The sequence below is a fragment of the Campylobacter sp. IFREMER_LSEM_CL2256 genome (assembly GCF_025771645.1).
Lineage (GTDB): Bacteria > Campylobacterota > Campylobacteria > Campylobacterales > Campylobacteraceae > Campylobacter_D.
The window spans coordinates 57,672-173,014 of record NZ_JAKMQQ010000001.1 but is presented as its reverse complement, the minus strand read 5'-3'; the positions used below and the strand labels follow the sequence as shown (position 1 = coordinate 173,014).

At 29.1% G+C, this 115,343-nt stretch carries 126 protein-coding genes and 1 pseudogene (2 of these 127 cut by a window edge); 42 read left to right on the top strand and 85 right to left on the bottom strand.

Annotated features, from left to right (window positions below; all coding sequences use genetic code 11):
• Nucleotides 1–643, bottom strand: partial view of a DNA polymerase III subunit alpha gene (dnaE, locus tag L8U00_RS00905; protein ID WP_263708191.1) — the 5' portion only. Its footprint begins 2,951 nt before the window's first position; the window shows 643 of its 3,594 coding nt (coding positions 1–643); it begins with the start codon at nt 641–643; its stop codon lies off the left edge, out of view.
• A gap of 103 nt (nt 644–746) precedes the next feature.
• Between dnaE and L8U00_RS00900 the strand changes: the two genes are divergently transcribed.
• On the top strand, nt 747–986 hold the full coding sequence (locus L8U00_RS00900) for a SelT/SelW/SelH family (seleno)protein (RefSeq protein WP_263663233.1): 240 nt from the start codon (nt 747–749) through the stop codon (nt 984–986).
• Nucleotides 987–1,009: 23 nt separating this feature from the next.
• On the opposite strand, the gene L8U00_RS00895 is transcribed toward L8U00_RS00900, so the two are convergent.
• From L8U00_RS00895 to L8U00_RS00870, 6 genes are read right to left on the bottom strand one after another with little or no spacing between them, the layout of a single operon-like run.
• Entirely contained in the window at nt 1,010–1,576 is a 567-nt protein-coding gene (locus L8U00_RS00895; RefSeq protein WP_214097567.1) for a DJ-1 family glyoxalase III, read from the bottom strand.
• An 11-nt stretch (nt 1,577–1,587) separates the two neighbouring features.
• Nucleotides 1,588–2,460 (bottom strand): N-carbamoylputrescine amidohydrolase, encoded by an 873-nt coding sequence (locus L8U00_RS00890; protein WP_263706237.1) that lies wholly within the window; start codon nt 2,458–2,460, stop codon nt 1,588–1,590.
• On the bottom strand, nt 2,429–3,343 hold the full coding sequence (locus tag L8U00_RS00885; RefSeq protein ID WP_263708190.1) for a cation diffusion facilitator family transporter: 915 nt from the start codon (nt 3,341–3,343) through the stop codon (nt 2,429–2,431). Before L8U00_RS00885 ends, L8U00_RS00890 begins: the two co-directional genes overlap by 32 nt.
• Nucleotides 3,340–4,317 carry an agmatine deiminase family protein gene (locus L8U00_RS00880; protein ID WP_263708189.1) on the bottom strand — a complete coding sequence of 326 codons (978 nt, stop codon included), beginning with the start codon at nt 4,315–4,317 and terminating at the stop codon, nt 3,340–3,342. Before L8U00_RS00880 ends, L8U00_RS00885 begins: the two co-directional genes overlap by 4 nt.
• Nucleotides 4,318–4,373: 56 nt before the next feature.
• Nucleotides 4,374–4,655 carry a hypothetical protein gene (locus L8U00_RS00875; RefSeq protein WP_263708188.1) on the bottom strand — a complete coding sequence of 94 codons (282 nt, stop codon included), beginning with the start codon at nt 4,653–4,655 and terminating at the stop codon, nt 4,374–4,376.
• On the bottom strand, nt 4,655–5,254 hold the full coding sequence (locus L8U00_RS00870; RefSeq protein ID WP_263708187.1) for an MBL fold metallo-hydrolase: 600 nt from the start codon (nt 5,252–5,254) through the stop codon (nt 4,655–4,657). The genes L8U00_RS00875 and L8U00_RS00870 overlap by 1 nt, the downstream gene beginning before the upstream one ends.
• Nucleotides 5,255–5,315: 61 nt before the next feature.
• Between L8U00_RS00870 and L8U00_RS00865 the strand changes: the two genes are divergently transcribed.
• The 5 genes from L8U00_RS00865 to L8U00_RS00845 are packed head-to-tail and all read left to right on the top strand — an operon-like array spanning nt 5,316 to nt 9,849.
• Complete coding sequence (locus L8U00_RS00865) at nt 5,316–6,056, top strand: NAD+ synthase (RefSeq protein ID WP_263708186.1); 741 nt, start codon at nt 5,316–5,318, stop codon at nt 6,054–6,056.
• Nucleotides 6,043–6,996, top strand: coding sequence for a tetraacyldisaccharide 4'-kinase (locus L8U00_RS00860; RefSeq protein WP_263708185.1), 954 nt, complete (start codon nt 6,043–6,045; stop codon nt 6,994–6,996). The genes L8U00_RS00865 and L8U00_RS00860 overlap by 14 nt, the downstream gene beginning before the upstream one ends.
• On the top strand, nt 6,957–8,366 hold the full coding sequence (thrC, locus tag L8U00_RS00855) for a threonine synthase (RefSeq protein ID WP_263708184.1): 1,410 nt from the start codon (nt 6,957–6,959) through the stop codon (nt 8,364–8,366). Before L8U00_RS00860 ends, thrC begins: the two co-directional genes overlap by 40 nt.
• Entirely contained in the window at nt 8,363–9,088 is a 726-nt protein-coding gene (kdsB, locus tag L8U00_RS00850) for a 3-deoxy-manno-octulosonate cytidylyltransferase (protein WP_263708183.1), read from the top strand. Before thrC ends, kdsB begins: the two co-directional genes overlap by 4 nt.
• Complete coding sequence (locus L8U00_RS00845) at nt 9,085–9,849, top strand: transporter substrate-binding domain-containing protein (RefSeq protein ID WP_263708182.1); 765 nt, start codon at nt 9,085–9,087, stop codon at nt 9,847–9,849. Before kdsB ends, L8U00_RS00845 begins: the two co-directional genes overlap by 4 nt.
• On the opposite strand, the gene L8U00_RS00840 is transcribed toward L8U00_RS00845, so the two are convergent.
• Nucleotides 9,846–10,562 (bottom strand): amino acid ABC transporter permease, encoded by a 717-nt coding sequence (locus L8U00_RS00840; protein ID WP_318529500.1) that lies wholly within the window; start codon nt 10,560–10,562, stop codon nt 9,846–9,848. The two genes, L8U00_RS00845 and L8U00_RS00840, sit on opposite strands and share 4 nt — an antisense overlap.
• 248 nt (nt 10,563–10,810) lie before the next feature.
• Between L8U00_RS00840 and dsbD the strand changes: the two genes are divergently transcribed.
• Both dsbD and L8U00_RS00830 read left to right on the top strand, forming a co-directional pair.
• Entirely contained in the window at nt 10,811–12,502 is a 1,692-nt protein-coding gene (dsbD, locus tag L8U00_RS00835) for a protein-disulfide reductase DsbD (RefSeq protein WP_263708180.1), read from the top strand.
• On the top strand, nt 12,502–13,155 hold the full coding sequence (locus L8U00_RS00830) for an MOSC domain-containing protein (RefSeq protein WP_214124815.1): 654 nt from the start codon (nt 12,502–12,504) through the stop codon (nt 13,153–13,155). The genes dsbD and L8U00_RS00830 overlap by 1 nt, the downstream gene beginning before the upstream one ends.
• Here the strand turns inward: L8U00_RS00830 and L8U00_RS00825 are convergent.
• A complete protein-coding gene (locus L8U00_RS00825) occupies nt 13,148–14,323 on the bottom strand; it encodes an NAD(P)/FAD-dependent oxidoreductase (protein ID WP_263708179.1) in 1,176 nt (391 codons plus the stop codon). The two genes, L8U00_RS00830 and L8U00_RS00825, sit on opposite strands and share 8 nt — an antisense overlap.
• Nucleotides 14,324–14,425: 102 nt before the next feature.
• Here L8U00_RS00825 and L8U00_RS00820 point away from each other — a divergent pair, with 102 nt between their 5' ends.
• Nucleotides 14,426–15,790 carry a sodium-dependent transporter gene (locus L8U00_RS00820; RefSeq protein ID WP_263708178.1) on the top strand — a complete coding sequence of 455 codons (1,365 nt, stop codon included), beginning with the start codon at nt 14,426–14,428 and terminating at the stop codon, nt 15,788–15,790.
• Here the strand turns inward: L8U00_RS00820 and L8U00_RS00815 are convergent.
• The 5 genes from L8U00_RS00815 to L8U00_RS00795 all read right to left on the bottom strand — a co-directional run bounded on the left by L8U00_RS00815 (nt 15,761) and on the right by L8U00_RS00795 (nt 20,855).
• On the bottom strand, nt 15,761–16,645 hold the full coding sequence (locus tag L8U00_RS00815; RefSeq protein WP_263708177.1) for a 1-aminocyclopropane-1-carboxylate deaminase/D-cysteine desulfhydrase: 885 nt from the start codon (nt 16,643–16,645) through the stop codon (nt 15,761–15,763). The two genes, L8U00_RS00820 and L8U00_RS00815, sit on opposite strands and share 30 nt — an antisense overlap.
• Entirely contained in the window at nt 16,632–17,582 is a 951-nt protein-coding gene (locus L8U00_RS00810) for an OmpA family protein (protein ID WP_263672026.1), read from the bottom strand. Before L8U00_RS00810 ends, L8U00_RS00815 begins: the two co-directional genes overlap by 14 nt.
• Entirely contained in the window at nt 17,569–18,900 is a 1,332-nt protein-coding gene (locus L8U00_RS00805; RefSeq protein ID WP_039626332.1) for a MotA/TolQ/ExbB proton channel family protein, read from the bottom strand. The genes L8U00_RS00810 and L8U00_RS00805 overlap by 14 nt, the downstream gene beginning before the upstream one ends.
• A gap of 75 nt (nt 18,901–18,975) precedes the next feature.
• The gene (fbaA, locus tag L8U00_RS00800; protein WP_263708176.1) at nt 18,976–20,040 is read right to left on the bottom strand and encodes a class II fructose-bisphosphate aldolase; all 1,065 of its coding nucleotides are present in this window, start codon (nt 20,038–20,040) and stop codon (nt 18,976–18,978) included.
• Nucleotides 20,040–20,855 (bottom strand): major antigenic peptide/PpiC-type peptidyl-prolyl cis-trans isomerase, encoded by an 816-nt coding sequence (locus L8U00_RS00795; protein ID WP_039618453.1) that lies wholly within the window; start codon nt 20,853–20,855, stop codon nt 20,040–20,042. The genes fbaA and L8U00_RS00795 overlap by 1 nt, the downstream gene beginning before the upstream one ends.
• Before the next feature lie 79 nt (nt 20,856–20,934).
• Between L8U00_RS00795 and nth the strand changes: the two genes are divergently transcribed.
• Nucleotides 20,935–21,561: an endonuclease III gene (gene nth, locus L8U00_RS00790; protein ID WP_263708175.1), complete on the top strand. Its 627-nt coding sequence runs from the start codon at nt 20,935–20,937 to the stop codon at nt 21,559–21,561.
• A 23-nt stretch (nt 21,562–21,584) separates the two neighbouring features.
• On the opposite strand, the gene gltS is transcribed toward nth, so the two are convergent.
• From gltS to L8U00_RS00770, 4 genes are all read right to left on the bottom strand, one after another.
• Nucleotides 21,585–22,793: a sodium/glutamate symporter gene (gene gltS / locus L8U00_RS00785; RefSeq protein ID WP_263708174.1), complete on the bottom strand. Its 1,209-nt coding sequence runs from the start codon at nt 22,791–22,793 to the stop codon at nt 21,585–21,587.
• Between the two features lie 115 nt (nt 22,794–22,908).
• A complete protein-coding gene (locus L8U00_RS00780) occupies nt 22,909–24,249 on the bottom strand; it encodes a TolC family protein (RefSeq protein ID WP_263708173.1) in 1,341 nt (446 codons plus the stop codon).
• A gap of 1 nt (nt 24,250) precedes the next feature.
• Entirely contained in the window at nt 24,251–26,182 is a 1,932-nt protein-coding gene (locus tag L8U00_RS00775) for an ABC transporter permease (protein WP_263708172.1), read from the bottom strand.
• Nucleotides 26,179–27,312, bottom strand: coding sequence for an efflux RND transporter periplasmic adaptor subunit (locus L8U00_RS00770; protein ID WP_263708171.1), 1,134 nt, complete (start codon nt 27,310–27,312; stop codon nt 26,179–26,181). Before L8U00_RS00770 ends, L8U00_RS00775 begins: the two co-directional genes overlap by 4 nt.
• A gap of 127 nt (nt 27,313–27,439) precedes the next feature.
• On the opposite strand from L8U00_RS00770, the gene L8U00_RS00765 reads away from it, so the two are divergent.
• Nucleotides 27,440–28,048, top strand: coding sequence for an NAD(P)H-dependent oxidoreductase (locus L8U00_RS00765; protein WP_263708170.1), 609 nt, complete (start codon nt 27,440–27,442; stop codon nt 28,046–28,048).
• A gap of 69 nt (nt 28,049–28,117) precedes the next feature.
• On the top strand, nt 28,118–31,630 hold the full coding sequence (locus L8U00_RS00760) for an acyl-[ACP]--phospholipid O-acyltransferase (protein WP_263708169.1): 3,513 nt from the start codon (nt 28,118–28,120) through the stop codon (nt 31,628–31,630).
• A 30-nt stretch (nt 31,631–31,660) separates the two neighbouring features.
• On the opposite strand, the gene L8U00_RS00755 is transcribed toward L8U00_RS00760, so the two are convergent.
• Genes L8U00_RS00755 through L8U00_RS00745 form a run of 3 tightly spaced genes read right to left on the bottom strand, consistent with a single transcriptional unit; the run spans nt 31,661 to nt 34,918 of the window.
• A complete protein-coding gene (locus tag L8U00_RS00755; protein ID WP_263708168.1) occupies nt 31,661–33,484 on the bottom strand; it encodes a CocE/NonD family hydrolase in 1,824 nt (607 codons plus the stop codon).
• A 34-nt stretch (nt 33,485–33,518) separates the two neighbouring features.
• Nucleotides 33,519–33,671, bottom strand: coding sequence for a hypothetical protein (locus tag L8U00_RS00750; protein WP_263708167.1), 153 nt, complete (start codon nt 33,669–33,671; stop codon nt 33,519–33,521).
• Nucleotides 33,668–34,918, bottom strand: a complete 1,251-nt coding sequence (locus tag L8U00_RS00745; protein WP_263663202.1) for an MFS transporter — start codon at nt 34,916–34,918, stop codon at nt 33,668–33,670. The genes L8U00_RS00750 and L8U00_RS00745 overlap by 4 nt, the downstream gene beginning before the upstream one ends.
• Before the next feature lie 251 nt (nt 34,919–35,169).
• Here L8U00_RS00745 and L8U00_RS00740 point away from each other — a divergent pair, with 251 nt between their 5' ends.
• The 7 genes from L8U00_RS00740 to mnmH are packed head-to-tail and all read left to right on the top strand — an operon-like array spanning nt 35,170 to nt 40,423.
• The gene (locus L8U00_RS00740; RefSeq protein ID WP_263708166.1) at nt 35,170–36,114 is read left to right on the top strand and encodes an NAD(P)-binding domain-containing protein; all 945 of its coding nucleotides are present in this window, start codon (nt 35,170–35,172) and stop codon (nt 36,112–36,114) included.
• Complete coding sequence (locus L8U00_RS00735; RefSeq protein ID WP_263708165.1) at nt 36,108–36,800, top strand: tRNA1(Val) (adenine(37)-N6)-methyltransferase; 693 nt, start codon at nt 36,108–36,110, stop codon at nt 36,798–36,800. The genes L8U00_RS00740 and L8U00_RS00735 overlap by 7 nt, the downstream gene beginning before the upstream one ends.
• Nucleotides 36,790–37,161 (top strand): YkgJ family cysteine cluster protein, encoded by a 372-nt coding sequence (locus L8U00_RS00730; RefSeq protein WP_263674548.1) that lies wholly within the window; start codon nt 36,790–36,792, stop codon nt 37,159–37,161. Before L8U00_RS00735 ends, L8U00_RS00730 begins: the two co-directional genes overlap by 11 nt.
• Complete coding sequence (locus tag L8U00_RS00725; protein WP_263708164.1) at nt 37,137–38,372, top strand: tetratricopeptide repeat protein; 1,236 nt, start codon at nt 37,137–37,139, stop codon at nt 38,370–38,372. Before L8U00_RS00730 ends, L8U00_RS00725 begins: the two co-directional genes overlap by 25 nt.
• Nucleotides 38,357–38,959: an indole-3-glycerol-phosphate synthase TrpC gene (locus L8U00_RS00720; RefSeq protein WP_263708163.1), complete on the top strand. Its 603-nt coding sequence runs from the start codon at nt 38,357–38,359 to the stop codon at nt 38,957–38,959. Before L8U00_RS00725 ends, L8U00_RS00720 begins: the two co-directional genes overlap by 16 nt.
• Nucleotides 38,959–39,447 carry an HIT family protein gene (locus tag L8U00_RS00715; RefSeq protein WP_263708162.1) on the top strand — a complete coding sequence of 163 codons (489 nt, stop codon included), beginning with the start codon at nt 38,959–38,961 and terminating at the stop codon, nt 39,445–39,447. Before L8U00_RS00720 ends, L8U00_RS00715 begins: the two co-directional genes overlap by 1 nt.
• Nucleotides 39,440–40,423, top strand: coding sequence for a tRNA 2-selenouridine(34) synthase MnmH (gene mnmH / locus L8U00_RS00710; RefSeq protein ID WP_263708161.1), 984 nt, complete (start codon nt 39,440–39,442; stop codon nt 40,421–40,423). Before L8U00_RS00715 ends, mnmH begins: the two co-directional genes overlap by 8 nt.
• On the opposite strand, the gene L8U00_RS00705 is transcribed toward mnmH, so the two are convergent.
• The 3 genes from L8U00_RS00705 to L8U00_RS00695 are packed head-to-tail and all read right to left on the bottom strand — an operon-like array spanning nt 40,418 to nt 43,849.
• Nucleotides 40,418–41,938 (bottom strand): inorganic phosphate transporter, encoded by a 1,521-nt coding sequence (locus tag L8U00_RS00705; protein WP_263708160.1) that lies wholly within the window; start codon nt 41,936–41,938, stop codon nt 40,418–40,420. The two genes, mnmH and L8U00_RS00705, sit on opposite strands and share 6 nt — an antisense overlap.
• A 46-nt stretch (nt 41,939–41,984) precedes the next feature.
• The gene (gene pdxA / locus L8U00_RS00700; RefSeq protein ID WP_263708159.1) at nt 41,985–43,085 is read right to left on the bottom strand and encodes a 4-hydroxythreonine-4-phosphate dehydrogenase; all 1,101 of its coding nucleotides are present in this window, start codon (nt 43,083–43,085) and stop codon (nt 41,985–41,987) included.
• Entirely contained in the window at nt 43,082–43,849 is a 768-nt protein-coding gene (locus tag L8U00_RS00695) for a pyridoxine 5'-phosphate synthase (protein ID WP_263708158.1), read from the bottom strand. The genes pdxA and L8U00_RS00695 overlap by 4 nt, the downstream gene beginning before the upstream one ends.
• A 55-nt stretch (nt 43,850–43,904) precedes the next feature.
• On the opposite strand from L8U00_RS00695, the gene L8U00_RS00690 reads away from it, so the two are divergent.
• From L8U00_RS00690 to L8U00_RS00680, 3 genes are read left to right on the top strand one after another with little or no spacing between them, the layout of a single operon-like run.
• Nucleotides 43,905–44,864 (top strand): Ppx/GppA family phosphatase, encoded by a 960-nt coding sequence (locus tag L8U00_RS00690; RefSeq protein WP_263708157.1) that lies wholly within the window; start codon nt 43,905–43,907, stop codon nt 44,862–44,864.
• A gap of 10 nt (nt 44,865–44,874) precedes the next feature.
• Nucleotides 44,875–45,318 (top strand): GatB/YqeY domain-containing protein, encoded by a 444-nt coding sequence (locus L8U00_RS00685; protein ID WP_263708156.1) that lies wholly within the window; start codon nt 44,875–44,877, stop codon nt 45,316–45,318.
• Nucleotides 45,315–45,968: a DNA/RNA non-specific endonuclease gene (locus L8U00_RS00680; RefSeq protein WP_261529693.1), complete on the top strand. Its 654-nt coding sequence runs from the start codon at nt 45,315–45,317 to the stop codon at nt 45,966–45,968. The genes L8U00_RS00685 and L8U00_RS00680 overlap by 4 nt, the downstream gene beginning before the upstream one ends.
• 31 nt (nt 45,969–45,999) lie before the next feature.
• Here L8U00_RS00680 and dnaK read toward each other — a convergent pair whose 3' ends face one another.
• The 3 genes from dnaK to L8U00_RS00665 are packed head-to-tail and all read right to left on the bottom strand — an operon-like array spanning nt 46,000 to nt 49,173.
• The gene (gene dnaK, locus L8U00_RS00675; protein WP_039628415.1) at nt 46,000–47,862 is read right to left on the bottom strand and encodes a molecular chaperone DnaK; all 1,863 of its coding nucleotides are present in this window, start codon (nt 47,860–47,862) and stop codon (nt 46,000–46,002) included.
• A 22-nt stretch (nt 47,863–47,884) separates the two neighbouring features.
• Nucleotides 47,885–48,394 (bottom strand): nucleotide exchange factor GrpE, encoded by a 510-nt coding sequence (gene grpE, locus L8U00_RS00670; protein ID WP_263708155.1) that lies wholly within the window; start codon nt 48,392–48,394, stop codon nt 47,885–47,887.
• Nucleotides 48,391–49,173, bottom strand: coding sequence for an HrcA family transcriptional regulator (locus L8U00_RS00665; RefSeq protein ID WP_263708154.1), 783 nt, complete (start codon nt 49,171–49,173; stop codon nt 48,391–48,393). Before L8U00_RS00665 ends, grpE begins: the two co-directional genes overlap by 4 nt.
• Before the next feature lie 238 nt (nt 49,174–49,411).
• On the opposite strand from L8U00_RS00665, the gene L8U00_RS00660 reads away from it, so the two are divergent.
• Complete coding sequence (locus L8U00_RS00660; RefSeq protein ID WP_255197728.1) at nt 49,412–49,543, top strand: hypothetical protein; 132 nt, start codon at nt 49,412–49,414, stop codon at nt 49,541–49,543.
• Here L8U00_RS00660 and L8U00_RS00655 read toward each other — a convergent pair.
• From L8U00_RS00655 to L8U00_RS00635, 5 genes are read right to left on the bottom strand one after another with little or no spacing between them, the layout of a single operon-like run.
• Complete coding sequence (locus L8U00_RS00655) at nt 49,532–50,161, bottom strand: hypothetical protein (protein WP_263708153.1); 630 nt, start codon at nt 50,159–50,161, stop codon at nt 49,532–49,534. The two genes, L8U00_RS00660 and L8U00_RS00655, sit on opposite strands and share 12 nt — an antisense overlap.
• On the bottom strand, nt 50,158–50,394 hold the full coding sequence (locus tag L8U00_RS00650) for a hypothetical protein (protein ID WP_263692475.1): 237 nt from the start codon (nt 50,392–50,394) through the stop codon (nt 50,158–50,160). Before L8U00_RS00650 ends, L8U00_RS00655 begins: the two co-directional genes overlap by 4 nt.
• Complete coding sequence (locus L8U00_RS00645) at nt 50,378–51,430, bottom strand: DHH family phosphoesterase (RefSeq protein ID WP_263706288.1); 1,053 nt, start codon at nt 51,428–51,430, stop codon at nt 50,378–50,380. Before L8U00_RS00645 ends, L8U00_RS00650 begins: the two co-directional genes overlap by 17 nt.
• 9 nt (nt 51,431–51,439) lie before the next feature.
• Complete coding sequence (gene flhA, locus L8U00_RS00640) at nt 51,440–53,599, bottom strand: flagellar biosynthesis protein FlhA (protein ID WP_263678690.1); 2,160 nt, start codon at nt 53,597–53,599, stop codon at nt 51,440–51,442.
• Nucleotides 53,592–53,996 (bottom strand): Rrf2 family transcriptional regulator, encoded by a 405-nt coding sequence (locus tag L8U00_RS00635; RefSeq protein ID WP_263663184.1) that lies wholly within the window; start codon nt 53,994–53,996, stop codon nt 53,592–53,594. The genes flhA and L8U00_RS00635 overlap by 8 nt, the downstream gene beginning before the upstream one ends.
• 175 nt (nt 53,997–54,171) lie before the next feature.
• On the opposite strand from L8U00_RS00635, the gene rpsO reads away from it, so the two are divergent.
• A complete protein-coding gene (rpsO, locus tag L8U00_RS00630; RefSeq protein ID WP_012661650.1) occupies nt 54,172–54,444 on the top strand; it encodes a 30S ribosomal protein S15 in 273 nt (90 codons plus the stop codon).
• A 188-nt stretch (nt 54,445–54,632) separates the two neighbouring features.
• On the opposite strand, the pseudogene L8U00_RS00625 reads toward rpsO, so the two are convergent.
• The 5 genes and pseudogenes from L8U00_RS00625 to ilvC form a co-directional block, all read right to left on the bottom strand.
• Nucleotides 54,633–55,513: pseudogene (locus L8U00_RS00625) on the bottom strand (RsmB/NOP family class I SAM-dependent RNA methyltransferase).
• Nucleotides 55,500–55,886, bottom strand: a complete 387-nt coding sequence (gene ruvX, locus L8U00_RS00620) for a Holliday junction resolvase RuvX (protein ID WP_263708152.1) — start codon at nt 55,884–55,886, stop codon at nt 55,500–55,502. Before ruvX ends, L8U00_RS00625 begins: the two are co-directional and overlap by 14 nt.
• A complete protein-coding gene (locus L8U00_RS00615) occupies nt 55,883–56,650 on the bottom strand; it encodes a DNA-protecting protein DprA (RefSeq protein WP_263708151.1) in 768 nt (255 codons plus the stop codon). The genes ruvX and L8U00_RS00615 overlap by 4 nt, the downstream gene beginning before the upstream one ends.
• The gene (locus L8U00_RS00610; protein ID WP_263708150.1) at nt 56,637–57,704 is read right to left on the bottom strand and encodes a divergent polysaccharide deacetylase family protein; all 1,068 of its coding nucleotides are present in this window, start codon (nt 57,702–57,704) and stop codon (nt 56,637–56,639) included. Before L8U00_RS00610 ends, L8U00_RS00615 begins: the two co-directional genes overlap by 14 nt.
• Nucleotide 57,705: 1 nt before the next feature.
• Complete coding sequence (gene ilvC, locus L8U00_RS00605) at nt 57,706–58,728, bottom strand: ketol-acid reductoisomerase (protein ID WP_263708149.1); 1,023 nt, start codon at nt 58,726–58,728, stop codon at nt 57,706–57,708.
• A gap of 107 nt (nt 58,729–58,835) precedes the next feature.
• Here ilvC and L8U00_RS00600 point away from each other — a divergent pair, with 107 nt between their 5' ends.
• From L8U00_RS00600 to L8U00_RS00575, 6 genes are all read left to right on the top strand, one after another.
• On the top strand, nt 58,836–60,776 hold the full coding sequence (locus L8U00_RS00600) for a VacB/RNase II family 3'-5' exoribonuclease (protein WP_263708148.1): 1,941 nt from the start codon (nt 58,836–58,838) through the stop codon (nt 60,774–60,776).
• Nucleotides 60,769–61,734 carry a DNA polymerase III subunit delta gene (gene holA / locus L8U00_RS00595; RefSeq protein WP_263708147.1) on the top strand — a complete coding sequence of 322 codons (966 nt, stop codon included), beginning with the start codon at nt 60,769–60,771 and terminating at the stop codon, nt 61,732–61,734. Before L8U00_RS00600 ends, holA begins: the two co-directional genes overlap by 8 nt.
• A gap of 91 nt (nt 61,735–61,825) precedes the next feature.
• Complete coding sequence (rpsF, locus tag L8U00_RS00590) at nt 61,826–62,200, top strand: 30S ribosomal protein S6 (protein WP_263708146.1); 375 nt, start codon at nt 61,826–61,828, stop codon at nt 62,198–62,200.
• A gap of 3 nt (nt 62,201–62,203) precedes the next feature.
• Entirely contained in the window at nt 62,204–62,731 is a 528-nt protein-coding gene (locus L8U00_RS00585) for a single-stranded DNA-binding protein (protein ID WP_263663174.1), read from the top strand.
• Between the two features lie 10 nt (nt 62,732–62,741).
• Nucleotides 62,742–63,002: a 30S ribosomal protein S18 gene (gene rpsR / locus L8U00_RS00580; protein ID WP_039618521.1), complete on the top strand. Its 261-nt coding sequence runs from the start codon at nt 62,742–62,744 to the stop codon at nt 63,000–63,002.
• A gap of 51 nt (nt 63,003–63,053) precedes the next feature.
• Nucleotides 63,054–63,695: a MarC family protein gene (locus L8U00_RS00575; RefSeq protein ID WP_257396648.1), complete on the top strand. Its 642-nt coding sequence runs from the start codon at nt 63,054–63,056 to the stop codon at nt 63,693–63,695.
• Here L8U00_RS00575 and L8U00_RS00570 read toward each other — a convergent pair.
• Genes L8U00_RS00570 through fliW form a run of 5 tightly spaced genes read right to left on the bottom strand, consistent with a single transcriptional unit; the run spans nt 63,677 to nt 66,224 of the window.
• The gene (locus tag L8U00_RS00570) at nt 63,677–64,099 is read right to left on the bottom strand and encodes a hypothetical protein (protein WP_263678705.1); all 423 of its coding nucleotides are present in this window, start codon (nt 64,097–64,099) and stop codon (nt 63,677–63,679) included. The genes L8U00_RS00575 and L8U00_RS00570 overlap by 19 nt on opposite strands.
• Nucleotides 64,096–64,824 carry a prepilin-type N-terminal cleavage/methylation domain-containing protein gene (locus L8U00_RS00565; protein WP_263678706.1) on the bottom strand — a complete coding sequence of 243 codons (729 nt, stop codon included), beginning with the start codon at nt 64,822–64,824 and terminating at the stop codon, nt 64,096–64,098. The genes L8U00_RS00570 and L8U00_RS00565 overlap by 4 nt, the downstream gene beginning before the upstream one ends.
• The gene (locus tag L8U00_RS00560) at nt 64,808–65,104 is read right to left on the bottom strand and encodes a hypothetical protein (protein ID WP_263708145.1); all 297 of its coding nucleotides are present in this window, start codon (nt 65,102–65,104) and stop codon (nt 64,808–64,810) included. The genes L8U00_RS00565 and L8U00_RS00560 overlap by 17 nt, the downstream gene beginning before the upstream one ends.
• A complete protein-coding gene (locus L8U00_RS00555) occupies nt 65,101–65,829 on the bottom strand; it encodes a pyrroline-5-carboxylate reductase (RefSeq protein ID WP_263708144.1) in 729 nt (242 codons plus the stop codon). Before L8U00_RS00555 ends, L8U00_RS00560 begins: the two co-directional genes overlap by 4 nt.
• Nucleotides 65,829–66,224 (bottom strand): flagellar assembly protein FliW, encoded by a 396-nt coding sequence (gene fliW, locus L8U00_RS00550; protein WP_263663168.1) that lies wholly within the window; start codon nt 66,222–66,224, stop codon nt 65,829–65,831. Before fliW ends, L8U00_RS00555 begins: the two co-directional genes overlap by 1 nt.
• 176 nt (nt 66,225–66,400) lie before the next feature.
• Here fliW and bamD point away from each other — a divergent pair, with 176 nt between their 5' ends.
• Entirely contained in the window at nt 66,401–67,057 is a 657-nt protein-coding gene (bamD, locus tag L8U00_RS00545) for an outer membrane protein assembly factor BamD (protein WP_263708143.1), read from the top strand.
• Entirely contained in the window at nt 67,057–69,435 is a 2,379-nt protein-coding gene (gene lon / locus L8U00_RS00540; protein WP_263708142.1) for an endopeptidase La, read from the top strand. Before bamD ends, lon begins: the two co-directional genes overlap by 1 nt.
• A gap of 14 nt (nt 69,436–69,449) precedes the next feature.
• On the opposite strand, the gene L8U00_RS07820 is transcribed toward lon, so the two are convergent.
• From L8U00_RS07820 to L8U00_RS00485, 11 genes are all read right to left on the bottom strand, one after another.
• Complete coding sequence (locus L8U00_RS07820) at nt 69,450–70,184, bottom strand: methyl-accepting chemotaxis protein (RefSeq protein WP_412175417.1); 735 nt, start codon at nt 70,182–70,184, stop codon at nt 69,450–69,452.
• Nucleotides 70,185–70,833: 649 nt separating this feature from the next.
• Nucleotides 70,834–71,325, bottom strand: coding sequence for a PAS domain-containing protein (locus L8U00_RS00530; RefSeq protein ID WP_263663165.1), 492 nt, complete (start codon nt 71,323–71,325; stop codon nt 70,834–70,836).
• Between the two features lie 80 nt (nt 71,326–71,405).
• Nucleotides 71,406–71,897, bottom strand: coding sequence for a PAS domain-containing protein (locus L8U00_RS00525; protein ID WP_263663164.1), 492 nt, complete (start codon nt 71,895–71,897; stop codon nt 71,406–71,408).
• A 47-nt stretch (nt 71,898–71,944) separates the two neighbouring features.
• Nucleotides 71,945–73,156: a threonine ammonia-lyase gene (gene ilvA, locus L8U00_RS00520; protein WP_263708140.1), complete on the bottom strand. Its 1,212-nt coding sequence runs from the start codon at nt 73,154–73,156 to the stop codon at nt 71,945–71,947.
• Between the two features lie 2 nt (nt 73,157–73,158).
• Nucleotides 73,159–73,518: a CoA-binding protein gene (locus L8U00_RS00515; RefSeq protein WP_258108542.1), complete on the bottom strand. Its 360-nt coding sequence runs from the start codon at nt 73,516–73,518 to the stop codon at nt 73,159–73,161.
• A 69-nt stretch (nt 73,519–73,587) separates the two neighbouring features.
• The gene (locus L8U00_RS00510) at nt 73,588–74,760 is read right to left on the bottom strand and encodes an MFS transporter (protein ID WP_263708139.1); all 1,173 of its coding nucleotides are present in this window, start codon (nt 74,758–74,760) and stop codon (nt 73,588–73,590) included.
• A gap of 11 nt (nt 74,761–74,771) precedes the next feature.
• On the bottom strand, nt 74,772–75,113 hold the full coding sequence (locus L8U00_RS00505; protein ID WP_263708218.1) for a MarR family winged helix-turn-helix transcriptional regulator: 342 nt from the start codon (nt 75,111–75,113) through the stop codon (nt 74,772–74,774).
• 135 nt (nt 75,114–75,248) lie between these two features.
• Nucleotides 75,249–76,289: a tRNA (uridine(54)-C5)-methyltransferase TrmA gene (gene trmA / locus L8U00_RS00500; RefSeq protein ID WP_263708138.1), complete on the bottom strand. Its 1,041-nt coding sequence runs from the start codon at nt 76,287–76,289 to the stop codon at nt 75,249–75,251.
• Nucleotides 76,290–78,002, bottom strand: coding sequence for a Na+/H+ antiporter NhaC family protein (locus L8U00_RS00495; RefSeq protein WP_263706314.1), 1,713 nt, complete (start codon nt 78,000–78,002; stop codon nt 76,290–76,292). It lies immediately after the preceding gene.
• Nucleotides 78,003–78,018: 16 nt separating this feature from the next.
• Nucleotides 78,019–78,765, bottom strand: coding sequence for a short-chain dehydrogenase/reductase, subgroup 5 (locus L8U00_RS00490; protein WP_039618550.1), 747 nt, complete (start codon nt 78,763–78,765; stop codon nt 78,019–78,021).
• Nucleotides 78,762–80,009, bottom strand: coding sequence for an ankyrin repeat domain-containing protein (locus L8U00_RS00485; RefSeq protein ID WP_263708137.1), 1,248 nt, complete (start codon nt 80,007–80,009; stop codon nt 78,762–78,764). The genes L8U00_RS00490 and L8U00_RS00485 overlap by 4 nt, the downstream gene beginning before the upstream one ends.
• Before the next feature lie 109 nt (nt 80,010–80,118).
• On the opposite strand from L8U00_RS00485, the gene L8U00_RS00480 reads away from it, so the two are divergent.
• Both L8U00_RS00480 and L8U00_RS00475 read left to right on the top strand, forming a co-directional pair.
• A complete protein-coding gene (locus L8U00_RS00480; RefSeq protein WP_263708136.1) occupies nt 80,119–80,574 on the top strand; it encodes a methylated-DNA--[protein]-cysteine S-methyltransferase in 456 nt (151 codons plus the stop codon).
• 1 nt (nt 80,575) lies between these two features.
• Nucleotides 80,576–81,454: an EamA family transporter gene (locus tag L8U00_RS00475; RefSeq protein ID WP_263708135.1), complete on the top strand. Its 879-nt coding sequence runs from the start codon at nt 80,576–80,578 to the stop codon at nt 81,452–81,454.
• On the opposite strand, the gene truA is transcribed toward L8U00_RS00475, so the two are convergent.
• From truA to glmU, 7 genes are read right to left on the bottom strand one after another with little or no spacing between them, the layout of a single operon-like run.
• Entirely contained in the window at nt 81,408–82,142 is a 735-nt protein-coding gene (gene truA, locus L8U00_RS00470) for a tRNA pseudouridine(38-40) synthase TruA (protein WP_263708134.1), read from the bottom strand. The genes L8U00_RS00475 and truA overlap by 47 nt on opposite strands.
• On the bottom strand, nt 82,142–83,167 hold the full coding sequence (locus tag L8U00_RS00465) for an LptF/LptG family permease (RefSeq protein WP_263708133.1): 1,026 nt from the start codon (nt 83,165–83,167) through the stop codon (nt 82,142–82,144). Before L8U00_RS00465 ends, truA begins: the two co-directional genes overlap by 1 nt.
• Complete coding sequence (locus L8U00_RS00460; RefSeq protein WP_263708132.1) at nt 83,164–83,913, bottom strand: prepilin peptidase; 750 nt, start codon at nt 83,911–83,913, stop codon at nt 83,164–83,166. Before L8U00_RS00460 ends, L8U00_RS00465 begins: the two co-directional genes overlap by 4 nt.
• Nucleotides 83,910–84,578 (bottom strand): polyprenyl diphosphate synthase, encoded by a 669-nt coding sequence (gene uppS, locus L8U00_RS00455; protein WP_263708131.1) that lies wholly within the window; start codon nt 84,576–84,578, stop codon nt 83,910–83,912. Before uppS ends, L8U00_RS00460 begins: the two co-directional genes overlap by 4 nt.
• Nucleotide 84,579: 1 nt before the next feature.
• Nucleotides 84,580–85,200 (bottom strand): hypothetical protein, encoded by a 621-nt coding sequence (locus L8U00_RS00450; RefSeq protein WP_263708130.1) that lies wholly within the window; start codon nt 85,198–85,200, stop codon nt 84,580–84,582.
• Nucleotides 85,197–86,360: a bifunctional phosphopantothenoylcysteine decarboxylase/phosphopantothenate--cysteine ligase CoaBC gene (gene coaBC / locus L8U00_RS00445; RefSeq protein ID WP_263708129.1), complete on the bottom strand. Its 1,164-nt coding sequence runs from the start codon at nt 86,358–86,360 to the stop codon at nt 85,197–85,199. The genes L8U00_RS00450 and coaBC overlap by 4 nt, the downstream gene beginning before the upstream one ends.
• On the bottom strand, nt 86,357–87,649 hold the full coding sequence (glmU, locus tag L8U00_RS00440; protein ID WP_263708128.1) for a bifunctional UDP-N-acetylglucosamine diphosphorylase/glucosamine-1-phosphate N-acetyltransferase GlmU: 1,293 nt from the start codon (nt 87,647–87,649) through the stop codon (nt 86,357–86,359). Before glmU ends, coaBC begins: the two co-directional genes overlap by 4 nt.
• A gap of 133 nt (nt 87,650–87,782) precedes the next feature.
• Here glmU and fliP point away from each other — a divergent pair, with 133 nt between their 5' ends.
• Genes fliP through L8U00_RS00405 form a run of 7 tightly spaced genes read left to right on the top strand, consistent with a single transcriptional unit; the run spans nt 87,783 to nt 96,813 of the window.
• The gene (fliP, locus tag L8U00_RS00435) at nt 87,783–88,520 is read left to right on the top strand and encodes a flagellar type III secretion system pore protein FliP (protein ID WP_263708217.1); all 738 of its coding nucleotides are present in this window, start codon (nt 87,783–87,785) and stop codon (nt 88,518–88,520) included.
• 9 nt (nt 88,521–88,529) lie between these two features.
• Complete coding sequence (locus L8U00_RS00430; protein ID WP_263708127.1) at nt 88,530–89,441, top strand: AEC family transporter; 912 nt, start codon at nt 88,530–88,532, stop codon at nt 89,439–89,441.
• A gap of 8 nt (nt 89,442–89,449) precedes the next feature.
• On the top strand, nt 89,450–91,198 hold the full coding sequence (locus L8U00_RS00425; RefSeq protein WP_263708126.1) for a bifunctional chorismate-binding protein/class IV aminotransferase: 1,749 nt from the start codon (nt 89,450–89,452) through the stop codon (nt 91,196–91,198).
• On the top strand, nt 91,195–91,767 hold the full coding sequence (locus L8U00_RS00420; protein WP_263708125.1) for an anthranilate synthase component II: 573 nt from the start codon (nt 91,195–91,197) through the stop codon (nt 91,765–91,767). Before L8U00_RS00425 ends, L8U00_RS00420 begins: the two co-directional genes overlap by 4 nt.
• Nucleotides 91,768–91,802: 35 nt before the next feature.
• Nucleotides 91,803–93,059, top strand: coding sequence for a TolC family protein (locus L8U00_RS00415; protein WP_263708124.1), 1,257 nt, complete (start codon nt 91,803–91,805; stop codon nt 93,057–93,059).
• Nucleotides 93,056–93,796, top strand: coding sequence for an efflux RND transporter periplasmic adaptor subunit (locus L8U00_RS00410; RefSeq protein ID WP_257938476.1), 741 nt, complete (start codon nt 93,056–93,058; stop codon nt 93,794–93,796). Before L8U00_RS00415 ends, L8U00_RS00410 begins: the two co-directional genes overlap by 4 nt.
• Nucleotides 93,797–93,798: 2 nt before the next feature.
• Complete coding sequence (locus tag L8U00_RS00405; RefSeq protein ID WP_263708123.1) at nt 93,799–96,813, top strand: efflux RND transporter permease subunit; 3,015 nt, start codon at nt 93,799–93,801, stop codon at nt 96,811–96,813.
• Here the strand turns inward: L8U00_RS00405 and L8U00_RS00400 are convergent, their stop codons facing one another.
• From L8U00_RS00400 to L8U00_RS00315, 18 genes are all read right to left on the bottom strand, one after another.
• A complete protein-coding gene (locus L8U00_RS00400; RefSeq protein ID WP_263708122.1) occupies nt 96,814–97,143 on the bottom strand; it encodes a Spx/MgsR family RNA polymerase-binding regulatory protein in 330 nt (109 codons plus the stop codon).
• The gene (locus L8U00_RS00395; protein ID WP_263708121.1) at nt 97,137–98,477 is read right to left on the bottom strand and encodes a class II 3-deoxy-7-phosphoheptulonate synthase; all 1,341 of its coding nucleotides are present in this window, start codon (nt 98,475–98,477) and stop codon (nt 97,137–97,139) included. The genes L8U00_RS00400 and L8U00_RS00395 overlap by 7 nt, the downstream gene beginning before the upstream one ends.
• Nucleotides 98,478–98,529: 52 nt before the next feature.
• Nucleotides 98,530–98,883 (bottom strand): cupin domain-containing protein, encoded by a 354-nt coding sequence (locus L8U00_RS00390; protein ID WP_263674636.1) that lies wholly within the window; start codon nt 98,881–98,883, stop codon nt 98,530–98,532.
• 2 nt (nt 98,884–98,885) lie between these two features.
• On the bottom strand, nt 98,886–99,242 hold the full coding sequence (gene rplS / locus L8U00_RS00385; RefSeq protein WP_012661698.1) for a 50S ribosomal protein L19: 357 nt from the start codon (nt 99,240–99,242) through the stop codon (nt 98,886–98,888).
• A gap of 11 nt (nt 99,243–99,253) precedes the next feature.
• Nucleotides 99,254–99,958: a tRNA (guanosine(37)-N1)-methyltransferase TrmD gene (trmD, locus tag L8U00_RS00380; protein ID WP_263708120.1), complete on the bottom strand. Its 705-nt coding sequence runs from the start codon at nt 99,956–99,958 to the stop codon at nt 99,254–99,256.
• Nucleotides 99,955–100,479 (bottom strand): ribosome maturation factor RimM, encoded by a 525-nt coding sequence (gene rimM, locus L8U00_RS00375; protein ID WP_263708119.1) that lies wholly within the window; start codon nt 100,477–100,479, stop codon nt 99,955–99,957. The genes trmD and rimM overlap by 4 nt, the downstream gene beginning before the upstream one ends.
• Nucleotides 100,469–100,714 carry a KH domain-containing protein gene (locus L8U00_RS00370; protein WP_012661701.1) on the bottom strand — a complete coding sequence of 82 codons (246 nt, stop codon included), beginning with the start codon at nt 100,712–100,714 and terminating at the stop codon, nt 100,469–100,471. The genes rimM and L8U00_RS00370 overlap by 11 nt, the downstream gene beginning before the upstream one ends.
• A gap of 2 nt (nt 100,715–100,716) precedes the next feature.
• On the bottom strand, nt 100,717–100,944 hold the full coding sequence (rpsP, locus tag L8U00_RS00365; protein ID WP_012661702.1) for a 30S ribosomal protein S16: 228 nt from the start codon (nt 100,942–100,944) through the stop codon (nt 100,717–100,719).
• Nucleotides 100,945–101,015: 71 nt separating this feature from the next.
• Nucleotides 101,016–102,353, bottom strand: coding sequence for a signal recognition particle protein (ffh, locus tag L8U00_RS00360; protein ID WP_263708118.1), 1,338 nt, complete (start codon nt 102,351–102,353; stop codon nt 101,016–101,018).
• A gap of 64 nt (nt 102,354–102,417) precedes the next feature.
• Nucleotides 102,418–103,170, bottom strand: a complete 753-nt coding sequence (locus tag L8U00_RS00355) for a pseudouridine synthase family protein (protein WP_263708117.1) — start codon at nt 103,168–103,170, stop codon at nt 102,418–102,420.
• A complete protein-coding gene (waaA, locus tag L8U00_RS00350; RefSeq protein WP_263708116.1) occupies nt 103,151–104,335 on the bottom strand; it encodes a lipid IV(A) 3-deoxy-D-manno-octulosonic acid transferase in 1,185 nt (394 codons plus the stop codon). Before waaA ends, L8U00_RS00355 begins: the two co-directional genes overlap by 20 nt.
• Nucleotides 104,332–105,051, bottom strand: a complete 720-nt coding sequence (locus L8U00_RS00345; RefSeq protein WP_263708115.1) for a zinc ribbon domain-containing protein — start codon at nt 105,049–105,051, stop codon at nt 104,332–104,334. The genes waaA and L8U00_RS00345 overlap by 4 nt, the downstream gene beginning before the upstream one ends.
• A gap of 11 nt (nt 105,052–105,062) precedes the next feature.
• On the bottom strand, nt 105,063–105,788 hold the full coding sequence (locus L8U00_RS00340) for a Nif3-like dinuclear metal center hexameric protein (RefSeq protein ID WP_263678743.1): 726 nt from the start codon (nt 105,786–105,788) through the stop codon (nt 105,063–105,065).
• Nucleotides 105,778–106,638: a glycine--tRNA ligase subunit alpha gene (glyQ, locus tag L8U00_RS00335; RefSeq protein ID WP_039668538.1), complete on the bottom strand. Its 861-nt coding sequence runs from the start codon at nt 106,636–106,638 to the stop codon at nt 105,778–105,780. Before glyQ ends, L8U00_RS00340 begins: the two co-directional genes overlap by 11 nt.
• Nucleotides 106,635–107,141 carry a DUF3972 domain-containing protein gene (locus L8U00_RS00330; RefSeq protein WP_039668539.1) on the bottom strand — a complete coding sequence of 169 codons (507 nt, stop codon included), beginning with the start codon at nt 107,139–107,141 and terminating at the stop codon, nt 106,635–106,637. The genes glyQ and L8U00_RS00330 overlap by 4 nt, the downstream gene beginning before the upstream one ends.
• A 9-nt stretch (nt 107,142–107,150) precedes the next feature.
• Nucleotides 107,151–107,645: a 5-(carboxyamino)imidazole ribonucleotide mutase gene (gene purE / locus L8U00_RS00325; RefSeq protein WP_263663130.1), complete on the bottom strand. Its 495-nt coding sequence runs from the start codon at nt 107,643–107,645 to the stop codon at nt 107,151–107,153.
• Nucleotides 107,642–108,898 carry a peptidase U32 family protein gene (locus tag L8U00_RS00320; RefSeq protein ID WP_263708114.1) on the bottom strand — a complete coding sequence of 419 codons (1,257 nt, stop codon included), beginning with the start codon at nt 108,896–108,898 and terminating at the stop codon, nt 107,642–107,644. Before L8U00_RS00320 ends, purE begins: the two co-directional genes overlap by 4 nt.
• Nucleotides 108,895–109,602 carry a protein phosphatase CheZ gene (locus L8U00_RS00315; protein ID WP_240379224.1) on the bottom strand — a complete coding sequence of 236 codons (708 nt, stop codon included), beginning with the start codon at nt 109,600–109,602 and terminating at the stop codon, nt 108,895–108,897. The genes L8U00_RS00320 and L8U00_RS00315 overlap by 4 nt, the downstream gene beginning before the upstream one ends.
• Before the next feature lie 201 nt (nt 109,603–109,803).
• Between L8U00_RS00315 and glnA the strand changes: the two genes are divergently transcribed.
• Nucleotides 109,804–111,234, top strand: a complete 1,431-nt coding sequence (gene glnA, locus L8U00_RS00310) for a type I glutamate--ammonia ligase (RefSeq protein WP_263708113.1) — start codon at nt 109,804–109,806, stop codon at nt 111,232–111,234.
• A gap of 28 nt (nt 111,235–111,262) precedes the next feature.
• Here the strand turns inward: glnA and purU are convergent, their stop codons facing one another.
• The 7 genes from purU to L8U00_RS00275 all read right to left on the bottom strand — a co-directional run.
• The gene (gene purU / locus L8U00_RS00305) at nt 111,263–112,090 is read right to left on the bottom strand and encodes a formyltetrahydrofolate deformylase (protein WP_263708112.1); all 828 of its coding nucleotides are present in this window, start codon (nt 112,088–112,090) and stop codon (nt 111,263–111,265) included.
• The gene (locus L8U00_RS00300) at nt 112,087–113,196 is read right to left on the bottom strand and encodes a CCA tRNA nucleotidyltransferase (RefSeq protein WP_263678748.1); all 1,110 of its coding nucleotides are present in this window, start codon (nt 113,194–113,196) and stop codon (nt 112,087–112,089) included. The genes purU and L8U00_RS00300 overlap by 4 nt, the downstream gene beginning before the upstream one ends.
• On the bottom strand, nt 113,165–113,602 hold the full coding sequence (gene ciaD / locus L8U00_RS00295; protein WP_263678750.1) for an effector protein CiaD: 438 nt from the start codon (nt 113,600–113,602) through the stop codon (nt 113,165–113,167). The genes L8U00_RS00300 and ciaD overlap by 32 nt, the downstream gene beginning before the upstream one ends.
• Entirely contained in the window at nt 113,599–113,847 is a 249-nt protein-coding gene (locus L8U00_RS00290) for a hypothetical protein (protein ID WP_087699331.1), read from the bottom strand. The genes ciaD and L8U00_RS00290 overlap by 4 nt, the downstream gene beginning before the upstream one ends.
• A gap of 61 nt (nt 113,848–113,908) precedes the next feature.
• The gene (locus L8U00_RS00285; protein WP_263708111.1) at nt 113,909–115,081 is read right to left on the bottom strand and encodes an MFS transporter; all 1,173 of its coding nucleotides are present in this window, start codon (nt 115,079–115,081) and stop codon (nt 113,909–113,911) included.
• 2 nt (nt 115,082–115,083) lie between these two features.
• The gene (locus L8U00_RS00280) at nt 115,084–115,251 is read right to left on the bottom strand and encodes a hypothetical protein (protein WP_257396760.1); all 168 of its coding nucleotides are present in this window, start codon (nt 115,249–115,251) and stop codon (nt 115,084–115,086) included.
• A gap of 2 nt (nt 115,252–115,253) precedes the next feature.
• Nucleotides 115,254–115,343: the 3' portion of a chaperone NapD gene (locus tag L8U00_RS00275; protein WP_263702116.1), read on the bottom strand. Its footprint extends 246 nt past the window's final position; only the last 90 of its 336 coding nucleotides appear in the window; its start codon lies off the right edge, out of view; its stop codon occupies nt 115,254–115,256.

Here is a 115,343-nt window from a genome sequence, read left to right as displayed (position 1 = left end):
GCGTATCATTGGTTGCGATGATTTTTATATCAAGCTCTTTAGCAAGTTTGATGATAGAATCATCGATAAATTTTTGATCATCAATGCCATGACGCATAATCTCAAGGTAAAAATCATCTCCAAAAACCTTTTTATACCAAAGCGCAGCTTCTTTTGCGCCTTCATAACCTTTTGCGCCAAATTTTAAATTTCTTTCATTTTTGGTATTTAAATGCCAATTAATCTCACCTTGCAAACACGCAGAAGAGCAAATCAAACCCTCACTATGTGCTTCTAATAGCTTTTTGTTAATCCTTGGGTAATAATACAAACCATGTATATAACTTTGCGAGCTTAAATACATCAAATTTTTATAGCCAATTTCATTTTTAGCAAATAAACAAATATGAAAGCGTTGTCTTGAGCTTTTATCACTTAAATCATCATGATTGTGTAAATATGCTTCAAGTCCTATGATAGGTTTAATCCCCTCAGCTCTCATTGTTTTATAAAAATCAATAGCCCCAAACATATTTCCATGATCAGTCATAGCAACACTTGTTGCACCTTGAGCTTTTAGCGTTTTAGCAAGCTCTTTGAGTTTATTTGCTCCATCAAGTAAAGAATATTCTGTGTGTAAATGTAAATGTGTAAATTGGCTCATATTTTCCCTTGTATTTTTTTATTATTATAAAAAAAAACCTTAAATTTAAAACTTAGAAGCATAAAAAATGTATAATAACTTACTTTCAAAAAAGGAGTAAAAAATGGAAGTAAAAATTTATTATTGTAATCTTTGAAATTACAAACCACAAGCTGCAAGGGTTGCAGAAGAAATACAAAATGAATTCAAAGATGCGCAAATTTCTACCATAGAAAAAGGTGGTGGTCATTTTATAGTAGAAGTAGATGGCAAAATCATTTACTCTAAAAAAGACTTGTTTAACTGCGAAGTAGATAGATTTCCTCATGAGGGTGAAATCATCAAGCTTATGAAACAAATGTAAGCTAAACCCTCATTAGCGAGGGTTTATTTTGTTAAAGGAACAAGCATACCTTCATAAAGTTTTTGATAAATTTCTTCTGAGCATAAATGTTTAGCAAGCTCCAAACCAAATAAAATAGCCGTAGCAGGTCCAGCTGCTGTGATGACATTTTCATTTACTACAACCGCTTTATTTACTCTAGTTCCTTCAATACCTACTTCACAACCAGGATAGCAAGAAAACTCTCCATTAATCACCCCTGCTTTTGCCAATACCATAGGTGAAGCACAAATAGCCGCTACGATTTTTTTCTTAGCATGTAAGTCTTGTATGATTTTTATGATAGCTTGATTGTTTTTTAAATTCATCATACCTTCAAATCCACCTGCCAAAGCAATTGCGTCTAAATTTTCTTGATCAACACTAGCTAAACTCACATCAGCTCTTATACAAATTCCATTAGCTCCTTGTACTAAAAGCTCATCATCTAGCGAAGCAATAATTACTTCTAAATTTCCACTAGCTTCTCCTGCTCTTTTTAAAACATCAGCTATACCTATAAACTCAGCTTCTTCAAAACCTTTTGCCAAAGGCACTAAAACTTTTTTCATTTTTTCTCCTTTTAGTCAATAAATCTTTTATTTAATTCATGAAAATACTCTATGCGTCTATCGCGTAAAAATGGCCACCATCTGCGTACATTTTCACATCTTTGCATATCAATTTCAATGATTTTACAAAGCTCTTGTTTATCATCAGCTCTAAAAAGCTCTTCGCCTTGAGCCCCAAAAACAAAAGAATTTCCCCAAAATCTTATACCTTCTTCCACACCGCTTTCATCTTTTTCAAAACCCACTCTATTAATAGCTACTACAGGCAAGCCATTAGCTATAGCATGGCCTCTTTGCACACCTATCCAAGCTTCAAGCTGTCTTTGTTTTTCTTCTTTTTCATCTTTATCAAACCAACCTATAGCAGTAGGGTAAATCAAAATTTGAGCCCCTTTTAAAGCCATTAACCTAGCAGCTTCAGGATACCATTGATCCCAACATATTAAAACTCCAAGTTTTCCAACGCTTGTTTGTATAGGTTCAAAGCCCAAATCACCTGGAGTAAAATAAAATTTTTCATAAAAACAAGGATCATCAGGTATGTGCATTTTACGGTATTTACCTGCTATGGAGCCATCTTTTTCAAATACCACGCTAGTATTATGATAAAGCCCTGCGCTTCTTTTTTCAAATAAAGAAGTTACCAAAACAACTTTATTTTCCCTAGCCACATTAGACCAAAACTTAACATCTTCTTCATAGTCATTGGCTAAATCAAAAAAGTCTGTGTTTTCACTTTGACAAAAATACTGCGTTTGATGAAGTTCTTGCAAGCATACAAGCTCAGCCTTTTCCTTTGCTGCTTGTTTGATAAGTTCGCATGTTTTTTCTATAGTTTTTTCTTTATTTTGTTTAAATTCTTGCTGTATGAGTGCTAATTTCATTTTTACTCCTTTCTTCTTCTGAATCATCATAAGGATCTAAGTGTATATGGATATTCCAAAAATCATCTTTAAAATACTCCCTTATACTATCTTCAATCTCATCACCGATTTTATGAGCTTTTAAAAGTGATATTGTAGGTTCAAAAACTAAATGCACACTAACATAAAGTATATCAGGGCTTTTTCTAGTTTTTAAATGATGAAAGCTTTTAACTTCTTTATTTGCACTTATAATTTGTTTAATCACTTCAACTTGTTCTTTATCAATTGCCACATCTAATAAAATTTTAGAACTTTCTTTGATGATTTTAAAAGCTGAAAAAATCGTATATAAACTTATAGCTATACCAAATAAACCATCAATAAAATGATAATTTGTAAAAGCTATAATCACAAGTGCTAAAAGCGTTAGAGTATTAGTTAAAAAGTCTATTTTATAGTGTAAGCTATCAGCTTTTATAATCAAGCTTTTTGTTTTTTTAGCAACATAATTTAAAAAAACCACCAAACACAAAGTCACAGCCATAGCAAAAGCCATGACAAAAATTCCAAGATCAAGTTTTTCTACACTTTCTTGATTGTGAATTTTCAAAACGCTCTCATAAAAAATATAAACCCCAATCCCACTAATAACAAGACCTTCAAAAAGCCCCATTAAGGCTTCAATTTTACTAAGGCCAAAATTATATTCTTTACTAGAGCCTTGAGAACTTTTTTTCAAAGCTAAAAAATTTAATCCTGAAATCACACAATCAAGTAAAGAATCAATCGCACTAGAAAGCACTGCAACAGAACCTGAAGCTAAACCTACTATAAATTTAACAATAGCTAAAAAAATAGCACATACACTTGCGATGATGGTTGCGCTTTTTTGCAAATTCATCTTTGACCTTCATAGCGGTTTTGACAAGAACAATGCAAAGAGCCATTTTGTCTTAAAAACACTCTTGCATCAACCCCTACTACTTTTCTATCTTTGCATGCTTTTTGTAAATTTTCTAATACCAAAGCATCGTTTTCATCATTATAAGTTGGCACTATCAAGCCACCATTAACAAAAACAAAATTTGCATAAGTAGCACCAAGCCTTTTACCTTCAAAATACAAAGGCTTAGGTAAAGGAAGCTCTAATAAATCAAACCCTGTTTTTTTAAGTTCCTCCTCCATAGCTTTTAAGGGCTTATAATGTTCATCGTTTTCATCTTTACACACACAATAAGCAATGGTTTTTTCATTGATAAATCTTGCTAGAGTATCTATATGATGATCAGTATCATCACCTTTTATATAACCATGATTTAACCATATAATTTGTTTTAAGCCAAAAATTTCTTTTAACTTAGCTTCAATTTGCTCTTTATTTAAACGGGAATTTCTATTTTCATTTAACAAACAAGCACTCGTTGTAAGCATTACTCCTTGCCCATTAAAATCAATACTCCCACCTTCTAAAATAAAATCAATTTTTTCTAATTTTCCAGATAATTTTTGCGCAAAAAGTTTTGAATTTACCGCATTATCCAAAGTGCTTTGAAATTTATCGCCCCAAGCATTAAAAGTAAAATCAAGCCCTATGAGTTTATCATCTTCAAGCACATCAATTGCACCAAAATCTCTAATCCAAGTATCATTAGTATCACACTTAAAAAAATCAACGTTTTTTATATGTTTAAATCTTTGAAAATCTTTTTCACTTGGCGCTATAAGTAAAACTTTTTGAAAATTTGCCACAGCTTTAACAAATTCTTCATAGCTTTGTAAAATCTCTTCTAAATAAGGCTTCCAATCGCTATTTTCATGAGGCAAAGAAAGTAAAAGTAGCTCTTGTTTTTGCCATTCTGCTATGCTTTTTCTCATTTTGATACCCTTTTTGATAATTAAAAAAGTATTTTAACATTTTTAATGATAGTTTTTTACTCTTTTTTTAAAACCCAAGCAAAATACCATATCGCAAAAGATAAAAGCAAAATCACAAAAAGCTTTTTATCGTACACTCCAAATCCTATATAAAGCACAGAATACATAAAACCAAAACTTCCCGCATAAATGCAAATTCTGCTCATTAAACCATTTTCCACCGCTCTAAAACATGGGCATTTGTGAAAAAATTTCTTTTTTGCTTCTTTGGGTTTAAAAAAACTCAAAACCGCACTTAAAATCAGCAAAAAACTTAAAAAATATAAAACCTTATCCATTAGTGAAAATACCTTAACCAAGCAGGAATTGCACTTTGCTCTTCTCTTAAAGAACTTTCTTCTCCATGCCCTGGAAGCAATCTAAAATCTTTTTCATAAGATAAAACTTTAAGCAAACTCTCTTTCATCTTGGCTGCATCTGAGTAAGGAAAGTCCCATCTACCAATACTACGGTAAAATAAAAAATCCCCACTAAAAAGCACATCTTCACCCACAAGTTCTATCATACAACACCCTGGAGTATGCCCTGGAAAATGATGAAATTTAAACTTAAACTCATCTATACTAAATTCATTTTCATTTTCTATTAACACATCAGCATTTGAATGCTCAAAACCATAATTAAAAGGATCTTTTAGCATAAAAGCATCATCTTTATGGATAAAAAGTGGAATTTCATAAACCTTTTTAACTTTAGCATTATCATAAACATGATCATAATGACCATGAGTATTTAAAATAGCCAAAGGTTTGCTTGCGTTTTCTTTGATAAACTCATAAGCATTTTCACCTGGATCGATGATGATTTGTTTGTTATTATGATCTATAATATAACAATTTGTTTCATACATTCCGCATGGTTGTTTTAAAATACGCATATAAACTTCCTTTTAACTAAATCAAATATAATTTTAAAAAATTAATATTTAAAGATTTTTTATGAATTATACAAAATTACAAGAATTATTGATCAATTTTATAAAAGAACAAGCAGGGGATAAAAATCTCATCTTAGGTTTAAGTGGTGGGATAGATTCAGCTTTAGTAGCTCATCTTTGCAAAAAAGCAATAGGTGAAAAACTTTTTGTGCTTTTAATGCCTACAAAATATTCTAATAAAGAAAATTTAGATGATGCATTAATGCTTTGTAAAAATTTGCAAATTCATCATAAGATTATTTATATTGATGAAGTACTTTGTGCTTATGAAAAAATTTGTCAAGACTTAAACCCTTTACGCTTTGGAAATTTAGCTGCAAGAGTGCGTATGAGTTTGCTTTATGATTATTCGGCTTTACACAATGCATTGGTAGTAGGCACTTCTAATAAAAGCGAACTTATGCTTGGTTATGGGACTATTTATGGGGATTTAGCTTGTGCTTTTAATCCTTTGGCTACACTTTATAAAAGTGAAGTTTTTGAGCTTGCTAAATTTATGGGTGTACATGAAAATTTCATACAAAAAGCTCCTAGCGCTGATCTTTGGCCAAATCAAAGCGATGAAAAAGATCTTGGCTATAAATATGAAATTTTAGATGAAGTTTTAAAAGCTTTAGAAAATAATCAAAGCTTGGAAAATTTTGATGAGAATTTAAAAAATTTAGTCTTAGAGCGTGTGCAAAATAATGCCTTTAAAAGAAAACCTCCAACAACATTAAAGAATGCATATGACTTGGCTTGATCGCTATTTTTTTAAACCTAATTTTTTGCAAAAAACTCTAGCTTTTTTGCTTTTGCCTTTTAGCTTTTTATATATGATCATAGCGATTTTAAATACTAAATTTAAAAAAGAACTTGATTTTAATTTACCCATTATAAGCATAGGCAATCTAACCCTAGGAGGCAATGGAAAAACTCCCATTTGTAAAGCCATAGCAGCTGAGTTTGAAAATTGTTTTATCATCTTAAGAGGCTACAAAAGACAAAGCAAAGGCTTAATCATCGTTAAGCATAAAGATGAAATTTTGTGCGATATTAAAGAAAGTGGCGATGAAGCTATGGAATATGCACTTACAAAGCACATTAATGGAGTGATAGTAAGCGAAGATAGGGTTAAAGGCATACAAAAAGCTATCGAGCTTGGAGCAAAAATCATACTTTTAGACGATGCTTTTTCTAAATTTCACATTAAAAAACTTAATATTTTACTGCAAAGTAAAGATGAGCCATTTTTTGATTTTACCCTACCTAGTGGGGCTTATCGTTTGCCAAAATCTTTTGCTAAAAGGGCTGATTTTATAGCTAAAGAAAACGAAGATTTTGTGCGTTATTCTCATGTAAAAGAAAATCAAAAAGCCATTTTAATAAGCTCTATTGCAAAGCCTTTTAGATTATATGAGCATTTTATCAAAGCTAGGGCTTGTTATTTTTTTGCCGATCATTATACTTTCAAAAAAGAAGAATTAGAAAAACTTTTAAAAAAACACAATTGCGACACTTTAATGCTAACCTTTAAAGACTATGTGAAAGTAAAAGATTTTGGCTTTAAAACTGAACTTATCCATCTTGATATTATTTTAAAAGATAGTTTTAAGCAAGTTTTGCAAGATTATATTTATAAATTTAACAAAAAAGGAAGAAAATGTTACTACACTCAACCCAAGATAAAAATCACCAAATAAGCTTTTCAAAAGCCTTACTTAGCCCTAGTGCACCTAATAATGCTTTATACGCTCCACTTAATCTACCAAAGCTTGATAATGAAGCTTTAAAAAATTTAAACTATAAAGAATTAGCCTTAAAAATCATCACAGCTTTTGATTTTGATTTAGAGCTTGAAGTTTTTGAAAAAGCTTTGAAAACTTATGAGAGTTTTGATGATAAAACCTGCCCTATTAATTTGAAAAAAATCAATGATAAGCTTTATATTAATGAATTATTCCATGGGCCAACAAGAGCTTTTAAAGATATGGCTTTGCAACCTTTTGGCGTGCTTTTAGAATACTTAAAAAAAGATGATGATTTTTTAATCATGTGCGCTACAAGTGGCGATACAGGACCTGCTACGCTAAAAAGCTTTGAAAATAAAAAAGGCATAAAAGTAGTTTGTATTTACCCAAATGAAGGCACAAGCAAAACTCAAGCTTTACAAATGACACATTCAAATGCAAGCAATTTAAAATCCATAGCTATTGAAGGTAATTTTGATGATGCGCAAAATGCTCTAAAAGCACTTTTAAATGATGAGGATTTTAAAAATATTTTAAAAGAAGAAAAGTTGAGTCTAAGTGCTGCAAATTCGGTTAATTTTGGAAGAATACTTTTTCAAATCATCTATCATTACTATGCTAGTTTAAAAATCGATAGAACAATAGATATCATCATTCCAAGTGGAAATTTTGGCAATGCCTTGGGAGCTTATTATGCTAAAAAAATGGGAGCAAATATAGGCAAAATTAAAATTGCTTCCAATTCAAACAATATTTTAAGTGAGTTTTTTAATACAGGCAAATATGATTTAAGAAATAAAAACTTACAAAAGACTATTTCTCCTGCTATGGATATACTTATATCATCAAATATAGAACGCTTGCTTTTTGATAAATTTAAAGATGAACGCACCAAAGAGTTAATGCAGGCTTTAAAGAATGAAAAATATTATGAGCTTAGCCAAAAAGAACTAGAGCTTTTACAAGAAGACTTTGAAGCTGATTTTTGTAATGATGATGAGTGTATGCAATATATCAAACAATACAGCCACCTAGGACTTTTAGACCCTCACACTTGCACTTGCTTTAAAATGCTTGATTCCAACACCACTACGCTTATCACTTCCACGGCACAATGGAGTAAATTTACTCCAAGCATGTATCAAGCAATTTATAATAAAGAATGCCAAGATGAACAATCTTGCATGCAAGAACTTGCAAAAGAATTTAAACAAGAAATTCATCCAAATATTGCAAGCTTATTTACAAGCACACAAAAGCAAAATCAAGTTTGCAAACTTAAAAATCTAAAACAAACTATTATAGAATGGATAAAACAATGATTATCATACCAGCAAGATTAAAATCAAGTCGTTTTGAAAATAAAATTTTATGTGAGATTGATAATTTACCTATGTTTATTTATACAGCTAAAAAAATGCAAGAAGTTGATGAAGTGTGTGTGGCACTTGATGATGAAGAGGTTTTAAAAATAGCGCAAAAACACAATATAAAAGCAGTTTTAACAAGTAAAAATCACGAAAGTGGCACTGATAGAATCAACGAAGCTTGTCAAATTTTAAAACTAAATGAAAATGAGCTAATCATCAATGTCCAAGCTGATGAGCCTTTTATAGAAACACAAAATATTAAAAATTTTAAGGAATTTAGCCAAAAAGCTTTTGAAGATGAGCTTTGTTTTATGAGTAGTTGCTACAAAGAAGTAGATGCGAAAGCTTGTGATGATCCAAATTTGGTTAAAGTAGTTACTGATAGTAATGATTATGCTTTATATTTTTCAAGATCTAAAATTCCTTATGAAAGGGCAAATTATAAACAAAATTTTAAAGCCCATCTTGGAATTTATGCATATAGGGTTAAAAATTTACAAGAATTTTGCACTTTGAAAAACTCAGCTTTGGAAGAATGTGAAAAATTAGAACAATTAAGAGCCTTAGAAAATGGCAAAAAAATCAAAATGCTAAAAATACAAAGTCAAAGCATAGGTATAGATACAAAAGAAGATTATGAAAGAGCCTTAGCTAAATTTGGAGTTAAAAAATGAAAAAAATACTTTTTTTACTAAGCTTGTTTTTTACACTTCATGCAAAAGAATTAATCATAGGTATGGAGTTAGCCTACCCTCCTTTTGAAATGAGTGATACCAAAGGTAATCCAAGTGGTATTAGTGTAGAGTTTTTACAAGCCTTTGCCAAAGAAAAAAACTATGATTTAAAAATTCAAAACATAGCTTGGGATGGACTCATACCTGCTTTAAGAACTCAAAAAATAGATCTAATCATGTCTTCTATGAGCATAAGTGAGCAAAGAAAAAAAGTAATAGATTTTACCTTGCCTTATGCTAAGGCAAATTTAGCGATATTAAGTGCTAAAAAATCAAATATTAATTCCATAGAAGATTTAAATCAAAAAGGAAAAATCCTTGCCTTAAAAAGAGGTTCAAGTGCGCATTTATATGCTCAAAAAAATCTTAAAAATGCAAAAATATTAGTATTTGATAAAGAGAATGCAGCCATTTTAGAAGTCATTCAAGCTAAAGCTGATGTTTTTATTTATGATCAAATGAGCATTTATAAAGCATGGAAAAAACATCCTGAGCAAACAAAAGCTATTTTCACTCCTTTTGAAAAAACACCTGAGCAATGGGCCATAGCTTTAAATAAAAATAATACCAAATTAAAAGAAGAACTCAATGAGTTTATTTTAAAATCTAAAGAAAATGGTCTTTTTGATAAACTAAGTCAAAAATACCTCAAAGATATGCAAGAAATTTTCAAAGAACAAAAGCTTGAGTTTTTCTTTTAAGAAAAACTCTTTTCAAGCTTTCTTGAAAACATAGAAATAGGTAAAGTTAAAACCAAATAACAAAGTGCTAAAGGAATGTAAATTTCTAAAGTTGAAAAAGTAAAAGCATTAATTTCTTGAGCATTTTGAGTTAATTCTGAAATAGCTATAACGCTTAAAAGAGAGCTATCTTTGATCAAATTACTAAGTTGTCCACTTAGTGGTGCTAAGATATTTTTTAAAGCTTGAGGAAAAATCACGCTTTTATAAATTTCAAACTCACTCAAACCCAAAGCTTTAGCACTTTCATATTGCATTTTATCAACACTTAAAATCCCTGCTCTAAATATCTCACAAATATAAGCACTAGCAAACAAAGCTAAAATCAAAACTCCACAAACATAACGATTATCAAGCCCCAAATTATCCGCAAAAATATAATAAATCAATAAAATTTGTACTAGCAAAGGTGTACCTCTAATAAGCTCTATAAAAGCTCTTGCAAACATATTAAAAAGCACGATTTTACAAAGACTCATATAGCATAAAATCAAAGCAAAAATCACACCTACAATCAAAGACAAAACACTAATAAAAAAACTCGTAAAAAAACCCTGTATCATTTTGTCTTTATATTCATAAATTGCCCCAAAATCAAAATTATAACTAGCGCTTAAAAAAGATAAATAAAAAAATAAAAACAATAAAAAAACCAACAAAAAAGCATTAACCATATATACTTTTAAAGTAATTTTTTTATGCTCGTTAAATTTATTGTGTACTAAAAAAATATTATTCAAAAATTTCCTTTATTATGATTTCAAATATAGCAAATAGCAGCTAAATTTCACTAAATACAAGATTTGTTAAAAATTGGAATTTTAGTTTATAACAAACTCCTTAATTTAGGATAATTATTAACTTAAATTTACCACAAATAAGTAAAATAAAACAAATTTAACTTATAGTTTCAAGGAGAAAAATGCGTTTTTTAGCAGTGTTTTTTATTTTTTTAAATTTAGCTTTTGCTAATAATGGAGTATTATCACTCAATGAAGCTTTTAAGCTCAATACCCATAGCAACAATCAAGGAATTTTTTTAAAAATCAATCTTGCAGACAGAATTTATCTTTACAAAGATCAAATCAAAGTAGAATTAGATTCAAATGACATTACTTCTTTATTAAATTTCCCACAAACTCAAACTAGAGAAAACAAAGAAGTAATCTTTAACCAACTTGAACTTTTTATACCTCAATTATTATTAGATGATTTTGTTAAAAATAACAAAGCAAAACTTTCCTTAGCTTATCAGGGTTGCTCAGAAGAAGGTTTATGCTATCGTCCTGTATATGTAAATTATGAACTTAATAAACAAAATGGATTTTATACTATAAAATCCGCTAAAGATCAATTTAAAAAGCAAAATGAAGATGAGCAAATTGCTAATGATTTAAGCACACAAAATATATTTATCACACTTTTAACTTTTTTTGGTTATGGCTTGTTATTAGCACTTACTCCTTGTATTTTACCAATGATACCTATTCTTTCATCATTAATCGCAATGAAACTCAAAGATAAACCATCTAAAAAACATAGCTTTTATTTATCTTTTATCTATGTCTTTTTTATGTCTTTAGCTTATGCTATAGCAGGTGCTTTAGTGGGCCTTGCAGGAGCTAATGTGCAAGGTTTATTACAACAACCTTGGATTATCATTACTTTTTCGGGTATTTTTGTATTGCTCTCACTTTCTATGTTTGGCCTTTATGAATTACAATTACCGCTTAAATTTCAAAATTTTATCAATAAAAAAATAGAAGGTAAAAACGGGGTTTTTGGTATAGCTATCATGGGCTTTTTATCAGCTCTTATTGTAGGACCTTGCGTGGCTGCACCTTTAGCAGGGGCTTTGCTTTATATTACTAATAGTGGCGATGTATTTTTAGGAGGACTTTCTTTATTTGTGATGAGTTTTGGTATGGGTATGCCTTTACTTTTAATAGGACTTGGAGGAAGTTTTTTAAAAAGCGGGGCTTGGATGCTTAAAATAAAGATTTTCTTTGGCTTTATCATGCTCATCATGGCAGTTTGGATGCTAGAAAGAATACTTAGTGCAAATATCATTTTAATACTTTATGGGATTATAGGGGTATTTTTTGCTAGCTTTATGGGACTATTTGATGAAGCAAAAACTAATTTTGATAAATTTAAAAAAGCAAGTATGATTTTAATTTCAGCTTATAGTTTAAGTCTAATTTTAGGCGGCTCAATGGGCTCAAAAAGCTTGCTAAAACCTCTTGAGTTTAATCTTGCTTCAAAAGAAAATAGCTCTAGTTTAAGTTTTAAAACCATTAAAAACTTAAAAGAACTTAAGCAAGAATTACAAAATTCTACCAAACCAGTCATGCTTGAATTTACAGCTACTTGGTGTGAAAACTGCAAACTTTTGGAAGAATATACTTTTACAGATACGAAAGTACAAAATTTGCTTGCTAATTACACACTTTTAAAAGCAGATGTAACACATAATAGTCAAGAAGATTTAGCTCTTATGAAAGAATTTGGAGTTTTTGGGCCTCCTGTGATGATATTTTTTAACAAAGGCGAGGAAAAAGGGCGTATTATAGGCTATGTAGATGCAAATGAGTTTTTAAATAGAGTTCCTTGATGAGTTCTATTAAATCTTTGCAAATTGGCAAAATCAAAAACTATAATAAATTTCACTCAGCATTTATCAAGGATATTTATTTAAATTCTTTGCAAATTTATACAGATTATATTCTTGATAATGAAATAGCTGATAAAATTCATCATGGAAATTTAGAAAAAGTTGTTTTTGCAAATAGTGTGCAAAACTATACTTTATGGAATAATTATTTAAATAAATACTTAAATTTTGGAGAAATGGGAGAGAACTTAAGTATTGATGGTTTAAACGAATATAATGTTTGTTGTGGAGATATACATGAGATAGGTACTTGTATTTTGCAAGTAAGTCAACCGCGCAAGCCTTGTTTTAAAATTTCTAGCATACACAATCACTTAAATTTCACTCAAGAAATTTTCAAAAGTGGAAGAACTGGATGGTATTATAGAGTCTTAAAAGAAGGTGTAATGAACAAAAATGACAAAATCAAAATCTTACAAAAAGATGAAACTAATTTAAGCATTATGGAGTTAAATCAATTATTTTTTAATCCTTTTAAAAATTCAAATTCTTTAGAAAAATTAGAAAAAATTTCCACCCTAGCAAAAGGATGGAAAGAGAGTATTCAGGCTAGATTAAATCATACTTATGATGATTCTTATATGTTTATTTAAAAAATCCTTTTATCCCTATAAGCTGATATTGCCATAGTTTTTCTATAAAAATTTTAAGTTTTATTGCCAAAAGACCACTAATTGGCTTATGCAAAACTGTGCCAACTGCATAATCATTTCCGATTGAACAAACGGTATTTCCACTTATAAAAGAAAATTCTTGCTTAAATTCTTTCTCATCAATCATAGCCATTAAAGCTTTGGCTATATAAACTCCTTCTCTTAATGCAAGCTGGGCTGTTGGAGGATAAGGAGTGTTGGTTTTAGGATTTTTAAATAAACTATTATCACCTATAAAAAAGTATTTTGATGGATTTTCAATATTTAAAGGATGCATGAAAGCATCTACTTCTATACGCGATCTTACACTTGAAAAATCAGAGCTATTTTCTATAACGCTATTACCTCTAACCCCTGCAGTCCAAATGATAGTATTAGCTTTAACAAATTCTCCCCCATCAAGTCTTATACCATTTTTTTCACATTCTATGATTTTAGATTTTTCATATACTTTCACACCAAGTGTCTCTAACCTTTGCCTTGCTTTTAAAGCCAAACTTTTATCAAACATAGGTAAAATTTGATCCATAGCTTCGATAATAGAAAGCTCTAATTTCTCATAAGCAATTTGCTCTTTTTGACAAAAGATTTTAAGCTCTTTAGCTAAAGAAGCTACAAATTCAACCCCGCTTAAGCCCCCACCACAAACTGTGATTTTTAAATCATCTTCATTTTGAGTGGTTTTATAATTTTTTATTTTCTCATATATTATTTCATTAATTTTTAAAGCATTTTCATAATTATCTATACTCAAAGCATATTCTTGCATACCTTTAATACCAAAAGTTTCTTTAGCAAAACCAAGCCCACATACTAAAATATCAAAGTCAAATTCATTATTTTTAGTAAAAACTTTGTCTTTAGAAATTTTTAAAACTTCATCTTGGATAAAGTTAATTTTTGGATTTAATAAAGGTAAAAGATCATATTTTGAACTATAAATATCTTCATTGGAAGCTACTTTGTGTAGTAAAATAGTATGATAATGATAAGAATTGTTATTAATTAAACTCACTTGTGCTTTTTCAAAAAACTCATCAGGTAAGGCTTTTATAGCCGATAAAGTAGCATATCCTGCACCTAAAAACAAAATTTTCTTTTTTTGCATGGATTTTCCTTTAATTTGATAAAAAAATAAATAAAAATTTGGCATAATGGTATTATTTTTTATCTTAAAATATTTTTTATTTAAATTTAGCAAGGAAAAAGTATGCAAAGACAAACTTGGAGCAATACGCTAACTTATATCCTTACAGTAGCAGGAGCGACTATTGGTTTTGGAGCCACTTGGCGTTTTCCATACTTAGTAGGTGAAAATGGAGGCGGTGCTTATGTTTTAGCCTTTTGTATAGCTATGATTTTTATAGGAATTCCTGTGATTTTGGTTGAAAATGTTATAGGAAGACGCAGAATGCTAAATTCAGTCGATGCTTTTGGCGGAAAAACAAGTGATGGGGTTAAAATATCCAATTCTTGGCAAGGTGTTGGCTACATGGGGCTTTTAGGTAGTTTTGGAATCATGGCTTATTATATGGTAATAGGTGGATGGGTTTTGGCTTATATTTTTAAAATCATCATAGGCGATTTTAACCTTTCAAGTCCCATTAATGCTCAATATACAAGCGAATTTTATAACTCAACCATAGAAAATAATCCTTTATTAATAGGAATTTTTACTACTATATTTGTGATAATTAACTGGATTATCTTAAAAAAAGGTGTGATTGATGGCATAGAAAAGTCAGTAAAATACCTTATGCCATTTTTATTTATCTGCCTTTTGGTTGTTGTTGCACGTAATTTAACTCTTGAAGGAGCAAGTGAGGGTGTGAAATTTTACCTTACTCCTGATCTTTCCAAAATCACTCCTAAATTGTTTATAGATGTTTTAGGACAAGTATTTTTTGCCCTATCTTTGGGTTTTGGCGTAATGATAACCTTATCATCTCACCTTAAGAAAAATGAGAATTTAATCAAAACTTCTGTTTATACAGGAATTTTAAATACCCTCATAGCAGTACTTGCTGGTTTTATGATTTTTCCAGCTTTATTTAGTGTAGGTTTAACCCCTGATAGTGGGCCATCTTTGGTTTTTAAAACCTTACCTGTTGCATTTTCACATATACCTTTTGGAAGTATAATTTGTGTGTTTTTCTTTTTGCTTTTAATCATCGCTGCACTTACCACAAGCTTGCCAATTTATCAAGTAATCATCAGTGTTTTGGAAGAAAAATTTAAACTAGCTAAAAATACTGCTATTAATCTAACACTTGGAAGTATTTTTGTCTTGGGAAATTTACCATGCATACTTACTTATGGCCCTTTAAAAGATATTACCATCATCAAAGGTAAAAACATTTTTGATAGTTTTGATTTTATTAGTGGAAATATATTCTTTGTTTTAACCGCATTTTTTTGTTGTATTTATGTAGGTTGGGTGCTTAAAAAAGATGCTATTTATGAACTTTCTAATCAAAATACTCTAAAAGGAAGTATTTTTAAACTATGGTATTACTATGTTAAGTTTATCATACCTTTGATTATCTTAGTGATTTTTTATTTTGGAATTTTTTAATTTATACTCATAACGCTTTAACATGCTTATATTTCCTTCAAGGCCTCCTTGATGGATATATAAGATTTTTCCACCAAATTGCTCTTTATGAGCTAATAAAGTTTTAAAACCCACCATATCATAAAGCAAATCAAACTCCACTCTACATTCTTTTTTTAGATCTTGATAAAGATCATAAAATTCCAAATAAGGCTTAGCAAAATGATATTTTTTAGGTGGATTTAGTATGGTTAAATTATTAAAATCATAATTTGGCTCTAAGCTTAAAATTTGCTCTTTTAAATACGCACTATCGCCTACGCAAGCACATGTAAAAACTTTAAATTTACTATGTTTAGCCAAAAAAGCCGCAGAAGTTCCTGTACCTGAGGGTAAAAAAATACTTACATTTTCATTCAACTGTTCACTAAGCTCTAAGGCTAGTTGTTGGTATCCAAATTCAGCTTCTTTTATAGCCACACCCTCTTCTATAAAAATATCATCATCTTTTTTTAAGGCTAAAGCTTGTAATCTTCTTGTAGGATAGTTTGTATTTTCTATCAACTCAATATTGTATTTTAATGCAAATTCTAAATTTCCATGGGGATTTTCTTTTAAAAAAGAACTCATTTTTTCACAAACAAAAATAAGTGAAAAATCATTTTCGTAACAAAACTTAGCTAAAGCAACTAAAGCATTACTTTGAGAAGAACCAAAAGAAATAAACCTTTGTCCTTTTTTAAATAAATGTTTGTTTTTTTCAAATAAGGCTAGTTTTCTAGCCTTATTTCCATTGATGTAACCTAATAAATCATCTCTTTTGAGTAAAAATTCAAAATTTTTGTATTTTAAAATATCAATTCTACTTGCTATCAAGGTATTTTTCAACCTTTTCTAAAGCATTATTTGTATTGATATTAAACTTAATCTCTATTCTACGGCTTGCTTCTTTATCTTCTTTACCATCTTTCATAATCACATCAGAATAAGACCTACCACTTGCCATTAAAAGTTTTTGCAATCTTGGATCTTTGTAAAATGAGTGTATAAAACTCATCACAGCATAAGCTCTTTTTTGTGATAAATCAAGATTATATATATAAGAACCTGCACTATCTGTATGACCTTCTATGACTATATTTTCTATGCTATTTAAGATATTTTCATCTTTTAAAATATTGTCAAAATACTGCGTTAAAATCGCTTTTAAATTTTCTTTTGCATGTGCTTTTAGAGTAAAAGAATTTGTATCAAAAAGCACTTCAGAAGGTAAAACTATCGCCCCTGTATTAGAATCTAAGGTAATGTTAGTATCAAATTTTGCTTGAAGATTTTTAATGGTATTTTCTTTGATTAAACCTAGTTCTTTGATTTTACTTTTTGCCTCATCAAAATTACGCTCTAATTCTTTGATTTCTTCATCTTTTTTGTTTAATCTCTCAAGTAAAGCAAAAATTTGTTGATCTTTTTCATCCAAACTTGAATTTAAATCTTGATTGAGTTTAGTAATGTTAGCCTCTAAAGCCTGTTTTTGCTTATTAACATCATCAAGCGTGCTTGAAGTATTATTTAATTTTTGGCTAAGATTTTTTAAAATATCTTCTTTTTGGTTTAATTCTTCTTTGTTCTCTCTTAAGCGCTCTTCTTGTTTTTGCAGATTTTCTTTTATGATTTGCAAATCACTTTGAGTTAAAACATACTTAACAACTATAGCTCCAATAAGCAAAATAAATATAAAAAGCAAGCCCGCCATTAAATCTGCATAAGCTATCCAAAAATTATTTTCTTCATTGTTAGAATTATTTTTTATCATCTATTTTTTCATCTTCTTTTTGATTTTCAAGCTTTGCAATAACTTGTGTAGTTTGCTCATCTAATTCTTTGCTTTCTTCTTTAAATTCTTGCATTAGTGAAATTTTTTCATCGATATTTTTTTCATCTTCATAAGCTTCTTTAAAAGTGTGCATACCTTCTATAATACTTGCCCTAAAGCCCTCGAAAAGTTTAGTTTGATTATCAAGCATAAGATTTTGATATTTTTCAATATTATTTGAAAAATTATTCACCTTTTCATCTAAAGCACTCACGCTTTTATCTAAATGCACAATCTTATCAGAACTCACATCCAAAAGTCTGTTGTATTGCTCTGAAATTCTTAAAGTTAAATCTTTTATATTTGAATTTAGCATATTTACCGCATTTGCAATCTCGCTGTAAGTTTTAACTATATCTTTTTGCTCTCTTTGGGTTTTAGACAAATCACTCATAGTTTGTTTTACATGCTCACTGCTTAATCTTACAGCTTTTTCCTCAGCATTTACAAGCTCTTGAAAAACTTTAAATTTTCTATCTATTGTATTATCTAATTCTTTAAAAAATTCCTCATTGCTCACATGCTCAAAAATCGTGCCTATTTTTTCAAAATGTTGCAAACTTTCTTGAAGATACTTTCTATCAATTTCTTCTTTAGACCAGAAAAAATCGCTTGTTGCATTTTTTTGACGATTAAGAAGTTTTTGGAATTTACTACTGCCGTATTTTTCAAAAAATATCCACCAAAGTGCTAAGAAAATTCCATAAATTGATACATAAAAGGCTGTTCCTACTCCATTTAATAAAACTGAAATTTCTTGTTCTAAACCTGCTGTGTCGCTTGAATTAAAATTTGGCATAGACATTGCTATACTTATAAAAGTTCCTAAAATACCAAGCATAGGAAAAATAGCTGCACCTACAGAAGCAAAATTTTCATTTCTTAAATCTTTCACATAAGCATAAGCAAAATCATCAAAACTAGCGTTTGACTTTGTTTCTTTACCTATAACTAAAAAATGCTTCATAATATAGCGTTTTAATATAAGTTTAAATTCATCTTTTTGTTGCTCAAAAATACTTGAAGCATAATCAGCACTGTGTCTAGCAAAGATCAAAGCCACCAAAAAGATAATCCCTATCATTACAACACTATGTAATTCTACTTTAAAATCAATCTTTCCAAAATATCCTAAAAGCACTAAAATATACAATATAGCAGGGATAAATATAATCTTTAAATAAGCAACAATTCCTGTACTACCTTTTCCCTCAGGCAATACAAGATCAGAAAAATCATCAGTTGTTTTAACTTCCATTTTATAAACCTTTGTTAATTTTGCTCTAAAAATTTGAAATCTTCACAGGAAAATCAACTAAGAGTTATAAAACTCTTAGTTTCTATCGATACAATTTAAATCACTAAAAGCACACTCTAAGCGTTTGATCATACTCTCTTCGCCCGCTCTAAGCCATACTCTTGGATCATAGTATTTTTTATTTGGCTTATCATCGCCTTCAGGATTGCCAATTTGTCCTTGCAAATAAGCTTTATTTTTAAGTTCATACTCTCTAACACCATCCCAAAAAGCCCATTGAGTATCTGTATCGATATTCATCTTAATCACACCATAGCTAAGTGCAGCTTTGATATCTTCTATATCACTACCACTGCCACCATGGAAAACAAAATTGATTGGTTTTTCGTTACCAAGATTGAATTTTTCTTTTACATAATTTTGAGAGTTTTTAAGAATTTCAGGTCTTAAAACCACATTTCCTGGTTTGTATACTCCATGTACATTACCAAAGCTAGCTGCAATTGAAAATCTATCACTAATTTTAGAAAGTCTCTCATAAGCTAGCGCTACATCTTCAGGCTGGGTGTATAATTTTGCATTATCGATATTAGTATTATCCACCCCATCTTCTTCACCACCCGTACATCCTAACTCAAGCTCTAAAGAAATTCCAAGTTCAGACATTTGTTTTAAATAATTTTCGCAAGTACTTAGATTACTTTCTAAATCTTCTTCACTTAAATCAATCATATGAGAGCTAAACAAAGGCTTGCCTGTTTCTTTTTTAAACTCAATATTTGCTTCAATCAAAGCATCAATCCAAGGAAGTAATTTTCTAGCAGCATGATCTGTGTGCAAAATCACCGGAACTCCATAAGCTTTTGCCATTAAATGTACATGTCTTGCACCACTTATAGCACCAAGCACATCAGCCTTTGGGCAAGCTTTCCCTGCTACAAATTTAGCTCCTCCATTTGAAAACTGAATAATCACAGGTGAATTAACTTTTTTAGCACTTTCTAAAACCGCATTAATAGAATTTGTCCCCACAACATTTACCGCAGGGATAGCAAATCCTTCTCTTTTTGCATGATTATATACGATATTTAGATCATCGCCACTTAAAACACCCGGCTTAACAAGATCTAATACACCCATTATTTGTATTCCACTTTTGCTTTTTGAAGAAGTTCTTGAGCTTTTTTATTCATAAGTTCTTTAAATTCTTCCATTTTGATATTGCTTTCAATACCTGCTTTTACTTCATTATAGCTCATAGTACTTTTTGCTCTAGCATCTTCTTTTAAGATAATATGATATCCAAAATCACTTTTTACAGGTGTTTTAGAAATAGTACCTTTTTTCATAGAAAAAGCTGCATCAGCAAATGGTTTTACCATAGTTGATTCAGCAAACCAACCAAGATCACCACCTTGAGCTGAAGAACCTTTGTCGATTGATTTTTCTTTTGCAAGTTGAGCAAATTTATCATTTAAAGCTTTTCCGCTTAGTTTACTAAGCTCAGCAATAATATCTTTAGCTTCTTTTTCGCTAGTCACCAAAATATGCTTAGCTTTCACTTGAGCTGGTTTAGTGAATTTATCTTTATTTGCCTCATAGAATTTTTTAGCTTTAGCATCATTATTTTTAATTGAATCAAAAATTTTCTTTTGGTAGATATTTACCAAAATAGCTTCTTTAGCACGCTCTAATTCTTCTTTATACGAAGGATCATTTTCTATTTTTTGAGCTTTAGCGTCTTTTAATACAAGTTGTTGAACGATATATTGATCAATAATTGCTTTTTTTTGCTCAGCTGGTAAATCAGTGATTTTAGCACCTCTTAACATAGGAGCAAAAAATTCATTCACTTCTGTATCGCTGATATTGTTTCCATCAAGGGTTGCAACCACCGCAGCATTTAAACTTAAACCTGTTAGCAAAGCCGCAGCAACTAAAGAAATTTTTTTCATTGTTTTTCCTTTTGAAATAGTTTTGTTGATTTTATTATATCTAAACTTTATTTAAAGCCGATTAACATACAATAAGTTTATGAAAAGAAATTTAGAAATTAAAAAATTATTTTTAGAGCATTTTGGACAAGCAAAAACAGAATTAGTTTTTAGTAATGCTTATGAACTTATAGTTTGTGTTATGCTTTCAGCTCAATGTACTGATAAAAGGGTTAATCTCATCACACCAGCTTTATTTGAAGCTTATCCTAGCGTACAAGATTTAGCTAAGGCAAACTTATCATCTTTGAAGCTTTTGATTAATTCTTGCTCATTTTATAATAATAAAGCACAAAATTTAATCAAAATGGCTCAAGCAGTTTGCGAGCAATTTAATGGTAAAATTCCTATGAATGAGCAAGATTTAAAAACTCTAGCAGGAGTAGGACAAAAAACTGCACATGTAGTAATGATAGAATGGTGCGGGGCTAATTGTATGGCTGTAGATACTCATGTATTTAGAGTTTCACACAGACTTAATCTTAGCAAAGCCAAAACCCCTGAAGAAACAGAAAAAGACTTAACTAAAATTTTTAAAGATAATCTAAACTATCTTCATCAAGCTATGGTGCTTTTTGGACGCTATACATGCAAGGCTAAAAATCCTTTATGTAAAGAGTGTTTTTTAAATCATTTATGTAAGAGCAAAGATAAAAAGTTAATCTAGCACTAAATTAGTGCTAGATGATTTTAATGAAAGAATGGTAGATATAAGAAAGCATTAATCACTAAAGCATTTACTATATCTATGAAAAATGCACCTACTAAAGGCACAATAATAAATGCCATATGGCTCATACCATAGTGATTTGTTACAGTTTGCATATTCACCATAGCTGTTGGAGTAGCACCTAAACCAAAACCACAATGTCCTGCTGCTAAAACTGCTGCATCATAGTCTTTTCCACATATTCTAAAGGTTACAAATATAGCAAAAGCAGCCATCATAGCAACTTGTACTACTAAAATTACTAGCATCGGTAGTGCAAGGGTTACTAGATCCCAAAGATTAATAGTCATTAGTGCTAAAGCTAAGAATAATGACAAGCTTACATTACCTAAAACTGATACTTCTCTATCAAATACATGGTGAATTTTTGTAGCTGATAAAACATTTCTTAGAACAACACCCACAAAAAGACAATACACAAAAGTTGGTAAAGTAAAACCTGTATTTGCTTTGATATAAGTAGATAAAGCATTACCTATTAATAAACATAAAGCAATCAATGCTAAAGACTCTATAAAAGAAGATGGAGTGATCAATCTTTCTTTTTCTGGAGATTGGAAATTTAAAATCGCATCTTTATCATCATTTTGTTTTGGAACTACTAATTTGTGTTTATGAACCAAATATCTCGCAACAGGCCCACCTATGATACCACCTGAAATAAGTCCAAAAGTCGCACAAGCAATCGCAACGGTAGTTGCACTAGAATACAAATAAGGTTCTTTAATAAATTCAGCCGCCCAAGCTGCACCTGTACCATGACCACCACTCATTGTAACAGAACCTGCTATAAGCCCCATAAGCGGATTTTGTCCCATGGCAGTTGCTACACCTATACCAACTATATTTTGCGCAAATAGTAAAGCTACAACTACAACTAAAAAAACTGCTAATTTTCTACCACCTTTTTTTAATGAAGCAAAATCAGCTAACAAACCAATACTTGAAAAGAATGCAAGCATTAACGGATCTTTCATAGATTCATCAAATTTAATGTCTAGCGAAAAAGAACTATGTAAGATTAAAAGAATAATCGCAGCTATTCCACCACCAACAACTGGCTCAGGGATATTATAATCACGAAGAAATTTTACCCTTTTAATGACAAAAACGCCCAAAAGCAATACTATAACCATAGTAACTAGCGTTGCATAAAAATCAAATTTCATACCTCTCCTTTGTTTGATTTACTTATCAATTGTAATCTAAATGACTTTAAAAACAACGCAAATAAACACTACTCTTTACTAAGATATTACAAAATGAAACATTTTTAAGTCTATTTTACTCTGAAATCAATACTATATTATGATACAAATTAATATTTTTAAGTAAAGACAGTTTCGCTCTACTAAGCTCTTGAAGTGAATTAATAAGCAAAGCATCCGCATCAAGATAATCTTTTAGCTCATTACGCCCTAATTCATATTTTTCAAAATATAATTGTGTAATTTTTGCTTGATTGGCATTGATATCTTTTACTAAATTTAACAAATCATTATAGTATTTATCATTTTCATAACAAAGTTTAAACTCATGAATAGCTCTTTGTAATGCATCTTTATACTCATATAAGCGTGCTTGGTATGCAAATTCAGAAATTTTTACATTTTGTCTTACTCTATAAAAGTCCAAAAATGGTAAGTCAATAACAACATTACCTCCTAAGATTAAAAATTTAAAACTCTCATCAAAATTTTTATCACTCCCATCTAAATTTCCCAATATTTTTATACTAGGCAAAATACTTTTTTGCACACTTGCATAATCCTTATAAGAAGCCATAAGTTGATTTAGTTTTGCTTGAACTTGTGGTCTATAAGCAAGCATTTTTAACTCTATATCAAAATTAATTTTTTGCAATGAAAAATCTTCAAGTGTATAATTTAGCATTTTATTAATCAAAAATCCATCATCTTTACCTAGTAAATCTTTTATATTTTTAAGTGTTAAGTCTTTATTTTGCAAATTTGTAATGATGTTTTGTTTAGTGTTTAATAAAGACTTTTTAATATTTAAAAGATCAATATATTCAACCTTACCATAATCAAATTTAGTAGTATAAATTTCTAGCATTTGCTCAAGATTTTTTAAATGATTGTTTAGCAAGTGATCTACATCATTAAAATAAATCAATTCAAAAATACTATTAATTGCCAAATTAATCGTATCAAGCTCTAAAGAGCGTAACTCATATTCGCTTGCTTTTGCTAAAAATTCAGAACTAGCAACTTGATCTGAAATTTTGCCATATATATCAAGCTCATAATTTAACACAATGCCATTTGAGAAATTATGTATTTCTGCGCCATTGTTTAAATTTTTTCTTATGTTTGCACCTAAATTTCCACTCAAAGTAGGATAAAGATCTAAATTTAAAAGCTTATATCTAGCTAAAGTGCTTAAAAAATTAACTCTTGCTACATTTAGATCTTTGTTATTGTCAATAATAGCTTTTAAGATATTATTTAAATCTTGATTATTATATTTTTCCCACCAAGCCTTGCTTGCATTAAAATCTTCAAAATATTCTTTTTTTATTTGATCTTGGAATACTTGTTCTAATTTTACTCCTACGCAAGCATTTAAAAAAAAGGCTATAAAAAATAATAAAAATATTCTCATCTCATTCCTTTGATAAAGCACTAATAGGATTTAAATTTGCTGCATTTTTTGCTGGGAAAAATCCAAAAACCACTCCGATTAAAACCGAACTTAAAAGCCCTAAAAATACTGAATTTAATGAAAGTATCATCGTAAAACCAAAATTTAAAGAATTAAATACTTCAATGATAATAAAAGAAAGCATTACTCCAAAAATAGCCCCTAAGGAACAAATCAACACAGCTTCAATTAAAAACTGCATTAAAATATCTTCTTTTCTAGCTCCAATAGCCATTCTAACTCCAATTTCCCTTGTACGTTCACTTACTGAAACAAGCATGATATTCATCACACCAATACCACCTACTATCAAAGATACCACCGCAATAGAAGAAATAAGTAAAGTCAAAGTAGCAGTATTTTCCTCAATAGCATTTTTAATTGCATCAGAATTTATAGTGAAAAAATCTTTTTTTCCGCGTTTAATCTCTAAAATTTTTACCATAGCCTCTTCAGCTAAAGCAGGATTTACCTCATCTTTTACCTTAGTTACTATAGCTCTTATTTGCTTATCTCCTGTGATTTTATTCATCAAAGTAGAATAAGGAGTATAAATTTTAATGGTATTTTCATCAGCTCTAAAGCCTTTATTATCTCTTTCTTTTTTTAAAACACCAACTATGGTTAAAGGCTGTTTGTTAAAAATCACACTTTTACCTAAAACATCTTTAGCACTGATATTATCAAATAAAATTCTCAAAGCATTTTCATCTATAATGCAAATATTAGTATTATCTTTTATATCCTCATTATTAATAAACCTACCATCCACCATCACAAAACCTCTAAGTCTTAGATGATTTGGTCCTACTCCATAAATTCTAGCTTGTAAAGAATTATTCTTATAAGTTACTACCCCTATTTTACCCACATCTGCTTCTACTGCTTCTAAATAAGGCAAAGAACTTAAGGTTTTTAAATCACTTAAATTAAGCCTTGTTCTACCCGATCGAATATCCCCCAAGCCACGCCCTGAAACAACTTCTATGGTATTAGTCCCAATAGAGCTAATAGAAGCAAGTATATTTTGTTGGGCTCCAAGTCCTAAAGCAACCACGCAAACTACTGAAGCTATACCTATGATAATACCAAGCATAGTAAGCAAAGAGCGTAGCTTGTGTGCTACAATGGAAGTTATGGACATTTTTAAACTTTCAAAAAGCTGATTTTTAAGCAAATTAAAGCTTTTTTTCTCTTTTGGTATTAACTTAGCTTTTATTTCGTCTGCTTTTTTTGCACCATTATCGCTTATAATCTTACCATCTTTAATTTCTATAACTCTTTTTGCTCTAGCAGCTATTTCTCTATCATGAGTGACTAAAACTACAGTGTGTCCTTGATCGTTTAGTTTATTTAAAATTTCTAAAACTATCTTACCGCTTTTAGAATCAAGCGCACCCGTTGGCTCATCTGCTAAAATAAGCTCACCACCATTCATCAAAGCTCTTGCTATGGAAACTCTTTGCTGTTGCCCACCACTTAGTTCATTTGGCTTTGAAAGTTCTTTATGATCAAGCTCTAAAAAAGAAAGTAATTCTTTAGCCTTTTGCGATCTTTCATGTTTGTTTTTACCTGCATAAACAGCAGGTAAGGCTACATTATCTTTAGCATTTAAAAGACTAAGCAAATTATATCTTTGGAAAATAAAACCAATTTTTTCGCGTCTAATTCTTGCTTTTTCATCTTTACTTAAATTTGTAACTTCATATGCATCTAAAAAGTATTTTCCACTACTTGGCTCATCAAGTGTGCCTATAATATTTAAAAGAGAGGTTTTACCACTTCCTGATTGTCCTATAATGGCTACAAATTCCCCTTTTTGAATATAAAGATTAATATTTTCTAAAATAGTTGTATTATTAATCTTTTTTTGTATATTTTCTAAACATATCATTTTTTATTTTTACCTATGATAATTAAATCACCCTCATTAATACCATCTAAAATTTGAGTATTTAAACTATCTTTGATACCTAATTTAACAGGTGTTTTTACACTTATATTATTAGCTTTTAAAATTTCTACATAATAACCACTTGCATCGCTTTTTATAGCTAAAGTTGGTATAACTAAGGTATTATTTTCTGTTTTAATGGCAATTTCATTTTCTGTGCTCATACCTATGCGTAAAAAATTATTATCATTTTTTACAAAAACCCTTGCATAATAATACACAGCGCTAGTGCCAGTACTTGAGTTTGAGTTTAAATTTGTATTACTTGTTGCATCGCTTATGGTAGTATTTGCTGGATCTATGCTTGAAATAGTTGCTTCGTATTTTTTATCAGGTTCATTTAAAATGCTAAATTTAACTTTTTTTCCAACACTGATTTTATTAATATCAGCTTCAGCTATTTGCATACGAATTTCCATTTCACTTAAATCAGCCAAACGCACTATACTTGGTGTATTTTGGTTTGCATTTACAGTTTGTCCTTCTTCAACTGCTACATTAATAATCTCACCCTTACTAGGTGCGGTTATAGTAGTATAAGCTAAATCTTTTTGAGCATTTTTTAAAGAAATTTCAAGTTGAGTAGTTTGAGCTTTTAAATCAGCCACATTTGCCCTTAGGGCATAAAAAGTATTTTTAAGATTTTCAAGATTTTCTAAGGAAGTAGCCTTTTTAGTATAAAGCTTTTGCTCTCTTTGGTATTGTTTAGTAGCTATATCAAGAGCGATTTTTTTACTTTCTAAATTTGCCTTTGCACTTTCAAGCTGAGCTTTGGTAATATCTAAATCATTTTGTTGCTTATCTTTATCAATTTGTGTGATTAAATCACCCTCATTAACATGATCACCTAATTTTACATAAAGTTTAGTAATTTGCCCACTAACTTGTGCACCAACATCAACTTGGGTTTTTGCATAAACTTCGCCAATTGCTTCTATACTTTGAGTGATGTCTTGTTTTTTAACCTCATAAGTTAGATAATTATATTCTTCCTTATTTGCAAAAAAGAAAAAATACACCCCTATAATGAGTATAATCAAAAATATGCTTAAATAAATTATTTTTTTCATTTTAATCCTTTAAAAATCATATAATAAAACATTTGTATGAAGCAAAAATAAAATTGTAACAATAAAATATAATTTTAACAATTTTAAAGCTTATAAGATATAAGATAAATCAAAAAAAGGAAAAATAATGCAAGATTATTTAAATTTAATGCAAAATCGATCTTCTATTAGAGCTTATACTCAAGAAAAAATTTCTAAAGAGAATTTAGAATATATCTTAGAATGCGCTAGATTATCTCCTAGCTCCTTAGGACTTGAACCTTGGAAATTCTTAGTTTTTCAAAAAGATGAACATAAAAAAGAAATTGCTAAAATAGCTAATAATCAAAGCCATGTAGCAAATTGCGCTGCTATTATAGTTGTAATCTCAAGGGCTGATTTTAAAGATTATTTTGAAGAAAAACTAAAAAAGAGAGGTTTAAGCCAAGAAGAATTAAACAAACGCTTGCAAACTTATAAGCCATTTTTAGACGCAATGGATTTAGAACAAAGTTTTATTTATGCTAAAGAACAAAGCTATCTTGCTATTGCAAATATTATCAATGCTGCTTATAGTTTAAATTTAGGCTCATGCATTATCGGTGGCTTTGATAAAGATAAAATCAATCAATATTTAAATTTAGACACTACCAAGCAAAGAGTATCCATGCTCATTACTTTAGGACATACCCAAGAAAATACTAGCGTAGAAAAAGCTCGTTTTGCATTTAATGAAGTGGTAGAATTTAAAGATTAATCAAATATCAAAACTCCATTTAAATTTTATATAATAAAATAATATTTTTAAAATAAAATGGAGTTTTAAATGCAAGGAAATTTCTTAAAGATTTTTGGCGTATTGCCATTTTTAGCAGTGGCTTTTATTAATGCTTTTGTGGATTTAGGACACAAAATCATTATACAAAATACCATTTATAAATTTTATGAAGATAGCACCCAACTTTTTTTAACTGCTATTGTTAATGCTTTGATGCTTTTGCCTTTTATTCTTATGCTTTCGCCTTCTGGATTTTTAGCAGATAAATTTCCTAAAAATAAAATCATGAAAATATCTGCATTATTTTCGGTAATATTAACTTGTATTATTTGTTTGTGTTATTATCTTGGAGCATTTTGGCTTGCTTTTGTAATGACTTTTATCATGGGAGTACAATCTGCCTTATACTCTCCTGCAAAATATGGCTTTATAAAAGAATTAGTAGGAAAAGAGCTTTTAGCTATGGGAAATGGAGCTGTCAATGCAGTAAGCATTGTGGCTATTTTAGCCGGTATGGCAGTATTTTCTCTAAGCTTTGAAATGCTTTTTGAGCCAAATTTTAACACTCCTTCAGATATTTTAACACAAATTGCACCTTTGGGTTTTGTATTAATAGCTTTTGCTTTATTAGAACTTTTTTTAGCTTATAAGCTTCCTAGCTTAAAAGAAGAAGATAAAAATTTAAGCTTTGATAAAAAACAATATTTCCAAGGAAAGCTTTTAGCCTCTAATTTAAAAACAATATTTTCTCATAAAATCATTTGGCTTTGTATTGTAGGAATTTCACTTTTTTGGGCCATATCACAACTTTATTTAGTGAGTTTTCCTGTATATGCAAAAAATGATCTTTTTATAGAAAATACCTTTTATGTACAATGCTCTTTAGCTTTTTCCGGTATAGGAGTAATTATAGGATCGCTTATTAGTGGTAAGTTTTCTAAAAATTACATCGAATTAGGCCTTATACCACTAGGCGCTTTAGGGATTTTTCTAATGAGCATTTTAATGCCATTTTTAGAAAACTTACTAAGTTATAGTGTAGTGTTTTTTATTTTTGGTTTAAGCGGGGCATTTTTTATCATACCTTTAAATTCTCTCATACAATTTCATGCAAAAGAAAATGAATTAGGAAAAGTCTTAGCAGGAAATAATTTCATACAAAATATTTTTATGTTAGGCTTTTTAGCACTAGCTACTTTTGCTGCTTATGCTAAAATTGAAGTGATAAATTTGTTTTATTTTATCATCGCTGTAGCATTTTTTGGAAGCATTTATGTACTAGGTAAATTACCTTTTTCTTTAGTGCGTTTATTAATGAGTATAGCGTTTTTTCAACGCTACCGTTTATTGGTAGAAGGTTTTGAGAATATTCCTGAAAAAAGTGGAGCGTTATTACTTGGCAATCATATATCTTTTATAGATTGGGCTATTGTGCAAATGGCTATACCAAGAAAAATTTATTTTGTTATGGAAAAAAGCATTTATTCTAAGTGGTATATTAGAATTTTTCTTGATAAATTTGGAGTTATTCCTGTTTCAAGTGCTTCTAGTAAATCAAGCTTAGAGCTTATTGCTATGCATATTAAAAATGGAAATTTAGTTTGTCTTTTCCCAGAAGGAGTACTTTCACGTCATGGACAACTTAATGAATTTAAAGGCGGATTTGAGTTAGTTTGCTCAAAATTAGAAGAACAAGATGGGGTGATTTTGCCTTTTTATATTAGAGGACTTTGGGGAAGTGCTTTTTCAAGAAGTGATGAAGAATTTTCAGCAAGAAACCGCAAAATAAGCAAAAGAAAAATCGCTATTGCTTTTGGAAAAAGCTTGCCAATACACACTAAAAAAGAAGTGGTTAAAGCAAAAGTTTTTGAACTTTCTTTTATTGCTTGGAAATCTCAATGTGAAAGTATGCATACTATAGCCAGAGCTTGGATAGATAGCGCTAAAAGAAATTTAAGTCAAATAGCTATTGTTGATCCTTTAATAGGTGGTATTACCTATAGAAAAATGCTTGCTTTAAGTTTAGTTTTTAGCTCTTTCATAAAAAATATATCGCATGAGCTAAATATACAACCTACCCAAGGAAGCTATGCTCCAAAAGAAGAATGTGTGGGAATTTTACTCCCTGCTTCTATGGCTAGTTCTCTTTGCAATCTAGCTGTATTGCTTGCAAATAAAATCGTAGTAAATTTAAACTTCACAGCAGGTGTAAAAGCAATTAATCAAGCCATTCAAAGCTCTCAAATTCAACAAATTTATACTTCTAGAAAATTTATGGAAAAATTAGAAAATAAAGGTATAAAACTAGAATTTGAAGAGCATGTTAGAATCATTTTTATGGAAGATATTATCGCAAGCTTTAAAAAACAAAAACTCAAAATCTTTTCTATGCTTGCTTTGGTAAGTATCTTACCTACTTGTTTAATAAAAGCATTATTTGCACCTAATAAACAAAACCTTGCCATAGCTGCTATATTATTTAGTAGTGGTAGCGAGGGAACACCAAAAGGAGTAATGCTAAATAATCGTAATATTTTAAGCAATATAGCTCAAATTTCAGATGTATTATGTGCAAAAAATGAAGATGTTGTCTTATCTTCTTTGCCACCTTTTCATGCTTTTGGATTAACTGTAACTACTTTTATGCCTTTATTAGAAGGGATTAAAAGCATAACACATGCTGATCCAACAGATGCACTAGGTGTAGCAAAAGCTATAGTAAAAAATAATGTTAGCATTATGTGTGTTACTTCAACTTTTCTAGGTATTTATGCAAGAAATAAAAAACTTGATGCGATTATGTTTGAAAGCTTAAGGATTATCGTCTCAGGTGCTGAAAAACTCAAAAGTGAAGTAAGAAGCGCCTTTGAAATGAAATTTAAAAAACCTATTTTTGAAGGTTATGGAGCTACTGAAACCACTCCGGTTGCAAGTGTAAATTTACCGAATAAATTTGATCCTGATTATTGGATTTTACACCGTGCAAATAAAGAAGGTAGTGTAGGTATGCCTTTACCAGGAAGTGCTATACGCATAGTAGATCCATCTACTTATGAAAGTTTAAATCATGGAGAAGATGGATTAATACTCATTGGTGGCCATCAGGTTATGGTAGGTTATTTAAACAATAAAGAAAAAACCGGTGAAGTTATCAAAGAAATCGATGGCATACGCTGGTATAATACCGGCGATAAAGGTCATGTAGATGAGGATGGCTTTTTATATATAGTAGATCGTTATTCTCGTTTTGCAAAAATTGGTGGTGAGATGATATCTTTAGGAGCTTTAGAAGAAGAAATTGCTAAATTTATCAATACAGATATAGTAAAATTTTGCGCAGTGGCACTAGATGATAATAAAAAAGGTGAAATGGTATGCTTATTAGTAGAATGTCAAGAGCAAGATTTTGAAGGAATTTGTGAAGCGATTAAAAACTCTACTATGCCTGCTATTTTTAAACCAAGTAGATATTTTAAAGTAGAACAAATTCCACTTTTAGGTTCTGGCAAAGTGGATTTAAAAGGTGCTAAAGATTTAGCTAAAATCTTGCAAGAAAATTAATCCCCAAAGTAAATTTTACTTTGGGAAATTTTACAAACTATTTCTTTTAGTTTTATAATCATATTTTTTATCAAAAACAAGTTTATCGTTTTCTTTGACTGCTATTTTTCCCTTAATATAAAAATACTCCAAATCACTAGTTTGTGTTAAGATTATATCAGCCTCCATCATACAACCCTCACGTCCTATTTGCATTGTTTGAGTAATGGTATATTGCGCGCTTAATGGGTTTTCATTTTGAAGTTTTAATTCTCTTTTTAAATTATGCTTTACTAAAACATCAACCTCATCAAACCTATAAACACCTTCTCCAAAAACTCCGCCAACACCATCTGTAATACAAGTCCAAGTATCGTTTAAAATATCATAAGAAATGCTTCTATCTACCCTACCTTCTTCTAAAAGTGTTATTGGAGTTAAAGGAGCACTTTGTGCTTGCATATTGATTTTATTACTATTTTGTCCATTAAAACATGGCAAATTAAATTCACACTCATTTAAATCCAAAGTCAAGGTTGAAATTTTTGGCATAGGCCAAAACATAGGCCAAAAAGAATTTGCTAATGATAATCTTATCTTAGAACCCTTGCCAAATCTATATCCACAAGCATCAAGTTTGATTTGCTTTTGGATAAATTCATCTTTTTTTAAAGGTATAAATTGCTCTTTATCATCACTTAATGCAAGATTGATCACTCCATAACTTACTCTTTTTACAAAACCATCAGCTCTAACTTCACTAAGCTGAGCAAAGAGCATAGCTTTTCCTTGATCACTTGCAATTTTTACATTTAAAACCGGAAAACCCAAAATATCTAAATCTTGTTCTAAAAAATCACTTTCAAAAACAACTGCCATCCCATCATCCAACCTTTGATCACTAGGACTTTCTCCTAAAACACCAGCCCCCATCCACTCTCCGGATAAAAGCCCATGATTTAATGGAGTGTTAATTTTGATAAATTCACTTGATTTTTTGCATGTTAGTTTATACGGATTTAAATAGTATTTTTTATAGCTAATATCATTTTTAAAATCATTTAAAGCAACAAAACGACCTTCTACTTTCTCTGTTTTTGAATTTGGCTTAGAGCTATTTTCAATATATGCTTGTATCATAGGAGCTTCAAGCACATCGTTTTCTTCATTTTTAAGCCATTTATCCCACCATTTAAGTGCTTCTTGCAAAAAACCCATTGCAGGCAAAGGAGATCCATCATGAGGATAAACATGAGCCCAAGGACCAACAATAGCTTTTTTTGGAACTTTCAAAGCATTCATTAGAGTAAAAACAGGATTAGTATAAGAATCAGCCCACCCATCTAATGCAAAAACAGGAACTTGTATATCATCATAATTTTCTCCAACAGATCCATGCTTCCAATAATCATCTTTTAAAGTATGCTCAAGCCACAATGCGGGCCATAAAGGCATATTCTCAAGCCTATTGAGCCATTTATTTCTACCATTTGAATCAATTTTTGGATCAACAAAGCGCGATTGATATGCAAGCATAATATTACCCCACCAAAAATTATCATTAAGTAAACATCCACCTTTATAATGAATATCCTCATTAAACCTATCATCAGTAAAACCTACTACTATAATTGCTTTTAAATTTTTAGGTCTTCTTGCTGCAACTTGTAAAGAATTAAAGCCACCCCAAGATTTACCCATCATACCAATATTCCCATCACACCATTCTTGCTTTGCAATCCACTCAATGACTTCTAAGGCATCATCTTGTTCTTGTTTTAAATATTCATCTTCTAATAAACCATCAGATTCCCCACTTCCTCTAATATCAACCCTAACAACCGCATAGCCATTACCACTAAAATATCCGTGCATAGGCTCATCTCTGCCCCTTGTTCCATCATTTTTTCTATAAGGAATGTATTCTAAATATAGCAGGAACTTTTTCTTTAACCTGAGGAAGCCAAATTCGTGATGAAAGCTTAGTGCCATCTTTTAAAACTATCCATTCATTTTCTATTACTCTAACCTTGTTTTTAAAGTTAAAAACAATTTCCTTCATTTCATCTCCTTTTTATTGTATTTTTTAATCCAAATCAAACAAAACATTACACCCAAAATAGCCATAGCTATCATAATAGTAAAATATATATGAAAACCTTTTACACCTGGATATCTATCCAATAAATCTCCAGCAAGCAAAGGTGCAAAAACCTCAGGTAAATATCCAAAAGTAGATACAATACCTATGGCCATACCTGCCAAATGAATAGGAATTTTTCCCTCACTAAGTAAAGAATAATAAATTCCAAAATTAGAATACATAGCTACATAAATTACCACACAAGCAGAAGTTAAAACGCTCATTTGCAAAAATCCATTTAATTTTGAACTAAGCATTAAAAAAATAACACCAATTCCCATTAAAATAAAGCCTATCATCATTATTTTAGCCTTTCCATATCCATCTGCTATAAACCCACCTACCACAGAAGAAACAGGACGAATGTATTGAGCTAATACTGTTAAAATAGCTGCAAAAACAGCAGAAGCTCCTATCACATTACTTGCATAAGGAGTAAAATAATAAAAGCTCATATTAAAAAAATAGGTACAAAAAGTAATAGCAACCACAAGCCAAAGAGCAGAATTTTTCAAAAGAAAAACTAAATCTTTGATTTTAATCTTCTCGCTTTGTTCATTAACCTCATCTTTTAAAAGAAAAAATAATAAAACAGCGCTTGCAATAGGAGCTATAGAATAAAAAATAATAACCATTTCTATACCTTGTGCGGCTAAAGCTTTTGTTTGAAAATATCCAAAAATACTTGTAGCTATAGCCAAATGTGCAGCACCAACAACACCTCTACCACCTTCAAAAATTCCATAAGCTTTTGCTTGCTCTTTAGAATTTGCCAAACTTCTTACTATTTTCATCAAAGAAGGCCAAAAAGTTAATAATGAAGTAATCCCCCAAATTCCATAAATAATCAAAAGTGCATTTAAAGAAGTAAAATATAAATGCAACAAACCACCAAGTCCTGTAGCAATTAAAGAAAAAATCAATAATTTTTTTGGCGCAAAACGATCTGCTAAATATCCTCCTAAGGCATAAGAAAACAAACCAAGTAAGCCATAAGCACTACCCAAAAGGCCCATTTCAAAATTATTTAAATGATAAAGACTCATATAATCATCATAATAATATTTTCTAAAATAAGGCAAACCATAAATAATAGATCCACAAAAAGATAATAACAATAATGTAAAAAAATTATTTTTTAAACTTTGTTCTTTATTTTCATACATTAAAAACCTCCTTTTTTATACTATATATGATTTTTTTATTTTTTAATCTAAATATAGATAATTTTGCATAAAAATTTTAAATTGATATATTTTTTTACACACTTAAGATAATTTTTAAAAAATTTTTTTAATTAAATGAGTTGCAATAAAAACAAAAACTCTACAAAAAATTAAAATTATCTATAAATTTTTATATTTCATTATCATTTTTTTGATACATTTACACATTAAAATACTAAAAAAGGGAAATAATGAAAATTTTTGATATGGTAGTTATTGGTGCTGGCCCTGCAGGTATTGCAGCGGGAGTAGAAGCTAAAATAAAAAATAAAGAAGTTATTGTTTTAGAAAAAGCTGATGCGATTTGTCAAACCTTAGTAAAATTTTACAAAGAAGGCAAAAGAGTAGATAAAGCTTATAAAGGTTGTGATAGCACAAATCACGGGCATATAAATTTTGAAGATGGAACTAGAGAAAGTACGATAGAAACTTTCCAAAATGCTATCAAAGAGTATAATCTTGAAGTAAAGCTTTCTAGTGAAGTTGAAAGTGTTAAAAAAGATGGAGAAAATTTCATCGTTAGCACCGCAAATGAAAATTATATTTGCAAAAATGCAGTTATTGCCATAGGTAGAATGGGTAAACCAAATAAACCAAGCTATACTTTACCTATAACTTTAACAAAAATCATTAATTTTAATGCAAATTCAGCAAGCCAAGGTGAAAAAATCTTAGTTGTAGGTGGTGGAAATTCAGCAGCAGAATACGCTATAGATTTAGCTAAAAATAATGATGTGACGCTTTGCTATAGAAGAGAAACTTTCTCAAGATTAAACGATATTAATCTAGAAGATATTCAAAAAGCTTTTGAACAAGGCAGTGTAAAAGCAAAACTTGGCATAGATATAACTAGCATTGAAGATGAAAGCGGTAAAGCTAAAGTAAATTTTACTAATGACACAAATGAAATTTATGATCGTATCATTTATGCTATTGGTGGTTCAACTCCACTTGATTTCTTACAAAAATGCTCTATAGAAGTTGATGAAAAAGGTGTGCCAAGCTTTGATGAAAATAAAGAAAGCAATGTAAAAGGATTATTCGTAGCAGGCGATATAGCGAGTAAAAACGGAGCTTCTATTGTAGTGGGTTTAAATGATTCATTTAAAATCTGCGATCATCTTTATAAATGCTAAAACTCTTTCAATACTCAAAAGGCTATCGCTATAATAATGATAGCCTTTTGCTTTTTGACTTTTTATCTAAATATAATTTAAAAGGAAATATCCTTGATATAGGATGTGGTTGTGGAATTTTAGGACTTTTAATAAAGCAAAGATTTCCAAATTCAAAAGTTTATCTACTAGATATCCAAGAGCAAAATATCAAACTAAGCTATAAAAATGCCAAAGAAAATAAACTTGAAATTCAAGGCATTTGTGAAGACTTTTTAAACTATAAAAGTGATATAAAATTTGATTTTTTAATATCTAATCCTCCATTTTATAAAAAAAATACACAAAAAAGCCAAGATTTGCATTTATGTATATCAAGATATCAAGAATTTATGCCACTTGAGAAGATGCTTACTAAAATAAATACTTTAATCAAGCCAAATGGTAGTTTTTTTATGTGTTATGAGGCAAGTTTTTTAGATGAAATTTGTGCTTATTTAAAACATTTTAAATTAAAACTAGTTTCACTTCAATGTGTTCATACTAATGCACAAACTAACGCAAGACTTGTTTTAATGCATATTAAAAAAAATAGCAAAAGTCCATGCGCTATAATGCCTACACTTTTTATGTATGAAAATGATGTTTTAAATCCAAAAATTAGTGAAATTTATAAAAATACAGGAACTATAAGCTATGATGTGTGAAAAAGGTTTTGATTATTCTTTTGATGAAAGTGCTTGTGAAAAATGTGGTGGGAAGTGTTGCACTGGAGAAAGTGGGTATATCTATGCTAGCAAAGAAGAACTAGAAGCTATTGCTAGTTTTTTAAATTTAAACTTTGAAGCCTTTAAAGAACAATACCTCATCAAAGTTGGATTTAAATATAGCTTTAAAGAAGCAAAGTATGAAAATGGCTACCGTTGTATTTTTTTTGATACAATGTATAAAAAATGTTTAATTTACAAGCATAGACCAAAACAATGTAGAACTTTTCCATTTTGGGAGTATTTTAAAACACACAAAGAGGAGTTAAAAAAAGAATGTATAGGGGTTTGCTTTCACTAATTATCGTTTTTATCCTAACAAGCCTTGCTTTAGCTAAAGGTGAAGATAAAATCCTACAAGCACTTATTTATGAAGAGCATGGGCAATTTCAAAAAGCATGTGATATTTATACAAATTTATTTCATGAAAATAATGAAAGTATATATTTGCAAAAGGCTTTACTTTTAGCCTTAAGTGCTAATTTAAAACAAAAAGATGAGCTTTTAAAAGCTTCTAAAGACTTTTTAGAACACACAACTATTGCAAGATTAAATGCTTTATATTTTTTTGAAATAGGAGATTATAAACAAGCTGAAGCTATACTTTATAAACTCATTAAAGAAGAACAAGATTATAGAAATTATGAAATACTAGGCGATATTTTTGCCAAAAAAGCTTTATATACTAAAGCTTTAGAGCAATACAATCTTGCTTATAAGCTTTTTGAGCATGAAAATTTATTACTTAAAATAGTTGAAATTAATATCAAAAATAAAAATATCAACCAAGCTAAAAAGGCCTTAGAAGAATTTGTAAAAAGTTCACAATGCACCCTTAAAACATGCACCCTACTTTTAAAAATTTATCAAGAGCAAAAAGATCACAAAGCAAGTATCCAAACCCTTGAAAAGCTATATAAACTCAACAATGATATTAAATACATCTACGCTATGATAGAATTACTAGCACAAGAAAAAAATTATACTCAGGCTCTAAATTTAACCCAAAAATACAACATTGATCCCGATACTAAAATTTTCTTATATACACAAACAAAAGATTATAAAAAAGCCTATGAAATAGCTTTAAAACATTATGAACTTAGTAAAGATAAAAAATATCTTTCTATGGCAGGTGTTTTAGAATTTGAAATTCATATGGATCCTAAAAGTAAAAAAGTCACGGATCCAAAAATTCTAGCTTCTATCATGAAAAAATTTGAACAAAGCGTAGATGTGCGCAGTGATGCTTTATATCAAAACTACTATGGCTATGCCTTGATTGAATATGATATTGATATAGCCAAAGGTATAGAGCTAGTAGGCTGGGCGCTTGAACAAGAACCACAAAATCTTTACTATCTTGATTCTTTGGCTTGGGGGTATTATAAACTTAAAGATTGCAAAAAGGCTTATGAAATTTTGCAAAAAACACTGCATGATAAAGAATTTTCAAGCTCAGATGAAAGCAAAGAGCATTTAAAGGCCATCGAAAAATGTTTAAAACAATAGATTTAAAAAATCATTTTTCAAAAACACAAAAAATTCTTGAAAGTAAAAAAGAAATTTTTCCTTATGATATGTTAGGCAGAAGTCTAGCTTCTAATGCCTTTTATCCTAAAGATATTTACACACTTTTACTTGAAGGAAAACTTTCACATTTTTTATATTCTAAAGATTTAAATTTTGATCATGAAAATTTTGATGCCATCATCTTACCAACAAGCCCTTTGCTTAATCAAGACATACAAAATTTAAGTCTTTTTAGACGCTATCATGAAAAACCTATTGTACAATTTGATTTTATTTTTGATGAATATCAAATTTTAGAAAGCTTAATATATGGGGCTGATGCATTTATTGTATTTCCTAAAATGCTAAAAACTATGCAACTAAAAAAACTTTATAATTTTGCAATACATCTTGGCTTAGAGGCCATTTTTTACCTTGAAAGCAAAAGTGATCTTAATAATGCTATTTTAGCTGGAGCTAGAATTTTTTTATTAGAAGATGAAAAGCTATTATCTTTGATACCAAAAAATAAAGCTCTTATAAGTAAAAATATTAAAAATCTACATGCTTGCATAAAGGAGAGTTGATGGAGTATTTATACGCACCTTGGAGGGATGTTTATTTTAACAATAAAGATAAAAATTTTTGCCCTTTTTGTCATTGCAAGTATGAACTTAATGAAGATGAAAAACTTGGGGTAATTTTTAGAGCTAAAGAATGTTTTGGCATTATGAATAAGTACCCTTATAGTCCAGGTCATTTTATGATTATCCCTTATGAGCATTTAGAAAATATAGAAGATTTAAGTGATGATACATGGCTAGAAATTAGCCATTTTGTGCGTATTGGAGTTAAAATTTTAAAAGAAAACTTTCACGCTAAGGGTGTTAATATAGGTATGAATTTAGGCAGCGCAGCAGGAGCTGGCATAGCACCACATTGTCATTATCATTTAATCCCAAGATGGCAAGGCGATACAAATTTTATCACCACCATAGGACAAACTAGAGTTTGCGGGAGCGATTTGAAAAAAGTTTATACCACCTTATGTAAAGCTTTTAAAGACTATGTATAAAGAAGTTGATTTTGAAAATTTTTTAAAATTTAATTTTAATCTTTTAATTGACGCAAGAAGCCCTAAAGAATACAAACTTGCTCATATAAAATCCGCGCAAAATTACTACGCACTCAATGATAATGAATTTGAAGAAATAGGCACACTTTATAAGAAAAACAAAGGCTTAGCTAAAGCAAAAGGCGCAAGTTATATTTGTAAAAATATGAGTGAGCATATTAATAAAATTTATCAAAATTATAAAATAGGCTCTTTGGTGGGAATTTATTGCGCAAGAGGTGGTAAAAGATCAAAAGCTATTGCTTTAATCTTAGCTGAACTTGGTTATAGAGTTGCAAGATTAGAAGGTGGATATAAAGCTTATAGAAGTTATGTGAGTGAGTTTTTTAGAAAAGATTTAAATATTGAGTTTTTATGCCTTTGTGGTAATACAGCAAGTGGCAAAAGTGATTTAATCCAAACTTTAGACAATGCTTTAGATTTAGAAAAACTAGCCAATCACCAAGGATCAAGTTTTGGTAAAATTTATGGAGAACAACCAAGCCAAAAAGCCTTTGAAGATGAATTGTTTTATTTTTTAAAAGATTATACTTATAAAACTTGTTTTATAGAAGCTGAAAGCAGACAAATTGGAAATTTAACTATCCCACTAAATTTATACAATAGCATGCAAAAAGCTAAGAAAATTTGGTGTGAGTGTGATATGAATTTACGTGTTCAAAGAGTTTTAAAAAACTACACTCCAATGGATAAAAAAGTATTTTATCAATGTGTTGAAAAAATATCACCTTATATCAGCAAGGATTTTAAATTAAGACTTTGTCAAAATTATGAAGAAAATAATTTAGAACTTTGTGTAAAAATGCTTTTTGAATATTATGATAAAGTATATAAAAAACCTTCAAAAATTGATTATTTTATCAATAGTTCTAATTTAGATGAAGCTAAAAAACATCTTATGAGTTTAAACTCATAAGATTGTATTTACAAAGATAATAAAAATAATACTTGAAAGAATTCCAGCAACTGGTAAGGTAATCACCCATGCTAAACCAATAGGTTTCATCATAGCCCATTTAGCATCTTTATTAAATACCCCTATACCTAAAATAGCACCGATTAAAATATGGGTTGAGCTAACTGGAATTCCAAGTTGGGTAGCTAAAAGTATAACAATACTTGCGCCAAGTTCAGCACTAAAGCCTGTTGTTGGTTTAATTTCAGCAAGTTTTGAACCCACAGTTTGAATAACTTCTTTACCCAAAAACCAAAGTCCAATAACCAAAGCTATACCAAACATAAGCATTACAGCAAAAGGTACTGGCGAGCTAGGATTAATGGTGTTATTTTTAAGTACATCTAAAATAGCAGCAAATGGTCCAAGAGCATTAGCTATATCATTAGCTCCATGTGAAAAAGCAAAACTTGAAGCAGTAAAAATTTGAAACCACGAAAAAATCTTTTCTATGGTTTTATTAACCTGTGTTTTTTTCATCAATCTCACAACTGCTAAAGTAACAATATAGGCAAAAATAGAAATAATCGATACTATCCATAAATTTTGCATTACATCTAAAGTAGAAACATTATTTAAACCCTTAAATAAAAACATAGAAGCAATAGTTAATGCACCTACACCTGCTATTAAAGGAACGTGAAATTTCATTCTTGAGAAAACATCTATGTTTTTTTCTTTTTCTTTTAACTCTTTGATTTTTAACTTATATTCACTTCTTTTTTCATCATCATCTAAAACAATAGCACTAAGTTCTTTGATTTGCTCTTCTTGGCTTTTGTTTTTTAAATTTTTAAAATATTCTTCTTTAAATGCTTTTTTTTCTTTTTTAATTTCTTTTACCACAAGAGTTATTTCTTCTGATGGCTTTAGGATTTTTTTATAAATATAAGCATAAATTAAATACGCCACAAGCCCACCAAGCAAAGGTGAAATAACCCAACTCATAGCTATTTTATAAATACCATTCCAATTTACCATAGATAATGCTTGATCTTGATCAAAAAATACAAAGCCCATAGCAATACTTGAACCTACAATACCTCCTATAATACTATGAGTAGTAGAAACTGGAAGTCCTTTTTTAGTCGCTACAAAAAGCCAAATTCCTGAACTTAACAAAGCTGAGAGCATTACACATACAAACACCATAGGATTAATTCCATCAGGTAAAACCACTATACCACTTCTTATGGTATTTGTTACTTCTCCTCCTGCAAACACAGCCCCGCTTAATTCAAACACCGCTGCAATAATCAAAGCTTGTTTTATGGTAACTGTTTTAGCACCCACACTAGTACCAAATGAATTTGCTACATCATTACCACCAACATTAAAGGCCATAAAAATACCAAATACACTAGCAAGGATAAATAATATCATGGAATTATTAGGAATATAATTATATCCCCAAACAAAAAAGCATAAAACAGTCACAATAAAAATAAAAAATGCAATAGCATTATCTTTACTCAAGCATTCTCCTTAAGAATTTATTTTAATGAATTAATTTTAGTAACTTTTACTTAGTTTTTTCTTTGATCTTTAAAAATTGCAAAGCAGATTTCACTGCTTGCATATAACTTTGTAAGTTTATTTTTTCATTTTTATAAGCCCTATCATAAGCTGTACCATGATCAACACTAGTGCGAATTATAGGTAAATTTAAACTCACATTAATACTTTTTTCAAAATACAAAGCCTTTAAAGGCGCTAAGCCTACATCATGATACATACTCACTAAATACTTGCATTTACTTAACGCAAAAGGGGTAAAAGCGCTATCAGCCACCAAAGGCTCACTTAAATAAATATTTTCCTTACAAGAAAGTTCTTTTTCTTTTTGACTTAAAAAATCTTCATTTTCTAAATTTTGTAAATTCAACGCGTAATCTTTTAAAAATACATTTGCCATTCTTATAGCTTTTTTTATTCCCCTCTCTTCTTCTCCACCTATTACACCATTATCACTTGCATGAGGATTAAAACTTAAAACTCCAATTTTCTCAAATAAAGTGCATTGATAAAAATTAATTAAAAATTGCGCAAGTTTGAAAGCCTTAATCTCTTTATAAACATCTCTTAAAGCCATATGCTCAGTATATAAAGCCACAAAAAGCTCATCACACCCTAACATCATAATAGCATCTTGTTTGAAAAAATCTCTTAGTGCCTCAGTATGACCTTTATAACTCACTCCCCCCATTTGCCAAGTCTTTTTATTAATCGGTAAAGTAACCAAAGCATCTAAAAACAAATGCGTGCAATAACTAGCTCCTTCAAAACTTAAAAAAGAATAAACCCCACTTTTAGCGTCTAAATTCGCAGGATTTAACTCAAAATCAAAATCAATAATTTTACTAACTTGATATGAAAACTCATAAATTAAAAAATTTTCTTTTTCTTCTTTAAAGATAAAATGTGGTTTTGAAGCATTAGAAATTTCAACTAAATTGATTTTAGATTTAGGATTTATTTTCAAAAGTTTATTTGCTTTTTGAAATAATTCATAATGCACAAAATAATAAGGCTCGCAAATTTTTACTAGCTCATCATGACAAGCTAATAAAATTTGCATACCTATGCCATTTAAATCCCCTATGCTAATAGCAATTTTTTTCATCTTTTAATCAAAGCTTTCATTTGCAATATAGCTTTTTCTAAGCCCACAAAAACCGATCTTGCTACTATACTTTGGCCTATATTTAACTCTTCTATTTCTAAAATATCTACGATATTTTTTACATTTTTATAATTAAGCCCATGTCCAGCTGCTACTCTTAAATTTAAACTCTTAGCCAAACTTGCACTTTGTCTTAATCTTTGGAGTTCATTTTCTAAAAGCTTTTTGAGTTCATTTTTGCTTAAAATTAATTCAGGCAATGCATAAGAAGTTTGATTGATATTAGTATATAGTGCATTATAAATATTAGCATACAAACCTGTATGAAGCTCTATAAAATCAGCATTTAAAGAAGATGATTTTTTGATATCTTCTAAATTTGGATCAATAAATAAAGAAACTTCGATTTGCTCTTGTTTTAAAGCATTAATGGCTTCTTGTAATTTTTTATTGTCTAAATTTAAACCACCTTCTGTTGTAAGTTCTTGTCTTTTTTCAGGCACTAAAGTAACGCGTGAGGGTTTGTATTTTAAAGCATATTCTATCATATCAATAGAGCATTCTAAATTCACTACACATTTGCAATATTTTAAGATATTTTCTAAATCAAACTCATTAGCATGGCGACGATCTTCTCTTACATGGATAGTGATTTGATCAGCTAAATTTGCACTCAAAAATGCAGCTTCAAGCAAATCAGGATCATTTACTTTTCTAGCTTCTCTTAAAACTGCTATATGATCGATATTAACCCCTAAAAGCATAAGTTTTCCTTATAAGTTTTTTGCTATTATACTTTAAATTTTTTAAGGAGAGCTAGTGCTAGGTATTGATATGGGTTCAAATACATTAAGAGCTGTTTTAATGGATGAGAATTTTAATAAATTAAAAAGCGAAGAATTTATCATAGGGGCAGCTAAAAATATGCAAAATGATATCATTAGCGATGAAGCCATAGAAAGAATTTTTAACGCTTTAAAAATCTTAAAAGAAAAAAACTATGATTTAAGTCAAGCCAAAGCAGTCGCTACAGCTGCTTTTAGAAAAGCAAAAAATACTAAGCTTATTTTTGAAAAAATTCAAAAAGAATTTAAACTTGATGTAAAATTAATCGATGCAAAAACCGAAGCAAAACTAAGTATTTTAGGTATGCAAGAGCGTCTTAAAGCTCTTAATCTTTTTAGAAAAGACCTAAACTATTGTGATTTAGGTGGTGCTTCTTGTGAAATTTCAAATGATAAGTTTAGCAAAAGTTATGATTTTGGAATTATTAGTTTTTATGAAAGAATGCATTTTAAAGCCATAAAACCAAGTGCTTATGTAAGATTTTTTAAAAAATATCCACAAAATCTTGCACGTATTAAAGATGAAAAATTAAAAATTCATCTAAGCCCCTACCCTGCGCATTTAAAACAACTTGCCCTAAAAGCTTTTAATCTTAGTAAAGATATAAAATTAAAAGGAAATTTTTTCATATTAAATTCAGGAGTACCCACCACACTTTGTGCTTATAAACAAAACATAAAATACAAAGATTACCTAGAAGAAAATGTAAATGGCAAAATACTCAAACGCAAAGATTTTTTTGATTTTGCTTTAAAAATTTGGAATTTAGAACAAGAAAAAGCTAAAATTTATCTTGGAGAAAATAGAAAAAAATACCTCATAGCAGGCTCAATGATACTTTTTGCTTTATTTAATAAGCAAAAGCTCATTATAATTGATGATGGCGTTAGAGAAGGTGTGTGTATAGCACATTTTAAAAATATCAAATTTTAAAGGAGAAAAAATGAGTTTAAAAGATCAAATTTTAGAAGATATTAAAGAAGCTATGCGGAATAAAGATGATTTTAAAAGAAACACTTTAAGAACGCTTAATGCTAGCTTTAAACAAATAGAAGTTGATGAAAGAATCACACTTAATGATGAAAGAATATATAAAATCATTGCAAGTGAGATTAAAAAACGAAATGAAGCAGCTTTGGCTTTTTCTAAAGGATCTAGAGAAGATTTAGCACAAAAAGAACTCCAAGAAGTAGCTATTTTAAGTGCTTATTTACCAAAACAACTTAACGATGAGGAATTAGAAAGTGAGCTAAAAAAACTTATAGATAAATTACAAATTAGCTCTTTAAAAGAACAAGGTATTTTGATGAAAGAAGCTAAAGCAGCTTTTGGCGCAAGCGTTGATGGTAAAAGACTTAATGAAATGGTAAGAAAGCTTTTAGCATGAAAAAAGTTTTAACACTTTGCGCCTTAGCTTTAAGCTCTTTTGCTTATACTCAATATGAATTGCATCCTAGCTTTAAAGCTTATTTTAAAGACTGCTCTTTATTGATGGATAAATATTATTATATTAATTGTTATGATTATAATTATAAAGGCACTAAGGCTATTGCCTATAAACTAGAAGCTAAAATTTTAAATCAAGGACACATCAAAAAACGCCCAAGATTTCAAGAAGATACAAATATACCTAAAAAATATAGAACTTATTGGGAGGATTATCTAAGAAGTGGTTATACAAGAGGACATGTCGTGCCAAATCAATCCATGAATGCAACCCCACAAGCTCAACTTAGTACTTTTTTAATGAGCAACATAACTCCGCAAAAAAAAGATATTAATGCAGAAATTTGGAATGAAATCGAACAAAGAGAAAGATATTTAGCAAAGAAAAACAAAGAATTAGAAGTCTTAAATTTAGTACTTTATGATGATAAGCCAAAACGCATTAAAAACAACATAGCCATTCCTAGTTTTTATATCAAAATTCTTAAGGCTAAAAATTTCAGTGAATGTTATAAAGTGCCAAATAATGATAATTTTGCAAGATTTGATAGAAATTATTTTAAGGAAGATTGTAAAAAATATATTGATTAAACTAGAAGCAACAAGGCTTCTAGTTTAGTTTTTACTCAACTTCAGCATCGATTACATCATCGTCTTTTTTCTTTTGAGCGTTTGGTTCTTCTTTTTTATACATATTTTCTGCTAATTTATGAGAAACTTCACTTAAAGCTTTCATTTTGCTTTCGATTTCTTCTTTAGAAGCATTAGCATTTTTCAATGTCTCTTTTAACTCATCTAAAGCTTTTTGAATATTTGCTTTATCATCATCACCTACTTTATCTCCAAGTTCACTTAAAGATTTTTCTACTTGATGCACTAAGCTATCAGCAGCATTTCTAGCTTCTACTGCTTCTTTGCGTTTTCTATCTTCTTCTTTGTGAAGCTCTGCATCTTTTACCATGTTATTGATCTCTTCTTCACTTAGTCCACTTGAACCTGTGATTTTAATCTCTTGAGCTTTACCTGTAGCTTTATCTTTTGCACTAACTGTTAAAATACCATTTGCATCAATATCAAAAGTTACTTCAATTTGTGGCATACCGCGAGGTGCTGGTGGAATTCCTTCAAGATTGAAATTTCCCAAAGATTTATTATCACGGCTAAATTCTCTCTCACCTTGTAAAACATTGATAGTAACTGCGCTTTGATTATCTTCAGCAGTTGAGAAAACTTGCTCTTTTTTAGTTGGTATAGTTGTACCTTTTTCGATGATTTTAGTCATCACCCCACCTAAAGTTTCAATACCCAAAGAAAGTGGAGTAACATCAAGCAATAATACATCTTTAACATCACCTTTAATAACCGCACCTTGAATTGCCGCACCAATTGCAACAACTTCATCAGGATTTACTGATTTATTAAGCTCTTTTCCAAAGGCTTTTTTAACTTCTTCTTGTACTAGTGGAACACGAGTAGAACCACCCACCATAACGATTTCTTTTACTTCGCTTTTATCAAGCCCTGCATCTTTTACTACTTCGTTAATCTTACTAATAGTTTCAGCAACTAAGCCATCAATCATACTTTCAAATTTAGCTCTTGTTAGAGTTTTAGTTAAGTGTTTTGGACCACTTGCATCAGCTGTGATAAATGGTAAATTAATATTAGTTTCATTAGCTGAACTTAATTCTTTTTTAGCATTTTCAGCTGCTTCTTTTAATCTTTGTAAAGCCATTACATCGTTTTTAAGATCAATACCTGTTTCATCTTTAAACTCATTTGCTAAAAAGTCGATTAATTTATTATCAAAATCATCACCGCCTAAAAATGCATTACCGCCAGTTGCTAAAACTTCTACAACATTATCACCTGTTTCAAGTACAGTAACATCAAATGTACCACCACCTAAATCATAAACTACAATTTTTTCACTTTCTTTTTTATCAAGTCCGTAAGCCAAAGCTGCTGCAGTTGGTTCATTGATAATTCTTAACACATTCAATCCTGCAATTTGTCCTGCTTCTTTTGTAGCTTTTCTTTGCGCATCATTAAAATACGCAGGAACAGTAATAACCGCATCTTCTACTTTTTCACCCAAGAAAGCCTCTGCATCTTCTTTTAATTTCATTAAAACTTTTGCTGAAATTTCTTGTGGAGTATAAATTTTACCTGCTATTTCAATCGCACAAGCTCCATTTCTTTCTGTGATATGATAAGGTAAGCGATTTTTAGCTTCTTTTGCTGCTTCTTCATTGATCATTAAACCCATGATTCTTTTTATAGAATAAATAGTTTTTTCAGGATTAGTAACTGCTTGACGCTTAGCGCTATCTCCAACTAAAACTTCACCTTTATCTGTAAAAGCAACTACTGAAGGAGTAGTATTTTTACCTTCTTTATTTGGGATAACTTTACTCTCACCTCTTTCATACACACTCACACAAGAATTTGTTGTACCTAAATCTATACCTATAACTTTTGCCATTTTTTATCCTTTTTATTAAATTTTATTTTGCAACACTAACTTTTGCTGATCTAATCACTCTATCATTCATCATATAGCCCTTTTGTAAAAGCTGGACAATATGATTGCTTTCATGATCAGCACTTTCAACATGAAACATCGCCTCATGTAAATTTGGATCAAACTCACCATTTGCTTCTATTACCTTAACCATATGTTTTTCAAGTTTTTTCAAAAGCAAATCTAAAGTGTTTTGAACCCCTTCTTTGATTTTTAAACTTAATTCATCATTGGCTTCTACATTAATAGCCGCCTCTAATGCATCAACTACATCAAGCAAATCTTTAGCAAAACTTTCATTTGCATAAATTGTTGCTGCAATTTTTTCTTTTTCCATTCTTTTTTTGATATTTTCAAATTCAGCATTTGCTCTTAAATAAGTATCTTTTAACTCATTATACTCTGCTTGAAGTTTTTCTAATTCATTGTTTTGACTTTCTGAATTTTCCACTGTTTCTTCTTGCATTTGCTCATTTTGCTTTTCTTCGCTCACGCAGCCTCCTTTATAATATTTAACATTGTTTTAAAATCAGAATACACACTACCGGCAAAAACCATATTAGATTCTTTACCTAAAAATGTACTCTTAAGCTTTAACCCCATAAAACCCTCTTCAAATAAAGGATCAAATTGCAATTTATCGTTAAAATAAAATCCAATTTGAGGAGATAAAAGCTTAGCAAATTCATCATTTTGATAAATTTGATAAGCTTTACTCTCATTATATCTATAATAAACCATAGCATCTTTTAACATGGCAATTTTCTCTGACAACTCTTTAAACTCAACCCTAAAAGCTAAATTTTCAATACTTTTTAGATCAAGTCCTATAAGTCTTTGTAAGAAAATTAAACTATCTTGACTAAATCTTAAAACCAACTCATTTTGTCCAAAATCAAGTATGATAAATTTATCATTAACCTTAGTAATATCTTGTAAAATAAGCTCATCACCACCATAAACTAAGGTATAAATTTCAAACTTATCAAGTAAAAACTCTAGCAAAGCAAGATCGTTAATCACAATCTCATCTTCGCAAAGTTGCTCATACCAATAAGCCTTCATAGCAGTAAAAGTTGGTATGCGACCACTGCTAATGTGAAGTTGTGTTAATACACCCTCATCACTTAATTTTTTAAAATAAACTCTTATAGTAGAAGCAGGTATGCTAACTTTATGATTTAACTCATTAGAACCCACAGGATTATTACCATCTAAATAGGTCTCAATGATGGTTTTTAAAATTAAATCTTTTTTACTATAAGACTTCACTATAAAACCTTAGTTTTTAATTTAGCACTCAATGTTTTTAAGTGACAAAATAATTATACAACTTTAGTATAATAATGTCAAGTTATTTTTAAATAAAAATATTTAAAATTATTTAGTCTATATAACTAAAGTTTATTTAGTTATTTATATATAATATATAAAAATTTATTTTTCAGTTTTTTTAAAAGAAAAGATAATATAATTGCATCTAGCAATATTTTTTAAAAGGTTTATAATAATGAAAAATCTTACTTTAAGAGAAAAGCAAGATCTAGAAGCTTATGTGTTTTCTAATATAGAAAGAAAAAAAATGGCTTTAGGTAGAATTTTAAAATTATATTATTTAAGATTTTTTAGATTAGTTTTTTAATTTATATTTTTTCATACCCTCTTTTGTGAAAGATAAGTCTTTAAAATCAGGAGATGAGATTAACTCCATACAAGTTTTATCTAAATTTTCCATTCCGCTTATTTGCATACTAGCTTGTAAATTTTCATCTAAATATAAATCAAAAACTACACAAGCTTGATTATTAACCTTGTAAAGAATTTTTCCACCTTTTTTCTCATCTAGTTTATACGCTTGTAATTTATCATTTTTACTCATTTTTTTAATTTCATTTGCAAAAGATTGATGTAAGGTATAATAAATCATAAAATCACGCATTATATTTTTAATATCAACAATTTCTTTTCTTAGTTTTGATAAATCTTTAGTGTATAAGCTTATAAATTGCGTATTTAAGTACTCATTTAGACTTTTTTCGTTTAAATTTTCACATAATGGATAAATTTTAACCACAAAAACCTTATCTTTAGCAAGTACTATATCCACACAAGCTTGTTTGTTTTGTTTGTATTCTAAAAATAAAGCTTGACTTAAGCTTAAATTTAGCGTGTTTTGTTTATTGTAAGCAAAATCACTTAAATCTTCATAGATATTTGCATAAGAAAAAATTCCCGCAAAAAGCAATAATAAAATTTTCATTCAAATAAATCTTTATGATGATTTTTTAAGTACTCTACTACTTCTAAGATCTCATCAACTCCTTCTTTTTGAGTATTTTGACAAACCTCATCAATACAATCAATATAAAGTCCAATTGCTTTTTCTAATTTTACTCTTTTTACCCCAGCAAACAAAAGCATTGCCTCTAAAACTATACTTAATTCATATTGTAAATTTTCTATTTCTTCTTTAAAATCATGATTTGTTTTCATTATTTTCCTTTAATTCTTTGCTTTTAATTAAATCTACAAATTGTGCTTTTATAAAATCATAGTTAGAGCTATCTTTATACGCAGCGAACAATCCACCGCTAGCATTTTTATGCCCTCCTCCATTGACCAAACTCTTAGCCATCAAACTCACATCGATTTTATTATTTGCTCTAAAACTTAAGGTTTTTCTTGAACTAAGATCAACGAAAAAATCAAAATCAGGATTTTGCATTAAAAAATCATTTCCAATTACGGAAGTATTGCCTATATTTGAAGTTAATAAACCTTTACTTCCTTTATAAAATACACTAAATTTTTCTTTATTTACACTTAGTTTTTCTACTACGAATTTAGAAATTAAATTACTTAAAGTATCATCATTTTCTTTTTTGAAAAAAGATTTTTTTAAGCCATGCAAATCATCATCTAAATTAATATGAGCATTTTTTTGATGAATGTATTTTCTACAAACATCAAAAAGATAAAAAAGATATTTGATATTTTCTTGTGCAAACATTACTCTATTGATTTCTTTTGCTCCAGAAACCATACCAAGCAGTACTTTTCCAAGTTCAAAATTCTCATCTTCACTCAACCAAATATCTACTGCATTTACCACATCTACAAATTCTGACAAAGCCTTATTTTCGCCATAACATTTACTAAAAAAATCATAAACAATCTTAGTAGCACATCTTTTATCATCTAAAAAATACCAAGGATATTTTTGCATACATTCTAAGCCACTTTGATGATGATCTAAAAGTAACAGTTTGATTTTTTTGCCTTCTATAGCTTTTTGAAAATCTTCACATTGACTTAAAGTTAAATTTAAATCCGTGATTAAAATCACAAATTCTTCATTAGGATTTTGTTTTAAATCTTCCTCTATATTTTTAAAAATCACATTAAAATTTTCATTAATCTCTTTACCATAATTAGAATTATAAAAATAACAATTCTTAAAATAAAAATCTAGCACATACTGACAAGCATAGCCGTCTAAATCTGTATGTGAAAGATGATAAATTTTCATATTTTTCCTTTATAAATTATCAACTTTTATGATACCTTCTGTTTCAAATTTGGTATTTTCTGCAATCTCAGCAAAACTCAAAACCGTAATATTAATACCAAAATTAGAACAAATATCAGCAATAAATTTTCTAAGTTGCGGCTCAACACAAAGCAAGAAAGGTTTAATTCTTGTATTTGCTACACTTGCAAGTTCAGCTTTTAAAGCTTCTACTAAAGCGCCAGTTTGAGCTACATTTATCATTAAATGATACGAACCATCTTTAAACTGCACATGCTCCATTAATTTTGCAGCCGCAGCTGCATCAAAAATATAAAAGCTAATTTGCCCTTTTTCATCCACATATAAATTTGTAATTGCTCTTGCTAAAGAAGCTCTTACATGCTCAATAATCATATCCAAACTCTTACTTACTTCAGCTATATCACTAATTGATTCTAAAATTGTAAGCATATCTTTAATAGGAATATGCTCTTTAAGTAAAGCTTTTAAAACTTTTTGGATTAAACCTATACTAGCAACTCTTAAACAATCATCTACTACGATAGGATAATCATTTTTGATTTTATCTAATAAATTTTGAACCTCTTGTTTAGTTAAAAGTTCTGAAGCATTGGCTTTTATAAGCTCGCTCATATGGGTTGAAATCACACTTGCTGGATCAATTACAATATAACCATTTAGCGTTGCCTCATCTTTTAAAGATGATTCTATCCATAAAGCATCAGAATTAAAAGCAGGTTCTTTAGTAGCTATACCTTCAATAGGTTCAGTTATAAAACCACTATCCATAGCTAGATATTTATCAGGATAAATTTCAGCACTAGCTATGCCCACACCTTTGAGTTTAAAAGTATATTCATTAGGCTTTAATTGTAAATTATCTCTAATTCTAATTTTTGGCATCAAAAAGCCTAAACTTTGAGCTATATTGCGTCTTGTTGATCTAATACGCTCTGTTAATTCACTTTCTGCTAATTTAATAAGTCCATAGCCTAATTCTAATTCTAAAATTTCTAATTTTAAAATATCTGTGATTTTGTTTTCTTCTTCTTTTAAAATTTCTTCCTCACTGCGTTTTTGAGGTTTAGCTTGCTCTTGCTCATCAGCTTCTTGGGATTTTTTAGCCGAAATTGTATTGATTTGAATTTTACCTTCTTGCACTTGTTTTATCATATAACCAAGACCCAAAAACACCAAAGCCATAAAACCCAAAGAAAAATGTGGTAAACCAGGCACTAAAGCAAAAATAAATAAAACAAAACCTACAATTAATAGTGTTTTGTATTCTCCTAAAAGCTGATTAATAGAACCTTCAGCAAAATTATCCTCATCTTTACTAGCACGCGTGATGATAATTGCAGTTGCTGTTGAAGTGATAAGCCCAGGAATTTGAGAAACAAGTCCATCACCTATTGTTAATATAGTATAAGTTGAAGCACATTCTCCAAGCTCCATATCATGCTGAAAATAACCTATCATAAACCCGCCAATTAAATTTACAATGGTGATAATAATCCCAGCAACAGCGTCCCCTTTTATAAATTTAGAAGAACCATCCATTGCTCCATAAAAATTTGCTTCGGCTATAATTTCTTGGCGTCTTGCGCGTGCAGTTTTTTCATCAATCAAACCTGCATTTAAATCCGCATCAATAGCCATCTGCTTACCTGGCATTGCATCAAGGGTAAATCTTGCTTGAACCTCAGAAACCCTTGTACTACCTTTGGTTACAACCATAAAATTAATCAAAACCAAAATACAAAAAACAACCATACCTATAACATAATTGCCACCAACAACAAATTCACCAAAACTTGCCACTATATCACTAACAGCTGCTGGACCTTGATGACCCTCACTCAAAATCATACGCGTTGTAGCAATATTAAGTGAAAGTCTAAAAAGTGTGATGATCAAAATCAACGTTGGAAAAGTTGTTAAATCCGTAGGCTTTGGTATATACAAAGAAATTAAAATAATTAAAACTGAAATGGCAATACTTAAAGCAAGAAAAAAGTCTAAAACTATACTTGGTAAAGGCACTATAATAATTGCTAAAATTGCAATAATTACGGCTACTATAGTTAAACTTTTTGCCTTTAAAATAGGTGCAACAAGCGGAGCAACCCAAGGCAATACTAAGCTAAAAATATCTCTTTTAGCCATTATTTTGAATAATATCCTCTAAGGTAATAGAAACTAAAAAATCATCGATTTTATTTTGAAGTTTCACTAAAACTGGCATAATTTTGCAATTATCCTCTTTTTGAGAAGGACAAATTCCATTACTACATTCAAAAACATTAATGGATTTTTTCTCTACGCTATTGATAATTTCTTTTAAAGTGTATTCACTTGGCTGCTTAATAAGCGCAAAACCACCCTTAGCTCCCTTGTAAGACTTCAAAAGTGCATCTTTAGCAAGAGCTTGTAAAATTTTTGCTAAAAAACTTTTAGGTATATCTAAGACATTTGACATAGTATCTACATCTTGTGGTTCTTGGGATTTTGCTATATGAATTAAAGATAATAAAGCATATTCGCTAGCTTTGGTAAATAACATTTGTTCCTTTCAAGTTATAAATAAAATATATTATTGGTTATTAATAAAAATTTTTATTATATCAAAAATAAGTATCGATAAATATTAAATTTCATATTTTTTAAATTTCAGCATTCTTTTTGGTTTTTTAGTTATAATTACACTTTTTATTTTAATACCGCTCAGGAGGTCTATTATGGCTTTAGATTCGGCTAAAAAAGCAGAAATAGTTGCAAAATTTGCTAGAAAAGAAGGAGATACAGGTTCTCCAGAAGTTCAAATCGCACTTTTAAGCGCAAGAATTTCAGATTTAACAGAACATTTAAAAATCTACAAAAAAGATTTTTCTTCTCGTTTAGGTCTTTTAAAGCTTGTTGGTCAAAGAAAAAGACTTTTATCTTATCTAAAAAGAAAAGATTATCAAGCTTATTCTAAATTAATTAGCGAATTAAACTTAAGAGATAAATAAGCTTCGTGCTTATTTATCTTTATATATTTTTTATTACGTTTATTTACTACTACTTTAATTTAAGTTTTCAAAATTTCATCGTTTTATTCACAAGAGTTTCACAGTGTGAATTTACCTTCTAAGCACCTAAAAATAGCACTTTAAGTTTTAAACTAAAAAACATTTTTCACATTTAATTTTATTGATTTTTAATATTTTTTCACTTTTGCTATAAAAAACCCATCTGCATAGTCATCTGGTAAAACTCTTTTAGCAAATGATAAATCAAATTCATCACTCTTTGCACATATAAAATCAACATTAACCAAATTAAAATCAAGCAATTCTAATTTAAAATTTTCATTTCTTAATGCATTTTCTAAAACTGCTTCATTTTCTTCTCTTAAAAATGTACAAGTGCTATATACTAATTCTCCGCCATGTTTTAAAGCTAATAATGCTGAATGCAAAAGCTTTTTTTGCAAATTTGCAATTTGCTTAATTTCTTTTGTGTTTTTTTGGATTTCAAAACCCATTTTTGCAAAAGTTGAGCAAGGTGCATCAAGTAAAATTTTATCAAATTTCAAAGGACAAGCCTTGCCTATAATGCGTGCGTCTTTTAAGAAACATTTTGCAATTTTAACTTGATAATTTTCCATAGTTTTTTTTAAGGTAAAAAAACGTGTTTTAGATAATTCACAACTTGCCAAATAACCCTCATTTTGCATAATAAACTTTTTCCACCAGGAGCTGCACACATATCTAATACACTCTCACCAGCTTTAACACCCAAAGCTTTAGCACATAAATACGAAGAATAATTTTGTATATAAAACTTGCCCTCATTAAAAGCTTTCAGTGAACTTAGTTTGCTTTTGAAGATACATGGAATTTTATAACAATTCAGATCAATTTTTTCAAATTCTATATTTTTATTATTTAAAATTTCTTCTAATTCATCATTATCAACAAGCAAGGAATTTCTAAAAATATTAATATATTTTTCCTGATTAAAACTTTGAAGGATTTGTTCTTTTTGCTCTTTTGTATAAATTTCATCTAAAGCTGTATTTAAATCAAGTAAGGCCATAAAAATCCTTTAAAAACAAATACGCAGCTAAAGAATCAAGTTTGCCATCTTTTTTCTTTAAATTCACCATGCCAAGTTCTTGTGCATTTTTAGAACTAAAACTCTCATCGACAAAAAAAACTTCTTTGTCAAAATCAAGTAAAGATATGAAATGTTCCACCCTTTTTCGCATTTCATCTTCACTAGATCCACCTAAAGGAATTCCTACTACTAAAGTATTTACATCATACTCTTTGATGTACTTTTTTACCTCATTTGCCGCTTGGTTACGGTTTTTTCTAATAATAGCTTCAAGTGGCATAGCTATACTTTTATTAACACACAAAGCAACACCAATACGCTTTAAGCCTATATCTAATGCTAAAGTTTTCATATGCAAGATCTTATTTTCACTCCAGATATTTCTACCAAACCCTCAAGTTCATACTCATAAACTCTATCGCCAAATTTTTTCAAAACTTTTTCTAAATCATCTTCATGTTTTAAAAAACTTAACAAATCATCTTCACTTTGCTCATAATGAAGCTCTCCAAACATTTTTACAAATTCATCAAAATCATGAATTAAATTTGCCTTTTTTGTAGCTAAAAGCAAATTTGTTCCTTCGCTTTCATTTTTCCTATGAGGTAATACATATATAGGTTTATTCATACCTAAAGCAAGTCTTGCACTTTGCATAGAACCACTTTTTAAATCAGCTTGAGCTATTATAACAACCTCGCTTAAAGCAATAATAAGTCTATTTCTTAATAAAAAATCATAGGGCTTTGCCTTGTAATTTCCTTCATTTTCACTTAAGGCTAATGCATTTTCATAAATATTTAAAATTTCATTTGTGTTTGCTTTTGGATAAATCTCATCAAGCCCATTAGCAAATATAGCTATGGTTTGAGGGTAAGCTATTTTAGCTGCTTGGATATCAACCCCCAAAGCCCCGCCACTTACCACACAAACCTTAGCTTTTTTTAACAAAGTCACCAATTCAACAAGACAATTTTTAGTATAAACACTCATTTTTCTAGAACCTATAACAGCTACTTTTCTAGCATTTAAAAGCTCTAAATTACCTTTATAATAAATCTTTGAAGGCGGATTTAAAAGATTTTTAAAATCTTCAATATTCTCAATAAATTTCATTTAAATACACAAGCTCAACTGAATTTAGCAATTCTTTACTTTGCACCAAGGCCTTAAAAGTCTTTTCTCTTGGATGACCAATAGCGATAGCAAAACCTTTCTTTTTTGCCTCTTCTACTGCTTGTTTGAGTTGATTTTTAATATATGCTATATCATCTTCATTGTCCAAAAAAACATCTCTAGCTATATAAGGTTGTTCAAAATGACTTACTAAATTTTTAGCTTTAGAATTTCCTATAGTTCTTGAATCTACAAAAATAAAATCATTTTGTTTAAAGGCGCTAAATAATTTTTCCATAGCCTGCTTATTTGCAGTAAATAAACTTCCTGTGTGGTTGTTAATAAATTTTACTTTTGGAAATTGCTCTTTTACAAAAGCTACGCGCTTGCTTATTTTTTGCATATCATCACTAGGGTGTAAGGTATTTAATTCTGCCTTGTCATATTTTATAGCAGCAAGGGGCAAATGCACCATAAAAAAGTCAAAATCCTTTGCGAACTCAGCTGTATAGGGATGATGTTTATCAGGCGGAAAAAAAGATGGGATTAATTTTAAATTTGTTTTTTTAAGCATATCTACATGAGTGTGACTTGCCATATCATCTATGATAATTGCTAGACGAGGCTTGGTATTTTTTTGTACTAGAATTTGGGTTTTATTATCCTCGTTTTTATCTGATATATTTTGCTCTTTGTTGTTTAATTCTTTGCTTGCATTTTGATCTATTACTTTTAAAATTAAAGTTTGATTATCCTCTTTAGTTTGATTTAACTCTGTATTTACAGGGTTTAAATTTAAAATTTCACTAATATTTTTATCTAAAAATTCTAATTTTTCATTTTCTAAAGTCAAATTTATATCATTAAAACTAAAATTATTTTCTTGTTCTTTTGTAGGTGGTAATGGTTCTTTTTTAACTATGGTTTGATTATAGTCTAAGGTTTTATTTTCTTCTTTTTTTAAAAACAAAGCTCCAAATGCAAAAAGAAAAATTCCAAACACAACCAAACAAAGTGCTAAAAGCACTTTGTATTTTTTATTTATAGTTTTCAAATTAGTTTTTATCTTTATCAACTAATTTTTTAGCACTAATCCAAGGCATCATAGCGCGAAGTTCGCGTCCTGTTTTTTCTATCAAAGAATCATTCATTAATTTACGCTCTGCATGCATTCTTGCAAAATTTGCTCTTCTTTCTAAGATAAAATCTTTAGCAAAACTTCCATTTTGTATGTCTTTTAAAACACCTTTCATAGCCTCTTTAGTTTCTTTGGTAATAATCTTAGGTCCTGTGATATAATCTCCATATTCAGCAGTATTAGAAACAGAATATCTCATATCAGCAATACCACCTTGATAAATCAAATCCACAATTAATTTCATTTCATGCAAACACTCAAAATACGCCATTTCAGGCTCATATCCTGCTTCAACTAAGGTTTCAAAACCAGCTTGAATTAAAGCACTAAGTCCTCCACAAAGTACTGCTTGCTCACCAAATAAATCTGTTTCAGCTTCAGCTTTAAAAGTTGTTTCTATAATACCTGTTCTACCACCGCCTATAGCACTAGCATAACTTAAAGCTAAATTTTTAGCATTTTTACTCTCATCTTGGTGGATAGCAATTAAACAAGGAGTACCCCCACCTATACTAAATTCATGCCTTACAGTATGACCTGGAGCTTTAGGAGCTATCATAATCACATCTATACCTTTTGGAGCAACAATTTGTCCATAATGGATATTAAATCCATGTGCAAATGCTAAAGTTTTACCTGCTTTTAACTCAGGTTTAATTTCCTCATTAAAAATTTCACTTTGAATTTCATCAGGAGCTAAAATCATAATCAAATCTGCTTCTTTAGTAGCTTCTTTTACACTTTTTACTATAAAATTTGCTTTTTGAGCTTTTGCCCAACTTTGCCCACCCTCTTTTAAGCCTATGATAACATCTACACCACTATCTCTTAAATTCATAGCATGAGCATGACCTTGAGAGCCAAAACCTATAATAGCTACTTTTTTTGATTTTATTAAATTAATATCGCAATCTTTATCATAATAAATTGATACAGCCATTATGCACTCCTAAAATTAAAATTAAAGCAAAGATTATAACTAAAAAATATAAATTTAATCCTTTTATGATAAAATTTAAGTTTTGAAAAATCACTATAAAGAGTCTTATGAAAGAATTATTTAATCAACTAAGTTATGGTCTAAATGCTAATGAAATTACCAATAAAAACAAGCAAATCATTAGAGAATTATTAACTTGTGATATCATTAAATTTTATAAAAACAAATACTATTTAAAAGATGGCTTTACTTTTGGTAAGATTGATATTTCAGCTAATGGAACGGGATTTTTAGAAAGTTTTGATCCTGCTTTTAAGCGTGATTTGCTCATAGAAAATAAAAATTTAAAAGGAGCAAATTATGCTGATATAGTTGTGGCAAAATTACTCCCTCTTAAAAAAAAGCGTCCAAGTGCTAAAGTTATTTTAATACTTAAAAGAGCCCACGAAACTTCTTTGGTTGTGACTAAAAAATACGGCGAAACAGTCCTTGGAGTAAATATTCAAACAGGACTTACATGTGCCTTAAAAGCTTCTCAAAAATCCTTAAAAGCTCTGCCTTTAGGAACTATTTTAAAAATAGAAAATCATGATAATAATATCACTGAAGTGATAGGGCATATTGATGATGATTTTGTAGATGAAAAAATTTCCTTAGCACTTTTTAATAAAAATGCAATTTTTGATAATTTATGTGAAAATGAAGCAAAAGCTTATGGAGATAAAGTTGATGCAAGTATGTATCCATCAAGAAAAGATCTTAGAAATTTAAATTTTTGCACCATTGATCCAATTGATGCAAAAGATTTTGATGATGCAATTTATTATGATAAAAATGAACATGCCATTTATGTAGCCATAGCTGATGTAAGCGCTTATGTGCATGCTTATAGCGCCATTGATAAAGAAGCAAGATCAAGAGGCTTTTCGATTTATTTTCCTCATATTGCCATACCTATGTTGCCAAGAGCTTTGAGTGAAAATATTTGCTCACTAAAACCTAATGAAGATAGGTTAGCATTTTGTTTTAAAATAAGCTTAGATCAAAATAATGAAGTGATTAAAGAAGAGCTTTTTGAGGCTATTATTAACTCAAAACGCCGTTTTAATTACGATGAAGTTGATGAGTATTTACAAACGCAAGAAGATTTAGGTGTGATTAATTGGCTTTATGAAATTTTTAAAATCACTCAAAATTTACGCAAAAAACGATTAAAAAATGCTTGTGAGTTTAAAACCCAAGAGCTAAGAATGACTTTAGATGAAAATAATAAACTCATAAAAACACGCCTTGAAAATGACACAGCCTCGCATAATTTAATCGAAGATTGTATGCTTTTAGCTAATAAAGCTGCAGCAAAACTCATTGATATAGGAGTTTTTAGAAATCACTTAAGTCCTGATTATAAAAAAACAGATCAATTACTAGTTGATCTTTCAACACTTAGTATAGATATTAATCCTAAAAATAATGTCATAGAATTATTTAAAGACATTCAAGTCTTAGCAAATGAGCTAAATATAAGAGAAGAAGTAGATAAGCTCATCATCAAAGCACAAAAAAAGGCAGAATATTCTAGTGAAAATGCTGGACATTTTGGCTTAGGTTTTGATAAATATACCCATTTTACAAGCCCTATTAGAAGGTATTCTGATCTTATTTTACATAGACTTTTAAAAGCCAAAATCAACAATGATGAAAAAATGTTTAATTATTTGCTTTTAAATATACAAAGCACTTGTGAGGAATTAAGCTTACTAGAAAGAGAGGCAGATAAAGTTGCTTGGCATTTCATGGATAGAAAATTTGCAAGATGGGCAAAAGAAAATATAGGAAAAAGATTTAAGGCTTTGGTAGTAGAAAATCAAAGTTCATTGCAAGTAAAATTAAATGATGAAATTAAAGGAGCTTTGATGACCATCATAGGTTCAAGGGCAAATTTATTAGAAAATGTAGAAGTAGAAATCACTGAAGTAGATATTGTTAGTGCCAAAATTTTTGGCAAAATCACCAAACATTTTAGTTTAGAAAGAAACCAAAATGTATAAAAATCAACTCCAAAGCTTACTTAATGGCAATAATTTTCCTAATTTTTTCTTACTTTATGGAGCGGATAATTTCCAAATAGAGCTTTATGCTAAATTTATTAAAGACAAATACTCTTTTGATGAGAGTTTAAGATTTTATTTTGAAGAATATGATTTTAAGCAAGCTTATGATTATTTATCTAGTGCTTCCTTATTTAGTGAGAGAAAACTGCTAGAAATCAAAACTCAAAAGAAAATCCCAAGCAAAGAACTCAAACAACTTTTACAGCTTTGTCAAAATTCGCAAGATAATTATTTTTTACTTGAAATTTATGATGAAAGCTCCAAACAAAGCGAAGCGGAAAAAATTTTTGCTAATAATTTTTGTAGATTTTATAAGGTAAATTCAGCCAAAGAAGGTATGGAATTACTAGCTTTAAAAGCCAAAGAATTAAATATTAACATCACTCAAAATGCCCTCTATGCTCTTTTTTATAATTTTAATGAGAATTTGTATTTAGCAGCTAATGAGTTAAATAAATTTAGCGGTTTAAATATCGATGAAAAAATTATTCAAGAGCATTGTTATAGCTTAAGTACTATTAGCTTTGAAAGTTTTTTTGATAAATTAATGCAAAAACAAGATTTAAGAAATGAACTTGAAAATATTTTAGAAAATTATAATGAAATAGCACTGATTAACGCCTTATATGCAAATTTTTCTAGACTTTTTAAAATTGCATTACATGTTAAAATTTATGGAAATTTAGACTTAAAAGAAATTTTAGGCTATGCCCCGCCTATTTCTGTGGCACAAAATCTTCAAAAACAAGCTCTTGTGATCAAAATATCACAATATAAACATATCTTTTTAACACTTTGTAATTGCGAATATGAATTAAAAAAGAATTCTAAAATAGAAAAAAAAGAGTTTTTAATCGCAACACTTTTACAACTTAGCTCCATATTAAAAAGTTAAATTAAGAAAACTTATAGTAAAATAAAATTTGCATTTTATGCAAAATCCTTGCCTAAAAATTTTAGGCTTTATATCCATAAGGAGAAATTAAATGAGACATTATGAAGTTTTATTCATATTAAAACCGACACTTACAGAAGAAGAAGTAAGTGCTAAGTTGGAATTCGTAAAAGAAGTCCTTACAAAAAATGGCGCAGAAATTGAAAGCGCAGTTCCAATGGGAACAAGAAAACTTGCGTATAAAATTAAAAAATACGAAAGAGGAACTTATTTTGTGATTTATTTCAAAGCTCCTACAAATTTAATAGCAGAGCTTGAAAGGGTATTAAGAATCACTGAAGAAGTAATTAGATTTTTAATCGTGAAATATGAAAATAAAAAAGAAATTGCAGCTTGGGAAAAACTAAGCAAAGGTATCAAACAAAATAAAAAAGAAATCAAAGTTAGTGAAAGTACAGAAGGCTAATTAATGTTTAATAAAGTCGTTTTAGTAGGTAATCTTACAAGGGATATAGAGATGCGCTATGCTCCATCAGGTAGTGCAATAGGCTCTTCTGCTATAGCTGTAACAAGAAGATTTAGCACAAATACAGGAGAAAAAAGAGAAGAAACCTGCTTTATCGACATTAGTTTTTTTGGTAGAACAGCAGAGATTGCTAATCAATACCTTAACAAAGGTAGTAAAGTTTTAATTGAAGGTCGTTTGAGATTTGAGCAATGGAGCGATCAAAATGGACAAAATAGATCAAAACACAGCATTCAAGTTGAGAATTTAGAAATGCTAGGTTCAACTGTACAAAATAACCAACAAAACAATTTTGACAATCAAAATTATGGCTATAATCAAAATTTTAACCAACAACAAAGTTTTGATCCTTATGCTCAAGTACAAACTAGAACAAACCCATCTAATACTTATCAAAATCCTCAAAAGGAAGCTCCTATGAAGGAAATTGATATTGATAAATATGATGATGATACAGAATTACCATTTTAAAGGAAAAAACATGGCAGAAAAAAGAAAATATTCACGTAAATATTGCAAATATACAGAAGCTAAAGTTGATTTTATAGACTATAAAGATACAGCATTGTTAAAACATGCTTTATCAGAAAGATTTAAAATCATGCCACGCCGTTTAACAGGTACTAGCAAAAAACACCAAGAAATGGTTGAAGTTGCTATTAAACGCGCAAGACATGTAGCACTTATCCCTTATATCGTAGATAGAAAAGAAGTTGTTACTAATCCTTTTGAAGGACTATAATTATTAAATCAATCCCAAGCTTAAAAGCTTGGGAAAATAAAAGGTTGTCTTATGTTTTCAGATATAGAATCTGAAATTTATGCTATTTTACTTGCTTCTGTTGCTATTATAGCAGTCTTAAATCCTTTTGGAAATCTTCCACAATTTATCGCAATGACTGAGGGCTTAGATGCTGATACGAGAAAAAAACTTTTTAGAAATATCATTTATACTGCATTTTGTATTGTTTTAGTTTTTTTACTTTCTGGACCGTTTATTATGAAATATTTATTTAAAATAGATATTAATGATTTAAGAGTTGCGGGTGGTTTGATTTTAATCATTATGAGTACTAAAAACTTACTTTTTACTCCATCAAGTTCTCAATTTCAACATTATCAAGGATTAAGTCATAAAGAATTATTGAAAAAAAGTATAGTTCCAATGGCATTTCCTATGCTAGTAGGACCTGGAACACTTTCAACGATAGTGGTTATTTCAGAAGATCAAAATTTAGCTATAGCTATAGCTTCTGTATTACTTACCTTTGCTTTTATTTTTGCTTTATTTCACTTTTCAGCTACCATTGAAAAAGTCATAGGAAAGCTTGTACTTTATGTTTTTTCACGTATTGCTTTAGTTTTTATTATGGCTATGGGGGTAAAAATGATAGCTATTGGAGTTCAAACTTACATTCAATCTAATTTAGGATAAACAAAAAAACTTTTTTGTAAAAACACTTCTTCATTTACCGCTTTATTATCATTTAGCAACACACTAATATTTACCGCTATAATGCTTTTTGCATTAGCATCATTTGCTATCAATTTATATCCTTTACACTCACCCAAAGGATAAGCATAATCAATTCGTATTTTTATATTATTATATTCAAAATTATATTCATTTAAACATTCTTTACCCTCTAAATAGGCTTGATATAAAAAATATTTAGAAAGCTCTTTTGTATCATAAAGCAAAATCTTTCCTTGAGTATAAAGAGTTAAATCTTTCATAATTCTTGGAGAATATGAAGAAATTTTTATTATAAATACCATAACAAAAGAGATAAATAAAATAAAAGATATTGTATAAACCATAGCAAACGATTTTTTCATAAAAACATCCACTTAAATAAACATTCATTTTGACTTTTATCACATATTAAAACTTTTAGCGCCTTATCATCTTGCTTGAAAATAAGCTTTGAAATATTTTGAGCTAGTAAAAAAGATCGTTTATTATGATTTAAATCATCTATTTGCATATAAATATTTTCATTTTCTAAATATACTCTAACATAAGCATATAAAATAGTATAAAATCCACTAAATTTCTCATTATTAAAATGGATTTTCTCTCTATCATTCACTAATGCTTTATAAATTTTTGAATTTTTTATATCATAAAAATACATATAATCATTAGCATATATTTTTAACTTTTTTTCGCTATGGATATCTTTATAATTACTTAAAATTCCTTTAGAATTTCCATTTTCTATAAAATGTAAATTGCTTTTTGGACTAAAAAAACTTTCATTGTTTTCTAAAATAATGCCACTAAAGTTTAATTTTTTCAATGATACATCATAAAAAATATCATCATTTGCACTCATATAGCACTCAAAAGAACTACTTGTCAATGTCGCATTTAAACAAGAATGATAAATTTTTTCCATACTAAGCAAAGTTTGATTTAAATTTAAAAATACTGTGTTGGAATTTTTAATTTTGTAACTATGATTATAAAGATGTATAGCCGGATTGCTTAAGATAACAATCAATACACCCAAGATAACAAGGCTTAGCACAAGCTCTAATAAACTAAAAGCTTTTTTCATCTATAAAGGCTTCTTTATAGGATAAATCTTTTATTTTTAAAGATTTAAGTTTAAACTCATCACTAGTGTATTCTAAAAAGTTATAAGTATTTATATTTACTTCTTTTGTCTTATATGAGGGATTTTGCATAAATAATTCTTTTTCTTCATTAAAAAGGATTTGATTTTGCCATATAATATTTAAAGATTTATTTGCAAATATAAGATAATAAGATCCAAAAACAAAAGATAAAATTACAATACAAAAAGCAAGCTCTAGGAGACTAAAAGCTTGCTTCATTTGTTTAAACTTACATTAAAAGCTTCAAAAAAAGCACCGCGCAAAGCTCTTTTTTCTAAAGCCTCAACTCCTCTTATAGTCACTCCTGCTGGAGAACAAATTTTTTCTTTAATAATAGCAGGATGTGTATGATTAAATAAAGCACTAAAGCTTTCAAAACAAGCACGAGTAAGCTCATAACTAAGCTCATTTTTTAGACCATTTTTCACACCTGCATTTGCTAAACTTTCTGCTACCAAAGCCAAAAACGCAGGAGCGCAGCCACTTAAAACCATAGCCACATCAAATTCTTTTTCATTTTGCAAACCTATGGTTTTACCAAAAGTATTTAACAAAGATAAAATTTCATCTTTATATAAATCATCTTCCATCAAATACGCAGTCGCTGAGGCTTTAAATTCAGCTGCTGTATTTGGCATGATTTTTATATAATTTTGCGCATTAACACAATGAAGTTGCTCAAAAGTAGTATTTGCTAAAACTGAAATAAGCCATCTTGCCTTGCCTTTTAATTTAATAGCTACTTCTTCTAAAGCATAAGGTTTAAATGCTAAAATAACATTTTTATCTTCTAAATCAAATTCTTCATAAGATAAAACTTCTAAATTTAAGCTACTAGCTTTTTTTAAATCCCTAGCAACAATAACTACTTTATAAGTATCTTTTAAACCTTTAGCTATAGCACTTGCCATAGCGCCATTTCCTAAAATATAAATTTCAGACATTATTTTGCTTGTTTAATAAAAGCTGAAATCTTTTCAGATTGAAAATAATTAGGATATTTGCTTGTATCTAAAATCACTTGTACTAAAGAATTATTATCATAATTCATCACAACAGGTGCTAAAAAATTAACTGTAGATTCTTCTAATGGCTCATTAATAGCGACAATAACAAATACACCAAAATTAGTTTGTTCATTTAAAGCTAATAATTCTTGATAATAATCAGGTACTTCAAAATCATAATCAGGACGGATCATATAAGGATCAATCATCACAAAAGAAAAATCTTTACCATCAAGGCTTTTAAGTCTATAAAAAACCTCATCTATTTTATAAAAGTTCATATTTTTGGTATCTTCAAACCCCAAAATAGGACATTTAACCTCTAAGTTCATTTTGCCTCCTAAAATCTATTGACTAAGAAATTACAACTCATAAAGCAATTTTAGTTCCAACTTTTTAAATTATGCTAATTAAAACTTTTTGATTATAATTTTAATTCAAAAATTAACATTTTCATAAACATAAAAACACTATAATTATAAACTATATAAATTTATAAGGTAACATCATGAAAAAACTTTTTATTTTTTCGTTTATTATCGCAGGTTTATTTTTAGGGGCATGCAGCTCAAAAAAAGCCGAAGATTTGTATAATCTAAGTTCGATGGAATGGTATCAACAAATTATAAAAGATTTACAAGAAAAAAATCTTGAAGCAGCTGATAAACATTATACTTCAATGGCGGCTGAACATATAGCTGATCCATTATTAGAACAAACTTTGCTTATATTGGCTCAAGCTCACATTAGTGAAGAAGAGTATGAAATGGCAAATTTTTATCTTGATGAATATTTAAATAAATTTGGTGATTCACAAAATGTAGCTTATATAAGATATTTAAAAATCAAAGCCAAATTTGACTCTTTTGCTGTTCCAAATCGTAATCAAGCACTAATGTTAAAAACAATAGAAGAAATCAAAGAATACAATCAAAGCTATCCTAATGTGCAATATAATGATTTAATTGACACCATGCTTACTAAATTTAATCTTGCGGTTTTTTATCTTGATACCAGCATAGCAGAGTTATATCATAAAAAAAATAGAGAGCAAAGCTATGAGATTTATAAGCAAAAAATAGAAAATTCCGATTTTAATAAAATCGATATGATTAAACCAGAACTTCCATGGTATAGAAAAATATTTGAAGAAGGTATAATGTAATGAAATTAGAAAACACTCAAAACTATCCAACAAAACTTCCTGTTCTTGTGGAAGATGAGCTTTTTTTATACCCTTTTATGATAACACCAATTTTTTTAAATGATATGCAAAATATCAAAGCCTTAGATACTGCTTTACAAAATGAAAGCATGATTTTTGTAGCACCATCTAAGATTGAAGGCGGACGTGCTTTTGATGAAATTTATGATTGTGGGGTTATTGGAACCATTATGAGAAAAGTTCCATTGCCTGATGGTAGAATTAAAATTTTATTTCAAGGTTATGCCAAAGCTAAGATAGTTGAAAAAATTTCAGATGACCCCTTACTTGCTCTAGTTGATTTAATCCACCAAGAACCATTATGCAGCACAAAAAAAGAAGCAATCATCGAAGTAGTAAGAGAAAAAGCTAAGGCTTTATCTACCGTAAGTCATTATTTTCCACCCGATCTTTTAAGAACCATAGAAGAAGATGTCGAGCCTGGTAGAATTTGTGATTTAATACTAAATTCCATTAAAATCAAAAAACAACAAGCGTATGAATTTTTCATCGAAACTAATTTAGAAACCAAGCTTTTAAATTTAATTGATTATTTAGCTAAAGAAATTGAAGCAAATAAAATTCAAAAAGAAATCAAAAACAAAGTTCATTCTAAAATAGATAAAGTCAATAAAGAATATTTCCTAAAAGAACAGCTCAAGCAAATTCAAAGAGAGCTTGGAAGTGACATACAAAAAGAAAGCGAAGTAGAAGAATATAATAAAAAATTAGAAAAGAAAAAAGCTTTTATGTATGAAGAAGCTTATAAAGAAATCAAAAAACAAATTCAAAAATACGAAAGAATTCATCAAGATAACTCAGAAGCCTCTATGGTGCAAACTTACATAGAAACGGTTTTAGACATACCTTTTGAACACTCTTCAAAGAAAAAACTAAATTTAAAAGATGTGTCTTTACAGCTTAACAGTGATCATTATGCATTAGAAAAACCAAAAGAACGTATTGAAGAATATTTTGCAGTAAAAGAGCTTTTAGAAAAACGCAAAATTAAAGATAGAGATGGTGCAAAAGTTATCTTGTGTTTAGTTGGACCTCCAGGTGTTGGTAAGACTTCCTTAGCAAATTCAGTCGCAAAAGCATTAAAAAGAGAATTAGTACGCATAGCTTTAGGCGGTTTAGAAGATGTAAATGAATTAAGAGGGCATAGAAGAACCTATATAGGAGCTATGCCAGGACGCATTATACAAGGACTTATAGAAGCTAAACAAAGCAATCCTGTAGTAGTGCTTGATGAGATTGATAAACTAAGTCGCAACCATAGAGGAGATCCAAGTGCAGTTTTACTTGAAATCTTAGATCCTGAACAAAATACTAAATTTAGAGATTATTACCTAAATTTCAACATTGATTTAAGTAAAATTATTTTCATAGCTACTGCAAATGATGCAAGTTTAATCCCACCTGCTTTAAAAGATAGAATGGAATTTATAGAACTTAGCTCTTACACTCCTCAAGAAAAATTCCAAATAGCTAAAAACTATCTCATACCTGATGAAATAAAAAAACATGGACTAAAAGAAAAAGAAATTAACTTTGATGATGAAGCTATAGAATTAATAGTCAGTGAATATACCAGAGAATCAGGTGTAAGAAATTTAAGAAGAAAGATTGCTGAAGTTTGTAGAAAATGTGTTAAAAAACTTCTTTTGGAAGAAAATATTAAAAACATTCATATTAATACTAAAAATTTAAAAGATTTTTTAAACAAAAAAGTCTTTGAAATAGAAAAACATGAAAAAGAAAATAAAATCGGTCAAGTAAATGGACTTGCATGGACTGCAGTGGGTGGAGATGTTTTAAAAATAGAAGCTATTAAAATCAAAGGCAAAGGTGAGTTAACTCTTACAGGAAGTTTGGGTGATGTGATGAAAGAATCAGCAAAAATTGCTCAAAGTCTTATTAAAAATTTAATTGATGAAGAACAAATCAAAACGCCAAAAAATCTTTTTTATAAAAAAGATGAAAGTATTTACAATCAATACAATCTTCATATTCATGTTCCAGATGGTGCAACACCAAAAGATGGGCCAAGTGCAGGTATAACAATCACCACAGCTATTGCCTCTATTTTTAGTGACAAAAAAGTAAGATCTGATGTTGCAATGACAGGAGAGATTGACTTAATGGGCAATGTTTTACCAATAGGTGGTTTAAAAGAAAAATTAATTGCTGCTTATAAAGCTGATATTAAAACAGCTATTATTCCACATAAAAACTACGAAAGAGATTTAAAAGATATCCCAGAGGAAGTAATAAAAAATATGAAAATAATTGGGGTAAAAACTTTAAATGAAGTATTAAAAATAGCTCTTGTGTAAAAACTAGAAGCTTATTAAGCTTCTAGTTTATCCATAATTAATTTGCTATCTTTTTCCAACTCTCTTATGTCACTAATAATTGAATCATAATCTTCTTTTGAAATATTTTCTTTTTTAGCTATTTCTATAGCTTTATTTGCAGAGTGTTGTATTTTTTCGCTCTTAGAATCCATTTCATTTTGAGAGATTAAAGGACAGAAAATACTTTTTGCATCTTCATCTTTACATAGACTGGAGATTGGATCAAGATTTTGTAGATTTTGCTGAGAACCATTAAGAGTTAGATAAACATCTGATTTATATAAAATATGATCTATTTTCATAGCCGATAAAGTCAAATCAGAAGCAAAATTAACAAATTCTTTTCCTAAATGAGAGCTTTTATCCTCTAATTTTCTAAATGCTTCGCTAAAATCAGCGATTTTGCTATTAGAAGAATTTGCAATATCAAATACCTTTTCACTATTTTCTTGTATTGAGCCAATTTCTTGATTCATTACTTGAATTGCCAAGGTAATCTCGCCAGTTGCTTTTTGTGTTTTTTCAGCAAGTTGTCTTACCTCATCTGCAACCACAGCAAAACCTCTTCCATGTTCACCCGCACGAGCAGCCTCAATAGCTGCATTTAGCGCAAGAAGATTAGTTTGATCTGCTATATCTCTAATAACTTCTACAATTGCATTAATACTCTGAGCATTTGAGGCAAAAGTATCAACAGCATTTTTACTCTCATCGGCCACTTGCATCATAGAAGAAATCGAATCTTGCAAATTGCCCACTTCTAAACCATTCTTTTGAGCAGTATCTGATATTATTTTAATATCACCAAAAACTTCCCTCATCAACTTAATAATACCATTTAAAGCAGAAGATAGGTCATTTAAATTTTTATTTTGACTATTTAAACTCAAATCCATCAATTCTCTTGATAAAGCATTTTTAAAAACAGATTTTCCTGTTTTTTCTATATCATCTAAAGCTTTATTGATAAAGTTAATATTATGAACAAAAATTCCTTTTAAACCTTCAGGAATAGCTCTTCTAAAATACTCACCCTTTTGAGAACAAGCAATAGAGGTATTAATTTCTCTCAAATAAGCTTCTAAGCCATCTATAGTATTATTAAGATTATCCGCAATTTCTTTAAGTTTTTTATTGCTACATTTAATGTATACAATTCTTGAATCAAAATTACCATTTTTTAATTCTCTACTAAGATCTAAGATTTTATCGCTAAATTGATCTTCTTTTTTTAAAACAACAAAAGCAAAAACAAACAATAATAACAAAGCCAAAGAAAACCCAAAAGAAATAAAATCCATAAAATATATAGAATTTGCACAAGATAAAATACCCAGACCAATACCAACTAATACTATATTTTTCATCAACATCCTTTTATTTTTGAATTTGCATTATTAATTCATTGTAGCTCATCCCATAAGATTTTACTACAGCATTTAGTTCTTCAAGTCCTGCTTTTATACCACCTTCCTTTTCTTTTCTTATAAGAACTTTATAAATTTCTTCTATTGTTTTAACAGCCTCTGCTTTAGGCTTTCTTCTTACTGAATAATAATTTAAAATATTTTCATTAGAATCACAAGAGGCTGTTATGTTTGCAAAAACCCAATAATAATCATTAAATTTTGTTTTATTTTTTACAAAAGCAAAAACCTCTCTTTTCATTTGAATATTATCCCATAAATATTTAAAAACAGTTCTTGGCATATCAGGATGACGCATAATACTATGAGGTTTATATAAAATTTCATCAATTTTATAATCAGAGTATTTTAAAAAATCCTCATTGGCATAGATAATTTCACCTTTTAAATTAGTTTTTGATGTTATTAAAACATCTGGAGTTAGAACTTTTTCCAAAGACATAGATAAATTCCTTAAATTTAAATTAATCAGACTAATTATACCTTTTTTTATAAAAACATTTTTTAAATATTTTTATAAAATTATTTTTGAAGCTCTAAAATTAACTGGTTATAACTCATACCATAAGAATTAACTATCTTCATAAGTTCATTCACTCCAGCTTTTATACCTCCAGTTTTTTCAGCTTCTAATAAAACCTTGTAAACTTGCTCTATAACTGGTATAGCCTCTCTTTTAGGTTTTCTTCTTACTGAATAATAATTTATAATATTTCCTTGATTATCAAATGAAGCTGTAACATTAGTAAAAACCCAATAATAATCATTTTGTTTGGTTTTATTTTTTACAAAGGCAAAAATTTCTTTTCCATCTTGTATATAATCCCACAAACATTTAAAAACCGTTTTTGGCATGTCAGGATGACGCACAATATTGTGTGGTTTATACAAAATTTCATTCATTTTATAACCAGCGTATTTTAAAAAATCATCATTAGCATAAATGATATCTCCTTTTAAATCTGTTTTAGAGGTTATCAATGTATCTGGTTCTAAAATTTTTTCTTGTGACATTTCTACCCTTTTTTTGATTTTATTTAAAAAATATTATATTTAATATATCATAAAATTTCATTAAAATTAAAACCTTTATCATAAAGTATCTTTCTAACTAATTCTTGATGTTCTTTTCCTTTAGTTTCTAAGGTAATTGAAATCATTGCATCACCATATTCAAGCTTAGTTGAAAATCTATCATAATCAATTTTAACTATATTAGCCTGAGCTTCCTTAATCGCATCACTTAAAGCACTTAAAGCCCCTGGTTTATCAACTAAAGTAACATTAATAAGCATTTTTCTAAAAGCTTTAAATAAGCCTTTTTCTATAATGATATTTAACATTTGCACATCGATATTTCCACCACTTAAAACCACACCGATTTTCTTATGATTTTTTAAATCTATTTTTTTATGCAAAAGTGCAGCTACTGCTGATGCTCCTGCTCCTTCAACTGTTATTTTGTGTTTTTCAAGTAAATACAATACCGCATTAGCTATTTCTTCATCATCAACTTGAATAAAATCATCAACACATTCAAGAATAATATCAAAATTAATTTTATTCACATCACGTACTGCTATGCCATCAGCTATAGTTCTAACAGCTTTTGAATTAATCATTTTTTTGCTTTTAAAACTCTCATACATCGCAGGAGCTCCCTTAGCACTCACTCCGATAACTTTTATAGCAGGATTAATTTGCTTAGCAGCACTTGCCACTCCACTAATCAAACCTCCCCCACCAACTGGAGCTAAAATCATATCCAAATCACTTATTTCATCAAGCATTTCAAGCATTAAAGTACCCTGCCCTGCTATAATACTTTCATTCTCAAAAGGATGAATAAAATTTAAATGATGCTCTTTAGCATAATTTAGTGCATAAGCATAAGCCTCATCAAAATTATCTCCTTTTAAAATCACTTTTGCGCCTAAATTTTTAGTCGCACTTACTTTTAATAAAGGCGTAGCTTCAGGCATAACAATCACAGCTTCTATGCCGAATTTTTTAGCACTAATTGCTACTCCTTGCGCATGATTTCCTGCGCTTGCAGCTATTACACCTGCTTGTTTTTGTTCTTTAGTTAAATTAGCTATTGTATTATAAGCTCCTCTAATTTTATAAGCACCTGTTTTTTGCAAATTTTCACATTTTAAAAAAACATCAGTTTCTAAAAACTCACTCAAAAAAGAAGAGTACACAAAAGGGGTTTTTAATACAAAATCTGCGATTTTTTGTTTTGCTTGATAAATTTTATTTAATTCAACCATGATTATCCTTTTTGTAGTTCTATTTTAATGCAACGATCTTGAACGCAATTTATACCATATTTTTTACATTTTTGCATTATTTCTTCATTGGCAATGCCAAGTTGCATCCAAAAATTTTTAATCTTTTTACTCAAAAGATCCTCAAAAATTTCATTTGCAAAACTTGCTTTTCTAAACATTACAACCGTATCAACTTCAAAAGGGATTTCTTTTAAGTTTCTATAAACTCTTTCATTTAAAATAAAATCTTCTTTAGGGTAGATGGGATAAATTTTATAACCTAAATCTTGTAAATATTTGCTTACAAAATGAGAAGGTTTATCTTGATTAGGGCTAAGTCCTATGATGGCTATATTTTTCATAGTACTTAGTATTTTATAACTATCACACAATACTTTTTTCCTTTTTAAAGCATTGTATCTAAAATCAAATTAACAAGAAGCTTTTTTTACAACCAACAAACAATACAAAATCAAAGCCATTGCAACTAATAAAGCACAAAAAGCATAAACATTAGCAAAACCTATACTTGGCTCTATAATGCCTAACAAATAAGGACTCACTCCTATACCAAAATCTAAGGCTATAAAAAATGTAGAATTAGCCAAACCCATTTTTTCTTTAGGTGCAAGTTTTATAGCTAAAGCTTGAGCACTTGAAGTAGCATTAGCATAACCTAACGCACAAAAAACTCCAGCTAAAATAATCATATAAAAATTTAATGCAAAAGCAAGTAAAAGCAAACATACTATAAAACTCAAAAAAGAAAAAATCATCACAATATTAGCACCATATTTATCAAACACTTTGCCAGCAAGTGGTCTAAAAACCATAGAAAATCCAGCATATATCACAAAAAACATAGATCCAGCAAAAGCTAAATTTAAACTTTGGGTATAAGCACTCATATAAGCTATAATAGCACCAAAAGGACATGCAAGCAAAAAGGTCACTAAGGCTAAATTTAAAACTGATTTTTCAAAATAATTATAAATACTAAATTTTCTTTTTATATGATGATGTTTTTTAAATCTTCTTACTTTTAAAAAAATAGACAAAACCAATGCAAAAACAATACTCAAACAAGCTATTAAAAAACTAAGCCAAAATTGATTGATAGAGTCAAGTTTTATGGCCAAAAAAGGCCCTAAGGCTGAAGTTAAAACAACGCTTGTAGCATAATATCCTATACCAACTCCTCTTTTATTGCTAGGTATTATCCTAGCAATAGCTGCCCCACAAGCACAAGAACAAATTCCATAACAAATCCCTGCTAAAAAGCGTATTAAAATCAAAAAATACACATTATAAAATTTCAAATATAGCAAATTAATAAAAAGATAAAACAAAAGTGAAAACACTATAACCTTTTTTATATTAACATCATCAATTATAGAACCAAAATAAAGTCTAGAAAGCAAAGCACCTATAACAAAAGCTCCCATGATAAGACCTGCGGTACTAGTTTGAAGGCTTAAAACACCTAAAACATAATCTGTGCTAGAAATAGTACTCATATAAAAAACAAGACAAATAGCAAAATTTATCCCAAAAATACAGAAAAAATTTATATTAAATAAATTATATTTTTTACTTAATCCCATGAAAAAACCTTTTAAATTTTCTCATTGATATAATCAAGTAATTTTAAAAGTCTTTCTTGATCTTTTACATCTAAGATATCTAAAATATTTCTTTCATATTTTCTTATATAAGCATTTGCATCTAAAAAAATTTCCTTACCTTTAGCGCTTAAAGTAATGATTTTTTCTCTTTTATCATCTGCTTTTAAAAACTCTATATATTCAAGTTTTGCTAATTTAGAAACAACTCTAGAAAGTATAGCTTTATCCATCTGATAAAACTCACATATTGGAGCTAAAGTACTATAGCCATGATGATTTAAATATACAAAAACCCTCCAATCACTTGATTTTAATCCAAAGGGTTTTAAAATTTCATTGACTTTATAGAGTATTTTTCTATTTGTATAAGTAATTTTTTGAAATAAAATAAGAAATCCTTTATAAAAATTAATTGATTAAATCAACTATTTTTATAATAACAAAGCTTGTATAAATTCTAACTTATACTAAGCTTTTATTTTTAAATGCACCCCACATTCAAAATGAGGGGTATTAGCAAATTGATCAAAAAAGGCTAAATTTAAAATTTCGTGACTTTGACATAAGATTTCGAGATTTTCTTTTAAAGTGATAGGATTACACGAAATATAAATGATATTTTCATAATTTTTAATAAGTTCAATCACACTTAGATCAAGCCCTGCTCTTGGAGGATCAACTAAGACATGAGATATTTTAAAGCTATCTAAATCTATGTTTTTTAAACGGTTAAATTCTCTTTCTTTTTTCAAAGCTTGACTCAACTCTTCACTAGAAAGTCTTGTAAAAGTTATATTTTCAATAGAATTTAAAACACAATTTTTTAAAGCAAATTCGATATTTTTTTTAGAAATTTCAGTTGCTAAAACTTTGTTAAAATTTCTTGCTAAAGCTATGGTAAAATTTCCATAACCACAATAAAGCTCTAATAAATCTTGTTTAAAATCACTTCCAATGCAAGATATAACCCACTCGATCATCTTTTCATTGATGAAAGTATTAGGCTGGATAAAACAATCATTATTAAACTCATATAAAAATTCATTTGTATTGATTTTTAAAGCTTGTCTTAAATTTTCTCCATTAAATACAAGTTTTTTACCCCTGCTTCTTGCTATGAGTTTGAGATTTAATTTTTCTGCTAATTCTTGTAAATCTTGTACAATTAACTCTATATTTTTATGGAAAAGCAAAGTAATACTTAAATCTAATTTTGTAGCTAAAAACTCTACTCCAAAAAGCTTATGTTTTAAATTTTCATTTAGATTATTTAATAAAATAGGCATACAGTCTTGAATTTTTTCATCTGCTATATCAAATTTCTCAATAGGAATTTTTTTCTTATTTTCAAACATTGCATAAGAAATTTCCCCATTTTCATGATGATATATAGAAAATTCTGCCCTAGTTCTATAAGCTTTTAAAGGTGATTTAAAGCACTGAATTTCTCCATTATATAAAGAAGAAAACAATGCTTTATTTAAAGCAATTTTTTCTTCAAAATGCATTTACGCATCTACCTTTTTGCCAACTACAAAAAGTAAAGCTATCATAGCTAAGATTCCAAAAACAAGCCCTAGCCATACATTAAGTCCTAATGCTACCGGTAAATAACCACAAAGTATACTAATAGCACAAACACTCAAAGCATAAGGCATTTGTGTACTAACATGAGCTAAAAGATCACACTTACTTCCCATAGATGAAAGTATAGTTGTATCAGAAATTGGTGAGCAATGATCTCCAAAAATAGCTCCTGTTAAAACCCCTGAAATATTAATAATCATATATTGGTGCAACTCTGCTCCGCTTAATTCATTATGAACCCCAACAGCCATAGCTAAAGGAATAGCCAAAGGCATTAAAATACCCATAGTTCCATAACTAGTTCCCGTTGAAAAAGAAATAATAGAAGCAAAAATAAAAATTGCTGTAGGAAGCAAATAAATAGGTGTTTTATCTGAAAATAAATCAATTAAATATTTAGAAGTTCCTAAATCCTTAATCACAGAAGCTAATGACCATGCACAAAGTAAAATAATCACAGTCATAATCATAGTCCTCCAACCATGGGTCCAAACTGCAATAGCTTCTTTTAAAGTAAATATTTTTCTATACATTCCTAAAATAATAGCTACTATGGTAGCTAAAAGTGCTGCTTGAAATAATACAACCGAAGCATCAGCTGCGCCAAAAGTTTCTCTAAAGGCAAATAAACTAAATGGTGCTGCATCAATTTGTGCTTTAATACTCGCATCATCTAGGGCATTATAACCACTAAAATAAAAACCTATAAATGAAAATACAATCAAAACAGCTAGAGGTATAATAGCATTAGAAGCTTGTAATTTTACATGCTCTTTTGGCTCTAAAACCTTATCTTCTATATTATCAATTTGCTCATGACCATGAGAAAATTTACCCGCTCTAGCTCTAAGCTCAGCTTTTAACATAGGTCCAAATTCTCTACCTGTATAAATAGTCAAAACAACAAAAATCAGCATAAAAAGATTATAAAATCTATAAGGTAAGGTTTGTACAAAGATTTCAAAAGCATTGATTTCTTCTTTTACTATACCTAAATGCGCAAAAGTTGCATTATCGATTAAATCATATCCGCTACGAATTAAAGAAATTTCAAGTCCTATCCAAGTAGAAATGATAGCAAGACCAGTAATTGGTGCTGCAGTTGCATCCATAATAAAAGCAAGTTTTTCACGACTTACTCTAAATTTATCTGTCACTGGACGCATGATAGGACCTACGATTAATGAATTAGCATAATCATCAAAGAAAATAAAAATCCCCATGCACCAAGTAGCAAATTGTGAGCTTTTTGCCTGCTTAGCTTTAGTAGAAAGCCAAACCGCAACCGCTTTTGTACCACCTGTTTTAGTAATAAGAGCTACAACCCCACCTATAGTTAAAACTTGCAATAAAATTCCTGCATTACCAGGACTTGCCATGGCATTTACCACTTTAGAAATAAAGCCTGTAAAAGAAGCAATGATAGCATGATAAATGCTATTTTCAATAAGTCCTAACATAAAAGTACCACTTAATGCACCAATAAACAACGAAAGCACTACATCTTTAGTAATAAAAGCTAAAATAATAGCTATCACCGGTGGTAAAAGCGTCCAAACTCCAAAAAGTTCTGCATTTGCTTGTGCATCAGCAAATAATAATAAGGGAGCTAATAATAAATAAAAAATTTTCATATTTTTCCTTAAGTTTTTATATTTTCTCGCTAAAAGTTCCTGCCCATGTTTGAGTCACAGGCATAAGTTCAATTTCGTTAATATTAATATGCTCAGGCAAGCTAATAATAAAAGTAATAATTTTTGCTATATCTTCAGCTTTAATATATTTAGTATTTTCATAAACCTCATCAGCCTTTTTAATATCACCTTTAAATCTCACTTCACTAAATTCAGTTTTACAAAGCCCTGGAGCTATATTTGTTACCTTTATATTACTTCCGCGCAAATCCGTTCTTAAAGCTTTAGAAAATTGTGCCACAAAAGCCTTAGTTCCACAATAAACATTACCTCCATAATAAGGCACATTTGCCGCAATTGAACCAAGATTAATCACATGAGCATTTTTTGCCTTTCTAAGTAAAGGTAAAGTAGCTCTTGCTATATATAAAAAGCCTTTGATATTAGTGTCTACCATGGCTTCAATATCTTCAATATCCAAAGAATCAAACTCATTTAAACCCAAAGCAAGACCTGCGTTATTAACAAGTAAAGAAATATTTTGTAAATCTTGAGGTAAATTTTCAATTGCTGTAAAAACCGCTTGTTTATCCCTAACATCAAGCACGATAGGATAAATTTTATCCCCATAAAGCTCTTGTAGTTTTTCTAACCTTTCTTTACGTCTTGCTATGGCTATAACCTTATAATCAAGTTCTATTAAGGCTTTTAAACTCTCTAGTCCAAAACCTGAACTTACCCCTGTTATTAAAGCAATTTTCATGGTTGCGCCTCTTCATATAACATCAAATTTTCATTTTCTTTTAAACCAAGTTTTCTTAAAAATTTAATATTTTCTTCTTTTTTTGCAATGATTGCAAAATCAAGAGCATTAAATCCTAAATCATCTATTTCTTTATAATTAGCTTTATAATCTATAAGCAACTTAAGCATTTTTACATCAGCATAATTTGCCCCATGCATAAAGATATTTTTAGAAGTATGCTCAAGCGCACATAAGGTGATAAAATATGGCGTATTGCTTCCCATACTGGCAATAGAAAGTTTTTCATTATCATTAATGTATTTTTGATTTACATTTGCACCATTTTCAAGCAAAAGCTTGGCAACCTTATAGTTGTTATATTCAACAGCATAAAACAAAGGTGTTTTTCCAAAAGAATTTTTATAATCAACCACCGCTTCATTTTCAAGCAAAAGCTTAACATTTTCTGCATTATCTAGTGCAAAAAATAAAGCAGACTCATAACCTTCATTTATTTTTACACCTAATTTAATAAATTCTCTTATAATCTCACTTTCTCTATTATTTAACAAGGCTGATTTAAAACCATTGTTTAATTCTAAATTACTAATTTTTTTAGTATAAATATACTCTTTAATCTGCTCCAAAGAGTTATTTTTATTAGCTACAAATTTTTCAAAATCTGAAATATCTTTAAAGATTTTAGTCTCGCCAACTGCCCAGTTTAAAAATTCATTCAAAGCATTACTAGCAAAATAAATTGCACTTGCTTTATCTAAATTAAATTCCTTTTGAAAATATCTTGTTAAAGGATTAATCGCATTATTATATTCTTTCCAAAATTCCTTAAAAAGTTTAAAATTTCCAATGCTTTGATAAGCCCAAAATCTAAAATACGCTTTTAATTTTGCAAATTTTTCTTCAAGTATTATAGGATCTTGTAAAGTCTTTTGATAGTCTTGTGGATCAAGTGCAATTTCTAATAATTTAAAATCAAATTTTCTCAAATCACTAAAATATTCTCCACCCATACAAGCACTATTACTTCCTCTAATTTCATTAGCAAGCTCATATAATCTTTTTGTGATTTGATAATTTTTTAAAGAAAAAGCACAATTTAAATCCACTTGAGCAAAATCTTGTGTATTTTTTGGCTCAAATTCTTTGAAAAAATCAGCTTTATTTTCCTTAACATACTCACAACTATAATCCAAAGCTAAAGCATTTAAACTTATAATCAAACTAAATAATAAAATCTTCAAATATTTTCCTTGAATATAAATTAAATCACTATTTTAACTAAATTTTTGCTTTAATAACAATTAATTAATTTAAAATTCATACAATGCTTGCTTTTAAATAAGGAAAAATATGTATCAAAGTTTTTACAAGGCTAATTTTGCTTATATTCTTTTACAAAGTGATAAAGATAAGCTTATTAATGTTGATTTTACTATATATAAACCTAATTTTACCAAAGATAACCCCCCCCCTGTTTTAGAACAAGCCTTAGAAGAACTAGACCTTTATTTTAACAAAAAACTTTTTGCTTTTAATACTCCTCTAGCTCTTCAGGGAAGTGAATTTGAACAAAAAGTATATAAAGCTTTGATAAAAATTCCTTATGGGCAAACTAAAACTTATCAAGAAATTGCTTCTTTCATCAATCACCCAAAAGCTTTTAGAGCAGTAGGTAATACAAATTCTAAAAATAAACTTGCAATTTTTATACCTTGCCATAGAGTAGTAGCTAAAAATCACTTAGGTGGATACAATGGTGGTTTATTTATCAAAGAGGCTTTACTTAAATTAGAAGGCGTGCTTTAAAATGCCAAGTTTATTGCTAGCAAGTTTTATTTGGGCTTTTTCTTTTCCATTAATTGGACATTTTATTACCTTAGAAATGGATAGTTTTTTTGCAGCATTTGCAAAAGTTTTTTTATCTTTATTGGTATTTTTACCTTTTTTAAATTTTAAGATAAATTTGCATTTAAAACTAAAACTCATAAGCATTGGGGCTTTGCAACTTGGCGTGATGAATTTATTTTATTATCATTCTTTTTTATATTTAAGTGTAAGCGAAGTAGCGCTTTTTACGATTTTTACACCTTTTTACGTTGTGCTTTTTTATGGGCTTTTTTCAAAAAATCTTAGATATTTATATTTTATAAGTATTTTTATATGTATTATGGGTGCTTTTGTAGTTAAATTTGATAATATTAACTCTAATTTTTTATATGGCTTTTTACTTATTCAAGGGGCTAATTTAGTATTTGGAGCTGGACAAAGTTTTTATAAAATTTTATTAGAAAAAAATACAAATTTAAGCCAAAAAGAAGCCTTTGCTTATTTTTATTTAGGTGCAATCAGTATAACCTTACCTGCTTTTTTATTTTTTGGAGATTATAATAATTTACCATCCAATTTAAGCTCTTGGATAGCTTTGATTTATCTTGGGACTATTGCTTCAGGACTTGGATATTTTTTATGGAATAAAGGCTCTACTGAAGTAGATAGTGGAGTTTTAGCCTTGATGAATAATGCCATTATACCTATAAGTATTTTTATCAATATGAGTATTTTTGGAGTAGATGTAGAACTGCTACCTTTTTGCATGGGGACTTTAATCATTCTTTTTTCATTTTTTATACATAAAAAAATCATGCATTATTATAATAAGAAATCTTACTCAAATACAAACCACTAGCAGGAGCTAAAAATCTACAATGAGCTTTTTTAGCATTAATTTGTTCTAAAAGCTCATTTTGGCTCATTTTTCCTTCTAATACTTTTAAAATACTTGCCATCATCATTCTAATTTGTGATCTTAAAAAGCCATTTGCTTCAAAATAAAACACAGTGTAATTTTTATAAGCATAAACTCTAGTTTTATACATTTTTCTTATACTTGTTTTGCTATCAGAACCTTCTTTTTGAAAGAGTTTAAAATCATGCTCTCCTTCAAATAAAAATGCAATTTCCTTGGCTAATTCAATATTTATTTTTGGATAAAAATGTACATAAGAGGCTAAAAAAGGATTATATTTTTCATGACTTATAATGTAGCGATATACTCTTTTTTGCACATCAAAACGCACTTGAAAATTTTCTTGCATTCTTTGAATATGCTTTATATGTATAAATGGGTGTGCAAAATAATTGATTTTATTTTTTAAATATACAAAATCTTTAAAATGTTCTCCCGCTTTTACACAAGCGACCGCATTAAATGCATGCACACCTTTATCAGTTCTTGAAGCAAATAAAGGCTTTTCATAAATACCCAAATGCGACAAGGCCTGCGCTAAGGTATCTTGAACACTAAGCTTATGTGGTTGGGTAGCTGAACCTTGAAATTTAGAACCATCATAAGAAAAAGTTAATTTTAAAAGCATTAATACTTACTTGCAATTTTTGCTTTAAAATAAAACAAAGAAGTAACTAAAAAGCTTGAAAAAATCACAGCAATAGCTACAAAAGGAGGATTATAAAAACTAATCAAAAGCGTAAAATAAGCAAAAATAATCACAAAAATTCCAAAATAAGCAAAACCTTTTTCATAACGATAAGTTACTATACCAAAAGAGAGTGCAAAAAGCACGCTAGCTAAAGGAAATAAAGCTATAAGAATATAAATAACAAATTCTTTTGCTTTTTCTTTATTGCTTGTCACATCAGACCAATACCCATAAAAACTTTGAGTATTTAATTCTTTAGAAGAAAGCTTGCTTTTAATTAATAAATTTTTAAAACTAGAAATATGCCAATCTTCTTCTTTAATCTCATAAGCCTTTCCCTCATCTAGCTTAAAAGTAATAACCCCATCATTTGTTTCTAACTTTCCTTCTTTGGCTAAAATCACTTGTTCTTTATCTTGTAGATTTTTCTTTGGATGATACATTATGATATTTTTATAAGTTTCATTAGAATTTTTAGCATCAATAAAAACAAGCCATTCCCCATATCTTTGTCCAAATTCTCCTGTTTTTATGCTTACTTTAGCGCTAATTTTTTTATAATCTACAAAATTATCAAAAAGTTCAAAAGATATAGGTATAAAAACCAAAACCACCACAAGCATAAAAGCACTTACTAAAGCTGCAATTTTTGCAAAAAAACTTGCTATCATGCTTGGAGCTATACTCAAAGCAAACAACACCGTGCTTTCATTTTCCCTAGAAAGCCTATAAAAGGCCAAAGTCAAAGCTATGAAAAAAGATATGGGTAAAGTAAAAATCAATATCTTTGGTAAAAGATAAATATATAATTTGATTAATTCAAAAAAAGTAATTTCAATATAAGCAGTAATTTTAGCAAGTTGTATAAAAAATATAATCGAAACAATAATGAATAAGGTAAAAAATAAAGACAACATTGTGCTTAAAAACTGATTAAGCAAATACTTATAAACTAGCTTCATAATATACTTTCTATACTTAGATTAATCAAAATTCCGCAAAATAAAAAAGGAATCATAGGCATTTGATAATCCTTCTTGGCTATTTTTATAAACATCAAAAGACTTAAAAAACTTGCAATAAATAAAACCAAAAAGCCTTTTTCATAGCCAAAAATTCCAAAAATCAAAGCTATTATTATAACATCACCTTCCCCTAAACTTTCTAAAATTTCATCTCTTTTTTTAAAATTTTTAATAAAATTAATTACACTTTTTAGTATGAAAATTAACCCCGCCCCAAAACACACGCGAAATAAAAAGCTATCTTGAAAATCCTCTAAATTTAAACCATTTTGCAAAAAATCAAAACAAAAAGCTAAAATAAATAAAATCCAAAGCCAAAGCTCACTCACTGCTTTTAAATAATAATCCATCCAAGAAAGCGCTAATAATATAGCTAGCATACAAGCAAAAATTAAAATTTGAAAAACATCTTCGATTAAATAAAAAGCAAAGACAAACAAACACGCACAAATAAATTCATTAAAAGGATAAATCAAAGAAATTCTTTCTTTGCAAAAAGCACATTTACCTTTTAAAAATACAAAAGATAACAAAGGAAAAAGATGATAAAATTTCAAAGTTTTAAGACACTTAGGACATTTTGATCTTGGACTTATTATACTTTCTTTATGAATCGTTCTTAAAATCAAAACATTGACAAAAGAACCCATACAAAGCCCTAGTAATAAAAAGAAAAATATCATTTACCAAAAGTTCTTTTGCGTTTTTTAAACTCAGTAATAATATTTGCGATTTCTTTTTTAGTAAGTGCAGGAAATAAGGTTTGACTAAAATAAATTTCTGCATAACTTGATTGCCATAATAAAAAATTTGAAATTCTTTTAGCACTCCCTACCCTTAAAAACAAATCCACATCCTCGCTTAAGTCAAGATTTGCTTGTATATTTGCTTCATTAATTTCAAGATTTTTTTCAATCACCTTTTTAACCGCTCTAACTATTTCATCCTTACCTCCGTAAGAAATAGCCAAATTAACGCATAATTTTGTGTAGTTTTTAGTTTGTTCTTGTAAATTTTGTATTTTTTTTAAGGTTAATTCATCTAAAAGACTTAAATTTCCTATGGCTTTAAAACACACTTCATTGGCTACAAATTTATTTAAAGACTCATCAAGATATTTATTTAATAGTTTAAAAAGAAACTCCACTTCTTCTTTTGGTCTTTGCCAATTTTCTGTACTAAAAGCATAAAGGGTTAAATTTTGAATTTTTTCATCTATACATACTTCTATGATTTTTTCAACAACTTTAGCACCTTGACTATAGCCAATTTTTTCTAAAAGTCCATTTTTTCTAGCCCATCTTCTATTGCCATCCATTACCACAGCAAGATGTTTTAACTCATTCATTCTATCCCTTTATATCCATCAATCTTTTAAAAACAAACATAGGATTAAGCGTATTAACTACTTCAAATTTAAAATACTCATTTAAAAAATGCGCTACTTTGGCAAAAGGTGTTTGTATGCGTGTGATTTTACCATTATCAATTATAATTTTTAAAGCACCAAAAATTTCAAAATACAAATACACCTCTAAAATATTTCCATTTTTCTTAGCTTCAAACAAAGCCCTATTTCCCTCATAAACAAAAGGTATATGATAAATTCCTTCAAAAAATGCGAAAAACATTTCCTTATAAATTTCAAACTCATATGCGCTTTTACTTTCTATAAGCCTTTGAATAATGAATTTTTTATACCAAGCTTTTTCATCACCTTCTTGCAAAAGCTTTTCTATAAGTTCAGCCCCTTCTTCAAAAAGTCTAATTTTAGGCTTTTTCAAAAGATTTTTAAAAGAAATCACGCCTTTGTCTTCATAAACTTCAGCTAAATACTCCTCCCCTACTTCAAGCTCTATCAAACTTTTTGTTTCAAGCTTTTTAGTGTTTAAAAGCAATACATAGCGATTATATGCACGTTTTTCCAAAATTTGCATTCTTACAGGTAAAGTTGAGTTGATGATATTCACCAAAGTTTCCTTAATTCTTGTGCCAAAATAAAGCCAAGTTTTTCTTTGCTTTGTTTAGAACTTTGAGAAATACTATCTTTAGTGATAAAACAAATGCTATTTTCATCACCTCCAAAGTTCATTTGCTCATTTAAGACATTTAAACACACCATATCTAAATTTTTACTAACTAAAGATTTTTTAGCATTTTCTAAAGCATTTTGCGCATCAAATTCCATCTTAAAGCCTATTTTTTTACCTTTAAAATCTAAATTTTTTAAGATGTCTTCATTCAACTTTAATTTTAAATCAAGTCCGTTTAAATGCTCATTTTTCTTAATCTTACCCTTATAAGCTTTTAGAGTAAAATCACTCACAGCAGCAGCCATAATTAAAGCATCAAATTCTTTGTATTTTTGCAATTTTTCTTTTAATTCTAAAGAAGATTCAAATTTTTCTAATTTATAAGGTGTTTTAAACTCTACTGAGCTAACTAACACTACTTTAGCACCTAAAAAATACAAGGCATCGGCAACCGCCTTTGCCATTTTTCCACTTGAAAAATTACTAATACATCTTACATCATCAATTTTTTCTTTAGTGCCGCCACCACTTACAATAAAACTTTTATCTTTAAAAAAATCTTCCTGCATTAGACTTCTTTTTAAAGCATTTATAATACTATCAAGCTCAGCCAAAGCTCCCAAACCCTCATCTTTACAAGCTAGAGTTTTTACTACAGGATCAATGATAATATAACCTTGTTCTTTTAAATTTTTTAAAGAATTTTGAGTGCTAAAATGTAAATACATGTTTGTATTTGCAGCAGGTGCGATTAAAAATGGTTTATTTTTATCCACTGCTATTAAAGTTTGAATAAATAAATTATCTGCTATACCATGGTTTAATTTATTGATAGAATTTATACTAGCAGGCGCAAAAAGCACACAATCACAAGTCTTACTAAAAGCTATATGATTATTAGTATTTTGCCAACTTTCGTTATCTTCACATAAAATTTCATCCGCTAAAGCTTCAAAGCTAAGCTTAGTGCCAAATTTTAAAACTCCCAAACTTAGCAAAACTTTAACCCTAAAACCTTCTTTTTTTAATAAAGAAATAAGCTCATAAGCTTTATAAAAGGCTATACTTCCACTTACTGCTAGTAAGATTGTTTTCATTTTTTACCTAATTTTTTATAGTAAAAATCTTCTATGATTTGCACTTTTGCTCTATTGATATGTAAAGAGCCTTTTTCTACATCCTTACACACAGTACTTCCTGCTGCGATGATTACCTCATCTTTTATCTCAACCGGAGCGATAAATTGTGTATCTGAACCTACAAAAACATTTTTACCTATTTTAGTTTTGTGTTTTTTAACCCCATCATAATTACAAGTGATAGTACCACAACCTATATTAGTTCCCTCATCTATTTCACAATCTCCTAAATAACTCAAATGTCCTGCCTTAATTCCATTTAATAAAGCATTTTTACATTCTACGAAATTTCCTATATGGGTATTTTTAAGCTGACATTTTGGACGCAAATGCGCCAAAGGCCCTACATCGCTATTTTCCACTATACTATCTTCAATCACACTTGAACTTTTAATGATAGAATTAATGATTTTTGATTTTCCTTCTATACGCACATTTTCATATACTTCACACTCACCTACAAACTCAACCTCATCTGAAATAAAAGTCGTCACAGGCATGTGAAAAATCACGCCTTGCCTCATCCATTCTTTTTTAATCGCTTCTTGCATAAGATCTTGAGCTAGACAAAGCTCAATTTTATCATTTACCCCCATAAAATCTTGCTCATTTACAAACACCGCATCGATTTCATAGCCCTTTTCTTTTGCTAAATAAACCGCATCGGTTAAATAATATTCTTTGGCTTTGTTATCATTTTTTATCAGAGGTAATACTTCTTTTAAAATTTGTGCTTTTATAGCATAAACACCACTATTGCAAATATTTATAGCAAGTTCTTCTTTGCTTGCATCTTTTGTTTCTACTATTTTTTGAATTTTATTTTCTTTTAATACTATTCTTCCATAACTTTTTGGATCTTTTGCCTCAAAAACTGCCACATTAAAATCACTTTCATTTAAAGCTATTTTTTCTAAATCATCTGCCTTAACTAAAGGCATATCACCACATAAAATCAAAACTTTTTCATGCTTACTCTCATAACCCCTTAAAGCCCCTGCAGTACCTGGAAAATTTTGCAAGTCTTGCTCTAAAAAGCGTGTATTTGGAAAATGCTCTAAAACAACTTGCTCAACCTTTTCTTTTTGATGAGAAAGCACCACACATACATCATCACTAATTTTATATGCTTGTTTTAAAATATGTAAAATCATTGCTTTTGAGCAAATTTTTTGAAGCACTTTTGGATTTTGTGATTTCATACGCGTGCCAAGTCCAGCAGCCAAAATAAGCACAGAAATTTTCATAATTTACCTTTGTTTTAAAAATTATTGCTTATTTTAACAAGCTAAAGTAAAAATTCTTATTTTTATAAAATCATTTTTATTCTTTTAAGAGTAAAATTGCTAAAATGACGCTTTTAATTTTAACCAAGGAAATATTTTGAGGGTTTTACTAGCTTTATTTTTATCAAACTTGGCTCTTTTAGGTGCTGAAGCAACCATACCAACTGTAAATTTAAGCCTTAGTGCTCCAAATAGCCCACAACAACTCGTAACAACCCTAAATATAGTTATAGTTTTAACCATACTAGCTCTTGCGCCTACCATTGTTTTTGTAATGACTTCATTTTTAAGACTTGTTGTAGTATTTTCTTTTTTAAGAACAGCCCTTGGTACTCAAACTATGCCACCAAATACTATCTTGGTTACCTTAGCTTTGATTTTAACTTTTTTCATTATGGAGCCTGTGGCTACAAAATCATATAATGAAGGTATAAAGCCCTATATCGCTGAACAAATAGGTTATGAAGAAGCTTTTGCTAAAGGCGTTAAGCCTTTTAAAGATTTTATGCTAAAAAACACTAGGGAAAAAGACTTAGCGCTTTTTTATAGGATTAGAAATTTAGAAAATCCAAAAACCATAGATGATGTGCCTTTAACAGTTTTAGTGCCGGCCTTTATGATAAGCGAGCTTAAAACTGCTTTTGAAATAGGCTTTTTACTTTTCTTGCCATTTTTGGTTATTGATATGGTGGTAAGCTCGGTATTAATGGCTATGGGTATGATGATGCTACCTCCTGTTATGATTTCTATGCCTTTTAAACTTTTGATATTTGTGCTTGTAGATGGATGGAATTTACTCATACAAAATTTAGTCAAAAGCTTTTTAACTTAGCAGAATAAAATGTATATTTTTTCTTCCTTATTTAGTATATTTTGTTTGCTTTTTGGTGGATATTTTGCTAAAAAAATCAAAATTTTAAAACAAAAACAAGCGCGTGCTTTTTTAGATTTTGCTATTATTTTTGCATTGCCTTGCTTGATTTTTGAGCGTGCTTATCATTTAAATTTTGATTTTTCTTTGATTGTTATTATATTGCTTGGGTTGGGCTGTGCTATTTTTTCAGCATTATGTTGTGTATTTTTAGCTCTTTGTTTTAAATTTAGCAAAAGCACTCTTGTAAGTATTTTTTTACTTTCTAGCTTTGGAAATACTTTATTTGTAGGTATACCTATTATTAGTGGAATTTATCAAGATCCTCATTTTTTGGGAGAGATTATCCTTTATGATGCTCTTGCTACTTCTTTGCCAGTGGCACTGCTTGCTCCCTTTATCATATCTTTAGCTAGTGAGCAAAAGGTAAGCTTTTTACAAAATCTTAAAAAAGTTTTTACTTTTCCACCTTTTGTTGCTTTGATTTTAGGACTTTGTTTTAAGTTTGCTACACTTCCTGATTTTATCTTTGAACCTTTGCGTATGCTTGGAGCTAGTGCCACACCTATAGCGCTTTTTGCCATAGGTTTAAATTTAGGCTTTTTAAGTATAAAAACTTCCTATAAAGCAACTATAATAGTCATTTTTGGCAAAATGATACTCACACCTTTAATCTTTTTAGTGCTTTTAAAGCTTTTAAATTTCAAATTAAACCCTAGCTCTATCATCGCTTTACTTGAATCAGCTATGCCTACTATGACAATGGTTGCAGCTATGATTATGAAAGCAAAACTTGATACGAATTTAGCGGTTAGTTCTGTAGCTTTTGGTATAGTTTTTGCCTTTATTTCTTTACCTATTTGGGTATATTTTTTAAGCTAAGGATATAAATGGCATTTGCTATATTTGGAAAATATCTTTATGATGATCTTGCCTTTACCCTTAAAGCCTATACTCAAAAAGAAAGTAAAAAAGCTTTTAAAGCTATAGAAAAATATAAAAGTCAATATTATTTTTTAGGTTATATTCAATATGAATTTTATAAATATCTAGATGATAAAAATTATAAAAGCAAAGAGCCTTTTTTATATTTTTTTGCTTTTAAAACAAGAAAAATCTTTATAAGTGAAGAAAAAAATTTAGACTTTTACCCAAACTTTTCATCTAATTTAAATCAAGAAAAATATTTTGAAAACTTTGACAAAGTTAAAGATGCTATAGCTAAAGGTCAAAGTTATCAAGTTAATCTCACTCAAGAATTACATTTACAATCAAATCTTAATGTGTATGAGAGTTTTTTAAGCCTTTATCCTAAACAAAATACCCCTTATAAGGCTTATATGAAAAATGAATTTTTAGAACTAGCTTCATTTTCACCTGAGCTTTTTTTTAAAATCAAAAATAAAAAAATCATCACAAAACCCATGAAAGGCACAATCAAACGCTCAAATAATCCAAAAGAAGATGAAATTCTAAAAAACTTTTTAAAATGCGATGAAAAAACCATTAGCGAAAATGTAATGATAGTTGATTTATTACGCAATGATATTTCAAAACTCATCAAAAAACATTCTTTAAAATGCGAACTTTTTAAGGTTAAAACCTATCCTACCTTACACCAACTCATTTCAAAAATAAGCGGAAAATTAAAGCCAAAAAATGATTATTTTAAAATTTTCAAAGCCCTTTTTCCATGTGGATCTATCACAGGCGCACCCAAAATAGAAACCATTAAACTCATAGAAAATTTAGAGCAAAGAAAACGCGGGATTTATTGTGGAGCTATAGGTTTAATCCATAAAAACAAAGCAAAATTTAGCGTAGCCATACGCACTTTAGAGAAAAAAAATAATGATGATTTTTTAAGATATGGTGTGGGAAGTGGGCTTGTATGGGACTCGCAAAAACAAGATGAATTTGAAGAATTAAAGCTAAAAAGCAAAATTTTAGAACCTAACTTTTACTTGTTTGAAACAATGTATTATAAAAATCATTCTATTTTATTTTTCAAAGAACATTTACAAAGAATTTTAAACTCAGCTAAATTTTTTGGCTTTGATACTCAAAGATTAATACATAATTTTAAAAATATACTAGAGAGTAAAGATAAAAAATTCCATTTTAAATCTTTACAAAATTTCAATAATTTTGTTTTCAACCATCATCATTTTTTTACAAAAAGTAATTTTACTCAAAAAGGTTCAAAAGCTATTAAATTAAAACTTTTCAAAAATGGCCTTTATGAGTTTGATTTTAGCAATATGCAAGAAAATTCAAGCAAAAAACTACTCATAAGTAAAAACACCGTAAAAGTAAATCTTTTAACACACCATAAAACTTCTCTGCGTAATTTATATGAAGCAAATTCTCATCTATGGAAGGAAAATATTTGCTATGACATAGTTTTTTTTGATGAAAAAGGCATACTTTGTGAGGGTTCAAGAACTAATATTATTATAAAATTAAATGATGAGTATTTTACTCCTTATGCTAAAAACTGTCTCAATGGCATTTATAGACAAGCACTCTTAAAACACAAGCTCATCAAAGAAAAAGATATCACTAAAAATGAGCTTTTAAATGCTAAAGAAATTTATGCTATTAATTCTTTAAGAGGCCTAAAAAGGGTGTTTTTGTGAGAGTTTTGATTATAGATAATTATGATTCTTTTACCTATACCATAGCCTTTTATTTAAAAGAATTAAATATTGCTTATAAAATCATCAAAAACGATAAATTTAAAAATCCAAAAAAGCTTAAAAAATATGATTTTACCCATCTTTTAATCTCCCCTGGACCAAATTCTCCAAAAGAATCAAAGTTAAGCTTAAAAGCTGTAAAATATTTTAAAAAAGATAAAAAAATTCTTGGAATTTGTCTAGGACACCAATGCATAGCACATGTTTTTGGTGGTAAAATTTCTAAACTTCCAAATCCAACTCATGGTAAGGTAAAAACTATAAAATTTAAACCAAACCCACTTTTTAAAAATCTTGAACAAAATTTTAAAATTTGTTTATATCACTCTCTTTATGTTAGCCATATAGGTAAAAAATGTGAAATTTTAGCCCAAAGTGAAGATAATATCATCATGGCTTTAAAACATAAAAAATACGACATTTATGGAGTTCAATTTCATCCTGAAGCCATACTAAGTCAAAATGGCAAAAAGCTACTTAAAAATTTTCTTGCTTTATCATTACTTTAAGTTATATTTTCTATAATAAAACAAAAAGTTTAAAAATGAAAATTTTATATTTACTTTTCTTGCCCTTATTTTTGCTAGCTAATAATCTTAAAGAATTTATAGATTTAAGTTTAAACAATGAAAATTACTTACAAAAACAACTCCAATTTTCAAAAAGTATTTTAGAACAAGAAAGCGTGCAAAATGCTTATTTGCCAAGTTTACATTTAGGTGTTTCTTATCTTGGCTCAAACAAAGATCGCTTTATCATAGAACCTCAAGAAAGTCTAATGAGTACTCTTTCGCTTAAATTTTTACTTTTTGATGGGGGTAATAGAGAAGCAAAAATCGCTAGCATGCAAAGTCTAAAACAACTTGCTCATCTTGAAAAAGAAAACATGGCAAATTATATGGCGCTTAGTGCTAGTGTTTTGTATTTTAACTATCTTAGTTTAGAAAGTATTATAGCAAGTGATAAACAAAAAGAAATCACTCTGCAAAATCAACTCAAGCGCTTAGAAAATTTTTACCAAGCTGGACTTGCTAGCCAAAGTGAGCTTGAGAGCATAAGAGCAAAATTTGAGTTAAGTTCTTATGAATTAGCTCAGAATGAATTAAAACTATATGAATTAAAAAATGAAATTTATAATCTTAGCAAAACGCATTTTACGCCTTCTTTTCAAAATATTTTACAAGAACCAAGTGCAGAAAAAAACAAAAGCTATGAAATAGCCCTTATGCAAGAAAAATTAAATTTAGAAAATTTAAAAATAGACTCTGCTAGAGCTGAGTTGTTTCCAAAAATATTTTTACAAAATAGTTTTAGTTTTTATGATATGAACTATAATCCTAAATTACCACATGAGCTAAAATCAACAAGCGAAAGCTTTTTAAAAGAACATGGACAAAGCAATCGTTTTATTTTAGCTTTTGAGTGGAAAATTTTTGATTTTGGTGCTAATCAAAAAGCTCTAGAAACTCAAAAATATACAAGTAAAATCACTCAATTAGAGCTTGAAAAAACTAAAAGAAAAGTAGATATAGAACTAGATAATCTTTTACAAGAAATTGAAATTTCTAAAGTTAAAATAAAAGCATTAAATGCAAGTTTCAAAGCAGCTAATTTAGCTTTTGAGGCCATTGAGAAAAAATACACCGCAGGACTTTACTCATATGTAGAATACCTAAATGCATTAGAATTAAAATACAAAAGTCAAAGTCAGCTTGAACTAGCTAAAAATGAATATGAAATCACGAAAGCAAGGTATTATTTTACAGCTGGAATTGATATAAAAACAAAGGTTTTAGAATGAAATTAGTATTTTTAATTTTATTTTCTCTACTCACTTTAAAAGCTGAAGAAATTTATGCTAGTTTTGATGTGCTTGCACAAAATCAATCAAAATTATCCTTGCAAAGTGCTGGTATAGTTAAAGCAATTTATGTGAATGTTAATGATAAGGTAAAAAAAGATCAAGTTTTACTTAAACTTGAAGATTCTAGTGAGCAAATAGCCTTAAAATTGGCACAAAATGAATACAAACTTGCCACTCTTGCACTAGAACATGCTAAAAGTTCTTTAGAAAAATTTAAAAAGGTACAAGAAGTTATAGATAAGCAAAGTTATGAAAATGTTTTATTTGAGTTTCAAAAAGCACAAAGCTTGCAACAAAAAGCCTTTTTAAATATACAACATTACAAAGACTTAATCGATAAAAAAACCCTAAAAGCACCTTATGATGGGATTATTTCTAACAAATATATCGACATAGGCGATGGAGCTAGGGGAATTTCTCATGTTTTATTTGATTTTTTTTCTTATCCAAAAGTAAAATTGCTTTTAAGTTTTGATGAAAAATTTAAAGACAAGGTAAAAATCGATGATATTTTTATTTATAAAATAGACTCAAATGAAAAAGAATATCAAGGCAAAATCACACTTATTTATCCAAGTATAGACATAAAAACACGAAAAATTTATGCAGAAGTTGAGGCCTTAAACTTTACTCCAGGTTCTTTTGGAGAAGGAAAAATCATCACCAAGGATTAATCTTGTATCGTTTTGCTATTAATAATCCTATTGCTGTTTTGATGTTTTTTATCGCTTTGGTGATTTTTGGTACTTTTTCTATTTTTAGTATGCCTATTAATCTTTATCCAAAAGTAGATATTCCTTTGATTAAAATCACCACCACCGCTAATGGAGATTTAAAATTCATAGAATCTAAAATAACCAAAGAAATAGAAAATGCAATTTCAGATGTACAAGGGATAAAAAATATCAATTCTACAAGTTATAATAATTTTTCTATTTCTGTTGTTGAATTTGAATTAGGCAAAAACTTAGAAGTAGCTGCAAATGATATTAGAGATAAACTTAATACTATTAATCTTCCAGCAAAGCCAACCTTAGAAAAAATATCCCCTGATGCAGGATCTGTTGTATCATTATTTTTAAGCTCCAAAGATCATTTAAAACTTATGCGTAAGATTGACAATGATATAAAACCATTTTTACAAAAAATTTCAGGAGTTGGAACGATCAATGATATAGCCTTTTTAAAACCACAAGTTCAAATCAAACTCCTGCCTAATGCCTTGCAAAAATATCACATTAATGCACTTGATGTAGCTAAAATCATCCAAAGTCATAATTTTAAACAATATCTAGGTGAGTTTGAAAATTCAAAAGATAATTTCACCATCAAAGGATATTTTGAAGCACAAAATTTAAAAGAGTTAGAAAATATACGCATTTTTAGTGGAATATTTTTAAAAGACATAGCAAATATTAGCTATGGCTTAGAAGATCAAAAGCAGTTTGCAATGCTTGATACAAAAGATGGGGTATTACTTGAGCTTAATAAAATTTCTGGTTATAACTCCTTAAAAGTTATAGAAAATATCAAAAATTCTTTAAAAACATTACAAACAATAGTAGGCAATGAGATAGAAATTAAAATAGTTTATGATAAAAGCCAAAATATCTTAAAACATATCAATCAAGTTATTTTTGATATGGTTTTTGGCGTGATTTTGACACTTTTAATAGTGTATGTATTTTTAAGAAATATCAGTACGACTATTTTAGCTTTTATTGTTTTACCAACTTCAATTATTTCTAGTTTTTTTCTCATTAATCTTTTAGGTTATGATATTAATCGCTTAACCATCATAGCTCTTACTTTAAGTATAGGAATTTTTATAGATGATGCTATAGTTATTATTGAAAGTATAGCCAAAAAAGCAAAAACACTCCCTCCTTTACAAGCTTCATTTGAAGGGATCAAAGAAATAGGCTTTAGCGTTTTAAGCATTAGTGCGGTTTTATTGTGTGTGTTTATACCTATTGCTTATATGAATTCAGTTCCTGGTTTATTTTTTAATGTATTAGCTACTAGCGTTGCTTCTGGTGTGATTATAAGCTATCTTGTAAGTGTATTTTTAATACCTACCTTAAGTGCTAGATTTTTAAATACTAGCGAAAGCACATTTTATAAAAAAAGTGAATTTTTATTTATAAAACTTGACTTATTTTATGAAAAGCTACTTTATAAAGTTTTAGCTAATAAAATTAAATTTATCCTATCAACGCTTGTTGTAATTATTTTATGTTTTTCTTTAGCTCCTAAAATAGGCTTGGATTTTCTACCTATAGAAGAAGATAGTGAAATACAAATTTTATTAGAAAGCAAAAACGACTTATCTTTAGAAGCTATGAAAGAAAAAAGTTTAAAAGTATATGAAAATATAAAGCAAGATCCAAGTGTTGCTTATGCATATTTACTTATAGGATATAATGACGCAAAAGAAATTAAAAAAGCAAAAATTTATGTAAAATTAAAACCTTTAAATGAAAGAAAATTCAGACAACCTAAGCTTATTAGCCTTTTTCAAGAAAAATTAAACTCCTATGAAGACTTAAAAATAAAAGTTTTAGAACTCCCTAAAATAGAAGGAGCAGGCATTGAAGATCCAGTTCAAATTCAAATTTTAGGTGATGATTTAAAGCTAATAAAAGAAGCTATTAATAGAATGAAAGAAGTGTTTTCAAAACACGAAGGCTTTGTTGCTATAGATGATAATGAAGGGGATTTAAAAGAAGAAATTGCTATTAATATCAATAGAGAAAAAGCTGCCAAACTTGGTATTAACCCTCAAGAACTTGCTTATGTCTTGGCTTATTCCTTTGGAAATTTAAGTATTGGAAATATGGATTATAAAAATTTTAAAGATGAAATTATCCTTAGCTTTGATGAAGCTTTTAAGCAAAATCCAACTAGTTTAGAGCTAATAGAACTTAAAAATCATAACAATGAAAGTATAAAACTTGCTAGTATTGCTAGCTTTTCTTATAAAAAAGATCTTTCTTTGATTAACAGACACAATAAAACTACTAGTATAAAACTCACTTCAAGCATAGAAAACATTTCTTTAGGTGAAGTAAGAAAAATTTTTGAGTCCAATTTAGCTTATATTTTAGGAAAAAATAACCTATCTTTTGCTTATTCTGGTTTTTTGGACTTTTTAGATGATACCATTAGTGGGTTTTTGTTTTCTATATCTTTGGGGATGATTTTGATTTATTTAATCCTTGCTTCTTTGTATTCAAGTTTAATACTTCCTTTAATCATCATGATAAGCATGCCTTTGGCTTTTGGTGGAGCTTGTTTTGGAATTTTTATCACAGGAAATCACTTTTCTTTATTTGTACTTGTAGCTATTATTTTGCTTTTTGGAATGGTAGGAAAAAATGCTATATTATTAGTAGATGTAGCTAATAAAAAATGCGATGAAGATATGGAAGTAGAAAAAGCGCTAATTTATGCAGGAAAAAGTCGTTTAAGAGCTATTTTAATGACAACTTTTGCGATGATTTTTTCCATGCTTCCACTGGCACTTTCAAGGGGTTCTGGCTTTGAAGGAAATTCTCCTATGGCCATTGCTATTATATTTGGTCTTATTAGCTCAACCTTACTTACACTTTTAGTAGTGCCAGCTTTATTTAAATTTGCTCATAATTTAGATGTGAAAATTAAAAAAATCTACCAAAGAGAAAAAATTTAATTAAAAACTCTCGTATTCTTTAGCTATAAAAACTTCATCATCTTTTACAATTAATGGGCGTTTTATAAGCGTTGGATTTTGTAAAATCATCGCTTTAATCTCATCTTGGCTTAAATTTTGAAGTTTTTCTTTACTTAAGCCTAATTTTCTAGCACTCATACCTGCTGTATTAACAAGTTCTAAAATGCTTCTTTTGCTAAGCCAAAAATTTAAAGTTTCTTCATCTAGCTTTTTAATGTTTAAAAATTCAAATTCAATTTTCTTAGAATTTAAATAATCCATAGCCTTTTTAACACTATTACAATTTTTAATACCATAAAATTTTAACATTTTCTTGCCTTTTTAACTAAGTCTGCTATGATAAATGCTAATTCTAAAGCTTGGTCAGCATTTAATCTTGGATCACATTGTGTTTCATAGCGTTTAGAAAGCTCTTCTTGAGTGATATTTAAAGAGCCTCCTACACATTCTGTTACATTTTGCCCTGTCATTTCCAAATGTACCCCACCAGGATATACGCTCTCACTCATAGCTATTTCAAAAAACGCACGCACTTCTTGGATGATTTTATCAAATTCTCTTGTTTTAAAATTGCCCGATTTAACCGTATTTGCATGCATAGGATCTATGCTATAAAGTATATTAAATCCTTCTTGTTTTAACTCTTTAAATAATTTTGGCAAGGCATTTTCTATCTTATCACATCCCATACGGATGATGAAATTTAATCTTCCTGCTTCATTATGCGGATTTAAAATACTTACTAGCTTTTTAATCTCATCTAAATCATAATTAGCACTAAGTTTAACACCAAGTGGATTTTTCACACCGCTTAAAAAATGCACATGCGCTTCATCTGCTTTTCTAGTACGCTCACCTATCCAAAGCATATGTGCTGAACAATCATAAATTTCCCCGCTTAAACTATCTACCCTAGTTAAAGCTTCCTCATAAGGTAAAAGCAAGGCTTCATGAGAAGTATAAAAGGCTGTTTGAGAAAGATTTGGAGTATCAGTGATACCACAAGCTTGCATAAAAGCTAAAGCTTGAGTGATTTTTTCGCTAAGTTCATCATATTTTCTCCCAAGCTCTGCCTTTTTTAAAAAACCCAAATTCCACTTATGCACCACTCTTAAATCCGCTAAACCGCCTCTTGAAAAAGCTCTTAATAAATTTAAAGTTGTAGCACTTTGATAATATGCTTCTAGCATTCTTTTAGGATCAGCTATTCTTGATTTTTCATTAAATTCAAAACCATTAATAATATCCCCGCGATAACTTGGAAGCTTTACTCCTTCAATTTCTTCAAAATCACTACTTCTTGGCTTTGCAAATTGTCCCGCAACGCGCCCTACTTTAACGATGGGACAAGATCCTGCAAAAGTAAGCACTATAGCCATTTGAAGCATAACTTTAAACATATCTCTTATATTATCAGCGCCAAAATTTACAAAACTCTCCGCACAATCTCCTCCTTGAAGTAAAAATGCTTGTGAATTTACAACATTAGCAAGGGATTTTTTTAATTTATCCACCTCACCTGCAAAAACAAGCGGTGGTAAGTTTTCTAATTTTCTAACAACATCTTGTAATTCATTTTCATCAGGATATTGTGGCTGTTGCTGAATTTTATAATTTTTCCAAGAATTTTTAGTCCATTTCATAGCTTAACTTCCTAATTTTAGTAAGCTAAAATTATACAAAATGAGGCTTAAATTAAGATTTTAAAACACTTTCAACGCGTTCAAGACTATCTTGCTTATACAAAGTTAAGCGCACTATAGAATCTTCTAGTGCTAAAAGATTATGAATCTCATGAGCTTTTAAACTTATACTATCTAGCGTTTTAAGTAGAATTTTTTGGTTTAAAACTCCAAAATCAATGGAGCCTTTTAATACTTGTATGGTAATATCAAAAGGTGCTTTATGATCTTTCATAAAGCTATCTTTTGACATAGTTATGCAGATTTCTTTAGCATAAGCATTTTCTATTTTCTTAGATATATTAATGCCGTTTTGAATTTCTTGCTCCCAAGAAATTACTTCATATATTTGAGTTCTAAATTTCACTTTTATTTTTTAAGTTCTTTAATACGAGCAGCCTTACCTCTTCTATCTCTTAGGTAGAATAATCTAGCACGGCGTACGCGACCTCTTCTTAATACTGTAATACTTTCTAAACTTTCACTATAAATAGGGAAAATTCTTTCAACGCCTACATTATTAGCGCCAATTTTACGTACGATGAAAGTTTCATCTACACCATTTCCTCTACGTGCTATACAAATACCTTCAAAATTTTGAATTCTTGTTTTATCGCCTTCTTTAATGCGAATAGCAAGTCTTAAAGTATCTCCAGCACGAAATTCTGGAACATTTTTACCTTCAATTTGTTTTTGCTCAAATTGCTCAATGTATTTATTTTTCATAACGATATTCCTTAAAATTTGCGTTCATGCTTTTGATACAAATCAGGACGAAAATATTTCGTTTTGCAAGACGCCAAAGTAGTTTTTAAAGCTGTGATTTTAGCGTGATTTCCCTTTAAAAACTCTGAAGGCACATAAAATTTTTTATTTTCCTTTTCAAAAACAAAAGGCTTAGAAAATGATGGGGCTTCTAATAAGTCATTTTCAAAACTTTCTTCACTTAAGCTTTCACTATTCCCAAGAACATCTTGAATATTTCTGCTAATAGCATCACATATCACCAAAGACGCTAACTCTCCACCTGTAAGTATAAAATCACCTATAGAAAATACCTCATTAGCAAATTCTTCCACAATGCGCTCATCCAAACCCTCATATCTACTGCTTACAAAGCAAATATGATCTTTCTTACTTAATCTTTTAGCATCAGTTTGTTTAAAAGTCTTAGCGCAAGGCAAAAGAAAAACAAAATGAACATTTTTATCTTGCTTTTTAATATGCCTTAAGCAATCATACAAAGGCTGAGCTTGCAACAAAAGCCCTGCGCCTCCTCCTATTTTATAATCATCTACTTTAAAGTGCTTGTTTGTGGTAAAATTTCTAGGGTTAACAAATGCAAACTCTAATATCCCTTTTTCTTTTGCTCTTGCTAAAATAGAAGTTTGAAAATAAGGTTCAATAAGCTCTGGGAATAAACTTACAAAAGTATATTTCATGAATTTTCTAAAATATCTAAAGCAGATTGTGTAAATATCTTTTTATTTTCTACATCAATTTTTTGAATATATTTATCAACATAAGGAATATAAAAGTTTTTAACCTTTGTCTGCAGTTTTTCATCGCATTTTATACAAAATAAAAATCCTACTCCATTTTCTAAAATGTCTTCAACTACACCTAATTTTTGCTCATTTTCAAAAACATCACATCCAATTATATCAAAATAAAAATACTCATCTTTTTTTAATTTACAAGTTTCTTTTGTAGCTTCAATAGTTTGAAAAAGAGTAATATTAGTTAAGGTTTTGGCAGTCTCAACACTCTCAAAACCTTCAAATAAAACTAAAGATCTAGTTTTATCAAAAGCTTTTATGGTGTAAATTTTTTGATTAATATCAAAAAATTTAGCACCTATTTTAAACTGCTCATAAAAATCACTAAGATTATGTAATTTTACATAACCTTTCAAACCAACACTTTTCCCAAGTTTAGCAACTTGGACTAAATCATTCTTCAATAGCTTTTACCGTTATACGATATGAAGTTGCATCTTTAACTTTATAAGCCATAATGACTGTTTTTATTGCGTTGATTAATTTTCCATTTTTTCCGATCAACTTACCAGTATCAGATGGATCGACATAAATGATAATTTCAGCAAAATTATTTTCTAAATTTTGTCTTTGTATATCAACTTTTTCAGGAAAATCAACAATTAATTTTGCGTATTCTCTTAAAAAATTTTCAACCATTTTTATTTGCTTGTAATAGCTGCTACTCTATCGCTTAATTTAGCACCTACGCTTTTCCAATAAGCTAAACGCTCAGCATCAAATTTTACCACTTCAGGTTCAACCATAGGATTATAATATCCAATGCTTTCTATCCAACTACCATCACGTCTTTTTCTGCTATCAGTTACAACTATACGATAAAATGGTCTTTTTTTACGTCCCATTTTTGTAAGTCTGATTACTGTCATTTTAATACTCCTAAAAAAATTAAAATTTTGTTATAGATATTTTAACTCATATATCCATAAAAAAGCTTTAATTATTGCGGTCTTTTAGCTTGTTGCAACATATTCATAAAGTTTTCCATTCCTTTTTTGTTTGAAAATTTCTTTGCCAACTTAGCTGCATTGCTAAATTGTTTTAAAAAGCGATTTACTTCTATTTGAGATAAACCAGCCCCCTCTGCGATACGACGCTTTCTTGTATTGTTTAACAAATCAGGATTTTCTCTTTCTTTTGGCGTCATTGATGAAATCATTGCCTTAATATGAATAATTTCTTTAGAATTATCCAAATCAATATCTTTAATATTTGCTGCCATAGATGATAAACCAGGTATCATACCAATGATTGATTTCATACTACCAAGTTTTTTAACGCTTTCCATTTGATTTAAAAAGTCATTAAAATTAAATTCACCTTTTTTAATTTTCTTATTTAGTTTTTTTGCTTCTTTTTCATCAATAATGGCTGCAGTTTTTTCAGCCAAAGTCGCTAAATCACCCTCGCCCATGATACGATTAACAATTCTATCAGGGATAAATACTTCTAAATCAGCTACTTTCTCACCAACACCAATAAATCTCAAAGGTACACCAATTTGTTTTGCTATGCCTAGCGCAACACCACCTTTAGTATCTGCATCAAATTTACTTAAAATAACCCCTGTAATTTCTAAAGCCTCATTAAAACTACTTGCTGTTTTAACTCCATCTTGACCACTCATAGCATCAGCTACATAAAATACTTCATCAGGATTTAAAATAGCTTTTACTTCTTTAAGCTCATTCATCAAAGCCGTATCGATCGCCAAACGGCCGGCAGTATCTACAAGCAAAACATCATACATAGAATTTTTTGCTTTTTCTAAAGCTTGTTTAGCTACATTTAAAGGATTACTTTCATTTTCTATAAAAAATAAATCAAGCTCATTAGCTTGAGTGAGTTGTCTTAGCTGTTCTACTGCAGCTAATCTTTGCAAATCACATGCAGCAATTAGTACTTTTTTATTTCTTAGTTTTAAGTAATTAGCAATTTTTACCGTAGTAGTAGTTTTACCACCACCTTGTAAACCGCACATCAAAACAACCGTAGGCGGCTTACTAGCAAATACAAAACCTTGATTTTTACCTTTAACACTAAGAATTTCTTCTAAATTTTTCTTAATTGAGTCTAAAAATTGTTTTTGACCTATACCATTAGTTTTTACATCATTTTCTACTAAAGTAAGTAATTCTTTAGTAACTTTATGATGTACATCTGCTTTTAAAAGGGCTTTTTTTAAAGTGTCAAGAGCATTTTTTAAAGCTTTTTCATCATCAACAAAACGAAGTTTATTAACCGCGGATTTAAATGACTCACTAACTATTTCAAACACTTTATTTTCCCTTTATTAAAATTTTAAAAAGCTAAATTATAAACCCTTTTAGCTTTAAACGCCTTTAAAAATTTAAATTTTTTATTTCAAAACCATAAGCATTGAAGCTCTCATCAAGTAAGGCTTTAAATTGATAATCAAAAATATGCGTTTCATAAGAGTGTAAATACATTCTTGATGAACTAATTTTTGCATATTTTTCATCACCTATAATACCATGTTTTATATGATTTAAATGTACTCTAATTTGATGTGTTCTACCTGTTTTAATGACTGCTTTTATTAAGGTTTTTTTAGCATTTACCATTAAAGGTATAACTTGAGTATGAGCTTCTAAGCCAAATTTATCGATTTTACTAAAGGCTCCAGATTTATTTTTTATAGTAGTTATTTTTTCACAAATTTCAAGTTCTTCAGCAATCACCCCATCAACAATAGCTAAATAACTTTTATAAACATTTTGTTTTTTGTATTCTTGAATGCATTTTAGTCTAAATTCCTCATCTTTACTTAAAAGTAAAACTCCACTTGTTTCCTTATCAAGTCTATTGATTAATTTAGCATTATAAATACCTTCTAAATTCTCACTAATCTCTCCATAAGGCTTATTTAAAGCTATGATTTTATCATCTTCAAAAAGTATTTTTGCTTTTTTTATTTTTTGCACAACAAATCTTGTTTTAGAACTCATTAAAGCCCTAGCTATAACAACCTTTTTACCCATAGCAAAAACACAGCCTTTGTCAATCAAATCCTTTGCTGCGTTATTAGAAATTTTTTCTTGCATTGCAAGCAATTTATAAGCTTTTTCTTGCATCTAAACCTTCTTTTATACTTAATATAATTTCATTTAAATCACTTTGTTCTTTAAGTTGTACTTGTGGTAATTTTTGCTTTAAAAAAACATTTATATCTTTTGCACTTTCACAAATATACAAACCATCAACTTCTTGATATAAACTTTCTTGATTAAAATAATATTTCCCTGAGATAATAACATTATTCCATCTAGCTGCCTCTATAGGATTATGCCCACCTATATTATCTACAAAAGAGCCGCATAAAAAAACCACATCACTAATCTTATAAAAACTTTCTAGCTCACCTAAAGTATCTAGCAATAAACATTTGGCATTAAAAAAATTTGCAAAATTATTTTCGCTTAGAGTAAAGTCTGAAAATTTTTGCATATTATAGTGGTTTTTTTGACAAAAATCTTTTAAAATTCCCTCAACCTCGCCAAAACGCTCTGGATGTCTTGGGGCGATAATCAATTTATCGTTTTCTTCTAAATTAATTTCATTAAGTAATAATCGTTCTTCATTTTCATGTGTACTAGCAAATATAATAATCCTAGCTTTGGGCTTGGAATAGTTTTTCACTTGTTCTTGTTTTATATTAGCTTTGATATTTTTATATGCTATAACATTTTTAGCGCCCAAGCATTCTAATCTTTCTTTGTCTTTTTGACTTTGCGCAAACACAACATCAATATATTTAAAAATCAAACGATAAAAAAAGCTAAAACGCTTATAGTTTTTTAAAGATCTATCGCTAATTCTAGCATTTAATAAAACAACTTTTGCATTATAAAACTTAGCCATAAACACAAGCATAAGCCAAAGCTCTGCTTCAAAAATAACCAAAACTTTACAAGGTCTCATCCAAAAAGGTACAAAAATCTCAAAAGGGAAAAAATTTACTTTTTTAGAATATTTTAAAGCTTCACTAAAACCAGTTTGAGTTATGATTGAAATTTTACAAGTTGGAAAAAGTTTTATTAAAGGAATAAGGCTTTTAATTTCACCAAAAGAACAAGCATGAAAATACACGTCACCTTGTTTTTGCCTTAAATTTTTGTAAAGAAAGAATCTTGATTTTAATGATATTTTATACTTTTCCTTACAAAAACTTAAAATCAATAAAAAAGGAGCTGCAATTATATATATAATCACAGCAAAAATATAATAAAAAAAAATCAATTTTGATTTTCTTCTTTTTCTTTGTATAAAATTCTTCCACAATGTGGGCAAGTTATGATTTCATCACCTTTTAAAACAGCCAAATAAGTTTTATCATAAATTCTCATAAAACAGCCATAACAAGCATGTTTTTTTACAGGAACTACCGCAGTATTTCCCGCCCATTTTCTAATTTTTTCATAAAAAGTTAAAACTTTTTGGTTTATTTCACCTACTAATTTTACCTTTTTGTCATAAATTTGTAATTTTTCTTTTTCAATATCCACTAAAACAGTTTTAGTTTGAGCATCGATTTGATCCACTTCATTTTCAAGTTCGCTTCTTTTAGCTTGCAATTCTTGTATAAACTTTTCTTTATTTTCTAAAATTTTATCCAATCTTTCAATTTCTTCATTTGCTGCATCAAGTTGTTCTTTGGCTATATCCTCTTCAATTTTTAAAGCATTTGCTTCTTTTTCGGTTTTTACCGCTGCACTTTTTTTGGCTATTTCTTTTATTTTTACACCAAATTCTGCAATATGATTGTTGTTTTGAATTTTTTGATTTTCTATATCTTTAATATCTTTCTCAAAACCTGCAATTTCTTCTTCTGTTTTATCAAGTAAATTGCGTTTTTCTTTTAAATCTTTTGTAGCATCTTCTACTTTATTTGCAAAACCATCAAGTTCTTTATCAATTTGCGATAAAGCTATAAGTTGTTCTAAATATTTACTCATTGAAATTTTCCTTAAAAATATTGAAATGGATTTTTTGAAACTGATATTATAACTTCTAAATGAAATTTTTGCAAATCTTTTGCTAAAATTTTACCAAAACAAGATTCGCTTTCATAGTGTCCTATATCAATCAAACTAAGTTTATTATGATAACTTTCCAAAGCTTGATGATATTTAAAATCTCCACTTAAAAAGCAATCTGCCTTAATACTAGAAATTAAATCTCCTCCACTGCCTGTACATATTGCTAAAGTTTTAATTTTCTCATTACCTGCATTTACAACTCTTATACAATCAAGCTTTAAACTTTTTTTCACATGATTAATTAAATCACTAAATTTAAAATCAACATCACAATAAATTAAAAACTCATTTTGTTCTTTAATCTTAAAACCTAAAATTTCACGAGCGAAATAAGCATTTAAATGACTTAAGTCAAAATTCGTGTGCATAGCAATTAAAGCTATGTTTTTTTGTATCATTTTAGTAAGAATATTTTGCGGATAAAACACCCCGCTTAAGTTTTTTAAACCTTTAAAAATCAAAGGATGATGAACTATAAAAAGTGAATTTTCACGTGCATTTTCAATTAAATGCATATCCACATCAAGAGCAAGATAAATTTGATTTATTTCTTGATCTAAAGTTCCAAGTAATAGGCCACTATTATCCCATGAACTTTGCGTACTAAATGGGCTAATAGTATCCAAATAATCATAAATTTCTTTAATTTTCATCTAAACTTTCTTTATACACCAAAGCACAATTTTTAGATAATTCTCTAATTTTAAGCATAAAATCTTGTCTTTGAGTTACTGAAATAGCTCCTCTTGCATCAAGCAAATTAAAAGTGTGCGCTGCTAACATACAATAATCATACGCGGGTAAAGCAAGCTTTGCTTCTAATGCATTTTTACACTCATTATAGGCATTTTCAAATTGCACATTTAAAGTTTTAACATCACTTACTTCAAAATTATATTTACTAAATTCAAACTCACCTTGCTTATGAACATCTTTATAAGTAATTTTTTCACCGTTAAATTCATTCCAAACTATGTCATATACATTATCTACATCTTGCAAATACATTGCAAGTCTTTCTAAGCCATAGGTAATTTCAGCACTTACTAAATCTACGCTTATACCGCCAACTTGTTGAAAATAAGTAAATTGTGTTACTTCCATGCCATCAAGCCAAACTTCCCAACCCAGACCCCAAGCACCTAAACTTGGACTCTCCCAGTTATCCTCAACAAAACGAATATCATGTGATTTTAAATCAAAACCTAAATTTTCTAAACTTTTTAAATATAATTCTTGGATGTTATCAGGGCTTGGTTTAATCAAAACTTGAAATTGATAATAAGCACCTAGTCTATTAGGATTTTCACCATATCTTCCATCAGTTGGTCTTCTACTTGGTGCTACATAAGCAGCTGCCCAAGGTTTTTTACCCAAACTTCTTAAAAAAGTTGCAGGGTGAAAAGTCCCTGCACCTGCTGGAAAATCATAAGGTTGCATAATAGCACAACCTTGCTTTTGCCAAAATTCTTGTAAATTTAATATCATTTGAGAAAAAGTCATTTTTCTTCCTTTATTTCTTCTGGCTTTTCAGGTGAATTCGCATATAGTTCTACTGTTTTATTCCACATCATTTTATATTTTCTTTTTAGAAATTCCACTTCATTGCGCGCATATTTGAGTTGCTCGTTAAGATTTTCTATGGTTTTTCTATCTTCATCATAAAGTTCTTGCATAGAATAAAGAGCATCTTTTAAAAATTTATTCTCACCCTTTAAAGCTTCTAAGGTCTCATCTTTAGCATCAAGAACTTTTTCGTGTAAGTTTAAAATAGTTCCTATGGTTTTTTCTACAAAACTTTCTCCTGCTAAAGTCATAGAATTTACCATAGCAGGTTGCTTTGAGCTTGTTGGAACCACACTAAATGTTCCTTGATTAGCCTCAATATAAATTTCACCCTCTTCTTCTTTGAAATTTAAAGCACCATTTGCCATCATTCCTTTTACAACATCTTCAGATAAATGCACTAATTGACAAAATTCTTTTAACTTCAAGTAAGTTTGCATAAATACTCCTTAAAGAAAAACTTCAATTGTACTAGAATCTTGAATTAATTTTTCTTGTTGTTTTTTTCTATCTTCTAATAATTTTTGTGCTAAAGATTCATCCTCTATAGCTAAAATTTGCACAGCTAAATAAGCTGCATTAATAGCCCCTGCTTTACCTATAGCCAAAGTTGCTACAGGAATTCCACTTGGCATTTGCACAGTAGAAAATAAAGAATCCATACTTGCTAAATTACTTCCTGGCATAGGTATGCCTAAAACAGGTTTTGTTGTATGTGCTGCAACAGCTCCTGCTAAATGTGCTGCCATACCTGCTGCTGCAATAAATACTTTTGCACCTTTTTCTTCGGCATTTTTGATGTATTCTTGGGTTCTTTGAGGACTTCTGTGTGCTGAAGTGATTAAAATTTCATATTTAACATCAAATTTTTCCAAAATTCCCAAAGCTTCTTTCACTACATCATAATCACTCTTACTTCCCATCAATATAGAAACAAATTTCATTCAACACTCCTTCTTAAAAAGCTAAATTCTGGAAGCTTAAACGGTAAAGTAATTTCATTTTCATTACCACTATGAATTTCACTAAATTCTTTATTATTTTTGGCCAATAATTGCTTAAAAACTATAAATTTCTTACCATCATTTTCATAGATTAAACCTAGTTTATTTTCTCCTAATTCTATATTAGAATTAACCGGAGCTAAAATTTCATATTCTTTGTTTAATTCTATCTTGCCTTTACATTTAAAAAACTCGCCACCTTCACTAATAGCATGCACTTGATGAGTTCCTTCTTCTATGCTTGTATTGTGATTAATAGAATCGGTTTTTTCATAGGCTCTTGAGACTAAATATCCATCCGTAAAACCTCTGTGTTTTAAAGTATGGATTTCTTTTTCATATTTAGCAGCATCAAAAGTGTCTTCCAATACATCTTGCACTGCCATTTTATAAGTTCTTGTAGTCAAAGCTACATAATACTCACTTTTTGTTCTTCCTTCTATTTTAAAAGCATGAATACAATTTTCTTGCATAATCTTTTGAATATATGAGCTTAAATTTAAATCTTTAGAATTAAATACATGTGTTCCATTTTCATCTTCTTCTAATCTAAAAAGTGTATTTGTCTCTGGATTTTTCGCATAAAGCTCATAATTAAATCTACAATCATTTGCGCAAGAACCACGATTGCTCATGCGTCCACTTTGTACTGAGCTTATTAAACATCTACCAGAATATGCAAAGCACATAGAGCCATGCACAAAACTTTCAAGCTCGATATCACAATTGTTTTTCAAATCTTTTGCATCTTTTAAACCAAGTTCCCTTGCTATAACAACACGCTTAGCTCCCATGTCTTTATAGACTTGAGCGTCTAAATAGTTTAAAATATTAGCTTGAGTGGATACATGAAGATTGATTTCAGGTGCAAGTTCTTTAACTAAACGCATAGCACCTACAGAAGCTACTATAAAAGCATCAGGTTTCATTTCTTTTAATTTTAAAATATGCCTTTTTAAACCCTCAATTTGTGAGCTAAAATGAAAACCATTAATGGTTACATAAATTTTTTTTCCTCTTGTGTGAGTATAATCAATGGCTTCTTTAAAAGTTTCATAATTGAAATCCCTAGCAGTTCTTGCTCTTAATGAAAAATTACTCACTCCCGCATAAACAGCATCAGCTCCATAAGCTAACGCTATTTTTAATTTTGTAAAATTTCCCGCAGGAGCTACTATTTCAGGAACAATCATTTTTTGCCTAAACTTGCGATTAATGCCTCAATATCATCATTGCTTACAACATCTGTAGTTGTATCACCTTCAATATGCACAGCCGATCCTACGCGTTTTTCATCATCAATTTTACCTTCAAATAAACTACTCATGTATCTACTTAAAGCTCTCATAACATTAATAACACGTTCGATTTTTTGACGGTGAATATCTTGGTATTGCATAGCATCCATTGCCATCATAACTTCATCTTGTCCAGTTTGTAAACAACCCGTGATTTCATCTATAATATTTTTAGCATTATTGTTAGTTTCTATAGCTTCTTTAAAGCTTACAACATTAGGAAATTTTGCATTTAGTTTTTCAAAAATTTCTATATTTTTATTCAAAGCATCGCTAATTACACAAAGCTCATTTTCTGAATTTGCAAAGAAATCATTAATAATTTCTAACTTTTCCATCATTTCAGTAGCTTTGATTTCACTATCTCTTGTAACATCATCAAGCTGATGCACAACTTTATGTTCTTTGCTAGGTGGTGGTGGTGGCCATGCCATATCTGCTCTTGCTTTATAATCACCATTAATCATTGCATCAACAATTTGTTTATTTTTTTCCTCATCTTCATACTCTGTTTCAGGCTTTGTTTCTGTTTCTTCTACAGAATCAAGATCTAAATCTTCAGTGCTATTCATTAAAGCATCTAATTCTTCTTGAGTCATTTTTACACCTTTTTAATATAAAAAACTAATGTGAAATTATATTATAAAAAAATATAAACCAATATTAATTTTGTTAATTAATTATATAAATTAATATTTTTTTGTATTTGACCATAAAAAAAATATTAATTTAAACTTAATTTAATAAAAATATACTACAATCTTAAAAAATAAATTAATACCTATTAAAAAGGAGAGAAAATGGGTAAGTTTGTAAATAACATTGGTGAGTTTTTTAGTTATTGTCAAGAACATGAAGTTTTATTTGTTGATTTTAGATTTACTGATATGATAGGTACTTGGCACCATATTACTTACAATATAAAAGCAATTGATGATAAAACTTTTGAAAATGGAATTCCTTTTGATGCAAGCTCTTTACACGGTTGGCAACCTATAGAAAAATCAGATATGATTTTAAAACCTGATGTAGAAAGTGCATTCTTAGATCCATTTACAGCAGATCCTACTATCATAGTAATTTGTGATGTATATGATATTTATAAAGATCAAATGTATGAAAAATGTCCAAGAAGTATTGCCAAAAAAGCAATGCAACACTTAAGTACAAGCAATATCGCTGATACAGCTTATTTTGGTCCTGAAAATGAATTTTTTATTTTTGATAATGTAAAAATAGTTGATTCTTCTCATTGTGCAAAATATGAAGTAGATACTGAAGAAGGTGAATGGAATGATAATAAAGATTTCACAGATAGTTACAATAGCGGACATCGCCCAAGAAATAAAGGCGGATATTTTCCTGTAAGTCCTATTGATTCTAGTGTAGATATTAGAGCTGAAATGATGCAAGTTTTAGAAAGAGTGGGTTTAAAAACTTTCGTACATCACCATGAAGTAGCACAAGGACAAGCTGAGATTGGTGTAGAATTTGGAAATTTAGTTGAAGCTGCTGATAATATACAAATTTACAAATATGTAGTAAAGATGGTAGCACATTTAAATGGAAAAACAGCAACTTTTATGCCAAAACCACTCTATGGAGATAATGGAAGTGGTATGCATGTGCATATGAGTCTTTGGAAAGATGGAGTAAATTTATTCTATGATAAAGAAGGCTATGGAAAATTAAGCGAATGTGCGATTAATTACATCGGTGGAATTTTAGCCAATGCAAGAAGTGTTGCTGCATTTACCAATCCTAGCTCAAATTCCTATAAAAGAATAGTTCCAGGTTTTGAAGCACCTTGCATTTTAACTTATTCTTGTCAAAATCGCTCTGCAAGTTGTCGCGTACCTTATGGTATTAATGAAAAAAGCGCAAGAGTAGAAATCAGATTTCCTGATAGCACTTCTAATCCTTACCTAGCTTTTACAAGCTTGCTTATGGCAGGACTTGATGGTATTAAAAATAAAACCATACCGGTTGGCCCTATGGATGAAAATTTATTTGCACTAACGCTAGATGAAATTAGAGAAAAAGGTATAGAGCAATTACCTCACACTTTAAGAGGATCTTTAGAAGCGCTCATTAGAAAAAATGCCTTTTTAAAGCCTGTTATGAGTGATGTATTTATTGATGATTATCAACATATGAAATTTGAAACTCAAGTATGGCCTGTAGAAGCTAGACCAACTGCATATGAGTTTAAAACTTGTTATTCTTGCTAATTTTTGATGCCTTTTTGGCATCAAAAATTTAAAACACTATCGTTTTATTTTCGTGTATAAAAATCCTATCATCAAAGACCAAATCCAAAGCCTTAGAAAAAACATTTTTTTCCACATTACGTCCTGCTTGTTGCATAGCCTGCCAAGAATATTCATGAGTAACTGGTATAACATCTTGGGTGATAATTGGCCCCTCATCTAAGTTATTATTTACAAAATGCGCTGTTGCGCCTATAATCTTTACCCCTCTTTCATAAGCTTGCTTATAAGGACTAGCTCCTATAAATGCAGGTAAAAAAGAATGGTGGATATTAATAATCTTTCCTTCAAAATGCTCCACAAAAGATGGAGACAATATTCTCATATATTTTGCTAAAACAATATAATCAAATTCATATTGTTTTAAACACTCTAGTAATTTTTCTTCATGCTCTTGTCTGCTTAAATCCTGCGCTAAAATAGTATGAAAAGGTATGTTAAATTTATCCACTAAAGGTTTTAATATCTCATAATTTGCAATAACTGCTTTAATATTTGCGTTAAATTCCCCACTAAATTGGCGAATAAGTAATTCGCCTAAACAATGAGTTTCTTTAGTAGCTAAAACAATAATATCTTTTTTTCTCTTTGGTGTAATTTCAATTTGTGCATTATCAGGAAGCATAGCTTCAAGCGTTCCTTTAAAAGCTTTTATATCAAGCTCACCTTCTAAATGCGCCCTAAAGAAAAAACGATTTTCTCCAACAAATTCATCATTTTTTATAATGTTGATTCTATATTTAAAAATAACATCTGAAATTCTATAAATCAATCCTTTTTCATCACTACTTGAAATTTTTAAAATATATTCATTCATTTTTGCTCCTTTATATAGTTTTTTAATTCTTGTAATCTTCTTTTTTCAAGCTCAATCCCAAGCTCTTTCCCACTAAATCCTTCCTTTAGTAAATCATTTGCACTAATTTTACTTTTAAAAGCATGATAATATAAATTTAATTTCTTTGCTTGTGCCATACGCTCATTATCCCAAAGTCCAAGCCATTTGCAAAGTGGTATTTTTAAAGCAATTTTAGCTAAATTAAAATCATCAATTTTACCTAAAATAAATTCTTGTTCACATTTTTTTAATAGTTCTTTTTTTAATTTTGTTTTATTGAAAAATTCCTCTTTATTTATATGAAAAAAATTCAAATACAAATATAAATACAAAGCCTCATCATAAATTAATTTTTGACTATGCTCTAAAAGTTTTTCAAATTCTTCATTACAGCTTTGATAAAAAAATATTTTTTCTTCTAAATTTAAAATTTTGAAATACTCATAAGCTTTATTTAGTCTTGAAGTTTTAAAAATTTTATAAAGTTCATTATTAATACGCTCTTTAGATAAATCGCCTATATCCATAGTTTGCATTAATTTTAAACTTTTTTTTGCAATTGTTAAATCAAACCTGCACGCAAAAGAAATTCCACGAAGTACCCTTAAACTATCTTCAACAAAACTTACATCATCAATATGTCTTATAATCTTTGCTTGCAAATCTTGCAAACCATTAAAAAAATCTAAAAACTTAAAATCAAAAATATTTACCATCAATGCATTAACGGTAAAATCCCTTCTTTTAGCTCCTTCTTGTTCATCATTACAAACTTTAACCTCAAAACCTCTATGGCCTGTAGAAATTTTATTTTCATAACGCGCTAGAGCTAAATCAAATTTTTTGTATTTATATACAAAAAAACTTTTTCCTACTCCATTTGCACCAAGTTTTTGCATAAGCTCATCAAAAAGCTTAGGCTCAATATCATAAATTTCTATATCATAATCATCACTAGATAAATCTAAAAAAGAATTCCTTACACAACCACCTACCAAATAAGCTCTTTGTGTGTAAGGTTTAAGTATATTTTTAATTCTTAAAAAATCATGATCATTTTTTAAGTCTATCTTCAATCTTTGCAAGTAAAAACTCTAAAAAAGTAATTGTAATATCTAGTCTTTTTTCTATATGCTCATCTTTAGTATTTTTTAATCCTTCAAATAAAACCAAAATACGCTCTCTGATATTTTTTAAGAAAAATTCTTCATTATTTATAATACTTTCTTCTTTTTCCTCTAAAGCTTCAACCTTAATAGTCATAGCTTGTTTATCTTCTTTAACTTTTACTTCTAAATCATCTAATTCTTGGATCAATTCTTGCGCAACTTGATTAATCTCTTTTTTTATTTTATCTTCTTGGATATTAGTATTTTTTTCTTGAGTAATTTCCTCTACCATAGGAGTAAATTCATCATTTTTACTTTTTTTATTATCTAACTCCGAATTAACTTCACTTATGGCCATTTTTGCTAAATCTTCTATATTCATAGTTTTATTAACCACCTTTTAAATTCATTAACTTCTTCTTCGCTTTTCATATTAACAAAAAAATCAAGCATATCATAATTTAAATCTTCATGATTAGAACGCAAACCACTTAAACGCCTTATAGCATCAATGGCATTTTTATTTTGCGGATCTTGCTTTAATATATTTTTATAAATCTCCAAAGCTTCATCTTTTAAACCTTGCGCCTCATAAATAGAAGCTTCTGTTACTGTATATCGCATTATCAACTCACAAAAAATAAAATGTCAAAATTCTAACAAAAAAGACTTTAATTTATTTTAATTTTTACTTAATCACAGGAGCTTTATATGCTAAAAATACAAAAATATTAAGTATTATAGCTACTGTAATAAGCATGATAAAGCCTAAAGTAAAATTTCCAAAACTATCATGGAGCATACCTATAATCCAAGGTGCTTGAGCTGCTATTAAATACCCTATGCCTTGTGACATGGCAGAAAGTTTAGCTGCTATAAAAGAAGTTGAACTTTTTATAGCAATAAACAATAATGAAATTGTAAAAACCCCACTAGATGCAAAACCTAAGAAAATAGCTGCTAACAACAATACTAATTTTACATCACAAAAAAACACCAAAATAAAACTTAAAACATATAAAAAACCTAATATTATAATAACAAAACCCTTAGCATGAGCTCTTAGTCTTCCTAAAACAATAGGCAATAAAAACGCCACAGGCATACCTATGATTTGAGAAAGTAATAAAACATTAGAACCAAAATCAACTCCAAAACCTTTTTCACTTATCATCACACTAAGCCAAGCAAAAAGACTATAAGATAAAAAACTTTGCAGTCCCATTACAATAGTAACTTTCCAAGCTGTTAAATTCAAGAAAAGATTTATTTTATTGATGTTTTTCTTCTTAGGACGCAATAATCTTTTGTTTTTCAAATGCGGAAAATAAAAAATCAAAGCAATCAAAGCTAAAACAACCCAAAAAAACATAGCTTGAGGCACCTCAAAAATTTTAAGCAAAGGAAGTGATAAGGCCACTCCAGCAATTGAAGATAAACCTATAATTGATCCATATAAGCCCATAATCTTATAAGCATTTTTTGCAAATTTTTCTTTTACAAAAGAAGGTAATAAAACATTAGCTATTGCAATGCCTGCCCCAATTAGAAAAACCCCAGAAAATAAACCTATATTACCCCCATAACTTCTAATAAACTCTCCAAAAACAATTAAACACAAAGCAAAAAACAAAGCTTTAATTTGCGAAAAATACGCCACGAAAAAAGATATAAGCCCAAAGGCTATCAAAGGTAAAGTTGTAAGCATTCCTGCTAGGGCTGAATTTATCTTATAATATTCTTGAATGTATTCTATCATAGGACCTATAGAGGTTATAGGTGCTCTTAAATTTAAAGCAAGGGTAATTACAACTAAAATATTAATCCAAAAGAATTTTTTATATGAAATTTGTGTATACATGATTATTTTTGATTTAATATATTTTCAAGGTATTTTTGTTTATCTTGCTTAATATTTTTTTGTTCTATTTGCTTTTGTTGTTTTACTACTTCATTTTCCTTAGAAAAATAAAAATGATCAATAATAAAAACAGAAGAAATGATAAAAATCAAAGGAATCAAAAAAACCATAATCAATACTTTCTAAAGACATTGCCATAGTATTCTATATTATCTTTTTTTAAATTCTCATCAAAAGCATTTGCCTCAAAATTTGCTTTTAA

Excerpts from the sequence above, each read along its gene's own strand:
- L8U00_RS00600 (WP_263708148.1), top strand. The coding sequence starts at position 58,836 with ATGAAAGAATTATTTAATCAACTAAGTTATGGTCTAAATGCTAATGAA.
- ruvX (WP_263708152.1), bottom strand. The coding sequence starts at position 55,886 with ATGAAAACTTTAGCATTAGATATAGGCTTAAAGCGTATTGGTGTTGCT.
- L8U00_RS00510 (WP_263708139.1), bottom strand. The coding sequence starts at position 74,760 with ATGGGATTAAGTAAAAAATATAATTTATTTAATATAAATTTTTTCTGT.
- L8U00_RS00615 (WP_263708151.1), bottom strand. The coding sequence starts at position 56,650 with ATGAAATTTATTGAGAATATTGAAGATTTTAAAAATCTTTTAAATCCG.
- L8U00_RS00320 (WP_263708114.1), bottom strand. The coding sequence starts at position 108,898 with ATGATTGTTCCTGAAATAGTAGCTCCTGCGGGAAATTTTACAAAATTA.
- L8U00_RS00870 (WP_263708187.1), bottom strand. The coding sequence starts at position 5,254 with ATGCGTATTTTAAAACAACCATGCGGAATGTATGAAACAAATTGTTAT.
- L8U00_RS00735 (WP_263708165.1), top strand. The coding sequence starts at position 36,108 with ATGCTAAAACTCTTTCAATACTCAAAAGGCTATCGCTATAATAATGAT.
- L8U00_RS00865 (WP_263708186.1), top strand. The coding sequence starts at position 5,316 with ATGAATTATACAAAATTACAAGAATTATTGATCAATTTTATAAAAGAA.
- ilvA (WP_263708140.1), bottom strand. The coding sequence starts at position 73,156 with ATGGTTGAATTAAATAAAATTTATCAAGCAAAACAAAAAATCGCAGAT.
- trmA (WP_263708138.1), bottom strand. The coding sequence starts at position 76,289 with ATGCATTTTGAAGAAAAAATTGCTTTAAATAAAGCATTGTTTTCTTCT.
- L8U00_RS00460 (WP_263708132.1), bottom strand. The coding sequence starts at position 83,913 with ATGATATTTTTCTTTTTATTACTAGGGCTTTGTATGGGTTCTTTTGTC.
- L8U00_RS00810 (WP_263672026.1), bottom strand. The coding sequence starts at position 17,582 with ATGATAAAAAATAATTCTAACAATGAAGAAAATAATTTTTGGATAGCT.
- L8U00_RS00845 (WP_263708182.1), top strand. The coding sequence starts at position 9,085 with ATGAAAAAAATACTTTTTTTACTAAGCTTGTTTTTTACACTTCATGCA.
- L8U00_RS00840 (WP_318529500.1), bottom strand. The coding sequence starts at position 10,562 with ATGGTTAATGCTTTTTTGTTGGTTTTTTTATTGTTTTTATTTTTTTAT.
- L8U00_RS07820 (WP_412175417.1), bottom strand. The coding sequence starts at position 70,184 with ATGATGCAAGTGGCCGATGAGAGTAAAAATGCTGTTGATACTTTTGCC.
- L8U00_RS00480 (WP_263708136.1), top strand. The coding sequence starts at position 80,119 with ATGTATCAAAGTTTTTACAAGGCTAATTTTGCTTATATTCTTTTACAA.
- flhA (WP_263678690.1), bottom strand. The coding sequence starts at position 53,599 with ATGGCTAAAAGAGATATTTTTAGCTTAGTATTGCCTTGGGTTGCTCCG.
- fbaA (WP_263708176.1), bottom strand. The coding sequence starts at position 20,040 with ATGGGTGTATTAGATCTTGTTAAGCCGGGTGTTTTAAGTGGCGATGAT.
- L8U00_RS00340 (WP_263678743.1), bottom strand. The coding sequence starts at position 105,788 with ATGAAAATTAAAGAAATTTATGATTATTTGGATACTATTAGCCCATTT.
- L8U00_RS00425 (WP_263708126.1), top strand. The coding sequence starts at position 89,450 with ATGGCATTTGCTATATTTGGAAAATATCTTTATGATGATCTTGCCTTT.
- L8U00_RS00530 (WP_263663165.1), bottom strand. The coding sequence starts at position 71,325 with ATGTCTTTGGAAAAAGTTCTAACTCCAGATGTTTTAATAACATCAAAA.
- L8U00_RS00795 (WP_039618453.1), bottom strand. The coding sequence starts at position 20,855 with ATGAAAAAAATTTCTTTAGTTGCTGCGGCTTTGCTAACAGGTTTAAGT.
- L8U00_RS00860 (WP_263708185.1), top strand. The coding sequence starts at position 6,043 with ATGACTTGGCTTGATCGCTATTTTTTTAAACCTAATTTTTTGCAAAAA.
- gltS (WP_263708174.1), bottom strand. The coding sequence starts at position 22,793 with ATGAAATTTGATTTTTATGCAACGCTAGTTACTATGGTTATAGTATTG.
- L8U00_RS00695 (WP_263708158.1), bottom strand. The coding sequence starts at position 43,849 with ATGCTTTTAGGGGTTAATATCGATCATATAGCAGTTTTAAGAGAAGCT.
- L8U00_RS00355 (WP_263708117.1), bottom strand. The coding sequence starts at position 103,170 with ATGCAAGAAAAAGCTTATAAATTGCTTGCAATGCAAGAAAAAATTTCT.
- L8U00_RS00560 (WP_263708145.1), bottom strand. The coding sequence starts at position 65,104 with ATGAAGCAAGCTTTTAGTCTCCTAGAGCTTGCTTTTTGTATTGTAATT.
- L8U00_RS00410 (WP_257938476.1), top strand. The coding sequence starts at position 93,056 with ATGAAATTAGTATTTTTAATTTTATTTTCTCTACTCACTTTAAAAGCT.
- L8U00_RS00565 (WP_263678706.1), bottom strand. The coding sequence starts at position 64,824 with ATGAAAAAAGCTTTTAGTTTATTAGAGCTTGTGCTAAGCCTTGTTATC.
- L8U00_RS00760 (WP_263708169.1), top strand. The coding sequence starts at position 28,118 with ATGCAAGGAAATTTCTTAAAGATTTTTGGCGTATTGCCATTTTTAGCA.
- L8U00_RS00475 (WP_263708135.1), top strand. The coding sequence starts at position 80,576 with ATGCCAAGTTTATTGCTAGCAAGTTTTATTTGGGCTTTTTCTTTTCCA.
- purE (WP_263663130.1), bottom strand. The coding sequence starts at position 107,645 with ATGAAATTTGTTTCTATATTGATGGGAAGTAAGAGTGATTATGATGTA.
- bamD (WP_263708143.1), top strand. The coding sequence starts at position 66,401 with ATGAAAAAACTTTTTATTTTTTCGTTTATTATCGCAGGTTTATTTTTA.
- purU (WP_263708112.1), bottom strand. The coding sequence starts at position 112,090 with ATGAATGAATATATTTTAAAAATTTCAAGTAGTGATGAAAAAGGATTG.
- rpsO (WP_012661650.1), top strand. The coding sequence starts at position 54,172 with ATGGCTTTAGATTCGGCTAAAAAAGCAGAAATAGTTGCAAAATTTGCT.
- holA (WP_263708147.1), top strand. The coding sequence starts at position 60,769 with ATGTATAAAAATCAACTCCAAAGCTTACTTAATGGCAATAATTTTCCT.
- L8U00_RS00755 (WP_263708168.1), bottom strand. The coding sequence starts at position 33,484 with ATGCACGGATATTTTAGTGGTAATGGCTATGCGGTTGTTAGGGTTGAT.
- L8U00_RS00585 (WP_263663174.1), top strand. The coding sequence starts at position 62,204 with ATGTTTAATAAAGTCGTTTTAGTAGGTAATCTTACAAGGGATATAGAG.
- nth (WP_263708175.1), top strand. The coding sequence starts at position 20,935 with ATGAAAAGAAATTTAGAAATTAAAAAATTATTTTTAGAGCATTTTGGA.
- L8U00_RS00645 (WP_263706288.1), bottom strand. The coding sequence starts at position 51,430 with ATGAAAATTTATCATCTTTCACATACAGATTTAGACGGCTATGCTTGT.
- L8U00_RS00725 (WP_263708164.1), top strand. The coding sequence starts at position 37,137 with ATGTATAGGGGTTTGCTTTCACTAATTATCGTTTTTATCCTAACAAGC.
- pdxA (WP_263708159.1), bottom strand. The coding sequence starts at position 43,085 with ATGAAAAAAATTGCTATTAGCATAGGGGATTTAAATGGCATAGGTATG.
- rpsF (WP_263708146.1), top strand. The coding sequence starts at position 61,826 with ATGAGACATTATGAAGTTTTATTCATATTAAAACCGACACTTACAGAA.
- L8U00_RS00330 (WP_039668539.1), bottom strand. The coding sequence starts at position 107,141 with ATGCAAACTTACTTGAAGTTAAAAGAATTTTGTCAATTAGTGCATTTA.
- glyQ (WP_039668538.1), bottom strand. The coding sequence starts at position 106,638 with ATGACTTTTTCTCAAATGATATTAAATTTACAAGAATTTTGGCAAAAG.
- L8U00_RS00730 (WP_263674548.1), top strand. The coding sequence starts at position 36,790 with ATGATGTGTGAAAAAGGTTTTGATTATTCTTTTGATGAAAGTGCTTGT.
- lon (WP_263708142.1), top strand. The coding sequence starts at position 67,057 with ATGAAATTAGAAAACACTCAAAACTATCCAACAAAACTTCCTGTTCTT.
- ilvC (WP_263708149.1), bottom strand. The coding sequence starts at position 58,728 with ATGGCTGTATCAATTTATTATGATAAAGATTGCGATATTAATTTAATA.
- L8U00_RS00715 (WP_263708162.1), top strand. The coding sequence starts at position 38,959 with ATGGAGTATTTATACGCACCTTGGAGGGATGTTTATTTTAACAATAAA.
- L8U00_RS00805 (WP_039626332.1), bottom strand. The coding sequence starts at position 18,900 with ATGGAAGTTAAAACAACTGATGATTTTTCTGATCTTGTATTGCCTGAG.
- L8U00_RS00345 (WP_263708115.1), bottom strand. The coding sequence starts at position 105,051 with ATGAGTAAATATTTAGAACAACTTATAGCTTTATCGCAAATTGATAAA.
- L8U00_RS00465 (WP_263708133.1), bottom strand. The coding sequence starts at position 83,167 with ATGAAGCTAGTTTATAAGTATTTGCTTAATCAGTTTTTAAGCACAATG.
- L8U00_RS00555 (WP_263708144.1), bottom strand. The coding sequence starts at position 65,829 with ATGTCTGAAATTTATATTTTAGGAAATGGCGCTATGGCAAGTGCTATA.
- L8U00_RS00280 (WP_257396760.1), bottom strand. The coding sequence starts at position 115,251 with ATGGTTTTTTTGATTCCTTTGATTTTTATCATTTCTTCTGTTTTTATT.
- L8U00_RS00825 (WP_263708179.1), bottom strand. The coding sequence starts at position 14,323 with ATGCAAAAAAAGAAAATTTTGTTTTTAGGTGCAGGATATGCTACTTTA.
- truA (WP_263708134.1), bottom strand. The coding sequence starts at position 82,142 with ATGCTTTTAAAATTAACTTTTTCTTATGATGGTTCTAAATTTCAAGGT.
- L8U00_RS00770 (WP_263708171.1), bottom strand. The coding sequence starts at position 27,312 with ATGAAAAAAATAATTTATTTAAGCATATTTTTGATTATACTCATTATA.
- kdsB (WP_263708183.1), top strand. The coding sequence starts at position 8,363 with ATGATTATCATACCAGCAAGATTAAAATCAAGTCGTTTTGAAAATAAA.
- L8U00_RS00820 (WP_263708178.1), top strand. The coding sequence starts at position 14,426 with ATGCAAAGACAAACTTGGAGCAATACGCTAACTTATATCCTTACAGTA.
- L8U00_RS00685 (WP_263708156.1), top strand. The coding sequence starts at position 44,875 with ATGAGTTTAAAAGATCAAATTTTAGAAGATATTAAAGAAGCTATGCGG.
- L8U00_RS00875 (WP_263708188.1), bottom strand. The coding sequence starts at position 4,655 with ATGGATAAGGTTTTATATTTTTTAAGTTTTTTGCTGATTTTAAGTGCG.
- L8U00_RS00315 (WP_240379224.1), bottom strand. The coding sequence starts at position 109,602 with ATGACTCAAGAAGAATTAGATGCTTTAATGAATAGCACTGAAGATTTA.
- L8U00_RS00745 (WP_263663202.1), bottom strand. The coding sequence starts at position 34,918 with ATGTATGAAAATAAAGAACAAAGTTTAAAAAATAATTTTTTTACATTA.
- rpsP (WP_012661702.1), bottom strand. The coding sequence starts at position 100,944 with ATGACAGTAATCAGACTTACAAAAATGGGACGTAAAAAAAGACCATTT.
- L8U00_RS00400 (WP_263708122.1), bottom strand. The coding sequence starts at position 97,143 with ATGTTAAAATTTTATGGTATTAAAAATTGTAATAGTGTTAAAAAGGCT.
- L8U00_RS00775 (WP_263708172.1), bottom strand. The coding sequence starts at position 26,182 with ATGATATGTTTAGAAAATATACAAAAAAAGATTAATAATACAACTATT.
- L8U00_RS00720 (WP_263708163.1), top strand. The coding sequence starts at position 38,357 with ATGTTTAAAACAATAGATTTAAAAAATCATTTTTCAAAAACACAAAAA.
- L8U00_RS00895 (WP_214097567.1), bottom strand. The coding sequence starts at position 1,576 with ATGAAAAAAGTTTTAGTGCCTTTGGCAAAAGGTTTTGAAGAAGCTGAG.
- rpsR (WP_039618521.1), top strand. The coding sequence starts at position 62,742 with ATGGCAGAAAAAAGAAAATATTCACGTAAATATTGCAAATATACAGAA.
- L8U00_RS00395 (WP_263708121.1), bottom strand. The coding sequence starts at position 98,477 with ATGAAATGGACTAAAAATTCTTGGAAAAATTATAAAATTCAGCAACAG.
- L8U00_RS00655 (WP_263708153.1), bottom strand. The coding sequence starts at position 50,161 with ATGAAAATTTTATTATTGCTTTTTGCGGGAATTTTTTCTTATGCAAAT.
- L8U00_RS00780 (WP_263708173.1), bottom strand. The coding sequence starts at position 24,249 with ATGAGAATATTTTTATTATTTTTTATAGCCTTTTTTTTAAATGCTTGC.
- L8U00_RS00660 (WP_255197728.1), top strand. The coding sequence starts at position 49,412 with ATGAAAAATCTTACTTTAAGAGAAAAGCAAGATCTAGAAGCTTATGTG.
- mnmH (WP_263708161.1), top strand. The coding sequence starts at position 39,440 with ATGTATAAAGAAGTTGATTTTGAAAATTTTTTAAAATTTAATTTTAAT.
- rplS (WP_012661698.1), bottom strand. The coding sequence starts at position 99,242 with ATGAAAAATAAATACATTGAGCAATTTGAGCAAAAACAAATTGAAGGT.
- L8U00_RS00285 (WP_263708111.1), bottom strand. The coding sequence starts at position 115,081 with ATGTATACACAAATTTCATATAAAAAATTCTTTTGGATTAATATTTTA.
- L8U00_RS00415 (WP_263708124.1), top strand. The coding sequence starts at position 91,803 with ATGAAAATTTTATATTTACTTTTCTTGCCCTTATTTTTGCTAGCTAAT.
- L8U00_RS00890 (WP_263706237.1), bottom strand. The coding sequence starts at position 2,460 with ATGAAATTAGCACTCATACAGCAAGAATTTAAACAAAATAAAGAAAAA.
- ciaD (WP_263678750.1), bottom strand. The coding sequence starts at position 113,602 with ATGAATATAGAAGATTTAGCAAAAATGGCCATAAGTGAAGTTAATTCG.
- L8U00_RS00515 (WP_258108542.1), bottom strand. The coding sequence starts at position 73,518 with ATGAAAAATATAGCCATCATAGGACTTAGCCCTAATCAAGATAAACCT.
- L8U00_RS00635 (WP_263663184.1), bottom strand. The coding sequence starts at position 53,996 with ATGTTATTTACCAAAGCTAGCGAATATGCTTTATTATCTTTAATTCAT.
- L8U00_RS00430 (WP_263708127.1), top strand. The coding sequence starts at position 88,530 with ATGTATATTTTTTCTTCCTTATTTAGTATATTTTGTTTGCTTTTTGGT.
- dnaK (WP_039628415.1), bottom strand. The coding sequence starts at position 47,862 with ATGGCAAAAGTTATAGGTATAGATTTAGGTACAACAAATTCTTGTGTG.
- coaBC (WP_263708129.1), bottom strand. The coding sequence starts at position 86,360 with ATGAAAACAATCTTACTAGCAGTAAGTGGAAGTATAGCCTTTTATAAA.
- L8U00_RS00570 (WP_263678705.1), bottom strand. The coding sequence starts at position 64,099 with ATGAAAAAATCGTTTGCTATGGTTTATACAATATCTTTTATTTTATTT.
- trmD (WP_263708120.1), bottom strand. The coding sequence starts at position 99,958 with ATGAAATATACTTTTGTAAGTTTATTCCCAGAGCTTATTGAACCTTAT.
- L8U00_RS00750 (WP_263708167.1), bottom strand. The coding sequence starts at position 33,671 with ATGAAGGAAATTGTTTTTAACTTTAAAAACAAGGTTAGAGTAATAGAA.
- L8U00_RS00680 (WP_261529693.1), top strand. The coding sequence starts at position 45,315 with ATGAAAAAAGTTTTAACACTTTGCGCCTTAGCTTTAAGCTCTTTTGCT.
- L8U00_RS00650 (WP_263692475.1), bottom strand. The coding sequence starts at position 50,394 with ATGAAAACAAATCATGATTTTAAAGAAGAAATAGAAAATTTACAATAT.
- fliW (WP_263663168.1), bottom strand. The coding sequence starts at position 66,224 with ATGAACTTAGAGGTTAAATGTCCTATTTTGGGGTTTGAAGATACCAAA.
- uppS (WP_263708131.1), bottom strand. The coding sequence starts at position 84,578 with ATGAATGAGTTAAAACATCTTGCTGTGGTAATGGATGGCAATAGAAGA.
- L8U00_RS00575 (WP_257396648.1), top strand. The coding sequence starts at position 63,054 with ATGTTTTCAGATATAGAATCTGAAATTTATGCTATTTTACTTGCTTCT.
- L8U00_RS00490 (WP_039618550.1), bottom strand. The coding sequence starts at position 78,765 with ATGAAAATTGCTTTAATAACAGGGGTAAGTTCAGGTTTTGGACTAGAG.
- glmU (WP_263708128.1), bottom strand. The coding sequence starts at position 87,649 with ATGAAAATTTCTGTGCTTATTTTGGCTGCTGGACTTGGCACGCGTATG.
- L8U00_RS00525 (WP_263663164.1), bottom strand. The coding sequence starts at position 71,897 with ATGTCACAAGAAAAAATTTTAGAACCAGATACATTGATAACCTCTAAA.
- dsbD (WP_263708180.1), top strand. The coding sequence starts at position 10,811 with ATGCGTTTTTTAGCAGTGTTTTTTATTTTTTTAAATTTAGCTTTTGCT.
- thrC (WP_263708184.1), top strand. The coding sequence starts at position 6,957 with ATGTTACTACACTCAACCCAAGATAAAAATCACCAAATAAGCTTTTCA.
- L8U00_RS00830 (WP_214124815.1), top strand. The coding sequence starts at position 12,502 with ATGAGTTCTATTAAATCTTTGCAAATTGGCAAAATCAAAAACTATAAT.
- L8U00_RS00885 (WP_263708190.1), bottom strand. The coding sequence starts at position 3,343 with ATGAATTTGCAAAAAAGCGCAACCATCATCGCAAGTGTATGTGCTATT.
- L8U00_RS00765 (WP_263708170.1), top strand. The coding sequence starts at position 27,440 with ATGCAAGATTATTTAAATTTAATGCAAAATCGATCTTCTATTAGAGCT.
- L8U00_RS00370 (WP_012661701.1), bottom strand. The coding sequence starts at position 100,714 with ATGGTTGAAAATTTTTTAAGAGAATACGCAAAATTAATTGTTGATTTT.
- L8U00_RS00495 (WP_263706314.1), bottom strand. The coding sequence starts at position 78,002 with ATGAAAATTTTTTATTTATTATTAGCTCCCTTATTATTATTTGCTGAT.
- L8U00_RS00880 (WP_263708189.1), bottom strand. The coding sequence starts at position 4,317 with ATGAGAAAAAGCATAGCAGAATGGCAAAAACAAGAGCTACTTTTACTT.
- L8U00_RS00740 (WP_263708166.1), top strand. The coding sequence starts at position 35,170 with ATGAAAATTTTTGATATGGTAGTTATTGGTGCTGGCCCTGCAGGTATT.
- glnA (WP_263708113.1), top strand. The coding sequence starts at position 109,804 with ATGGGTAAGTTTGTAAATAACATTGGTGAGTTTTTTAGTTATTGTCAA.